An 85,412-nucleotide genomic window follows, 5' to 3' on the forward strand; every position below is an offset into this window, starting at 1 on the left:
GGACGGACCACCGTGACCGTTCCCGCCACCGGCCCCGGCGTGCTGAGCTGGTCGCGTGCCCGGGAGGCCGCGCGCCGGGCCGGGCTGCGGCCGCTGCCGGTGATCGGGCTGCCGCTGGCCGAGGCGCTCGGGCACGTCCTCGCCGAACCGCTCGGCGCGCTCACCGACCTGCCTGCCTTCGACACCTCCGCGATGGACGGCTGGGCGGTCGCCGGGCCGGGGCCCTGGCGGGTCACCGGCCGGGTGCTGGCCGGGCGCACCGAGGTGGCGCCGCTGGCCGACGGCAACGCCGTCGAGATCGCCACCGGTGCCCAACTGCCGCCCGGCGCCACCGCCGTACTGCGGCGCGAGCACGGCCGGGCGGAGGGCACGCTGCTGCGCGACAGCGGCCCCCAGCAGCTGACCACCGGCCAGGACGTCCGCCCGCGCGGCCAGGAGTGCCGCCGGGGCGAGGAGTTGCTGCCGGCGGGGACGGTGATCGGGCCGGCCGTGCTCGGCCTGGCCGCCGCCTGCGGCCACGACCGGCTCGCCGTGCGCCGCCGCCCGGTGGTCCAACTGCTGGTGCTCGGTGACGAGTTGCTCGACACCGGGATCCCCGGGCCGGGACTGGTCCGGGACGCGCTCGGGCCGCTGCTGCCGCCCTGGCTGCGGGCGGCCGGCGCCGAGGTGGCCGAAGTCCGTTGCGTCCGGGACGACTTCGGGCTGTTGCGGGACGCCCTGCGGCACTCCACCGCCGACGTCGTGGTCACCACCGGCGGGACGGCCGCCGGTCCGGTGGACTTCCTGCACCGGGCGCTCGCCGAGGCCGGCGCCCGACTGCTGGTGGACGGCGTGGCCGTCCGGCCCGGACACCCCATGCTGCTGGCCGAACTCACCGGCGGGCGCCACCTGGTGGGCCTGCCGGGCAACCCGCTCGCCGCCACGGCCGGCATGGTCACCCTGGCTCTGCCGCTGCTGCACGCCCGCGCCGGCCGGGCCGCCGCCGCGCCCGCGCTCGCCCCGGCGGCCGTCCTGCTGCCCGGGCACCCGGTGGACACCCGGCTGCAACCGGTGCGGCGCACCGCCGGGGGCGTGGTGCCGCTCGCCTTCGACGGGCCCGCGATGCTGCGCGGCCTCGCCCGGGCCGAGGCCCTGGCCGTCGTCCCGCCCGGCGGCGCGGCCGCGGGGGAGACCGTCGAGCTGGTGGAGGCCCCGTGAGCAGGCTGCGGCGGATCTCGGCGCCGGGGACGGAACCGTGGGCGGACGCCGGGATCGTGCTGCCCGCGCGCCGTACCGCGCCCGCCCTCCGGCAGGTCGGCTCGCGGCTGCTGCTCGCGCTGGCCGTGCTGGTCGCCACCTCGGTGATCGTCTACCTGGACCGGGCCGGCTACCACGACAACGCGGGCGGCGAACTCAGCTTCCTGGACGCGGCGTACTACGCCACCGTGACGCTCTCCACCACCGGCTACGGCGACATCACCCCGTACAGCGACGGCGCGCGGCTCACCAACATCTTCGTGATCACCCCGCTGCGCGTGGTGTTCCTGATCATCCTGGTCGGCACCACGCTGGAGGTGCTCACCGAACGGACCCGCCTGCAATGGCGGTTGAACCGCTGGAGGTCCACCGTGCGCGAGCACACCGTCGTCATCGGCTTCGGGACGAAGGGGCGCAGCGCCGTCGACACCCTGCTCGGGCAGGGGGTGAAGGCGGAGGAGATCGTCGTCGTCGACCCCCAGCGCAAGGTGATCGAGCACGCCTCGCAGCACGGCCTGGTCGGGGTGGTCGGTGACGCGACCCGGACCGACACCCTGGTGCGGGCCGCCGTCCCCGCCGCGGCCCGGATCGTGGTCGCCCCGGAACGGGACGACACGGCGGTGCTGATCACCCTGACGGCACGGCAGCTGAACAAGGGCGCCACCGTGGTCGCGGCCGTCCGGGAGGACGAGAACGCACCCCTGCTGCGGCAGAGCGGCGCCGACGTGGTGGTCACCAGCTCCAGTTCGGCCGGGCGGCTGCTCGGGCTGTCCATGCTCAGCCCGCACGCCGGGGCGGTGATGGAGGACCTGCTGACGTACGGGAACGGGCTGGACGTGGTCGAGCGTCCGGTCACCCGGGCCGAGGCGGGACACAGCCCGCGCGAGTGCGAGGAGCTGGTGGTCGCGGTGGTGCGGGGCCGGCGGGTGCTCAACTACACCGAGCCGGAGGCCGCGGTGCTGCAGCTCACCGACCGGGTGATCGTCATCAAGTCGGCCGCGCAGGGCGGGGCCTGAGCCCCGGAGCGCCGTGCGCCGCAGTAGGTTCGGGGCATGCATGCGATGACGATTCCCGTACCCGGCGGCCCCGAGGCACTGGTGTGGGCCGAGGTCCCCGACCCGGTGCCCGGCGAGGGCGAGGTCCTGGTCGAGGTGGCGGCCACCGCCGTCAACCGCGCCGACCTGCTCCAGCGGCAGGGCTTCTACAACCCGCCGCCCGGCGCCTCCCCCTACCCCGGGCTGGAGTGCGCCGGGCGGATCGTCGCGCTCGGCCCGGGCGTGGCCGGCTGGGCCGTCGGCGACGAGGTGTGCGCGCTGCTGGCCGGCGGCGGCTACGCCCAGCGGGTCGCGGTGCCGAGCGGGCAGCTGCTGCCGCTGCCGAAGGGGCTGAGCCCGGAGCAGGCCGCGGCCCTGCCGGAGGTGGCCTGCACCGTGTGGTCCAACGTCTTCCTCACCGCGCACCTGCGGCCGGGCGAGACGGTGCTGCTGCACGGCGGCGCGAGCGGGATCGGGACGATGGCGATCCAGCTGGCCAAGGCGGTCGGCGCCCGGGTCGCGGTGACGGCCGGCAGCGCGGCGAAGCTGGCCCGGTGCACCGAGCTGGGCGCGGACATCGCGATCGACTACCGCGAGCAGGACTTCGTCGAGGCGCTCCGGGAGGCCACCGGCGGGGCCGGGGCGGACGTGATCCTGGACATCATGGGCGCCAAGTACCTGCAGCGGAACGTGGACGCGCTGGCCGTCAACGGGCGGCTGGTGATCATCGGGCTGCAGGGCGGGGTGAAGGGCGAGCTCGACCTCAACGCGCTGCTGCGCAAGCGGGCGGCGGTGATCGCCACCAACCTGCGCGGGCGGCCGCTGGCCGAGAAGGCGGCGATCGTGGCGGCGGTGCGGGAGCACGTGTGGCCGCTGGTGGAGTCCGGGGTGGTGAAGCCGGTGGTGGACCGGGTGCTGCCGCTGACGGAGGTCGGCGAGGCGCACCGGGTGCTGGAGGCGGGGGAGCAGGTCGGGAAGGTCGTGCTGACGGTCTGAGCCGTGGGGCGCCCGGGGCGCCCGGGGCGGCGGGGTACCGGGGCGGTGGGGGCGGGGCTGCCAGGCCGTCCGAAATGCCGCGATTGTCGGACTGTGTGAATCTGGTGCGGAGCTGTCCCGCTGCCGAACCCGCCTCCGGGCGTGGTCGGCCGTCGGAAGGACTCCGACCGTGGCCGCACCCCCGCACGCCGTCCTCGGGCCGCTGCCCGCCGCGCTCCACCACCGTCCCGACCGCTGTGCCCGTCGTCCTCGCCGAGCCCGTCCGACCGGTCGGGCCCGGCGGCTGGTCGCGGCGGCCGTGCTGGGGCTGACGCTCCCGCTGGCCGCCGCGACCGGCGCGGTGGCGGCCCCCGCGCCGGGTGCCTCGGCACCGGCGGGCGCGCGGGCGGACGCTCCGGTGCCGGGCGGCAAGGCGCAGCGGGCGGCGCAGCCCGATCAGTCGGATCAGTCGGATCAGCTGGATCAGGTGGACCAGCTGGACCAGCTGGATCTGTCCGCCCAGGCGGACGGAGCGGACCAGGGCTGGTCCTCGCCGAAGGCCGCACCGCCGCAGTACGGGGTGCCCGACCGGTCGCGCCCCGACCTCGCCGAGCTCAGGGCGCACCGCCACCACCCGGCCGCCGTCCTGGAACGGCCCGACCAGGCCGTCGAGCAGGCGCCGGACCAGGCTCCGGACCAGGCTGCCGCGCAGGCCCCGGACCAGGCCGTCGAGCAGTCCCCCGAGCAGCCGCCCGCGCAGGCCGCGGACCAGGGCGCCCAGGCCGACCGGCCGGACCCGGCCCCGGACACCCCGGACGCCCAGGACCCGGCCGTCGACCAGGACACCGTCACGACGGCCGCCCAGCCGCTGACGGCCACGGCGGCCAGCGGGGTCCTCCCCGCCCGCTGGCAGGACCCCTCCACCCTCCAGCTGCCGCTGGGCGTGGGCCTGGGGCTGATCGGCTGCGGCCTGGGGCTGGTGGGCCTGCGCCTGCGGAAGGGCTGAGGGGGCGGTGCCAAGGCCCGGCGGCGGGCCGGTGGCGTGGAGGTTCCGTGCGGGTTCGCGGGGGACGGGCCCGCGGTGAGGGGTGGGTTTCGCGGGGTGGTCGGGGAGGTGCTGTGTGCGACCGGGCGGCGCGCGGGACGGCGCACGCGCGGGCGCGGACGGTCGGGTCGGGGCGGGAACTGAGTATCCGTACGGATTCCCGGCCGGGCCGCGGGGGCGTACCGTCGTGACGGGGTGGCGCAGGACGGCGGGACGCACGGGGGCTTCCGCCCGACCAACCCCAGTGAGAGAGAATGTTGTTCATGACGAATCCGATGAACGAGCGCTCGTCGCAGGAGCCCTTCCGGGCCGCCGGCGGGCAGTCGCAGGACGGCCAGAAGGTGCTGATCGTCGGACCGGACGGGCTGCCCGTGGGACAGGGGTTCGCCGGGGCGCCGATCGAGGGGCACGAGGACTCGGAGATGCCGCGGGAGCTCCCGGTGACCGAGATGGTCGAGCAGCCCGCCAAGGTCATGCGCATCGGCAGCATGATCAAGCAGCTGCTGGAGGAGGTCCGGGCGGCGCCCCTCGACGAGGCCAGCCGGGTCCGGTTGAAGGACATCCACGCCAGCTCGATCAAGGAGCTGGAGCTCGGGCTGGCCCCGGAGCTGGTCGCCGAGCTGGAGCGGCTCTCGCTGCCGTTCACCGACGACACCATCCCGACCGAGGCCGAGCTGCGGATCGCCCAGGCCCAGCTGGTGGGGTGGCTGGAGGGCCTGTTCCACGGCATCCAGACCGCCCTGTTCGCGCAGCAGATGGCCGCGCGGGCGCAGCTGGAGCAGATGCGGCGCGCGCTGCCGCCCGGCCTGCACGGCGGCGAGCCGGACGAGGAGGAGCCGGGCCAGGGCCGCGGCATCCGCTCCGGCCCGTACCTGTAGGCCCGTAGCTGTGGGCCCGACCCCGCAGGACCGTACCCGTGGGCCCGTGGGTACGGTCCGGGGCCGGTCCGGGGCCGGACGTACCGTGACGGTCCGCCCCGGGCCGGGGCGCGGGGACCGGGCGCCGACGGTCCGGGGGCGGGACCGGCCCTGGGCCGATCACCGTCGGCGGGAGCCGATACCCTGACCCCTGTCGCAGGCCGGTGGAGCCGCCGCGACAGGGGTTCGCCGGGCCAGCGGGCCGGGCCACCACGCACGGACGAGACCGAACGTCACCGGTTGCGGCAGGACCACCGCGCCGAGGGGGAGCAGAGGACCATGAGCGAGCACGGCAACGCGGCGGCCGAGGGCTTCTCCCTGGGCAACGGCCGCTATGTGCTGCAGCGGCTGCTGGGCGAGGGCGGCATGGCCTCCGTGCACCTCGCGTACGACAGCGTGCTGGACCGGCAGGTCGCCTTGAAGAGCATGCACAGCGAGCTGGGCCGGGACGACTCGTTCAAGGAGCGGTTCCGCCGCGAGGCCCAGGCGGTGGCCCGGCTGGAGCACCCGAACATCGTCACGGTGTACGACAGCGGCGAGGACGTCGCCCCGGACGGCTCCAGCACGCCGTACATCGTCATGCAGCTGATCGACGGCAAGGGCCTGCGCGAGGCGATCAACGAGGCGGTCGCCCAGTACGGCGCGATGCCGGCCGACGAGGCCCTGAAGGTCATCGTCGGCGTGCTGAACGCGCTGGAGGCCTCGCACGACATGGGCCTGGTGCACCGCGACATCAAGCCCGGCAACGTCATGTTCGACCGCAAGGGCAACGTCAAGGTCATGGACTTCGGCATCGCCCGGGCGCTGGAGTCCGGGGTCACGTCGATGACCCAGACCGGCATGGTGGTCGGCACCCCGCAGTACCTGTCGCCCGAGCAGGCGCTCGGCAAGCCGGTGGACGCCCGCTCCGACCTGTACTCGGTCGGCGTGATGCTCTTCGAGATGCTCACCGGCCAGCTGGTCTTCGACGGCGACTCGGCCTTCTCGATCGCCTACAAGCACGTCCAGGAGGAGCCGCCGGCGGCCTCCAGCCTCAACCGGTCGATCACCCCGGTGGTGGACGCCTTCGTGGCGCAGGCGCTGCGCAAGGACCCGGCGCACCGGTTCCAGAGTGCGGCCGCGATGCGGGACGAGGCGGAGCGGCTGATCGCCGAGTTGAAGGGCGGCGGCGCCGGGCACGCGCTGCAGGCCAGCTCCCCGCTGGTGATCAAGGAGGGGCCGCGCTCGGTGCACGCCACCCCGCAGGCGCCGCAGACCCCGCACCCGTTCCCCCAGCAGCAGCCGCCGCAGTACCAGACCCCGCCGCCCGCGTACCAGACGCCGCACCCGCAGTACCTCCAGCAGGGCGGCCCGCAGGCCCAGCCGCAGTACCGGACCCCGCCGCCCGCGTACCAGACCCCGGTCCCGCAGGCCCCGCACACGCCGCAGCCCTTCCAGCGGCCGATGCACACCCCGGGCCCGCAGCCGATGCCGCCGTACCAGCAGCCGAAGCCCAGCAGCGGCGGCTGCTCCACGGCCTTCGTGGTGATCGCGATCATCGTCGGTGTGCTGGTGCTGGCCGGCATCATCATCGCGATCGTGGTCAACAAGGCGCAGAACAACACCAACGGCAAGTTCCACTCCGAGCGCCCGGCCGCGGTCGTGGTGGTGGACCCGCAGGCCGACCGGGGCGGTCTGCTCTGACGTTTCCCGCTCCTCCGCGCGTGTCACGGCTGCGCGCCGGAAGCGGTAGCGTTCGGGGATACGTAAGCGACAGGGCACCGCGAATCCGAGCGAACGCCCGGGGCGAGGAGCGATGGCACAGACGCAGCAGCCGGACGACGAGACGGGTGCCCGAGCGAACGGCCGGACCGGCGGCGCGCCGAGGATCCCCGAGCCGGGCAGCGAATCCGCGACCTCCGCGCTGCCGCCGTTCGGCGGTTCGCAGACGCCGGGCCGCGGGGTGCCGATGGGCACGGTCGGCGACGGCCGCTACCGGCTGACCCACCGGCTCGGCCGCGGCGGCATGGCCGAGGTGTTCGCCGCCGAGGACGTGCGGCTGGGCCGCACCGTCGCGGTCAAGCTGCTGCGCGGCGAGCTGGCGCAGGACGACATCGCCCGGGTGCGCTTCACCCGCGAGGCGCACGCCGTCGCGGCGCTCAACCACCATTCGATCGTCGCGGTCTACGACACCGGCGAGGAGTACGTCGGGGACGAGTCCACGCCGTACATCGTGATGGAGCTGGTCGAGGGCCGGACCGTCCGCGAGCTGCTGGCGGACGAGGAGGCGCCGCCGGTCGACCAGGCGCTGATCATCATCGCCGGGGTGCTGGAGGCGCTGGCCTACAGCCACCGCAACGGCATCGTGCACCGCGACATCAAGCCCGCCAACGTGATCATCACCAACGCCGGCGCGGTCAAGGTGATGGACTTCGGCATCGCCCGGGCGCTGACCGGCGGGGCCACCACGATGACCCAGACCGGCATGGTCATGGGCACCCCGCAGTACCTGTCGCCCGAGCAGGCGCTCGGCAAGCCGGTCGACCACCGGTCCGACCTGTACGCGGCCGGCTGCATGCTCTTCGAACTGCTCACGCTGCGCCCGCCGTTCACCGGCGACACCCCGCTCTCGGTGGTCTACCAGCACGTCCAGGACCCGCCGATGCCGCCCTCGCAGGCCAACAGCCGGGTGCCGGTCGGCCTGGACCCGCTGGTGCTGCGCTCGCTCGCCAAGAACCCGGACGACCGCTTCCAGGACGCCGACGAGTTCCGCGCCCACCTGCAGCACGCGCTGCGCGAGATGCACGGCGCGGGCGGGGCCGGCTGGGTCGGCGCGGGCACCGGGCTGCCCGGGGACACCGGGGCCACCCAGGTGCTCCGGCCGGACCAGGCGGCCGCCACCCAGGCCTTCGGCGCGGTCGGCGCCGGTGACCAGACCTCGGTGCTGCCGTACTCCACGGGCGGCCCGCACACCCCCTCCCCGTACCAGGGCGGCGGCTCGTACGGCGGCGGTGGCGGCGAGGACGACCACGGTGACCACGGCGGTCGGCGGCGCGGGCCCTGGGGCTGGGTGGCCGGCGGGATCGCCGTGCTGGTCGCGGCCGGGGCCGGGATCGCCTTCGCGCTCAGCGGCACTGACGTGAAGACGCCGGTGGTGCCCAACACACCCGAGCCGGCGGTCAGCACCGTCGAGTCGACCACCCCGACCCAGAACGGCCAGCCGACCCCGCCGCCGTCGACTTCGGGCAGCCGGCGGCCGCAGCTGCCGAGCGACCCCGGGACGTACAGCGGGAACGGCGGCGGGGGCGGCAACAACATGTCGCCGTCGCCGACGGGGAAGCACACGCCGACCCCGACGCCCACGGCGACCCACACGCCGAGCGCCTCCGCGACGGCGACCGGTGGGGCGAGCACCTCGCCGTCGGCGCCCTCGGGTGACGGTACGGCGTCCTCGAAGCCGCAGCCGTCGCAGACCCCGGTCAAGCCGCCGGTGACGCCGCCGGTCGGCGGCAACTGACGGATCAGTTGGCGAAGGCGTCCAGGACCTGCTCGTACTCCTGGCACCACCACGCCAACTGGCCCGCCGAGGCGGGGTAGAGCGGGTCGGCACGGTGGTCGGCCCGCTGGTAGCGCCACTGGAGCATCCAGAAGTCGTTCAGCCGCTCCCACCAGACCCGGTGGACGGCGGCGGCCAGGTGCTCGGGGGTGGCCGCGCCGGAGGCCCGGTAGGTCTGGGAGTAGCGGCGGACCCGGACCAGGTCGAGGGCGCCGGTGGTGCGGTCGTTGAAGAGCAGGGTGGCGGCCCGGACAGCCTCCTCGGCGCGCGGCTGCGGGCCGAGCTTGTCCCAGTCGAGCACCGCGGTGACCCGCTCGCCGCCGTCCGGGCCCGCGGTGTGGATCAGGTTGAGGCCGTGGAAGTCGCCGTGGGTCCAGCCGGTGGGCGGGGCGGCGAGCGGGTCGGGCCGTCGGTGGGCGTGCTCGGCGAGCAGTTCCAGCCGTTCGTCGAGCCGTCGGACGACGAGGGCGTCCAGCTCGCCGTACGGGCGGTGCTCGCGGGCGCGGCGGCGCAGGTCGCGGGCCAGTTCGGCGCTGTCGAGGGGGTCGGCGCTGCGGTAGCCGTCGGGCTGGTCGAGGGGGGCGCAGACGTCGTCGAGCGCGCCGTGCAGTCGGCCGAGCAGCGCGCCGAGGGCGTCGCACTGCGGCGGTTCCAGCTCCGTACCGTGCCGGTGTCGGCCATCGGTCCAGGGGAACAGGGCGAACAGCCGGCCGTTCAGGCCGGCCACCGTCGCGCCGCGGTCGGAGCAGCTCAGCGGGGGTGCCACCGGCAGGCCGAGGGCGTGCAGGTCGGTCATGGCGCGGTGGTGGGCGAGGATCTTCGGGCGGTTGGCGGTGGCGGCGTCGACGTAGCACTTCAGGAAGTACGCGCCGGCTTCGGTGGTGACCCGGTAACCCCGGTTGAGCAGGCCTTCGGCGACCGGTTCGGCGGTGAGCAGCCGCCCCACCCGGAAGCGGGCCAGGACCTCGGCGAGTGCGCTGCGCGGTACCGGTGGGCTGAGGGTCCCTATCGGCGGTGCGGAGAGGTCGGGGCGGGCCGGGGCGCAGGCGAGGGTCTGGCTGAAAGTCACGTGCAGAGGTTATGGCCCCCTGGTGGGGGCCCTTGACAAACCGTCACATGTGTGAAGGGAAGTATCAGTACTGATGATCGGCCTGGTGCCGCGCCACGTACGCCGCCGCCTGGGTGCGTCGCTCCATGCCCATCTTGGCGAGCAGACTGGAGACGTAGTTCTTCACCGTCTTCTCGGCCAGGTGCAACTCGTTGCCGATCTGACGGTTGGTCATCCCCTCGCCGATCAGATCGAGGATCCGCCGCTCCTGCTTGGTGAGTTGGGCCAGCCGCTCGTCCTCCTTCCCGCCGCCGTCGCGCAGCCGGGCGAGCACCCGGCTGGTGGCGACCGGGTCGAGCAGGGAGCGGCCGGCCGCGACGTCCCGGACGGCGGTGATCAGGTCGGTGCCGCGGATCGCCTTCAGGACGTAGCCGGAGGCGCCGGCCATGATCGAGTCGAACAGCGCCTCGTCGTCGGAGAACGAGGTCAGCATCAGGCACTTGATCCCGGGCAGCCGGGACCGGATCTCGCGGCAGACCTCGACCCCGTTGCCGTCCGGCAGCCGGACGTCGAGCACCGCGACGTCGGGGTGGACCGCGGGGATCCGGGTGAGCGCCTCGGCGGCCGTGCCGGCCTCGCCGACGATCTCGATGTCGTCCTCGACCGACAGCAGGTCGTGCACGCCCCGTCGGACGACCTCGTGGTCGTCGAGCAGGAACACCCTGATTTGTCCGTTATCAGTCACGCCCAAAGCCTCCCATATCACCGTACAAAAGGCCTATCGTCCCCAGTGCCGTAAAGGCGTGATCCAGCCACACCCGACCGAAACCGATACCGAGAACCCCCTTACGCACGGGCTTCCGCCCGGATAACGTGCGCTGGTGTCCTGAAGGCGCTCGAATTGAGAGCTGCGTCACGCCGACCGTCACCCCCACCCTTCCGACGGCGAGCCGGACGCGGCACCCTCGGGGTTGTAGGCCCTGAACAAGTAGGACGTCCTAGCGCAAGCGCGCCAAGGGCGGACGCTGGGTAACGTTCTCGTGAGGGACGCCGTCGGAACAGGATCACCACCTGCCACGCAGTAGGTGCGCACACCCACGCGCGCCCCGCGAGGCGGTGACCGGACCGGTCACCGGCGACCCCGGGCGGCCGGACAGACCGAGGAGTGAACGTGACCGTCAAAAGCACGGCGAGGACCCGCAAGAAGGCGGCTCCCGCTGTTCCTGACACCCTCCGCGCCACGGGGACGGACGCCCAGCCGGAGCTCGTCCAGCTGCTCACGCCGGAAGGCGAGCGGGTCGAGCACCCGGACTACCCCCTCACCACCACCCCCGAGGAGCTTCGCTCCCTCTACCGCGACCTGGTGCTGGTGCGCCGGTTCGACGGCGAGGCGACCTCGCTCCAGCGCCAGGGCGAGCTGGGCCTGTGGGCCTCGCTGCTCGGCCAGGAGGCCGCCCAGGTCGGTTCCGGCCGGGCCATGCGCCCCGGTGACTACGCCTTCCCGACCTACCGCGAGCACGGCGTCGCCTGGTGCCGCGACGTCGACCCGCTGAACCTGCTCGGCATGTTCCGCGGCGTGAACCACGGCGGCTGGGACCCGAACGAGAAGAACTTCCACCTCTACACCATCGTGATCGGCGCGCAGACCCTGCACGCCACCGGCTACGCGATGGGCATCACCAAGGACGGCACCGACGACGCGGTGATCGCGTACTTCGGCGACGGCGCGTCCAGCCAGGGCGACGTCAACGAGGCCTTCACCTTCGCCTCGGTCTACAACTCGCCGGTGGTCTTCTTCTGCCAGAACAACCAGTGGGCGATCTCCGAGCCCACCACCACCCAGACCAGGATCCCGCTGTACCGCCGCGCCTCCGGCTTCGGCTTCCCCGGCGTCCGGGTCGACGGCAACGACGTGCTGGCCTGCCTCGCGGTCACCCGCTGGGCGCTCGACCACGCCCGCAGCGGCAACGGCCCGGTGCTGATCGAGGCCTTCACCTACCGGATGGGCGCGCACACCACCTCCGACGACCCCACCCGCTACCGGGCCACCGAGGAGACCGAGGCCTGGAAGGCCAAGGACCCGATCCTGCGGCTGCGCACCCTCCTGGAGAAGGAGGGCCTGGCGGACGAGGAGTTCTTCGCCTCCGTCGACGCCGAGAGCGAGCAGCTGGGGCTGCGGGTGCGCGAGGGCGTGCGCAGCATGCCGGACCCGGACCCGACGCTGATCTTCGACCACGTGTACAGCGAGCCGCACGCGCTGGTCGATCAGGAACGGGCCGAATACGTCGAGTACGCGGCCTCCTTCGAGGCGGGGGAGAACCACTGATGGCCGGTCAGAGCATCGCCAAGGCGCTCAACGACGCGCTGCGCAAGTCGCTGGAGAACGACCCGAAGACCGTCCTGATGGGCGAGGACATCGGCAAGCTCGGCGGCGTCTTCCGGATCACCGACGGCCTGCAGAAGGACTTCGGCGAGGACCGGGTGATCGACACCCCGCTGGCCGAGTCCGGCATCATGGGCACCGCGATCGGCCTCGCGCTGCGCGGCTACCGCCCCGTCGTGGAGATCCAGTTCGACGGCTTCGTCTACCCGGCCTTCGACCAGATCGTCTCCCAGCTGGCGAAGATGCACGCCCGCGCGCTCGGGCACGTCAAGATGCCGGTCACCGTCCGCATCCCCTACGCAGGTGGCATCGGCGCGGTCGAGCACCACAGCGAGTCGCACGAGGCGTACTTCGCGCACACCGCCGGTCTGCGGGTGGTCACCCCGTCCAACGCGCACGACGCCCACTGGATGCTGCGGCAGGCCATCGAGTCCGACGACCCGGTCATCTTCCTGGAGCCCAAGCGGCGTTACTGGGACAAGGGCGAGGTCGGCGCCGCCGCCGACCTGGGGCTGCACCAGGCCCGGATCGTCCGCCCCGGCACCGACGCGACGCTGATCGCGTACGGCCCGATGGTCAAGGTCTGCCTGGAGGCCGCCGCGGCCGCCGAGGAGGACGGCCGCCGACTGGAGGTCGTCGACCTGCGCTCGCTCTCCCCGGTGGACTTCGCCGCCCTGGAGGAGTCGGTCAAGCGCACCGGGCGGGCCGTCGTGGTGCACGAGGCCCCGGTCTTCCTGGGCATGGGCGCCGAGCTGGCCGCCCGGCTCACCGAGCGGTGCTTCTACCACCTGGAGGCACCGGTCCTGCGGGTCGGCGGCTACTACGCGCCGTACCCGCCGTCCCGCGTCGAGGAGGCCTTCCTCCCCGACCTGGACCGCGTGCTCGACGCCGTCGACCGCGCGCTCGCGTACTGATACCGGGGAGCGTAGATGACCACCGAAGTTCGCTCGCTCCGCGAGTTCAAGATGCCCGACGTGGGCGAGGGCCTCACCGAGGCCGAGATCCTCAGCTGGTACGTCAAGCCCGGTGACACCGTCACCGACGGGCAGGTCGTGTGCGAGGTGGAGACCGCCAAGGCGGCGGTGGAGCTGCCGATCCCGTTCAACGGGGTCGTCGAGCAGCTCTTCTTCCCCGAGGGCGCGACGGTCGACGTCGGCACCGTGATCATCTCGGTGGCGGTCGCCGGGGAGGCGGGGGCCGCTCCGGCCGCCGTGCCCGCGCCCGTGCCCGCGCCCGCGCCCGCTGTCGCCGCGGCTGCGGAGCCGGCCGCCGAGGCCGAGCCGGAGCGGCGGGAGGTGCTGGTCGGGTACGGCCCGCGCACCGGCACCGCCCAGCGCCGAGCCCGGCGGACCGGTACGGCCAGCGGTACGGCCACTGGTACGGCCGCTGGTACGGCGAAGGCCGCGGCTCCGGCTGCTCCGGTCCTTCCGGCTGCCGCCCCGGTTCCGGCCGCTCCGGCCGCGCCCGTCGAACTGCCCGCCGGTGAGCGGCCGTTGGCGAAGCCGCCGGTACGCAAGCTGGCCAAGGACCTGGGCATCGACCTGCGGTCCGTCACCCCGACCGGCGTGGGCGGGGTGATCACCCGCGATGACCTGCACGCCCACGCCGCGGCCCAGGCCGCTCCGGCCGTCCCGGCCGTCGAGCCGGTCGTGGCCGAGGCCGTCGAGGCCGTGGCGGCTCCGGTGCCGGTGTCCGGTTCGGGCGACGTCCGGGTGCCGATCAAGGGCGTCCGCAAGGCGACCGCGCAGGCGATGGTGGCCTCGGCCTTCACCGCCCCGCACGTCACCGAGTTCGTCCAGGTCGACGTGACCCGCACGATGAAGTTCGTCCGCAAGCTCAAGGAGAGCGGCGAACTGGGCCGCGACGTCCGGGTCAGCCCGCTGCTGCTGGTCGCCAAGGCGCTGCTGGTGGCGATCAAGCGGCACCCGGAGATCAACGCCCAGTGGGACGAGGCGGCCCAGGAGATCGTGGTCAAGGGCCAGGTGAACCTCGGCATCGCCGCGGCCACCCCGCGCGGCCTGATCGTCCCGAACATCAAGGACGCCGGGTCCAAGACCCTTTCCGGCCTGGCGACTTCGCTCGGCGAGCTGGTCGAGACCGCCCGCCAGGGCAAGACCTCGCCGGCCGACATGCAGGGCGGCACGGTCACCATCACCAACGTCGGCGTCTTCGGCGTCGACACCGGCACCCCGATTCTCAACCCGGGCGAGGCGGCCATCCTCGCCTTCGGCGCGGTCCGGGAACTGCCGTGGGTGCACAAGGGCAAGGTGGTCCCGCGCCAGGTCACCACGCTCGCGCTCTCCTTCGACCACCGCCTGGTGGACGGGGAGTTGGGCTCCCGGGTGCTGGCCGACGTGGCCGGGCTGCTGGAGTTCCCGAAGCGCCTGATCACCTGGGGCTGACGCCCCCGGAGACATGACGAAGGGGCCCTGCTCCGCACCGCCGTGCGGACCAGGGCCCCTTCGTCGTACCTGCCCGGCGACTACCGCTGGCGGCGGAGGCGCCGGACGGCGAGCAGGACACCGCCGCCGATCGCGAGCAGCACGGCGGAGGAGGTGGCGAGGAAGGCGTTGGTGGAGGAGGCGCCGGTGTGGGCGAGCTCCGGGGTGCCGGCGGGCGCGGTGGTGGCCGGTGCGGCGGACGGGGTGGCGGTGGGGGCCTTGGCGGGCTCGGTGGCCTTGGCGGGGGTGCGGTCGGCGGCCGGCTCGGCCAGGGCGGCGGGCCTGGCCTCCTTGGTCGGCGCGGGCTTCGGCTTGGCCGGGGCGGTGGGCCCGGTGGTCTCGGCGGAGGCCTGGCGTACGACCTTGACCGTCGTCATGGCACCCGAGAAGTTGGCGCCGGCGCCGAACACCTGGAGTTCCTTGACGTCCTTGGGGGCGTCGGCCGAGATCGAGACCCGGAACAGGTAGCGGCGGGCGTGGCCGACCGTGAGCGGCTCGGCGACGGACTCCAGCCCGGTGGCGTGGATGGCCGGGTCGCAGCCGCCCGCCATGGTCAGGTGCTTCCACTGGCCGTGGTCCATGACGTCCACGCTGACCTGGGACGGCTTGGGGGTGGCGCCGCTCGGGTTGAAGAGCCCGAAGCCGGCAACGGCCTTGTGGAAGTCGGCCTTGCTGAAGTTCGCGATCTCCACCCCGAACTCGGCCTTGGGGCCGCCGATGGTGATCGTGGTCGGGATGGGGCTGATGAACGCGGACTTCGCACCGGGGCCGTGCAGGTCGAAGTCGTTGTCCTGGGCGACCTCCTGGGAGACCGGGGCGGTGGCGACGCCGTCCCCGCAGGCCCAGCCGGTGTCGGCGGCGATGAACTGGACGCCGCCGGCGAGGACGGTGGTGGCGGCGAGGACGGCGATGCGGCGGCGGCCGGAGAAGGCGCGGTCGTTCTTCGCAAAACGGTTGATAACGGACGTACGCATGACGTGACTCCCCAAGGTCATGAGCCTGACGGTGTGTTGGATGAAGACGACCGGCTCCGCTCCTGGTGAGCGGAAGCGCCCCCCGGCTCCGCCGGTCTCGCTCTCCGTGCCTTCACCCTGATAGACGTCCATCCCCGCCGGGGGTTGCAGGTGGATCGAAAAGTTTTTTCGGCGGCTCCCGCAGGGCGGTTTCGGGATACTGCCGGAATGACGGATGAGCTGACGATTCGACCGGAACAGACGGCGGCCGGGGGCGGCGAACGTCGGTCGCTGCGGCGGGACGTGTCGGTGCCGGCTTTGCTGGCGGGGCTGGTCTGCGTCGCGGTGTCGTTCTCCGGGCCGCTGGTGGTCGTGCTCGCGGCGGCTGCCGCCGGGCGGCTGGACCCGGCGCACACCAGCTCCTGGATCTGGGCGGTGGCGATCGGCAGCGGGGTGAGCGGCTTCGCGCTCAGCTGGTGGACCAGGACGCCGGTGATCACCGCCTGGTCCACCCCGGGGGCGGCGCTGCTGGTGACCAGCCTGGGCCACTACCCGTACCGGGAGGCGATCGGGGCGTTCCTGGTGAGCGCGGCCGTGGTGGCGCTGTTCGGGGTGACCGGGTGGTTCGGCCGGCTGATCGCGGCGGTGCCGGTGGGGATCGTGAACGCGATGCTCGCGGGCATCCTGTTCTCCTTCGGCGCCGGCATCTTCGGTGCCGTGCACGGCGCTCCGGTGCTGGTGGTGGGCAGCTTCGCGGCCTTCCTGCTGGCCAAGCGGTTCACGCCGCGGTACGCCGTGCTGATCGCGCTGGTGGTCGGCGGGGTGCTGGCGGCACTCACCGTCGGGCTGCCGCTGCACCTGGGCTCGGGCGGTCCGACCGTGCCGGTGCTGACCGCGCCGGCGTTCTCCTGGTCGGCCCTGGTGGGGCTGGCGCTGCCGCTCACCATCGTCACCCTGGCCTCGCAGAACGCGCCCGGACTCGGGGTGATGCGGGCCTTCGGCTACCGGGCCGACGACCGGCTGCTGATCGGTGCGACCGGGGCGATGTCGGCGCTGGTGGCGCCGTTCGGCTCGCCGGGGGTGAACCTGGCGGCCATCACGGCGGCGATCTGCTCCGGCCCGGAGGCCCACCCGGACCCGCGCCGCCGGTACGTCGCGGGGATGTCCTCGGGCGTGCTGTACGTGCTGGTGGGCAGCTTCGGCGGGGTGCTGGTGAGCCTGTTCACCGGGCTGCCGAAGGAGCTGATCGCGGTGATCGCCGGGGTCGCGCTGCTGGCCTCGCTGCAGGGCAGCCTGGCGGCGGCGGTCTCGGCGGAGCGCGGGCGGGACGCGGCGGTGGTGACCTTCCTGGCGAGCGCCTCGGGGATGAGCCTGTTCGGCATCGGCTCGGCCTTCTGGGGGCTGCTCTTCGGGCTCGGGACACACCTGGTGCTGGAACTGGGCGGGCGCGCCCGGTGAACCCTGCGGGAGGCCCGTCGGGAGCCCGGGGGGTGAGCCCCCGAGATTCATTGGTATGACAGGTACAACGGGAATCGTTCGGCCAGGTCGGTGACATTTTCTTCGGCCGGTGGGGGCGACACGCCGGTGCGGGTACGTCTCCGCTCCACCACCCGGGCGACACCGGGTGACCGGAGCCCCGAGGACGCACCCGTATGCCTGCTGGCAACCCTGGCCGTCTCGTCCGGAGTCTGGCCGCCCTCGTACTGGTGTCCACCGCCGTACTCCCGGCCGCCCTGGAACTCGTCGGCCCCTCGCCGTTCGGCGTGATCGGGGCGGGCGCCCCCGTCGACCGGGCGGTCCCTCCGCACACCGCCCTCCGCGCCGACCAGCGGACGCTCGCGGCCGCCCCGACCTTCGACATACGCCGCACCGGGGACCCGGCCAACCGGATCACCCTGGTCCTGCTCGGCGACGGCTACACGGCGGACGAGCAGGAGACGTTCCGGCAGCAGGCCGACAAGGCCTGGCACGCGCTGATGGACATCGAGCCGTTCCGCACCTACCAGGGGTTCTTCAACATACGTCGGGTCGAGGTGGTCTCCCCGACCTCCGGGATAGCCGAGACCGAGAGCCGCGGCCGCCACCCCACCACCCCGCTGGGCATGCACTTCTGGTGCGAGGGGACCGCCCGGCTGCTCTGCGCCGACGAGGGCGCCACCGCCCGCTACGCCGGGGACAGCACCGGCCCGCAGTACCTGATCGCGCTGGCCAACTCGGTCGAGTACGGCGGCGCCGGGGGCACCGGGGTGACCACCCTGGCCGGGGGCAGCCCGGACGCCGGGCGGATCATCCAGCACGAGATCGGCCACACCGTGGGGGACCTCGGCGACGAGTACGACAGCGCCCCGGACGACGCCGGCTACCCGAACCTCTCCACCCTCAACGCCGAGGACATGCTCAAGAAGCAGACCAAGTGGTGGCGCTGGCTGGGTGCCGTCTCGCCGGACGGCGCCGGCGTCGTCGGGGCGTACCGCAGCGCCAACGGCCTCTACCGGCCCACCCCCGACTCCGTGATGCGCACCCTGGGCAGTGCCTACAACCTGCCCTCCCGCGAGGCGATCGTCGAGGAGCTGTACCGCAAGGTCCGGCCGACCGACGCCCCCTCGCCGCCGCCCGGCGAGGTCGCCGGGCTCCCCCGGCTGGACGTCCGGCCGCTGCCGCTGACCGGCGCCCGGCAGCTGACGGTGGACTGGAAGGTGGACGGCGCCCCGGCCGCCCCGCAGGCCGTGGACGGGGGCCGGCTGGACACCGCGCTGCTGGGCCTCCCCCCGGGCCGGACGGCGACCGTGACGGCGACCGTCCGGGACACCACGGACTGGGTGCGGGACGAGGCCTTCCGGGACCGCTACATGACCCGGTCGGTGTCCTGGACGGTCACCGGCTGAGAGTCGGCGGGTTGCCGGCCGGTCGCCGGCCGAGGGGCGGACGAGGGGCGGACGGTCGCCGGCCGGGGTTCGCGAGCTCACACCGCAGGGAGCTGGGCGTCCAATCATGGGATGACTAGTCTGGACGGACTATGACCGTGGAGCCCGCTCGTTCAGCCGCGTCCCTGTCCGTCCCCGCTCCTCGATCCGCCGTCGAGCCGCCGGCGGCCGGGGCCCCCGTACCGCCCGGCGGCCGCGCGGCCTGGCTGGCCTGGTCCGTCGGCGTCAGCGTCTACGTCCTGGCCGTCATCCACCGCACCAGCCTCGGCGTGGCCGGACTGGACGCCGCCGAGCGCTTCGGCATCGGTGCCTCGGCGCTGTCCACCTTCTCGATCCTCCAGGTGCTGGTCTACGCGGCCATGCAGGTCCCGGTCGGCCTGCTGGTCGACCGGTTCGGGCCGCGCCGGGTGCTGCTGCTCGGCGTGCTGCTGCTGAGCACCGGCCAGCTCGCCTTCGCGTTCAGCTCCTCCTTCGCCCCGGCGCTGGCCTCCCGGGCGGTGCTCGGCTGCGGCGACGCGATGACCTTCATCAGCGTGCTGCGGATCGCCGCCCGGTGGTTCCCGGCGGCGAAGAACCCGTTCGTCGCCCAGCTGACCGGCCTCGCCGGGATGGGCGGCAACCTGGTCACCACCGTGGTGCTCGCCCAGGCGCTGCACAGCGAGGGCTGGACGCCCACCTTCACCGCGATCGCGCTGCTCGGCGTGGCGGTGTTCGCCCTGGTCGCGCTCTTCCTCAGGGACGCGCCCGCGGTCGTACGACCGGTCGAGCAGCCGGCCGCCCGCCCGAAGGTCCGACGGCAGATCCAGGACTGCTGGCGGGAGCCGGGCACCCGGCTGGGCCTGTGGATCCACTTCACCACCCAGTTCCCCGGCAACGCCTTCGGCCTGCTCTGGGGCATGCCCTACCTGATCGAGGCCCAGGGCATGTCCCGGGGTGAGGCCGGCGGGCTGCTGACCCTGCTGGTGCTCTCCAACATGTCCTTCGGCTTCCTCTTCGGCCGACTGCTCTCCCGCTCCGCCCGGGCCCGGATGCCCATCGTGCTCACCGTCGTCGCCACCACCGCGTCCGGTTGGGCGCTGGTGCTCGCCTGGCCCGGCGGGCACCCGCCGATGTGGCTGCTGATCGGGATCATCCTGGTGATGGGCAGCAACGGCCCCGCCTCACTGGTCGGCCTGGACTACGCCCGCACCCGCAACCCGGCCGAACGGCTCGGCACCGCCTCCGGGATCGTCAACATGGGCGGCTTCATCGGCACGATGATCACCCTGTTCGGCATCGGCGTGCTCCTGGACGCCCTCTCCCCGTCCGGCACCGGCGCCTACTCGGCCGACGCCTTCCGCTGGGCCTTCTGCTGGCAGTACGTGCCGCTGGCGCTGGGGACGGCGATGATCCTGCGGCTGCGCCGCAGGCTTGCGGCGACGGATGCGTAGGGTTTCCGACCTGCGGGGATGCCGCTAACCATCGCCGAAAGCGATGGTTAGCGGCGGGATCAGCGGCCGTACTCCCTCATCAGCTCGGCGATCTGCGGCGCGGTTCCGTAGATCCGGGCACCGTGCATCTCCACGGTCAGGGTTCCTTGCCGTGGCACTCGGCTGGGTTGGGGCTTCGCCGCTTTCCGCAGGCGGATCAGGTCCACCAGCTTCAGCTTCGGGCACCCCGGGACGATCCGGCTGCCCCGGATGCCGACCCGCTCCCCGCCGGGGCAGGCGAAGTACGCGCCGAACGGCGGCCCGCTGTCCTCCTCCCGGCCCGGCAGGTGGAGCACCATCTCCCCGTGCCGGCAGTGGACCGTCCCGTCCGAGTGGACGGTCAGACCGGGCCAGTCCTCGTGCTCGATCTCCGCGACGATCCGCACCTGTTGCCCGATCGCCTCGGCCAGGGTCTCCGCCATCCGCCGCTGCTGGGTCGGGACGTCGGTGTCGCCCCGTCGGACGGAGGGGAGCAACTCCTCGGTGACCCAGTCCCTGAACGGTTTGGAAGACGTCTTGTTGGACCTCATCAGCAGCGAGTAGAGGCCCGCTTCGCTCACCACGCGCAGGAATGGATTCCCACGGCCGTACAGTTTCTGACCTGCGGAGTTGTCGTAACCATCGCCGTTGGCGATGGTTACCGCCCGCATGTCGACGGTGCGGTGCTGGCGAGTCTCCAGCCTCTTGAGGGCGTCGGCTGGGTTCTTTCGGCCCAGCACCGCACACACGTCCGCCGTGACGAACCACGGCTTCCCGTCGATCATCACGACGCGGATCGGCTGCCCGGTGACCGGGAAGCTCGACCGCACCAGCACCATCTGTTCCTGCTGTTCCTGTTCGTCGCCCATGCGGACGCCCCTCCTTCTTCCGGGTGATGGCAGTGCTGCCCGGTGAAACGAGGCCAAACAGGTGAGGTTGCTGGTGATGGATTGACGCATGGGTGCACGAGTGGTGCCGACCCGGCGCACGGTCGTGCGTGTACGCCGGGTGGTGCGCGCCGGTTGGGCCGGGTGCGCCGATGGGCGTCAGATGGTGACGGCGAAGTTGGCCAGCACCCGCTCGGCCAGCTCCTTGTCGCCCTCGACGCTCACCGGCCCGGGTCGGCCGCGGCCGCAGGCGAGGCGGACGTAGGTCTCCCAGTCCATGGTGAGCTGGACGTCGGGGGCCAGGCTGATCGACTCGTCCACGCTGCCGCGCCCGGTGGCGTCCACCCGGACGGTGCGCAGGAACTCCACCGGGCCGGTCACGTCCAGCACCAGGGCCGTCCCGGCCGGGGCGCCGGCGGTGTGGGCGACGGCCTTGGGCAGCAGCTCCAGCAGCACGTCCCGGGCGATCAGGGCGCCGGGGGAGTCCAGGTTGCCGGGGGTGTCGAGGGCCCGGCGCAGGTCCTGCTCGTGCACCCACACGTCGAAGGCCCGCATCCGCAGCAGCTGGTGGTACGGCACGTCCGTGGCCAGCGGGCCGGCCGGCCAGCGGACCGGCTCCCCGGGCGTCTGCTTGGCGTTCCGCAGCGCGCGGGAGCGGCGGATGATCGTGTACTCCAGCTCGCTGGTCATCTCCAGCGCGGTGTGGCACCGGCGCTTGTCGACGGGCAGTTCGACGTAGCGGGCGAATTCGGTGGTCACGTGGCGAAGGTCACGCGGCAGCGAGTGGATCGGGCGGGGGTCGCCGAGCAGCTCGGACTCGACCGCGATCACGTGCGAGACGACGTCCCGGACCGACCAGCCGGGGCACTCGGTGGCCCGGTTCCAGGAGCCTTCGGGGAGGGGGGCGACCAGCTCCGATATGGACTCGATGCTCTGGGTCCACGCCTCCGTGTAAGCCTGCACGGTCTGGTTGTCCGTCACGGGAATCTCCGGCCCTCCGTCAGCTTTCCTACGCTCGGCGCCCGGCCGTCGCGGTCGGCCGGGATGGTCCGGCTTCCGGGCGCGCACGCTAACCGCACGTTACGCTGCCGGGAGACAGCTGGGCAGCGCTTTCGGGTGACGATCGTAGGTCTCTTGCCGTGGACGGTGGTACTGTGCGCGCTTCATTGATCCAACTCGCGGTCTCCGACGCCGAGCCGGCCGCCGAACGGCGGGCCCGGGCCGCGTCGTTGGTACGGGCCCAGCAGGGCGCCGACCTGGTGGTCCTGCCGGAGTTGTGGCCGCTCGGCGGCTTCGCCCACGACCTCTGGTCGGAGGGTGCCGAGACGCTCGACGGGCCCACCTCGGACGCGATGGCGGCCGCCGCCCGGGCCGCCGGGGTCTGGCTGCACGCCGGTTCGATCGTCGAACGCGACCCGGACGGTCCGATCTACAACACCTCGATGCTGTTCGCCCCGGACGGCGAGCTGGTGCACACCTACCGCAAGATCCACCGCTTCGGCTTCGACAGCGGCGAGGCGGTGGTGATGGGCGCCGGGCAGGAGATCGTCACCGCGCCCACCGAGTTCGGCACCCTGGGCCTGGCCACCTGCTACGACCTGCGCTTCCCGGAGCTGTTCCGGGCCCTGCTGGACGCCGGGGCCCAGCTGCTGGTGGTCCCGGCGGCCTGGCCGGCCAAGCGGCGCGAGCACTGGACGCTGCTGGCCCGGGCCCGGGCGGTGGAGGAGCAGGCCTTCGTGCTGGCCTGCAACACCGCCGGGACGCACGCCGGGGTCGAGCAGGCCGGGCACAGCATCGTGGTGGACCCGTGGGGCCGGGTGCTGGCCGAGGCCGGGGCGGCCGAGGAGGTGCTGACCGTCGAGTTCGACCCGGCCGAGGTGGGTCGGGCGCGCGAGGAGTTCCCGGTGCTGCGGGACCGCCTGCTCGGCATCCCGGCGCCGGTCCAGCGGTAGGCACGGGCGGGGGCACGGAGTCCGGGAGGGTTGGTTCGTACCTGCTCCGGGTCCGTTTGAGAAGATGAGCACTCGTCGTGTTCCCCGCCGCCGGTCGGCCGGTCCGTCGCGGGTCGGTACGGTGGCCCGCCCCAGGAGGTCGCGCGCATGTCCGGCACCGGCGCCGGCGACACCCCCCGCCCCGTCATCCAGCGCAACAGCCTGCGCGAGCAGATCGCCGGTGCGCTCCGCGAGGAGATGATGGCCGGCCGGCTGGAGGCAGGCCGCAACTTCACCGTCAAGGAGATCGCCGAGCTGTACGGCGTCTCCGCGACCCCGGCCCGCGAGGCGCTGGTCGACCTCGGCGCCAAGGGGCTGCTGCGGACCGAGCACCACCGCGGCTTCACGGTGCCGGAGCTGGGCTGGGAGGACTTCCTGGAGATCTTCGAGGCCAGGGTGCTGCTCACCGACAGCTTCTACCGCCAGTTCGCCACCCGCCGGTCCCTGCCCGACCTCACCCGGCTGCCCTCGCTGAGCCGCCGGGCCGACGCGGCGGTGCGGGCCGCCCGGGCCGGGAACCTGGACGTGATGGTGGGCTGCGACCGCCGGTTCTGGCAGGAGGTCTCCGCCCTGCTCGGCAACCGCCGGATCGCGGAGTACCTGGACTGGCTGCGGGTGCAGTCCTGGATGTTCGCCGCGCGCTACCTGCGGGCGATGCCCACCCTGGGCGGGGTCTGCTGGGACCGCCACCCGGACCTGGTCGAGGCGATCGGGGCCCACGACCTGCACGGGGCGCACCGGATCATCTGCGAGTACAACCTGTTCACCGTCCGGCTGCTGGCCGGGCTGGCCGGGCGGCCGCTGGAGTCGGTGACGGTGCTCGGGCTGCTCACCGAGGTCGCGGACGGCGAGCCGCTGCCCGTCCCGGTGGAGCCGCCCGCGCCGCAGTCGGCGTGGCACCGGTCCCACCGCCTCCCGGCGGACCGGCCGGCGGACCGGCCGGCGCCGGACCCCGCGCCGGAGCCCGGGGCTGCGCCGGAGCCCGGGGCGGCCCGGGGCGGGCGGCCCCGACGGGGTGACGAGGTCGGCCGTGAACTGGGCCGTGAGCTGGGACTCGGCCTCGGTCTGGTGCCGCAACCGCGCTGGGTGCCGCACACCAGGTTCGGCCGGCGGCTGCCCGAGTCGCCCCCCGAGACTCCGCAGGGACGGCCCGGTCCGCGCCCGGCCCCGGGCCGGTAGGGTGGGCGGGCGTCGGACCGGCCGCCCGCACGGGCCGTCCGGGTACCGACCCCGCCCCCGTCGTCGCCCCGCCCCGCGGGCGATCCCGCCGTCCGGAGAGGAACTGCCGGCCATGGCCTGCGACCTCTGGCTCGTCCCGCTGGTGGACGTGCTGAGCCACAGCCCCGACAACCCCTTCCGGGACGACCTCGCGCTCTACAACGCGGTGCTCACCTCGCGCGGCCTGCCCGAAGTGCCGGTCTACCAGTTCGTCCCCGGGCTGAGCGGGGCGGTCGAGCCGATAGCCGCCTTCGACTACGACTCGCTGCACTTCCTGCGCCGCGCCTACCTGTTGGGCCTCACCGGCCTGGACATCACCCCGGTCGACGCGCTCGGCAGCGACTACGAGCAACTGCTGGAGATGTTCGAGAGCAGTGCCGAACAGTCGCACCTGGTCTGGCACTTCGACCACGCCGGCGCCTACGTGCCGATCGAGTTCCAGGCCCCGCTGGTGGACGAGACGCTGCTCGCCGCCGGCGGCCCGCTCGGCTCCAGCCACGGACTGCTGCGCGAACTGCAGGCCGTGGCACCGGCCCTGGGGATCGACCCGCTCAACCCGCCGAGCCCGACCCGACCGCTCGGCCCGACCGGCCTGGAGCAGCCGTTCGGGCCGCCGATCGACGACCTGCACCCCTTCGCCCGGGAGCGGCACGCGTGGTCGGGCCTGTACGCGGCGGCGACCCGGAGCCTCGGCCAGGGCTCGATGATCGTCTTCGCGTAACGCCCGGGCACCGCCTGTGCCTTCGCCCGGGCCCCAGGGCCGAGGCCCCAGGCCCGTCCGGCTAGCGCAGCGGTCCCTCCGGCGGCCGCTGCCGCGGCATGGTGGGCCTCGTCCCCGGCGGCGGCAGCACCCGCACCTGGGCGCCCACCCCGGGTTCGGTGCGGCCGCCCCAGGCCCCCGCGGACTGGGTGGGCAGCTGGGTCATCGAGGCGCGGAACTCCAGCATCCACTCCGAGGTCTCCGTGCGGACCATGTCCGAGACGTCCTCGCAGAACCGGCGCAGCACGCCCAGGCAGCGCTCGGCGGCCTCGCCCGCGGTGCCCTCGGTCGGGCCGAGCACCTCGCGCACGCACTCCGACGCCCAGTCGAACTGGAAGGCCTCCAGGCGGCGTTGCAGCGCCTGCGCGGTGGAGACGTCCCGCATCCAGCCGGAGGTGAGGCCGAAGACCCGGTCGGCGCCGTAGCAGGCGGCGGAGAGCGCGAAGGCCACGTAGCCCCAGGCGGTGCCGTGGGCGAGCGTGCCGGTGAGGCCCACCAGCGGGGCGGTCACCCCGCCCGCCGCGAAGCCGGCCGACCCGAAGCGCAGCAGGCGCGCCCAGCGGCGCTTCCAGATCCGGTCCCGGCGGTACCACTCGATCGCCTCGACCGCCCGCTCCTCGGACCAGCGGTAGAGCTCCTCCAGCCGCTCCGCGGGCTCGCCCCAGTCCCCGAGCGGGAACTGGCGGGCGCTCAGATCGGTCCGGTACCGGGTAGAGGCCCGCCGGGCCACGGCTGCGGCGGGCTGGTCCTCCTCACCGATGTCCTTGCCCCAGGCACTCTCCTCGGGCTGCATTTCCGGCTGGCTCACCTGTGGGGCTCCCTGTGGCGGGCGGGCGGCATGGTCTGTCGGCGCATCGGCTGACGCGACGTCCGCCGGTGGTTGTCCAACAGCACTTCTTACCGCCAAATGGCTGACCGCGGGGCGCTTCCCCGGTGATCGTTACCGGTTTCGGCCACCGGAACGCGAGGTGGGGCGGTTGCGGGGCCCGACGAGATTTCACCCGTCCGAGCGAGGCGCCGGTGACCCGCCGTCCTGACCCGGACACCCGGAGCGCATCCGAGCCGGTCCGGTTTGGAGGATCCTCCTAGCTCATCGGTGTACGGACCGCTTCTCCTGGAGGATCCGACGGGACCGGAGAGCGGCCGGAACAGGCCACCGACTACGCTGCCAGGCGTGAAGGTCCTCGTCATCGGCGGCGGCGCCCGCGAACACGCCCTGTGCCGCTCCCTGTCCCAAGATCCCTCCGTGACCGAGCTGCACTGTGCCCCGGGCAACGCCGGGATCGCCCAGGTGGCGACGGTCCACCCCATCGACCAGTCGGACGGCGCCCAGGTCGCCGCCCTCGCCGCGGAACTCGGCGCCGACCTCGTGGTGGTCGGCCCCGAGGCCCCGCTGGTGGCCGGCGTCGCCGACGCCGTCCGCGCGGCCGGCATCCCGGTCTTCGGTCCCTCCGCCGCGGCCGCGCAGCTGGAGGGCTCCAAGGCCTTCGCCAAGGACGTGATGGCCGGCGCCGGCGTGCCCACCGCCCGCTCGTACGTCTGCACCACCGCCGAGGAGGCCGCCGAGGCGCTGGACGCCTTCGGGGCCCCCTACGTGGTCAAGGACGACGGCCTGGCGGCCGGCAAGGGCGTGGTGGTCACCTCCGACCGCGCGGCCGCGCTGGCGCACGCCGCCTCCTGCGAGCGCGTGGTCATCGAGGAGTACCTCGACGGGCCCGAGGTCTCGCTGTTCGCCGTCACCGACGGCACCACCGTGCTGCCGCTGCAGCCCGCGCAGGACTTCAAGCGCGCGCTGGACGGCGACGAGGGCCCCAACACCGGCGGCATGGGCGCCTACTCGCCGCTGCCCTGGGCGCCCGCCGGGCTGGTCCAGGAGGTCCTGGACACCGTCCTGCAGCCGACCGTGGACGAGCTGCGCCGCCGCGGCACCGAGTTCTCCGGTCTGCTCTACGCGGGCCTGGCGCTCACCTCGCGCGGCACCCGGGTGATCGAGTTCAACGCCCGCTTCGGCGACCCGGAGACCCAGGTCGTGCTGGCCCGGCTGCGCACCCCGCTGGCCGGCGTCCTGTTCGCCTCCGCCACCGGCACTTTGGACCAGCTGGAGCCGCTGCGCTGGGACGAGGGGGCGGCCGTCACCGTGGTCGTCGCCTCCGAGGGCTACCCGGCCGCGCCGCGCACCGGCGACCCGATCGAGGGCCTCGCCGAGGCCGAGGCGGACGGCACCGCGTACGTGCTGCACGCCGGGACGAAGGCGGACGGGGACGGCCGGGTGCTCAGCGCCGGCGGCCGCGTGCTGTCGGTCACCGCGACCGGCGCCGACCTGGCCGAGGCGCGCGACCGCGCGTACGCGGCCGTGGACAAGATCTCCCTCAAGGGCGGCCAGCACCGCACCGACATCGCGCTCAAGGCGGCCAACGGCTGACGCCACCGCGACCCCGGCGGCCCCCGTGCGAACCCCTCGCACGGGGGCCGCGGCCATGACGCGGCCATGACGCGGCGCGCGGGCGCGCCGGGCTCCGGCGGTGGGCGGGCGCCGGAGAGCAGCGGAACAACCCGCAGGGCGCAGCGCCTGCGGCGTTTCCGGGGTCGGAGCGGTTCCGGGGCCCGACGCACCGATCGGCGGGCGGATTCCAGCCCATCGGGTGACACCACCCGCATCCGGCTGACGTAACCGGGCGCCCGGCCTTATGGTGCGCTGGATCGCCGTGCGACGGTGCCGTGCGCCGGGGTCGCCGCCGGGTGGCGGCGCGCCCGCGGGGGGATGCTGGACGGCGATCGGCCGGGTGGTCGCCCGGTGCTCCGTACCGGACCGGTAGCGGCCTCCGGGCGGCGTCGCCGGACCGACGGCGGCGTCACCGGGACGACCGGGCGGCGTCACCGGGACGACCGGGCGGTGTCACCGGGACGAGTGGAAACCTGGGCGATCCGGAACGCCCGCCCGGACCGGGGCGTCGAAAGTGTCAGTAGCGCCACACAGCATGCACTGCCGGGATCGGACGCCTCCGCTTCCCGGTCGGAACTGATCGTTTCGAGTCGTCTCAGGGCCCGTGGCGGGTGCCCGAGGGCTCCGAAGGGGGTGCCGCACCGTATGGCCGTCGACACCGCGCGCGCTCACGCCCAAGCGGTCCTGCGGATCCGGGGCCTCGCCCTGGCCGCGGCCGTCCTGCCCTCCGCCGTGGCGGTGGTCCTGCTCGCGGGCCGGTTCACCGGCCGGATCGGGGCCGCCGGCTCCGCCGACGCCGCCGGCTGGGACGCCGTCCGGTGGGTGGTCTGCGCGGTCGCCGCGCTGACCCTGCTGGTGGCCGGGCTGACCGCCCGGGCGCTGCGCCGGGCCGTCCCCCCGCAGATCCCGGCGGTGCCGGTCGAGCGGGCCGGCGCCCCCGAGCTGTACCGGCTGATCGCCGAACTGGCCGAGCGGCTGGACGTCCCGGCCCCGTCCGCGGTGGCGCTCACCCCGGACTGCGACAGCTGGCTGGAGGACGTGGCCCCGCCGCGCCGCCCCCACCCGCTGCGGCCGCACCCCGAGCCCGCCGCGCCGGTCCTGGTGATCGGCTCGCCGTTCCTGTGGTGGATGCGGTCCGGCGAGCTGCGCGCCCTGCTCGCCCCCGTGGTGGCCGGCACCGCGGCCTCCGCCGACCCCGAGATCGCCGCCGCCCGCCGCTTCCTGCGCGCCCTGGACGCCTGTCTGGACTCCGGTCCGGCCGCGGCCCCCGGGCTCGGCGGCGGCACCCTGACCGTCCCGCCGGCCCCGCCCCGCCGGGGCCCGGCCCGGCTCGCCGACCGGATCACCCGGCGGATCACCCGCCGGCTGCTGAGCGCCTGCCGCGGCCACTCCGCCGAGCTGGAGCGGTCCGTCGCGAGCTGGGCCTCCGAGCAGGCCAGGACGGTCGACTACGGCCTGCGGATCGCCGCCCAGGAGCAGGTCGGCCTGGCCTACGCCGGCTGGGACCGGCTGCTCACCCGGGTCGCGCTGCCCGCCTGGCGGCTCGGCCGCCACCCCGCGCACCTGAACGCCGGCGTGGTCGCCGCGCTCACCGAGCTGTCCCGCCGCGACCGGCTGGCCGACGGCTACGGCAACCGGCTCGGCGACCGCCCCGCCTGCGACCTGCTGGAGGAGCCCGGCGCGGTGGACCGCGCGGTCTCCCGGCTGGCCGCCGAGCTGTTCTTCGGCCGCCCGGCGGCCGGGGCCTGGCACGAGCTGGAGTGGGCCGAGTACCCGGCCGAGGTGGTGGACGCCGGCTGGCGGGCCCGGGCCGCCGCCCTGCAGTCCGCCCTGGACCGGCTCGCCCCGCAGTCCCGCCCGGGCGCCCCGACCCTCACCCGGCTGCTGCTCCGGCTCGCCGAGGGCGACGGCGAGCAGCTGGCCGCCGCCCTGGCCGCCCAGCTCGCCCGCACCACCACCCCGGCCCCGCTGCTGGAGCCCGACCGCACCGGCCGCGACCTGTTGGTCGACCACGTCACCGCGATGGTCTGCTGCGCCGCCGTGGACACCGCGGGCGGCGCGCCCGGCCTGGACTGGCTGGACGGCCCGGTGCTGCTGCTCGGCGGGGTCCGCCGCACCGACCTGGCCGGCCCGGTCGCCCAGGCGGTGGAGCAGGGCCAGGACGGGCCGCTGCGCGCCTGGCTGGACGCCGCCGAGGTGCGCCTGGAGAAGCCCGTCCGCCTCTGAGGTCCTGGCCGCCCCGGCCGCCCCGGGCGGCGCTCGGCACCCCGGCACGCGCCCCCGGGGGCCCCGGCCGCCGGCCGTCTCCGCAGGCCGGAGGCCCCGTCCCGGCGGAGCGGAAGATTCCCGACACCAATTGCTACCGTGGGGTGACGGAGCGCCAGCACTGTGTGGTGTATTAGACCGCACGCACATCCGGGGGGCACGTGCCACCGGACGGAAGTGCACCTGGGAGGGGCGCGTGGGGACCGAACTCAACCGCCGCTGGGAGTCGGGCACGCACGCTTACAGCGTCTCCGACCCCTTCGGCCAGGGCCCGCTGCCCTGGCTGCGCAGCCCCGACCAGTACCTCGCCGGGGCCGAGGGCGCCGTGCCCTGGTACGTCTCGGTGGACGCGCCCGGCCAGCAGCCGCTCTCGGCGGGGGTGCGGCCCAAGCCGCCGGTCGGCACCCCGCAGAGCGCCAACGACGTGGACCAGCAGATCAAGGGCTTCGCCTCGGCGGGGGTGATCCGCCCCGGCGGCTCGGTGGACTTCCGGGTCACCGTCAACCCGCCGCGCGAGTTCACCGTGGACGTCTACCGGATCGGCCACTACGGCGGCGACGGTGCCCGCCACATGACGTCCAGTCCGCTGATCGCCGGTCTGGCCCAGCCCGCGCCGCTGGTGGTCGAGCGGACGGTCTCCTGCCACCACTGGTGGCACTCCTGGCGGTTGCAGGTCCCGCTGCACTGGCAGCCCGGTGCGTACGTCGCCGTGCTGACCACCGCGGACATGCTGCACCGCAGCCACATCCCGTTCACCGTGCGGGACTTCGCCGACCAGGGGCGGACCGCCGAACTGCTCCTGGTGGTCCCGGACGTGACCTGGCAGGCGTACAACCTGTTCCCCGAGGACGGCCGGACCGGCGCCAGCCTCTACCACGCCTGGGACGGGCAGGGCGGCCTGGTCGGCGAGCCCGAGGCGGCCGTCACCGTCTCCTTCGACCGCCCGCACGCCACCGCCGGGCTGCCGCTGCACGTCGGCCACGCGTACGACTTCATCCGCTGGGCCGAGCGCTACGGCTACGACCTCTCCTACGCCACCGCGACCGACCTGCACGCCGGGCTGGTCGACCCGGGCGAGCACCGCGCGCTGGTCTTCCCCGGCCACGACGAGTACTGGTCCGAGCCGATGCGCCGGACCGCCGAGCGGGCCAGGGACGGCGGCACCTCGCTGGTCTTCCTGTCCGCCAACACCATGTACTGGCGGGTCGAGCTGACCGCCGCGGCCTCCGGCGAACCGAACCGGCTGCTCAACTGCCGCAAGCGGCAGAAGGTCGGGCCGGGCAGCCCGGCCGCCGGGGTGCCCGGCGCGGCCAGCGCGCTCTGGCGGGACGCCGGGGAGCCCGAGCAGCACCTGTTGGGGGTGCAGTACTCGGGCCGGGTCGCGGCGCCCGTCCCGCTGGTCGCCCGGCACACCGCGCACTGGCTCTGGGACGGCACCGGGCTGCAGGAGGGGGACGAGCTGCCCGGCCTGGTCGCGGGGGAGGCCGACCGGTACTACCCGAAGGTCGCGCTGCCCGAGCACACCGAGCGGGTGCTGCTGGCCCACTCGCCGTACCGGGACCTGGCCGGCCGCACCCGCTACCAGGAGACCTCGCTGTACCGGGCGCCCAGCGGCGCGTACGTCTTCGCGGCCGGGACCTTCGCCTGGTCGCCCGCCCTCGGCCGCCCCGGACTCACCGACGAACGGGTCCAGCGCGCCACCGCCAACCTGCTGGACCGGCTCTGCAAGAACTGAGCCCCGGGCTCCCCGGGAGCCCGGGCGGGCGGGCGTGAAAGACTGCGGGGGCAGTGACCTCCCCTTTCGCGGTGCCCCACGCCCGTGAACGACCCCTGAGGACTGAACACCTTGAGCGGATTTGTCACCAAGCCCGAGCCGGTCCAGGTACCCGGCCTGGTCCACCTGCACACCGGCAAGGTGCGCGACCTGTACCGCACCGGGTCGGGCGAGCTGGTGATGGTGGCCAGCGACCGGATGTCCGCCCACGACTGGGTGCTGCCGAACGAGATCCCGGACAAGGGCCGGGTGCTCACCCAGCTCTCGCTCTGGTGGTTCGAGCGGATCGCCGACATCGTCCCCAACCACGTGATCTCCACCGAGGTCCCGGCCGGCGCCCCCGCCGACTGGAAGGGCCGCACGCTGATCTGCAAGAGCCTGGACATGATCCCGGTGGAGGCGGTCGCCCGCGGCTACCTGGCCGGCTCCGGCCTGACCGAGTACGAGGAGAGCCGGACGGTCTGCGGCATCGCCCTGCCGGAGGGCCTGGAGAACAGCTCCGAACTGCCCGCCCCGATCTACACCCCGGCGCTCAAGGCCGAGGTCGGCGAGCACGACGAGAACGTCCCCTACGAGGAGACCGCCCGCCGGATCGGCGCCGAGCTCGCCAACCAGGTGCGCCGCACCACCCTGGACGTCTACGCCCGGGCCCGGGACATCGCCCGCGACCGCGGCATCATCCTGGCCGACACCAAGTTCGAGTTCGGCCTGCTGGACGGCGAGCTGATCATCGGCGACGAGGTGCTCACCCCGGACTCCTCCCGCTACTGGCCGGCCGACGAGTACCAGCCGGGCCGCTCGCAGGCCTCCTTCGACAAGCAGCTGATCCGCGACTGGCTGGTCTCCCCGGCCTCCGGCTGGGACCGCTACAGCGAGCAGCCGCCGCCGGAGCTGCCCGCCGAGGTGGTCGAGCGGACCCGGGCCAAGTACATCGAGGTGTACGAGCGGCTGACCGGCACCAGCTGGGTCTGAGCCCCGCCGCCGCCCGCGGGCACGGGATCGGTCAGATCCAGCCGTGCTCGCGGGCGATCCGCACCGCCGCGTGCCGGTTCTCGGCGCCCAGCTTGGTGGCCGCCGAGGACAGGTAGTTGCGTACGGTGCCCTGGGACAGCCCGGCCCGCTGGGCGATCTCCGCGATCGGGGTGCCGTCCGCGGCCAGCTCCAGGACGTCCGTCTCGCGCGGGGTCAGCGGGGTCTCCCCGGCGCTGATCGCGTCCGCCGCCAGCTCCGGGTCCACGTACCGGCCGCCGGAGAGCACGGTGCGGATGATGCCGGCCAGGTCGGCCGCCGAGACGGTCTTCGGCAGGAAGCCGCGCACCCCGACTTCGAGCGCCCGCTTGAGGTAGCCGGGGCGGCCGTGGCCGGTGACGATCATGCAGCGGCAGTCCGGCAGCAGCCGGCGCAGCTCGGTGGCCACCTCGATGCCGTCCTTGCCCGGCATCTGGAGGTCCAGCACCGCGACGTCCGGCCGGTGCGTCCGGGCCATCGCCAGCGCCTCCGGGCCGGAGCCGGCCTGGGCGACCACCTCGATGTCGTCCTCCAGCGAGAGCAGCGCGGCCATGGCGCCGCGGATCAGGTGCTCGTCGTCGGCGAGCAGGACGCGCACGGGCGGGGTGTCGGTCATCGGACGGCCTTCCTCGGCAGCGGGATCCGCAGTGGCGGGCGGACCCCCGGGTGGCAGGGGATCCGCAGCGGCAGCGGATCCGCAGTGGCAGGGGGGTCAGAGCGGTACGGCGGCGAGCATCCGGAAGGTGCCCGGTACGGCCGCCGGGACGGTCAGTTCGCCGTCGTGGGCGGCCAGCCGCTCGCGCAGGCCGCGCAGCCCGGTGCCGGCCCCCTGGGAGGGCGACGGGACCTCCGGCACCCCGTCGTTCTCCAGTTCCAGCACCGCCCGGCCGTGCTCCCGCCGCAGCCGGATCCGGCAGTGGGCGGCCTCGCTGTGCCGCAGCACGTTGGTGGTGGCCTCGCGGATCACCCAGCCGAGCACCGACTGCACCGGCAGCGGCAGCCCGTCGGCGTTCTCGCCGAGGTCGATCTCGCAGGCGATGTCGGCGGAGCGCAGCACCGCCCGGGCGCCGATCGCCTCGGCGCGCAGGTCGGCGGTGCGGTAGCCGCGGACGACGTCCCGGACCTCCCGCTGCGACTCCTGGGCGATCCGCTGCACCTCGGACATCTGCTCGGCGGCCTCCGGGCGCCCGCGCCGGGCGAGTTGGACGGCGAGCTCGCTCTTCAACGCGATGGTGGTGAGGTTGCGCCCCATCACGTCGTGCAGGTCGCGGGAGAAGCGCAGCCGCTCCTCGGCGACGGCCAGCCGGGACTGCGCCTCGCGGGCGGCGTCCAGCTCCCAGACGACGGCGGTCACCCACGCGGCGCTGCGGCAACTGCCGATCAGGACGAGGGTGCCGAAGATCGCGCCGACCACCCAGCCCGTGGTGACGCCGGGGCCGATGCCGGCCAGCAGCATCGGAGGGGCGACCGCGAGCGGCGCGGCGGCCGCGCCGACGAAGGCCCAGCGCAACGGCAGGCTCACCCCGGCCGGTCCGGTGGCCCCGCCCACCAGGGCGGCGGCGATCACCATGGTGAACGGCGGGCCGGGGCGGGGCGACAGCCCGTCGGAGGACGGTCCGAGCAGCAGCAGGGCCCAGGAACCGGCCACCGCGAGGACGGCGTTGACGGTCAGCCAGCGGCGGTAGGTGCTGGGCCGCCCCAGGTAGTGGTCGAGGGAGGTGCGGTAGGCCCGGAGGGTGACCAGGATCGAGGCGAGGGACAGCACCAGGGCGGTCCGGGCGACGGAGGCCGAGTCCGCGATCTGTACCGAGGAGGCGCTGGCCAGCAGGTTCACCGGCAGCCCGATGCACGCCACCAGGTAGAGCGACCAGCGGAAGTACAGCTCGGCTCGTTGCGGCTTGCCGTAGCCCTTCCAGCGGCGGACCGGCCCCCGGACCATCGCAGTGCCCCCCGTCTGCTCACGATCGTGTCGCTGCCTTCATATCAGAGGTGGGCCGGGGACGGATCCTTCGGTTTGCCGTTCGCCCTGGTCAGCGGCGCGGTTCCCAGCGGAAGTGGCGGACCGCGCCCCAGATCGCGAGGCCCAGCCAGACCGTGCCGGTGACCAGGTGCGGGGCGGCCGCGCCCCAGCTGCCCAGGAAGTCGGTCGGGGCGGCCGAGCCGTCGGTGCCGAACCAGCCGACCCGGATCAGCTGGAAGGCCGGGGTGGTCGGCAGCAGTCGGCAGACGTCGGCCAGCTGGGAGGGCATGACCTCCAGCGGGACGAACAGGCCGGAGCCGAACTGCATGACCAGCATGACCGGCAGGGTGGTGATGCCCGCGCTCTCCACGGTCTTGGTGAAGGCGCTGGACAGCGCGGCCAGGGCGATCATGGTGGCCAGCGTGAGCACCAGGCCGACCAGCATCAGCAGCGGGTTGACCGGCACCGCCAGGTGCAGGCCCAGGCTGCCGCCGACCCCGATCAGGGCGGCCATCAGCAGGCCGAGGGCGAGGGAGGGGACGGCGGTGCCGAGCAGGATCTCCAGGTCCCGGGCCTCGCCGGTGCGCAGCCGCTTGAGCACCAGCTCGCCGCGCCGCCCGACGTACGCGGCGGTCAGGTTGTAGTACACGACGAAGGCCAGGACCATCCCGACCGAGCCGTAGACCAGCATCGAGTCGATGTCCAGGCCGGGGTTGTGCTCGGCCTGCTGCTTGAGGATCCCGCGCAGTGAGCCGATCAGCACCACCGGCAGCACCACGGCGGTGAACAGGGCGGTGCGGTTGCGCAGCAGCAGGGTGGCCTCGGCGCGGCCGAGGGCGAGCAGGCGGCCGGCGGTGGTGCTCGGGGCGCCCGTGGCGGTGGTGGCGGCGGTGGTCATCGGGCGGATCCGATCAGGCGGCGGCGGGCGGGACGGGAGGCGGCGGCGGGTCCGGAGGGCGGTGTGGTGCGCGGCGGGGCCTGGTGGGCGGCCTCGGAGGCGATGGCGAGGAAGGCCTCCTCCAGCGTGGCGCTGCGGGCGTCCAGGGCGCCGAGCGCGATCCCGTGGTGCCGGGCCCAGCCGAGCAGGTCGGTGAGGGTGTCCTGGAGGCCGGTGCTCTGCACGGTGACCTTGCGGCCGTCGACGGTGACCTCGGCGCCGGCCAGGACGGGCAGCGCGGCCCCGGTGTACTCGGGGAGCTCGAAGGTGATCCGGGAGGGCCGGTCGGCGATCACCTCGGCGACGGTGCCGGTGGTGACGACCCGGCCGCCGTGCATGATGGCCAGCCGGTCGGCGAGCTCCTCGGCCTCCTCCAGGTAGTGGGTGGTGAGCAGCACCGTGGTGCCCTGGGCGCGCAGTTCGCGGACCAGCCGCCAGACGGCGGCGCGCGCCTCCGGGTCGAGGCCGGTGCTCGGCTCGTCCAGGAACAGCACCTCGGGGCGGCCGAGCAGGGCCATCGCGAGGTCGAGCCGGCGCCGTTCGCCGCCGGACAGCTGCTTGACCCGGACGTCGGCGCGGTGGCCGAGGCCGACCAGCTCCAGCGCCTCCGCCACCGGGCGGGCGCCGCTGGTCATCCCGGCCCAGGTGCGGCCGGTCTCGGCGGCGGTGAGCTCGCCGGGGAACCCGCCCTCCTGGAGCATGATCCCGATCCGCGGCCGGACGGCGGCGCGCTCCACGAAGGGGTCGTGGCCGAGCACCCGGACGCTGCCGGCACCGGGGGCGGCCAGGCCCTCGATGACCTCCATGGTGGACGTCTTGCCGGCGCCGTTGGTGCCGAGCAGGGCGAACAGCTCACCGCGGCCGACGGTCAGGTCGACGCCGCGGACGGCGTGGTACTCGGCGGCGCCGGTGCCGTAGTGGCGGTGCAGGTCGGTGACCTCGATCACACTGTCGCCGGGGCGGGCGGGCTGGCTCTTCTCCATGCCCCCAGCCTTCCGCCGCCGGGGCCTCCCGGGCAGTGCGGGCCGTCATCGGTCCGCGGTGCGGATCCACGGGTAGGCGATGACAAATGTCATGGGGAGAAGCCGGGAAGGACGTGCCGGAATACGCCGAAGGCCCCCTCGATCCGAGGGGGCCTTCGATCTGGAGCGGACGACGAGATTCGAACTCGCGACCCTCACCTTGGCAAGGTGATGCTCTACCAACTGAGCCACGTCCGCAGGTCAAACTATTGAGTTGTGCTGTGCTCGCGCACTGCGAGCGGACGACGAGATTCGAACTCGCGACCCTCACCTTGGCAAGGTGATGCTCTACCAACTGAGCCACGTCCGCATGGTGCCTGGTGGGGCACCCGCCGCCTCTTCGGATCTCTCCGTTGCGGCGACGAGGAATACTCTACAGCATCGTTCGGGGTGGTCGCCCCACCCTTTCGGTCCAGGCGGGCGGGGCGACCGGGGGCGGTGCCCCGACGCGGTCAGTTCGCCTCGGCGAACGCCTCGTAGACATGCTTGGGGATGCGACCGCGGGCCGGGAGTTCCATGCCGCGCGACAGGGCCCAGGCGCGCACGGCGGCCGGGTCCGGGGTGAGCGCGGTGCGGCGGAAGGACTTTCCGGTGCGACTCTGCCGGCGGCCGGCCGCGACGAACGGAGCGAGGGCCTCCCGCAGCTTTTCCGCGTTGTCCACGGACAGGTCGATCTCGTACGACTTCCCGTCGACACCGAAGTGGACGGTTTCCGCTGCGGCACCGCCGTCCAGGTCGTCGGAGAGCGTGACAACTACACGCTGAGCCATGGGTGTCAATCCTCTCGGGCAATTCGGCCGCCGGTTCGCGGAGTGCGCCCGCCGGCCTGATGTGCACCAACTCGCGCAAGCGCACACGGGCAGGCCTGGTGGCCCGCCGGATACGCAGCACTTGCCGCGACAGGTGGCCCTATTCTGCACCCGAAGGGGGTCGAAATCGAAGAGTCCGGCATTCTTTTCCGGATATTCACGAGTCTTGGTGGGACTGCCGGATACCGGAGTGCGGGACGGGAGGTTCTGTCCCCAAGTGCCGTATTCGGGTGTTCTTCGGGCAGTGCGGTTCGGGGCTCCGAATCCCGGGAAACGGGACGGCCCGGACGGGGGGCGGGGGCGTCGGATCCCTTGTGGCGTAAGGGTCCTGGGTCTACGCGCGTCACCCTCCCCGGCCAGCAATCCTGCCCCGAACGGCCGGTAGTCTGGAGTTCCCCCGCCTCACCGAAGACACCACCGGGAGTGCCAGTGGCACGCGTCGTAGTCGACGTCATGCTCAAGCCGGAGATCCTCGACCCCCAGGGACAGGCGGTGCAGCGTGCACTGCCCCGTCTCGGATTCACCGGGATCGCCGACGTCCGCCAGGGCAAGCGTTTCGAGCTGGAGCTGGAGGGCCCGGTCGACGACGCCGCGCTCGCCCGTATCCGCGAAGCCGCCGAGACCTTTCTCGCCAACACCGTGATCGAGGACTTCACCGTCCGGGTCGAGGAGGCGGCGAAGTGACCACCCGCGTAGGCGTCGTCACTTTCCCCGGATCCCTCGACGACCGCGACGCCCAGCGCGCGGTCCGCCTGGCCGGCGCGGAGCCGGTCGCCCTCTGGCACCGTGACAAGGATCTCCACCAGGTCGACGCCGTCGTCCTGCCGGGCGGATTCAGTTACGGCGACTATCTGCGCTGCGGCGCGATCTCCCGCTTCTCGCCGGTGATGGAGACCGTCATCGAGCAGGCCAGGCTCGGAATGCCGGTGCTCGGTATCTGCAACGGCTTCCAGGTGCTGTGCGAATCGCACCTGCTGCCCGGCGCGCTCACCCGGAACGACTCGCTGCACTTCGTCTGCCGCGACCAGAAGCTCCGGATCGAGAACGCCGGCACCGCCTGGACCGGGGATTACTCGGTGGGCCAGGAAATCGTCGTCCCGCTCAAGAACGGCGAGGGCCGCTTCGTCGCGGACACCCACGTCCTGGACGAGCTGGAGGCCGAGGGCCGGGTCGTGGCCCGATACCTCGACGTCAACCCGAACGGTTCGTACCGCGACATCGCCGGCATCACCAACGCCGCCGGCAATGTCGTCGGCCTGATGCCGCACCCGGAGCACGCCGTGGAGCCGCTCACCGGTCCGACCACCGAGGGACTGGGCTTCTTCACTTCCGTCCTCAAGCAGCTGGTGAACGCCTGATGAGCCTCGACACCGTCAAGAACGCCGAGCAGACCCCGGACGCCGCCCAGCCGTGGGCCGAACTCGGCCTCAAGCAGGACGAGTACGCGCGCATCCGGGAGATTCTCGGCCGCCGCCCGACCGGCGCCGAACTCGCGATGTACTCGGTCATGTGGTCCGAGCACTGTTCGTACAAGAGCAGCAAGGTCCACCTCAAGCAGTTCGGCGAGAAGAAGCCGGATTCGGACGCGATGCTCGTCGGCATCGGCGAGAACGCCGGTGTGGTCGACGTCGGCCAGGGCTACGCGGTGACCTTCAAGGTCGAGTCGCACAACCACCCGTCGTACATCGAGCCCTACCAGGGCGCGGCCACCGGCATCGGCGGCATCGTGCGCGACATCCTGGCGATGGGCGCCCGTCCGGTCGCGGTGATGGACCCGCTGCGCTTCGGTGCGGCCGACCACCCCGACACCCGGCGCGTGCTGCCCGGCATCGTCGCGGGCATCGGCGGCTACGGCAACTGCCTGGGTCTGCCGAACATCGGCGGCGAGGTCGTCTTCGACTCCTGCTACCAGGGCAACCCGCTGGTCAACGCGCTGTGCGTGGGCGTCATGAAGCACGAGGACATCCACCTCGCGCAGGCCTCCGGCGCCGGCAACAAGGTCATCCTGTACGGCGCCCGCACCGGCGGCGACGGCATCGGCGGCGTCTCGGTGCTGGCCTCCGAGACCTTCGACGACACCAAGCCGACCAAGCGCCCGGCCGTCCAGGTCGGCGACCCGTTCCAGGAGAAGCTCCTGATCGAGTGCACCCTGGAGATCTTCCGGGAGAAGCTCGTCAAGGGCATCCAGGACCTCGGCGGCGCCGGCCTGTCCTGCGCCACCAGCGAGCTGGCCTCGGCCGGCTCCGGCGGCATGCGGATCGACCTCGACACCGTGCACCTGCGCGACCACACGCTCTCGCCCGAGGAGATCCTCATGAGCGAGTCGCAGGAGCGCATGTGCGCGATCGTCGAGCCCGACAAGGTCGCCCGCTTCCTGGAGATCTGCGAGAAGTGGGACGTCATCGCCAACGTCATCGGCGAGGTGACCGACGGCGAGCGCCTGGAGATCTTCTGGCACGGTGAGCTCGTGGTGGACGTGCCCCCGCGCACCGTCGCCCACGAGGGCCCGACCTACCAGCGCCCCTACGCCCGCCCGAGCTGGCAGGACGCGCTCCAGGCCGACGCCCCCACCGCCGAGCGGCTGGTCCGCCCGACCACCGGCGAGGGCCTCAAGGCCGACCTGCTCAAGGTCGCGAGCCACCCGAACCAGGCCTCCAAGTCCTGGATCACCGACCAGTACGACCGCTACGTGCTCGGCAACACCGTGCTCTCGCACGGCGAGGACTCGGGCATGATCCGGATCGACGACGAGACCAACCTCGGCGTCTCGGTCGCCACCGACGGCAACGGCCGCTACGCCAAGCTGGACCCGTACACCGGCGCCCAGCTGGCCCTGGCCGAGGCGTACCGCAACGTCGCGGCCGGCGGTGCCAAGCCGCTCGCCGTCTCCGACTGCCTCAACTTCGGCTCCCCCGAGGACCCGGACGTCATGTGGCAGTTCGCCGAGGCCACCCGCGGCCTGGCCGACGCCTGCCTGGTGCTCGGCACTCCGGTCACCGGCGGCAACGTCTCGCTGTACAACCAGACCGGCGACGTCGCCATCCACCCGACCCCCGTGGTCGCGGTGCTCGGCGTCATCGACGACGTCACCCGGCGCACCCCGGTCGCCTTCGCCGAGGAGGGGCAGCTGCTCTACCTGCTCGGCGACACCGCGGACGAGCTCGGCGGCTCGGCCTGGTCGCAGGTCGTCCACGACCACCTCGGCGGCCTGCCGCCCAAGGTGGACCTGGAGCGCGAGCGGCTGCTCGGCGACATCCTGATCGCCGCCTCGCGCGACGGCATGATCGACGCCGCGCACGACCTCTCCGACGGCGGCCTCGGCCAGGCGCTCGTGGAGAGCTGCCTCAAGGGCGGCCACGGCGCCCGGATCGTCGTGCCCGAGGGCATGGACCCGTTCGTCCTGCTGTTCTCGGAGTCGGCCGGCCGCGCCGTCGTGGCGGTGCCGCGCAGCGAGGAGCTCCGCTTCAACGACATGTGCACCGCGCGTGGCCTGCCGGCCACCCGGATCGGTGTCGTGGACGGCGACAGCCTCGACGTCCAGGGGCAGTTCAGCGTCACGCTGGCCGAGCTGAGGGACGCCCACACCGGCGTCATCGAGGCCCTGCTGGCCTGAGCGCTCGTTCTGAGGGGCGGATGGTTCGCTGAACCGTCCGCCCCTCGGCGTATGTTGGGCCCCATGCCTCCCAAGTCCCGTACGTACCAGCCGCAGAAGGTCCGCGCCGCGCTGGCCGCCCAGAGCGAGGCGCTGCGCGCCGTCGTGCACGGCCTCGGCGCGGACCAGTTGGACCGGCCGACCCGGCTCGGCACCTGGCGGGTACGGGAGTTGCTGGCCCACCTGAGCCTGGCGCTGGGCCGGATGCCGGCCGCGCTGGACGCCCCGGCCCCGGACGGGCCGGTGCTCTCGCTGGCCGGCTACGCGGAGGTGAGCCGGACGCTGGCCGGGGCCGTCGACAGCGCGGTGACGGAGCACGCGGCGACCGGGTTCGCGGGCCCGCTCGCGGAAGTGGTCGCCGCGTTCGACCGGTCGCTCGACGCCGTACGGGCGGTGCTCGACCGGCCTGCCGGGGCGGCACCGGAGCCGACCGCCGTCGTGGTCGGTCGTCGGATGCTGCTGACCGACTACCTGGTGACCAGGCTGGTCGAGGCCGTGGTGCACGCCGACGACCTGGCCGACGCGCTCCGCCTGGAGGCCTTCCCGCACGACCGCCAGGCCCTCGCCGCCGTCACCCGGATGCTGGCGGACGCCTTCGCGGACCGGGTGCCCGGCGGCGCGGTCGAGCTGCGGATCCCGCCGTACGCCGTCGTCCAGGCCGTCGAGGGCCCCCGGCACACCCGGGGCACCCCGCCGAACGTGGTCGAGACCGACCCGCTGACCTGGATCCGGCTGGCCACCGGCCGGCTGCCCTGGGCGGCGGCGGTGGCCGACCACCAGGTGTCCGCCTCGGGGGAGCGCAGCGATCTGGGAGCGTACCTGCCGGTCCTGGGGTAGCGACCCGGGCCCCAGGGCGTGTCTGACAATTCGCGTCGGATCAGCGCGCGGCGTTGGGGTGCGTGCATCGCAAGGCGGAGGAGGGAGTCCATGCGGAGCATCGGCGACTGACGACAACGCGGCGAGGTGCGCTTGTGCCCTGGGGGTACCTCCCGGCCGAAGGCTGGGGGAGCGTCGCGCGCCTGGCGGGAATTGTCAGACACGCCCTAGTGCAGCTGGTCGACCAGGGCCGCGGCGGCCTTGCGCAGGGGTTCGCCGGTGAGGGCCTGGTCCGGCTCGCCGGTGCTGGGGTTCTGGGACAGCATCAGGACGATGTCGCCCTCGCCCTGGTGCGCGATCCGGGCGAGGGCCGCCGTTCCCTTGCTGCCGAGGAGCCTGGTCTGGCCGGGGCCCGGCTGCTCGGTGGCGACCTGCTGGAGTGCGGCGACGGGCAGCCCCGCCGCGCGCTGGATGCCCGGCAGGAGCAGGTTGACGGCCACCTCGGGCTGGGGGACGGCGAACAGTTCGAGGTCCAGCCTCGCCGTGCCGACCTGGTAGGCGCAGATGACGTCGGCGTGCGGGGGAGTGGCCGGGATCGACGGCATGGTCGGCGGGTGGCTCGCGCCGGACGGCCACGGCTGCGGCGGCAGGCCGTCGCCGACGCTGCCCTGCACAGCGTGCCCGTACTCGTGGTCCGGGGTGGCGGTGCCGGGGATCCCGGCCGCCTGCAGCGCCTTGCCGAGGTCGAGGCCGAACGGGCAGGTGTCCTGCTTGTCCTGCTGGAGCTTCTCGGCGGTCGAGCGGACGGAGCCGTAGGACAGTGCGCCGGGCCCGGGGACGCCCCCGGCCGAGGACGAGCAGGCGGCGGCGCCGAGGGCGATCCCGGCGGCGGCGAACACGGCGGTGAGCTTTCGGCGTTGGGCAGCGGTCAGCTGGGCAGCGGTCATGCTCGCAGGGTAGGCGCCGGGTGTCCCGCCGGTCTGTCGATCAGGTCTCAACTCCGTTCCGAAGCGGGGCGTCGGTCCGAAGCGGGGCGTCGGACGCTCCTCAGGGCACGGCCGGGCCGCTCAGGTAGGTGCCCTCGGCCGAGTACGGCCAGGCGTTCGGCGTGCAGCCCTTGAGTCCGTAGATCTGCTGCATCATCGCGGGTGCGGGCTTGCCCGGGCCGGGGCAGGTCTCGTGGCCGTGGCCGATCCGGTGGCCGACCTCGTGGTTGATGATCAGGGCCCGGTAGTCGTCCAGCGGTCCGTCGAACTGGGGTGAACCGGTGTTCCAGCGCTTGGAGTTGACGAGCACCTGGTTGCCGACGTTGCAGTTGACCTCGCCGTGGGTGTCCAGGCCGGAGGCGCCGCAGATCTTGTCGACGGTGGCCGGGGAGGCGATCTTCACGGTGAAGTCGTAGGAGCCGCCGGCGACCAGCTGGAAGGCGTTCTTGCGGTCGTTGGTCCAGCCGCGGCGGTCGCCGAGGATGCCGTGGATCTGGGCGGCGGCGGAGGCGGCGTCGATGCCGATGCCGTCCTCGACCTCCACCCGGTAGCGGCGCACGGTGCCGCGCCCGACCGCCTTGGCGTTGGCGGGGGCGGTGCTGAACGTGCCCGCGCCCTTGGCGGGGCCGGGGTCCGGCGCGGTGGGCGTCGGCGTGGGCGTCGGTGTCGGGGTGTTCGCAGGCGTCGGGGTGGGCGCCGTCGACGGGCTGCCGGGTGCCTGTTCGGCGGGCGGGGCGAGCCGGGCCTGGGCGGAGGCGGCGGGGGCCGGGGCGTCCGGGGAGCGGTCCAGGGCGAAGGCCGCGGCGCCCAGCAGCAGCACGGAGGCCACCAGTGCCGTGAGCATGCCAGGTCCGATCCGACGGGGTGCCCGGCGACGGCGTCTGCTGCGAGCGTTCTCGGGTCGGGTGGCTCGCCGGCGGGCGGATCTGGCTGCGGGCACGCGCCACACCCTGACATGGCGAACGGGTGAATGTCCATATACCCGGTATGCAGCCCTCGGGGCGCGTCGTGCGCTGGACGGCGCGCCGCCGGACCAGTGGGCGGCCGATCACCGGGGGACGGTTGACCCCAGGGCCCCGGATGGCAGACTGCACCCATGGCGATTCACAGGAATCTTCTCGACGGCCCCGAACCGACCCTCCTGCCGGAGGACGAGCAGCCCTACCGGATGCTGGCGGAGGAGTCCGCCTCACCGACCCAGGTGGCCGCGGAGTTCCCGACCTTCTGCCTCGCCTGGGCCATGCTCGCCGACGACGCCTACGCGGCCGGCCGGCACGTCGAGTCGTACGCCTACGCCCGCACCGGCTACCACCGGGGCCTCGACGCGCTGCGCCGCAACGGCTGGAAGGGCCACGGGCCGGTGCCGTGGGAGCACCGCGGCAACCGCGGCTTCCTGCGCTGCCTGGCGGCGCTCGCCCGGGCTGCCGGCGCGATCAAGGAGACCGAGGAGGAGGCCCGCTGCTGGCAGTTCCTCAAGGACAGCAGCGCGGAGGCGTACGCGGAGCTCAAGCCGTCGACCGAGCTGTAGGGACCTCGTGGCCCCGTGACCGCGTGACCGCGTGACCGCGTGACCGCGTGACCTCGCGACCGCGTGGCCTGGTGATTCCGGCACCCCGATGATGTGACCGTGCCCCCGGTGGATGATCCACCGGGGGCACTCAGCACTCCGGGCGCCGGTCGGGCCGGCCGCCGGCTACTTCAGGCGCTTGCCGGCCGAGCGCAGCTGCTCAGCGGCCTCGACCACGCGGGCGGCCATGCCGGCCTCGGCCAGCTTGCCCCAGGTGCGCGGGTCGTAGGTGTTCTTCTTGCCGACCTCGCCGTCGACCTTCAGCACGCCGTCGTAGTTGGCGAACATGTGGCCGGCCACCGGGCGGGTGAAGGCGTACTGGGTGTCGGTGTCCAGGTTCATCTTCACGACGCCGTTCTCCAGCGCGGTGGCGATCTCCTCGGCGGTCGAGCCCGAACCGCCGTGGAAGACGAAGTCGAACGGGTCGGTCTTGCCGTACTGCTTGCCGATCGCGTCCTGCAGCTCGCGCAGCAGCTCCGGCTTGAGCACGACGTTGCCCGGCTTGTACACGCCGTGCACGTTGCCGAAGGAGGCGGCCAGCAGGTAGCGGCCCTTCTCGCCCAGGCCCAGCGCCTCGGCGGTGCGCACCGCGTCGTTGACGGTGGTGTACAGCTCGTCGTTGATCTCGTGGGTGACGCCGTCCTCCTCGCCGCCGGTCGGGGTGATCTCGACCTCGAGGATGATCTTGGCGGCGGCGGCCTGGGCCAGCAGCTCCTGGGCGATCTCCAGGTTGTCGGCCAGGGTCTCGGCCGAGCCGTCCCACATGTGCGACTGGAACAGCGGGTTCAGGCCCTTGGCCACGCGCTCGGCGGAGACCGCCAGCAGCGGGCGGACGTAGCCGTCCAGCTTGTCCTTCGGGCAGTGGTCGGTGTGCAGCGCGACGGTGACGTCGTACTTGGCGGCGACGATGTGGGCGAACTCGGCGAGCGCGACCGCGCCGGTCACCATGTCCTTGTTGTGCTGGCCGCCCAGGAACTCCGCGCCACCGGTCGAGATCTGGATGATGCCGTCGCTCTCGGCCTCGGCGAAACCGCGCAGCGCGGCGTGCAGGGTCTGCGAGGAGGTGACGTTGATGGCCGGGTAGGCGAACTTGCCCGCCTTGGCCCGGTCCAGCATCTCGTTGTAGACCTCGGGAGTTGCGATGGGCATGCGATCCGCTCCTGTCGGGTTGCGGCGTACGGACGGTGCTGTCCGACGCTGTGTACGCCTTCGTGACGACTCCGTGCCGGCCCGCCGACGCGCGGCGCTGCGGTGTGGCTCTCCGGCACCAAGGTTCGAGGCGACCTCCGCGGTACGGCCATGAGGGTGGTGGGCCGCCGCGGACCGGACGCCGGTGTCATCTTCCCAGACTCGTGCCCGCAGGTCAGCAGGAGCCCGTCTGTCGGGACGCCGTACCGGACGGCTCGGCCGGAACTCGCCGCCCGGTCCGGGGCCGCGGACCGGGCGGGGCGCCCGGCCGCGGCCGGCCGACGGGCTCGGCCGGAAGCCGCCGGAAAGGTACGCCCGCTATCCTGCGCCCGTGGACTACAACCAGCTGGCCGTCAACGTGCTCGACGCCAAATCCCTGATCTCGTCCCTCGGCGCCATCGGGCTGATCGCGATCATCTTCGCGGAGACCGGCCTGCTGGTCGGCTTCTTCTTCCCGGGTGACTCGCTGCTGATCCTGGCGGGCGTGGCCGCCTCGAACGCGGCCTCCTCGGTCCTCGGCGACGGTGCGAAGCTGCCGATCGCCGTCCTGCTCGTGGGCTGCCCGATCGCGGCGATCGCCGGTGCCCAGCTGGGGCACCTGATCGGTGCCAAGGTCGGACCGAGGATGTTCGACAAGCCCGATTCGAAGATCTTCCGCCGCGAGTACGTGGTGAAGGCGGAGGAGTACTTCAACAAGTTCGGCTCGGGCAAGGCCGTGGTGCTGGCCCGCTTCATGCCGATCATCCGGACCTTCCTGAACCCGGTGGCCGGCACCCTGGAGATGCCCGCCAGGACCTTCTTCGTGTGGAACGTCGTCGGCGGCGTGCTCTGGACCGAGTCCATGCTGCTGATCGGCTACTTCTTCGGCGACGCGCTCGCCCCGGTGATCGACAAGTACCTGATCCCGGCCGTGCTGCTGATCGTGCTGCTGTCGATCTCGCCGATCCTGGTCGAGGTCATGCGGGAGCGCCGCAAGAAGAAGGCGGGCATCGTCGAGGCCCCGGCCGGCGACGCGGTGCAGAGCGGCAGCGGGCGGCACCGCCGCGGCTGAGGCTGCACGGGTGTAGTGCTCTACGGCTGCGTGGCTCTTTCGGCCGAACGGTGTAGTGACGGAGGGCCGGGCCCCGTTCCACGTGGTTTCACGTGAAACAGGGCCCGGCCCTCCGTGCTGCTCGGGGTGCCCGTACGGGTCAGAGGCCCAGGTCGTCCAGGTCGTACGCGGTCACGTACTCCAGGCCCTGCTCCGCGATCGCGGCCGCGCCACCGCGCTCGACGATCACCGCGACGCCGACCACCTCGGCGCCCGCCTCACGCAGCGCCTCGACGGCGGTCAGCACCGAGCCACCGGTGGTGGAGGTGTCCTCGACCGCCAGCACCCGGCGGCCCTTCACCTCGGGGCCCTCGATCCGGCGCTGCAGGCCGTGCGCCTTGCCGGCCTTGCGGACCACGAAGGCGTCCAGCTTCTGCCCGCGCGCGGCGGCGGCGTGCAGCATCGAGGTCGCCACCGGGTCGGCGCCCAGGGTCAGGCCGCCGACGGCGTCGTACTCCAGGTGGGAGGTCGCGTCCAGCATCACCCGGCCGACCAGCGGGGCGGCCTCGCCGTCCAGGGTGATCCGGCGCAGGTCGACGTAGTAGTCGGCCTCCTTGCCGGAGGAAAGGGTGACCTTGCCGTGCACGACGGCCTTGTCCTTGATCTGTGCCAGCAGGGCGTCGCGGTCGTTGCTCATGAGCGTTCAGTCTAGGGCCTGAGGCCCTCCCGGGCCCTCGCGGGCGCTCGCGGCTAGCGTCGGCGCAGCACCCTGGCCAGCACCACGGCGCCGCCCAGCAGGGCCACCGAGCCGCCGATCACCCACGGCACCGCGCTGCGGCCACCCGTGCCCGGCACGACGATGCCACCGGCCTCGCCGCCCCAGCGGGACGCCGCCCGGGCCCGCGCGCTGCGGGTCGGCAGCGCCGGGGCGTACCGGCCGCGCGGCGGGGCGTGGTCCACCTCCTCGGCCGAACGGCCGACGATGCTGCGGCGGACCGGGCCGGAGAGCTCCGGCTCGTCCTCGTACGCGAAGAGCGGCCCGACCGGGAGTTCCTCGGCGACCCCGTCCTGCGGGCCACGGGTGCCGGCCTCGTCGGCGTTGCCGTCGCCGTGCTCGTCGATGTCGTCATCGCCGTCGTTGTCGTCGTCGGCGGCGGAGCCGGTGGGGAGGCCGAAACGCTCGGCATCGGCGTCGGAGAAGGCGATCAGGTCGGAGAGGTCGTCGTCCAGGTCGTCACCGGGCTGGTCCTGGCGGTCCTCGATGAACACGACCTCGGCGTCCGTCCCGGTGTCCGTCCCGGTGTCCGTTCCGGCGTCGGTCTCGTCCGCGGGCTCCGACCCGGCCTCGTCGGCGGCCTCGCCGGAGAATTCCTCGTCGCCCTCGGCCGGGGCGTCCGGGGAGGTGAGCGAGACGGCGAAGCGCTCCAGCAGGCGGCGGCCGACGGCGTCGAGGGTCTCGGCGTCGAACTCGGTCAGCCGGCCGGTGGCGCTCAGGTCGCCGGTGAAGCGGAGCGTCGCGGTGCCGTCCTCGGCACCCTCCGCGACGCTGACCCGCACGGTGGCGGTCGCCTCGCCGCTGCCCCGGGCCTCCTCGCCCTCGGCCAGCACGGTCAGCACACCGCCCCGGCCCTCGATCAGCGACAGCACGCCCTTGTAGGTGATCGTGGAGCCGCCGATCCGCAGTTTCAGCCGCCCGCCGATCTCCTCGGCCGGCCCGGCCCCGACCGCCGCCGGCTCGGTGCTCAGCCCCGGCACGCTCCGCGCCAGCAGCGCCGGATCCTGCAAGGCCTGCCGCACCAGCTCTGCGGACATCGGGACGACAACCTCATGCTCCATGCCACGGAGCCTACCGACTGGGCCCCGCCCGGTCCCCACCCACCACCGCCCGAGTTTCCCGGGGCCACCCCTGCCCGCCCGGGCCCCGGGGCGTGCCCCGCGCCCGGCCGCCCGGGGCGGGTGCCGCGTCGCGCGCGGTCGGCCCGTTGGGGCCGGAGCGGGCCGCCGTTGTCGGGGCCCTGCCGGAGGCTCTATCGCGTCGTAGGGGCGCCTCCAGCCGGGTCGGCCCGAGGGCTGGGAGCCGCTCCGCCCACCCCGCCCACCGGCCCGGGCGCCCCGGGCCGCCTGCCGCCGGGTCAGCGTGGCGCCAGGAGGGTGAGGGGGGCCGGGGGGCGGGGTGGGCGGAGGGCGGTGAGGCGGGTGGCCGAGGTGTGGAGGGTGTCGGGGGTGAAGGCGCGGGGCAGTGGGGCGTCGGGGGCGAGGGTGAGCGGAGGCGGGGTGGCGGCGGCGAGCAGGAAGTCCTGGGCGGTGTCCGGCAGGCCGGGGCGGCAGTCGGCGGTGGCGCTGCCGTCGACCGCGTACGGGGTGGTCCGCAGCCCGACCGCGCGGAGGCCGGACTCGATCTGCCAGAGACCGTCCCCGCGGTTCCCGCCTCCCCGGGTGTCCCCGCCTTCCCCGCCTTCCCCGCCGGCGCGGACGGCGATCCGGCCGCCCGGGGCCAGCAGCCGGGCGGCGAGGCCGTAGAACTCCTGGGAGTGGAACTTGACCGGGCCGCCGTCCGAGGGCGCGGGCAGGTCGGCGAGCACCACGTCGTACTCCTCACCGGGTGCGCCGCGCAGCCAGGCCAGCGGGTCGGCGGCGGTGGTGCGGACCCTGGGGTCGTCCAGGGAGTGGCCGTCGAGGGCGGCGAGGCCGGGGTCGGTGCGGGCGAGCCGGGGGAGGGCCGGGTCGGCGTCGACGAGGAGGACCGAGCGGACGCCGCGGTGCCGCAGCACCTCCCGCAGGGCGAGGCCGTCGCCGCCGCCGAGCAGCAGGACCCGCGCGTCGGGGCCGGCGGCCATGGCGGGGTGGACGAGGCCTTCGCTGCCCCGGTACTCGTCGGGCCCGCAGACCGCGAGCCGTCCGTCGAGGTAGAGCCGGAGCGGGCCCTCGGCGGGGCCGGTGAGCACGATCTCCTGGTACCGGCTGCGGATGGCGTAGCGGACCTGGTCGCCGTAGAGGGCGTGCCGGGCGGCGCGTTCGATCGGGTCGGAGCCGACGGCGGCCGCGGCGAGCAGGACGAGGACGAGGGTGCAGCCGGCCCAGAGCAGCCGTCGTATCCGGGGGGCGGGTTCCTCGCGGAAGAGCCAGAGCACCACGGCGGCCCCGGCGACGGCGTTGACCGCCCCGGTGAGCAGGGCGCCGTCGCCGGGGCCGAGCAGGGGGAGGATCAGGAACGGGAAGGCGAGGCCGCCGATCAGCGCGCCCACGTAGTCAGCGGCGAACAGGTCGGCGACGGCGCGTCCGGCGTCCTCGCGCCGGATGCGTTGGATGAGGGTCATCAGCAGCGGGATCTCGGCGCCGATGAGGATGCCGATGAGGCAGGTGAGGGCGACCATCGCGGCCTGGTAGCGGCCGATCCAGGCCCAGCAGGAGTACAGGGCGAGGACGGAGAGCCCGCCGGTGAGGGCGAGGGCGCACTCGACGAGGGCGAAGGCGGTGGCGGGCCGGCGGGTGAGCCGTTTGGCGAGCAGGGAGCCGAGGCCCATCGCGAAGACCATGACGGAGAGCACCACGGAGGTCTGGGTGACGGTGTCCCCGAGCAGGTAGTCGCCGAGCGCCACGAGTTCGAGTTCGTAGACGAGTCCGCAGGCCGCGCAGACGAACGCGGCCAGCAGGACGGTCAGCCGGGCGAGCCGGGGGCGGGAGCGCAGCCGGGAGCGACGGCGGGCGGGCAGGGGGATGAGGCTTCGCCCGGGCCGGGGTGGGGTGCCGTCGTCGAGGTCCACTCGCGGGCGTGCGGGCGGACCGGCCGGATGATTGATCACGAACAAACGCTAGGGGACGTGCGGGACGGATCGCTGCGCCCATCCGACGGACAGCGGGAGCCCTCGGATTGACGAATCGTTCCTGCGTACGATTCGTAGGTCTGTGCCGGGTGGCATATGACCGGGTTCGGTGCTGTCGGACGGGCTCCTGGTGCCCGGCGTGCGGGCTGTCACGGCCCCGACACCACCAGCGCGGAGCGGGTGCAGACCAGCTGCCCCTCCTGCGGGTAGGCGTGCCAGGTCCGCCAGAGCAGCCGGTCGGTGCCGCCCTGGGTGACCAGGGCGGTGAAGGCGCTCGGGTCGCCCGGGAAGACCCCGGCGAGGCCGCGCGGGTGCCCCTCGACCAGGGCCAGCAGCTCCTGGGCGCGGGCCGCGAAGTCGTGCGGGGGCAGGGCCTCGATGCGGGCGGCGAACTCGTACTCCCAGCCGCCGACCTGCTTGGCCACCCGGGCCGGCAGCGGGGTGCGACGGCCGGGCATGCAGGCGACGGTCTCCAGGCAGTCCCCGGGGCCGGCCGAGATCACCACCTGGTGCGAGGCGCCCAGCAGCCGCAGCTGGAGGGTGCCGGAGGTTCCGGGGCGGCCGCCGTCGAGTCTCAGGTCGCGGACGGCGAGAGCGGGCAGCGGGTCGCCGCCGAGGCACCAGGCCAGGTCACCGGCGCGGGTGTCCGTGTAGGAGGTCTGCAGTGTGGTGAGCATGCTCGGCTCCGCGTTTCAGCTCCGTGCGCGCCCGCCGAGCAGCAGCGAGTAGGCCTAGGCGATGGCGAGGCTGTTCGTGGCTGTGCGGCCCTGGGCGCGGCCGACCGTGGAAGGAAGGATTCCGGCTGGAGATTCAGCAGCAGAGAAGCATGAATACGCCGGGTCCGTCGGTGATTTACCCAACTTTGTCAAGCATTCACCGTTTCGAGCACACCTGCTTCCCGGCTCTGATCGACCCGGTGTGCGACTCTGAACAGCGCGCGCCCCTGTCACCGGCCTGTGCGCCGTGTGCGCTGGTCGTGCGCTCTTCGCGCGCACCGTGCGCTGCCGCCTGCCACGTGGGGGATGCGGGTGGGTCTCCGGGCGTGCCCGACGGGCCGTGGGGCCTGCCTGACGGGCAGCAAAGGAGCATGCCACCCAGGGGAGTTGGGGGCGAATCGGCACGTCCGTCGGGCCAGAATTGGTCCCCTCCAAGGGGGGCGCGCAAAGCCGGACGCGCGCCGTACGCGCGCAATGGACTCCCGGAACCCCCCGATCCCCTTGCACAAACCGCTCCCCGTCGGGCTAGGTAGCGCCGCGCAGGCCGGGCGCAGGCCGGGCGGGGCCGTCGAGCGGCGCCGTCGGTGGCTCAACTTCCTTGTGGAAAGGGCGTGTTCATCGCGCGCGGCGGCTCCGGGGCGCGACCTGACGCGCGGCCGGACGGCAGCGGGGGCGGGAGCAGGGGGATGAGCCCGGGGCGACGGCCCCGGCCGCGGAGGAACGGGGAGCGGAAAGGGTATTCCGTCGCCCGGCATTCCGCACTTCGTGACGGGTGCGGTGACCGGTTCGGTGACCGGTTCGGTGACCGGTGAGGACGTCGGCGGCTTCTTCCGGTTCTACCGGACTCCGCACGGCACCGAATTCGCCGCCGACGTCGACCGGCGTCGCTCAGAGCCGCTGCAGCCGGTCGACGGCCTCCTGGAGCACCTCGTCCTTCTTGCAGAAGGTGAACCGGACCAGGCTGCGGCCGGCGTCCGGGTCGTCGTAGAAGACGGCGTTGGGGATGGCGACGACGCCGCAGCGGTCCGGCAGGGCGCGGCAGAAGTCGACACCGTCCTTCTCGCCGAGCGGGGTGATGTCGGTGGTGATGAAGTACGTGCCCTCGGGGGTGAAGGCGCGGAAGCCGGCCGCGGTGAGGCCGTCGAGCAGGAGGTCGCGCTTGCGGCGCAGGTCGGTGCGCAGGGTGTCGAAGTAGTCGTCGGGCAGGCGCAAGGCCTCGGCGACGGCGTACTGGAAGGGGCCGGCGCTGACGTAGGTGAGGTACTGCTTGGCGGTGCGCACGGCGGCGACCAGGGCGGGGCTCGCGGTCACCCAGCCGACCTTCCAACCCGTGAAGGAGAAGGTCTTGCCGGCCGAGGAGATGGTGACGGTGCGCTCGCGCATGCCGGGGAGGGCGGCGAGGGGGTGGTGGGTGGCGCCGAAGACCAGGTGCTCGTAGACCTCGTCGGTGATCACCAGGAGGTCGTGCTCGATCGCGAGGGCGGCGATGCCGGCCAGCTCCTCGGCGGTGAGGACGGTGCCGGTCGGGTTGTGCGGGGTGTTGATCAGCAGCAGCCGGGTGCGCGGGTTGATCAGGGCGCGCAGTTCGTCCAGGTCGGGGCGGAAGTGCGGGGCCCGGAGGGTGAGCGGGCGGCGGACGGCGCCGGCCATGGCGATGCAGGCGGCGTAGGAGTCGTAGAAGGGTTCGAGGGCGATCACCTCGTCGCCGGGCTCCAGCAGGGCCAGCAGGGCCGCCGCGATTGCCTCGGTGGCGCCGGCGGTGACCAGGACCTCGGTATCGGGGTCGTACCCGAGGCCGTGGAAGCGCTGCTGGTGCTCGGCGACGGCCGTGCGCAGCTCGGGGATCCCGGGGCCGGGCGGGTACTGGTTGCCGCGGCCCTCGCGCAGGGCCCGTACGGCCGCCTCGCGGACCTCCTCGGGCCCGTCGGTGTCCGGGAAGCCCTGCCCGAGGTTGATCGAGCCGGTGGCCGTGGCCAGGGCGGACATCTCGGCGAAGATCGTCGTCCCCATGCCCGCCAGCCTGCGGTTCAGCAAAGGCCTCGTACCCATCAGCGGCTCCTCACGGCTCGTAGTCAGAGCCATCCTCTGATGGCTGGCGAGCGATGGACAAGCAAGCGCAACCCGTCGATCCAGCTGATGCCCTGGTACGGCATCGGCGAGCACCCGGGGGTGTGCGCACAGCACGCCACCGCCGAGCAGACCACCGCATCGACCGCGGCCGCTTGACGTGCCCCTTGACGTTTCCAGCGCGGATCCCGCCGCCCCGTTTCCAGACGTGTCCATCACGCCCCAGCGCCTCATCTGCTCCGTCTCGGTTGGCTGGGTCGCCAAGATCCTTGGCACGAACGAGAAGTACGTGTACGCGCGTACGTTCCTCGGCCGGAGCGGCCAGCCCTACGGCTGGCCGCTCCGCGGTAACGGTATCTACGAGTGCCGCGAGATCGGCCCGTTCGGAAGGAAAGCCGCACGCATAGCCCGTCGGTTGAGCCCGCGGAGCGCCGACTCCTAGCAACCGGGACAGCCCCGCTACCAGCGAGATCTTCGACGGACTTCCAGCTCACCCGGTGGGTGGCTTGGTGCCGTTGGGCCAGACACACGGGGACACAAAGGCGATGTGCAGCGTGGTGCTCCAGTCGCCGCCGTCGTCGATGGTGGCGCTGAAATCGTCTTTCGGATTCTTGAGGAAGATGGCATCAGCGTGGCTGCTGGTGACCTTGAACCCGGCTTTGACGAGATGGTCGCGGAAGGCATCGAAGGTGGCGGCATGATGGTCGGCCGGGATGCCTCGCAGATAGCGGGAGGTTACGGCCATGGTCCGGCCGTCTTCCTCCGAAGGGGCGTCGTTCTTGAAGCACCACCCGTCGCTGTCCCGGTCGGCGACTGCGGTCACCGGTTGCGGGAGGGCGGCGAATACGTCGGCGAAGTACGCCTCGGTCTTCTGTTTGGCCTGCTCATGGGTCATCGTCGGGCCGTCGTCCGTACCAGCACAGGACGTGGCCATCAGCAGGACGGCGACGGCCGGCAGCGCCAACCTCGCGGCCTTGGTAAGGCGTTGGTTGGTCCCGTTCGCCATCACGGCCGCCATGTGCCCGCGATGACCCTGCCGAATTCCTTGACCGCGTCCCCATTTGGATTCCAGTAGTGGGAGTGATCGCTGTCCCCGGCCTGCAAATGCCGGGCTCCGAAATCGGAACTCATAGGATCCTGCCTGAACCACTCGCTTCGCGCTACCGCATACATCCCGGAGTCCTCGCTTCCCCGGGCGACGTATACGTGGGACGGGTCGATGTTCAGTTCCCTGGCGTGGTCGACGCCGACGCCGGGACTGCCGACGAGGATGACGTCGTCGACTGGTGGCTTGAGGTCGCGCATGGTGTAACCGACTGCGAGGGTTCCGTAACTGTGGCCCATGAGGATGTTGTGCGACGGTGCGCCCTCGTGGGTCGAGCGCAGCCCGACCTGGAAACGGGCCAGATCCTTCTCCGCGTTCTCGGCGAAATGGTCCATTGCTGCGTCCGGGATCTTGTTCTGCGGCGCGTCATACCCGACCCACGCGATTGCCGCGGTGGACTTGGTTCGGCCTTCCGTGGTGGCTGCCTTCACCATCTCGTCCGCCTTGTCGACGTCGCCGCTGACCGCTGCGAACTTGGAGGTGGTGCCAGGGACGAAGGTCACGACGTTGTCGGCCGTGTCGGGGTTGTTGACCGAGACGATTGCCCGGCCGTTGCCCTTGGTGTCGAAGCCGAGGAGGAAGGCCGGCGTGTTGCCACGGGCGGCCAGTTTCTTGCCGTCCAGGCGGCTTTCGATGTCGGCGATTCCCTTGAGTTTCTCCCGCAGGTCGATGTTCTTGGCATCCCAGGCCATCCAGTCCGGGTTGGTGATGGGGCCCTGCCCGCCATCGATCTTGTGCGGTGGCTCGGGGCCCAGATGGTCGAGTTGGAGTTGGAGGTTCTGCTTGGCGTTCTTCATGTTGATGCGGTTGGCCTGGTCGCGGGCGACGGCGGGGATGCCGTCGAGGTTGCCGACCTGGTCGGGGTGGTCGTTGATGAACTTCTGACGCTCGCTGTCACTGAGGCCGTTCCACCACTGCTTGACGGAGGCCGGGTCCGTGCCCGCGGCGGGTATCTGCTCGCGGGCGGTCTCGGCCGCCTGGTCCTTCGCCACCGTGGCGGCGTCCAGGCCGGTGCCGTTGCTCGCGTTGGTCGCGAGGTGGTTCAGCCTGGCACTGATCTCCTGGTCCGCGTGGTCGGCTTCACTGAGTGCGGCGGCGATGCGATTGCTGATGGCGATCGCCGTCGTCTCGGCGCCGGCGCCTGCGTAGTTCGGGGACGTGGGCTCCTTGTCCCATGTGATGCGGCCGTCAGGGGCGACGTTGAGCTTCGCGTTCTTGGCGTCGTCCAGGGCGTAGATCAAGTGGGCCTGGGCCAGCGCGAATTGTTCGGCGGCCTTGGCAAGTGCCTTGCTGACGAAGTCGAGCTCACTGTGCGCGGACTGGAGTTCGGTGCCCAGGAACTGGATTCGGGCATGGGCGTGGTCGGCGGCGGTGCCGGTCCAGTGCGAGCTGGTGAGTCGGTCGACGACCTCGTGCTGCCAGGACTCGATGTGCTGGCCGAAGGCCGAGTAGAGCTTGTCGAAGGCGTTCTTCGCGATGGTGATGTTGTTGATGTTGGCGTCGTAGAGCGTCTTGATGTTCATCGCTTACTCGGCCGCCTTCGCGCTGGAGGGCTTCACCGGGCCCGGGACGACGGTCGTGCCGAAGGGGTCCGGCTCGTCCGGGATCGGCGCGGTCGGGTTCCTCATACGCGTGTGGACGTCCTTCTCTACCTGGCGGTAGTAGGCGGCCGATGCGGCGAGCTTGGTACCGACGTCCCCCATGTCGCCGGCGAGCTTGTCCAGCAGCGTCTTCCAGTTGGTGCCGCAGTCTCGCACCGCGGCGGCCGTCAGCCACCCCTGCAGCGTGCCGGCGGCCTGGCTGCACGGCTCCGTCACCTTCGAAGTCTCACCCGGTATCAGACCCCCGACGTGCTGCGCGCTCTGTGCGCAGCCGTCCAGCTCAGCCGGATTGACCTTGAACTCCAAGGCCAGATCAGGATCCGCCATGTGTTCCCCCCTGTAGCCGGCCCCGAGGCGTTGCCCGCAGCCCGCATTCCCCCAGAAATGATTACTGTCGGATAGTAATCGGTTGCTTCTAGCTGCGATCGGTGGAACTGGGCGTTGGCATGAACGCGAGTGGGGCATGGACAACCGAGGGATGGGAGCACTCGCAGGCGGACCCGGCATCTTGGCAGGGCCACCGCATTCGCCCTCAGCTCGCCAGCGAACAGGTAGGCGAGCAGGGCTTGACCCAGCCGAGCCGAGCCGAGCCGGGGCCGGGGACAAGGACGGCCAGGCGGCCGGGAGGGCGCGGGAGGGTACGGGAACGGCCCGGCCCCCGGCGTCTGCCGGGGGCCGGGCCGCAGGGGTGCGCGGCGGGGCCGGGATCAGGCCTCCTCGCCGTCCTCGCTGCCGCCGTCCTCGCCCTCGATCTCGTTCTGCAGGCCGAGGCGCTCGACGATCCACTGCTCGAAGCCGACCGCGGCCTGGGTCCAGTTCGCGGTGGTGGTGACGAAGTAGTCCAGGTTGACGCCGGTGCCGACGATCATCTGGACCTCACCGATCAGGCGGACCACGCCGTCCTCGTGGGTGTGGGTGTACACCTTGGGCCAGAGGGTCTCGCGGTTCCACTCGTCGATCAGGTCGAGGATCTCGCCCTTCTTCTCCAGCGGGTACGCGCGGTCGTAGAAGGCACGGACCGCGAAGAGCTCCTTCTGCTCGCCGCGGAACATGTAGTAGACGCGGAAGCCCTCCCAGGGGGCGGTGAGGTCGCCCTCCTCGTCCACGACGTGCTTGAGCTGCATCTGGTCGAGCAGCTGGGCGACCAGGGCCTGGTCCGGGACGACGATCGGCGGAGGGCCGGCCGGCCGGCCACCCTGGCCACCGGGCTGGCCGCCCTGGGGCACGCCGAACGACGGGATGGACGACGGGTCGATGCTCATGGGGGGTCCTCTTCCTCAGTGCACGTGGTGGCCGGCAATGAGAGGCCGCCCTTTCCACCTCCCATCCTGCCTCATTCGGGGCTCCGCTCACAGGGGAGGCGGGGGGCGCGTCGATCTTCGTCCCGGGGTGTTCGGAGGCCTCCGTCACGCACGGTGCCCGGGGTGCGGCGGCCCCGTCGCACGCCCGGCGCGCGCGTGATCCAAGTCACGCGCCCGGCGCCCGGGTTCGCCTGCCGTGCGGGCCGGATGCGGTTAGCGTGCGACGGAACCGGCCCGGGGCAAAGGCCTTTCCTCCCGGGCGAGTTGAGGTGTTTTGAACCGAAGGGGGGAACGGGGATGGAGCGTACGGTGACGGGGGAGGGCGCCTTGCTCGGGGCGTTGCTGCGGAACATCCGGCTGGACCGGGGGATGACGCAGGAGCAGTTGGGGGAGGCGTCGGGGCTGAGCGTGCGGTCGATCCGCGACCTGGAGCGGGGGGTGTCCTGCCCGCGGGTGTCCACCCTGCGGCTGCTCACCCAGACCTGGAACCTCCCGGAGTCCCAGGGGGCCGAGCTGCACCGGATGGCCCGCGCCTGGCGGGACCGCGCGCGGCGGGAGCAGCGGGCCTCGGGGGAGTGAGGGCGCCCGGCGGCCGCCCCCTCGCGCGGGCGAGGGGGCGGCCGAGGGCGGTGCCCGTGACGGGAGGGGGCCGGTGGCTACTTCTCCAGCGGGCCCCGGCCCCGGACCGTGAGCCGGTCGCCCTCCTCGTCCCGCTCGACCAGGACGGTGTCCCCGTCGTGCACCTGGCCGGAGAGGATCGCCCGGGCGAGCTGGTCGCCGATCGCGGACTGCACCAGCCGGCGCAGCGGGCGGGCGCCGTACGCCGGGTCGTACCCGGTCAGTGCCAGCCAGTCGCGGGCCGCCGCGGAGACCTCCAGGGTGAGCCGCCGCTCGCGCAGCCGCTCGCCGAGGCGGGCCACCTGGAGGTCCACGATCCGGCTGAGCTCGGCGGTGCCCAGCGGGTCGAAGACCACGATGTCGTCCAGCCGGTTGAGGAACTCCGGCTTGAACGCGGCCCGGACGGAGTCCAGCACCAGGGCCTTCTTCCGGTCCTCCGGGGTGGTCGGGTCGACCAGGTAGTGCGAGCCCAGGTTGGAGGTGAGGATCAGGATCGCGTTCCGGAAGTCCACCGTGCGGCCCTGGCCGTCGGTGAGCCGGCCGTCGTCCAGCACCTGGAGCAGCACGTCGAAGACCTCGGGGTGGGCCTTCTCCACCTCGTCCAGCAGCACCACGCTGTACGGGCGGCGCCGGACCGCCTCGGTGAGCTGGCCGCCCTCCTCGTAGCCGACGTACCCGGGCGGGGCGCCGACCAGACGGGCGACCGAGTGCTTCTCGCCGTACTCGCTCATGTCGATCCGGACCATCGCCCGTTCGTCGTCGAACAGGAAGTCGGCCAGGGCCTTGGCGAGTTCGGTCTTGCCGACGCCCGTCGGGCCGAGGAACAGGAAGGATCCGGTCGGGCGGTCCGGGTCGGCGATGCCCGAGCGGGTGCGCCGCACGGCGTCCGAGACGGCCTGCACGGCCTCCGTCTGGCCGATCAGGCGGCGGCCCAACTCCTCCTCCATGCGCAGGAGTTTGGCGCTCTCGCCCTCCAGCAGCCGGCCGGCCGGGATGCCCGTCCAGGAGGCGACCACGTCGGCCACGTCGTCCGGGCCGACCTCCTCCTTGACCATCGAGGCGGAGGCGTCCTGGTCGGCGGCGCGCTCCTGGGCCTCGGTGAGCTCGGTCTCGGCTGCCGGGATCTCGGCGTACATCAGCTTGGACGCCCGCTCGAAGTCCCCGTCGCGCTGGGCCCGTTCGAGCGCACCGTGCAGGCCCTCCAGCCGCTCCTTGAGCTCGCCGACCCGGTTGAGGCTCTTCTTCTCCTGCTCCCAGCGCGCCGTCAGCACGCTCAACTGCTCGTTCTTGTCGGCCAGATCGCGCCGCAGCCGGGCGAGGCGGTCGACCGAGGCAGGGTCCGACTCCTTCTCCAGGGCCAGCTCCTCCATCCGCAACCGGTCGACGGAGCGCTGGAGTTCGTCGATCTCGACCGGGGAGGAGTCGATCTCCATCCGGAGCCGGGAGGCCGCCTCGTCGACCAGGTCGATCGCCTTGTCGGGCAGGAAGCGGGAGGTGATGTAGCGGTTGGACAGGGTCGCCGCGGCGACCAGGGCGGCATCCGAGATCTGCACCTTGTGGTGCGCCTCGTACCGGCCCTTGAGGCCGCGCAGGATGGCGATCGAGTCCTCCACGCTGGGCTCGCCGACCAGCACCTGCTGGAAGCGGCGCTCCAGGGCCGGGTCCTTCTCGATCCGCTCGCGGTACTCGTCCAGCGTGGTGGCGCCGACCATCCGCAGCTCGCCGCGGGCCAGCATCGGCTTGAGCATGTTGCCCGCGTCCATCGCGGAGTCGCCGCCGGCGCCCGCGCCGACCATGGTGTGCAGCTCGTCGATGAACGTGACGACCTGGCCGTCGGAGGACTTGATGTCGTTCAGGACGGCCTTCAACCGCTCCTCGAACTCGCCGCGGAACTTGGCGCCGGCCACCATCGCGCTGAGGTCCAGCGCGACCAGCCGCTTGCCGCGCAGCGACTCCGGCACGTCACCGGCCACGATCCGCTGGGCCAGGCCCTCGACCACTGCCGTCTTGCCGACGCCGGGCTCGCCGATCAGCACCGGGTTGTTCTTCGTCCGGCGGGAGAGCACCTGGACCACCCGGCGGATCTCGTGGTCCCGGCCGATCACCGGGTCGAGCTTGCCGTCCCGGGCGGCCTGGGTGAGGTCGGTGCCGTACTTCTCCAGGGCCTTGTAGGTGCCCTCCGGATCCGGCGACGTGACCCGGCCGCTGCCGCGGACGTCCTTGAAGGCGGCGAGCAGCGCCTTGGGCGTCGCGCCCTGCTGCGCCAGCAGCTCGGCGACCGCCCCGCCCTCGGCGGCCAGGCCGACCAGCAGGTGCTCGGTCGAGACGTACTGGTCGTCCAGGTCGTCCGCGCGCCGGCCGGCCTCGGTGAGCACGGCGAGGGTGTCCCGGGCCAGCTGCGGGGCGGCGACCGTCGAGCCCATGGCGCTGGGCAGCGCCGCCAGCTGGCGGCGCGCCTCGGCGTCGACCCGGGCGGGGTTCGCCCCGACCGCCTCCAGCAGGGGCCGGGCGATGCCCTCGGGCTGCTCCAGCAGGGCGATCAGGATGTGCACCGGCCTGACGTCCGGGTTGCCTGCGGCGCCCGCCTGCCGGATCGCGGCGGACAGGGCGTCCTGGGTCTTGGTGGTGAACTTGCTCGCGTCCACTGCTGGGGGGTCCTCCCTCGTCGTCCTTCACTGCTGCTAGATACAGCATGCACTAAGTTGAGTGTATTCCGCTCAACTTTACGGCGGAAGGCTTTTCCATAGTCGGGGCCCCGCGCGGTTCAGGCCTCCCGCCGCGGGTGCTGGCGGACGCTCCGCCGGGTCAGCCCCAGCAACTCCCGGGCCGGCCCGCCCGGCCGCTGCCCGGCCGGCCACACCGCGCGCAGCGGCCGTCGCAGGTCCAGCTCCTCCGCCAGCGGCACCTCGACCAGCCGCCGGGTGGCCAGCTCCTCCACCACCGCCAGCTCGCTCAGGCAGACCGGCCCCGCCCCGGTCATCGCCGCCCCCTTCAACGCCGTGGACGAGGCCAGCTCCATCCGGGGCTGCACGGCGCCCCCGTACGGCGCCAGCGCCGCCTCCAGCACCTCCCGGGTGCCCGAGCCGGGCTCGCGCAGCACCAGCGGGGTGGCCGCCAGCTCCGCCCCGGTCAGCGGGGTGCGGCGGCGCGCCCAGCGGTGGCCGGGTGCCACCACGACCACCAGCCGGTCCGCCGCCACCACCGCGCCGGCCAGCCCGGGCGGGGTGGTCGGACCCTCGACGAAGCCGAGGTCGGCGTCCCCGGCCAGCACGTGCCCGGCGACCTCCGCCGAGTTCGCCGTCCGCAGCGTCACCGCCGTCCCCGGGCTGGCCTCGGACAGTGCCAGTAGCCAGCCCGGCATCAGGTACTCGGCGACGGTCAGACTGGCCACCACCCGCAGCTTGGCGTCCCGCCGCTCGCGCAGCGCGTCGATCCCGGCGTCCAGCGCCTGCGCCGCCTCCAGCACCTGGCGGGCCCACTCGACCACCAGCCGGCCCGCCTCGGTCGGCCGGCTGCCCCGGGGCGAGCGCTCCAGCAGTGGGACGCCGATCTGCCGCTCCATGCCCTTGATCCGGGCGCTCGCGGTCGGCTGGCTCACGCCCAGCTCGGCCGCGGCCCGGCCGACGCTGCCCAGCCGGGCCACCGCGAGCAGCAGTTCCAGGGCGCCCAGTTCGGGGACGTGCGGGGAGAGGGGCATAGGTTCAGGCTATGCCCTCATAGAACCCGCGGCGCTACCGGCGGCCGGGCCGCTCGGCGACGGTGGAACCATGTCCACCTCGGCCGATGTCCGCCCGCTCACCAGCTCCGCCGCTCCTGCCCGCTCCTCCGAGCAGCCCCGGCCGTCCCGTCCCCCGCGCCCTTCCGGTCCCTCCCGCGGCCCCCGGTCCTCCCGGTCCTCCTGGCTCTCCCGGCTTCCCCGCCTCGACCTGGCCCAGCTCGGTCCCAACTGGTACGCCGCCGTGATGGGCACCGCGATCGTGGCAAACGGCGCCGCCGCCCTGCCGGTCCACCTGCCCGGGCTGATCGGCTTCGGCGAGGTGATGTGGGCGCTCGGCGCTGCGGCCCTGGTGCTGCTGGCCGGCGCCCGCCTGGTGCACCTCACCCGGCACCGCGAGGCGGCCCGCACCCAGCTGCTGGACAACCCGGCCACCGCCGTCTTCTACGGCTGCCCGCCGATGGCCCTGCTGGCGGTCGGCCTCGGCACCCTGCTGCTCGGCTCCCGGGTCATCGGCACCGGCCCCGCCGTCGCCCTGGACGCCGTGCTGTGGGGCGTCGGCACGCTCTACGCGCTGACCGTCGCGGCCGGCATCCCGTACCTGATGATCACCCGGCACCGGGTGTCCGCCCTGGAGGCCAACCCGACCTGGCTGCTGCCCGTGGTCGCCCCGCTGGTCGCCTCCGCCTGCGGCCCGGCCCTCGTCCCCCACCTGCCCACCGGAACACCCCAGGAGGCCATGCTGTACGGCTGCTGGGCGCTGTTCGGGATCGGCCTGCTGGCCACCCTGGTGCTGCTGCCCGTGGTGTTCACCGGCCTGTTCCACAGCAAGCTCCCCACGCTGGTGCTCACCCCCGCGCTGTTCCTGGTGCTCGGCCCGCTCGGCCAGTCCGTCACCGCGATCCACCAACTCGCCGACGCGGCCCGCCCGGTGCTGCCCGGGCTGGCGCCCGTCCTGCTGCCGCTGGCCGAGCTGTACGGGGTCGCCGTGATCGGCGTCGCGATGCTCTGGCTGGCCGTCGCGCTGGCCGCCAACCTGCGCGCCCGGCGGGCCGGGATGCCGTTCGCGATGACCTGGTGGGCGTTCACCTTCCCGGTCGGCACCTGCGTCACCGGCGCCTCCGCGCTCGCCCGGCACACCGGCTTCGGCGGCTTCACCGGGCTCTCCGTCGGGCTCTACCTGCTGCTCGGCACCGCCTGGGTGCTCGCCGCGACCGGCACGGCCACCGGGCTGCTGCGCGGACGGCTGCTGGCGCGCTGAGCGCGGGCGCGCTGAGCCGGACGCCCTGAGCCCGGCGCGCTGAGTCGGGCGCGCTGAGTCGGAGGCCCTGAGTCGGAGGCCCTGAGTCGGGCGCCCTGACCTGGGCGCCCCGCTCGGTGCGGCCGGCGCGGGCTGAGCTGCGACGACCCGCGCGGCGGCCGCCCGCACTCAGGAGCATGCCGCCGTTGCAGGAACGCGCAGCTGCACGATGACGGTGAACTGCCAATCGCTGCGCGCCGTCCTTACCCCCCGCTGGCCTCGGCCTTTACCGGAATCCCGGCCCCCGCCCGTGGCCCCGCACCCGCTGCGGGATGCAGATAACTGCAATTGCGCGAACCTGCACTCGGACGGCACTTGTTCACCGGCCGTCACGCTGTGAGGGTGGAGGTGCGCCAGGTCGTCCGGGCACCGCAGTCCGATGGTGGCGACCAGCTCTTCAGAACTGACCACGAGTGCAACGTCCCGCACGCGTGGAACGGGGGGGAAGAGCCCCGGCCGGGATCCATGTGTGGTGATGGAGCCCGAACCGGTACCGGCGAGGCGTTGCTGCTCCGCCTCGACGGAATCGCCTGGACCTGGCGTACCGATGGCGGCCCCCGGGACCCCGTGTGCGACGGCACCCGGACCCGGGGGCCCGCCTTCCGGCCGGTAGCGTGGGACGCCCGGCCACCGGCGCCCGCGGACCGCGCGACCCGCGGCCCCGCGCGCACGGACGGGGACAGGCAAGGGGAGAGGCGTCCGGCAGGGAGAGTACGACGTGACGGCGGAACCGGCGGTCGCGCCGCACCATGCGGCACCCGAGGGCGAGGAACCCGACGAGGCCGCCCGACAGCTCTACCTCGCCGTCATCGCCGAAGGCGGCCGCATCCCGTTCGCCGACGTCTCCGACGCCGACCGGGCCGCGCTGCGGCAGCTCCTCGACATCGGCCTGGTCATGGTCAACCGGATGGACCGCTGCTACACCGCCGTCAGCCCGCGCTCCGTCAGCGACCGGCTCGGCGCCGAACTCCGCAGCGAGGCAACCCGGTTGCTGGTCCGCGCCGAGAACCTCCCCGGCGCCCTCGACGGCCTCACCCGCGCCTACGACGCGATGCCCCGCCCGTCCGGCACCTCCGGCGGCGCGGTCTACGTCGAGGGCCACGTCCACATCCGCCAGCGGATCTCCCAACTGGTCTCCGACTGCCGCTCCGAGGTCCTCACCGCCCAACCCGGCCACCGCCCCGCCGACACCCTCCAGGTCGCCCTCGCCCAGGACGTCCAACTCCTCCAGCGCGGCTGCTCCCTGCGCACCGTCTACCAGCCCGTCGCCCTCGTCGAACCGGCCGCCCTCGCCTACGCCGAGCAGGTCACCCGGTACGGCTCGCAGATCCGGGTCCTCGACGAGCCCTTCCAGCGCCTGATCGTCTTCGACCGCAGCGTCGCCGTCATCTCCGCCAACGACGACAACAGCACCGCCGCGTTCATCAGCGACCCGGCCACCCTCGCCTTCCTGATCGGCGGCTTCGAACGCGACTGGGCCCGCGCCGACACCGCCGAGGCCGCCGCCGCCCTCGGCCAGGGCCCCGCCCGCACCATCCCCGACCGGGTCGGCCGGCTGCTCGCCCGCGGCCTCACCCAGCGCGCCGTCGCCACCCGGCTCGGCCTCAGCGAACGCACCGTTGCCGGCCACATCTCCCGGCTGCGTGACCGGTACGGCGCCCAGACCCTCTTCCAGCTCGGCTGGCTGATGAGAGGCGCCCGCGATGACCGATGAGCCCGGCCCGGCCGAACGCGCCCTCTACCTCGCCGTGGTCCGCGCCGGCGGCCGGCTGCGCCCGGAGGACCTCGCCCCCGCCGACCGCGCCACCGTCGCGGCCCTCGTCGCCCGCGGGCTCCTCACCCCGACCGCCACCGGCTACACCGCCGCCAACCCGCGCGCCCTCGGCGACCGGCTCGGCACCGAACTCCGCCTCCGGGCCGTCCGGCTGCTGGTGCACGCCGAGCGGCTGCCGGGGACCCTCCAGCCGCTCTCCCGCGCCTACGAGGCGCTCCACCGGCCGTCCGGGGGCGTCGACGGTGCTCGGCTGGACTGCGCTCGGCTGGACGGCGCTCGGCCCGACGGGGTCGACGTTGGTGCCGGGGGCGGTGCCGCCGCCGTCCGCCAGTGCATCTCCGAACTCCTCGCCGAGTGCAAGGAGGAGTTCCTCGCCGCCCGCCCCGGCCACCACTCCGCCGAGGTCCTCCAGACCAGCCTCGCCCAGGACCTCGCCCTGCTCCGGCGCGGCTGCTCGGTGCGCACCCTCCACCAGCCCGGTGCCCTCGCCGACCCCGCCACCCTGCGCCAGGTCGCCCTCCGCAGCGGCGAGGGCGCCGAGGCCCGGGCGCTCGCCGAACCGTACGAGCGGATGCTGGTCTTCGACCGCTCGGTGGCCGTCATCCCCGCCGTCGAGGACCGCAGCCGCGCCACCGTCGTCACCGACCGCACCACCGTCGCCTACCTGGTCGCCCAGTTCGAACGGGACTGGGCCCGCGCCACCCCCGCCGACCGCAACCTCGGCGCCCCCCACCCCACCACCGTCCGCATCGGCCGGCTGCTCGCCCGCGGCCTCACCCAGCGCGCCGTCGCCACCCGGCTCGGCCTCAGCGAACGCACCGTCGCCGCCCACATCTCCCGCCTCCGCGAGCGCTACGGCGCCCAGACCCTGTTCCACCTCGGCTGGCACCTCCGCGGGGAACGCCATGGCTGACCCCACCGCCCTCCTCGCCGCCGCCCTCCCGGACGCCGCCGCCCGCGCCCTCTACCTCGCCGTCCTGCGCGAGGGCGGCCGCATCCGCGCCGCCGAGGTCGATCCGTGCGATCGGGAGGCGCTCGGGCGACTGGTGGAACTAGGACTGCTGGTACCGCAGTTGCTGGACGGGTCCTACAGCGCCGTCGACCCGCGCACGGCCATCGAGCGAATCGGTGGCGAGATCCGCCGGCAGAGCATTCGCCTGCTCGCGGAAGCGGAGCAACTCCCCGAGCTGATGGACGAGCTCACCCAGGCCTACGACACCAGCCCGAAGCGGCGGAGCGCCTCGACCGGGGCGCGCTACGTCACCGGGAAGGAGGAGATCCGGCACGAGATCGACCGGCTGACCGAGGCGATGCCCGGAGACGGCATGTCGGCTCAACCCGGCGGCCCCCGCCCGGCCAACGAGCTACCGGACTCACTACGGGGCGCCCGCCGCTTCCACGAACGCGGCGGCACCGTGCGCTCCCTCTACGAGATCTCGGCCAAGTACGACCCGCCGACCGTACGCTTCGCCGCCCAGGCCTCCCGGCTCGGCGCCACCACCCGCGTCCTCGCCGTACCGTTCAGGCGCTTCCTGATCTTCGCCCGCACCGTCGCCGTCATTCCCGCCGCCGCCGACTACAGCACCGCCGCCGTGGTCGACGATCCGGCGACGGTCGCCTTCGCGGTCGACACCTTCGAGACGCTCTGGCAGCAGGCCGAGGGCGTCAACTGGGCCGCGCTGGACGATGGTTCCCTCGGCTCCGCCGTCCACGAGCAGGTCGGCGCCCTGCTCGCCCAGGGCCTCACCCAGCGGTCGGTCGCCACCCGCCTGGGCCTGAGCGAGCGCACCGTGGCCGGCCACATCGCCCGCCTCCGCGAGCAGTACGACGCCGAGACGCTGTTCCAACTCGGCTGGCAGATGCGGGGTGAACGGTCATGACCGGCCTCAGCGGCGCCCTTCCGGACGCCGCCGCCCGTGCGCTCTACCTCGCCGTCCTGCGCGAGGGCGGCCGGATCCGCGCCGCCGAGGTCGATCCGGGAGATCGGGAGGCGCTCGGGCGGCTGGTGGAACTCGGGCTGCTGGTACAGCAGTTGGTCGACAACTCGTACAGCGCCGTGGACCCCCGGTCGGCCGCCGAACGCATCGGCGCCGAGATCCGCAGGGCCGGCGCCCGGCTCCTGGTCGAGGCGGACCAGGTCCCCGAGCAACTGCGCGACCTCACCCATGCCTACGACACCGCACCACGCCGGAAGCCGGGCCTGGGCCGGGCCCGGGTCATCACCGGCAAGGCCGAGATCCGGCACGAAGTCGAGCAACTGACCCAGGAGTTCGCCGGCGAAGCCCTGAGCGCCCAGCCCGGCGCCGCGCGAGACGCAGGCCAGCTCGCAGAATCCCTCGTCCGCACCCGCCGCTACCTCGAACGCGGCGGCGCCATCCGCTGTCTGTTCGAGCTCGGTGCCCGCACCGACCCCGGGGCCGTGGCGTACGCGGCGGCGGCCACCGCGCCGGGCTGCGCGATCCGGGTGCTCGCCCGTCCGTTCAAGCGCTTCCTGGTCTTCGACCGGACCGTTGCCGTCATCCCCGCGGACCCTGACCTCAACAGCGCCGCCGTGGTCGACGACCCGGCGACGGTGGCCTTCGTCGTCGAGGCCTTCGAGCAGCTGTGGCAGCGGTCCGACAGTGTCGACTGGGCGTCCCTGGACGGCGGCGCACCGGAGTCGGACCTCCGTGACCAGATCGCCCGCCTCCTCACCCAGGGCCTCACCCAGCGGTCGGTCGCCACCCGCCTGGGCCTGAGCGAGCGCACCGTCGCCGGCCACATCGCGCGCCTGCGGGAGTCGTACGACGCGGAGACGCTGTTCCAGCTCGGCTGGCAGATGAGGGGAGCCCGCGATGCCTGAGCCAGTACTCGACCTGCCCGACGCCGCTCGTGAGCTCTACCGCGCGATCCTGGAGGACGGCGGGCGGCTCCGGATCGCCGACATCCCGGGGGAGGCCGCCGACACCGTTCAGTCCCTGTTGGAAACGGGGCTGTTGAAGCTGTACGCCTCGGACGGCGTGCTCAGCGCGGTCAATCCGCGTACGGTCACCACCCGGATCGCGGCCGAGCTGCGCGCGGCCGGTACCCGCTTGCTGGTCCAGGCGGAGGAAGTGCCCGACCTCCTCGGCGACCTGGCCGCCGCCTACGACAGTGCTCCGCGACGCCACGACGGCGCCGGGGCCACCCAGATCGTCCACGGACACGCGAACATCCGGCACCGGGTCTCCCAACTCGTCGAGGAGCTGGGCAACGAGGCCCTGTCCCTCCGCCCGGGCGGTGCCAGGCCGGCCGAGGCCGCGGACGACATCGTGGCGCACGCCCGCCGCTACGCCGAGGCGGGCGGCACACTGCGCACGATCTACGAGGTCGCGGCCCGGCTCGACGGCCCGACGGTTCGGATCGCTGCGCGACTGACGGAGGCCGGCTGCCACATCCGGGTCCTGCCCGTCCCGTTCCGACAGCTGATGATCCTCGACCGGACCGTCGCGGTGATCCCCGCCGCCCCGGACGACAGCAGCGCGGCCTTCGTCGAGGACCCGGCCGTGGTCGACTTCCTGGTCCAGGACTTCGAGACGCACTGGCAACAGGCCGAAGGCGTCAACTGGGCCGCCCTTGCAAAGGGTTCCACCGAGGCCGCCGCCCACGAACAGGTCGGCCGCCTGCTCGCCCGCGGCCTCACCCAGCGCGCCATCGCCACCCGCCTGGGCCTGAGCGAGCGCACCGTCGCCGGCCACATCGCGCGCCTGCGGGAGTCGTACGACGCGGAGACGCTGTTCCAGCTCGGCTGGCAGATGAGGGGAGCCCGCGATGCCTGAACCGGTACTCGACCTGCCCGATGCCGCAGCCCGTGAGCTGTACCGGGCGATCCTGGCCGAGGGCGGCCGGATCCGCGTCGGCGAGATCCGCCCTGAGGACGAGTCCGCCGTCCGACAACTCGCCGACCTCGGCCTGCTCTTCCTGCACATCGCGGACGGCGTCTACACCGCGGTGAACCCCCGGGCCGTCGGCGAGCGGATCGGCACCGAGCTCAGGGAGCAAGGGGCCCGCCTGATCACCCGGGCGGCGCGCATCCCCGAGCTGCTGGACGACCTCACCCAGGCCTATGACCTCGCGCCCCGCCGGAATCCCGAACCCTCGCCCGCGGTCCAGTACGTCGTCGGCCTGGAGCAGATCCGTCACCAGGTCGCCCAGATCCACGCCGACCACCCGAGCGAGACCCTGTCCCGGCAGCCAGGAGGTGCTCGGCCCGCCGCGCACCTGGCGGAGGCCCTCGAATCCGACCGTCGCCACATTGAGAAGGGCGGCACCATGAGGACCATCTACGAGGCGTCCGCCCTCGCCGATCCGCCGACCGTCTCCTTCGCGGCACAGGCGACCGAACTCGGCGTCGCCATCCGGATCCTGCCGATTCCGTTCACCCGGCTCTTCATCTTCGGCCGGTCCGTCGCCGTGATCCCCGTCGGCGAGGACTACAGCTGCGCCGCCTTCGTCGAGGACCGGGCCGTGGTCGACTTCCTGGTCCGGGAGTTCGAACTGCACTGGCAGCAGGCGGAAGGGGTGAACTGGTCGGCCCTCGCCGGCGGAACCGCTGATGCCCCGTTCCACGACCAGATCGGGCACATGCTCACCCAAGGCCTCACCCAGCGCGCGATCGCCACCCGCCTGGGCCTGAGCGAGCGCACCGTCGCCGGCCACATCGCGCGCCTGCGGGAGTCGTACGACGCGGAGACGCTGTTCCAGCTCGGCTGGCAGATGAGGGGAGCCCGCGATGCCTGAGCCCGACCTGCCCGACGCCGCCGCGCGCGAGCTCTACCGGGCGGTCCTGGCCGAGGGCGGCCGGATCCGTGTCGGTGAGATCCGCCCCGAGGACGAGTCCGCCGTGAAGCAACTCGCTGACCTCGGTCTGCTCGTCCTACGAGCAGCGGATGGGTCCTACAGCGCGGTGAATCCGCGCGCCGTAGGCGAGCGCATCGGTGCGGACCTGCGGGAGGAGAGCGCCCGCCTCCTTGCCCGGGCCGCCGCCGTTCCGGATCTGCTCGAGGACCTGACTCACGCTTACGACACTGCGCCCCGTCGCGCCGACCGCGTCGGTGGGACACGTCGGGCGGTGGGGTTCGATCAGATTCGGCACGTGATCGCCCAATGCATCCGGGACTACCCGCACGAGGCACTGGCAGCCCAGCCGGACAGGATCCATCCGCCGGCGCACCGAGTGGATTCACTGGTGCAGACACGCCGTTACGTCGATGACGGCGGATCGATCCGGACGATCTACGGCCCGCAGGCCCGGATGGATCCGGACCATGTCGAGTTCGCAGCGGAGAACACGAATGCGGGCTCCCGGATCAGGGTGCTGAACACGCCGTTCAACCGGATCATGATCTTCGACCGCGCCGTCGCCCTGCTGCCTGCGGCCCCCGACAATAAGGTGGCCGCCGTCGTGGAGGACCCGGCGGTGGTGGCACACCTCGCGGACATCTTCGACCAGCAGTGGCAGCAGGCTGAGGCGGTGGACTGGGTGGCGCTCGCGGACGGTTCCCTCACTCCTGTCGCCCACGAGCAGGTGGGTCGCCTGCTCGCCAGGGGTCTCACGCAGCGGGCGATCGCTTCCCGTATGGGCCTGAGCGAACGGACCGTGGCCGGTCACATCGCCCGGCTGCGTGAGGTGTACGACGCGGAGACCCTGTTCCAGCTCGGCTGGCAGATGCGGGGAGCCCGGACGGGGGAGTCCGGTGGGTGAGCCCTGCTCAGCCAGTGGCGGCGCCGGTCGGCCAGTAGCCGGGGACGGAGGTCTGCTGCCGGGGGACGTTGAAGCGGTCGCCGGGGGCGGTCCAGAAGCCCTCGCGGAGGGAGAGCGCCATGCCGGCCCAGTCGAGGGCGGTCTCCACAGTGTGGTGGAGGGCCTCCTGGGACCAGGTGTCGTCGAAGACCAGCGGCAGGACGGGGGCGACCTGCTCGATGGTGGCGATCAGCGGGTTGTGGGTGATGGCCTCGTCGACGAGCAGGACGATCGGCTTCCGCAGCGCCGACGCCCAACCGAGTTCGAGGCTCACGCCGGCCGAGAGCGGGGCGCCGACGTAGGCGAACACCAGGTCAGCGGACTGGAGCGCGCGGAAGTCGGAGGGGACCCGGGGCTCGGGCGCCCGACCGGCGACGGTCCAGGCGTCGCTGTGGTGCGCGCTGTACACGGCGGCACCGCTGCGGAGGAGGGTGGTGCGGAGCGTCGTCAGCCGCGTCCGGCTGGCGAGCGTCACCACGCTGTCCGCGGGGCCGGTCAGCCGCATCAGCGGCGCGGCCAGGAACACACGTGCACGCCGACCCTCAGGGGCCTGGCTGTCGTTGTGACGCAGGTAGGGCTCGGTCATGTCGACTCCGGGGGAAGGCCGACCGGGGGAGAGAATGTCGGCTATGCGTTGAATGTGGGCTGCTCTGTGGAGTGGTGCTACTGGTGAACGGCTTGGCATTTGACGGTACATTGGCAAGATGTGGCGTCCTGCTGGACCATCGGGAGCGAACTGATCGTCCATCGTTGAGGACCTACGCGTCCAGGGTTCACCGGTGTCATGTGGATGCCTGGCAGGGAGATGACGCGTAGGTGGCTTGGCATGCCTGTACGACCTGAGGCAACATGTAGCAGACACAGTGCTTCTTTTAATCGTTGACGCAATGCGCGCGAGGAAGGGGTGGACGTATGTCTCGTCTGCGCCGATTTGTCTGCAAGGCCGTATTGATGTCGGTAGTTGGCATGACTGCCCTGGCTGGCGCGCACGAGGCTTTCTCTGGGGCGGCGGTTCACTCTGAGACTGCCGTTGCTGCCAAGGTGATGGGTACGACCCAGGACCTGGACATCGGCTGGGCGTGACCGCGATTCCGACCGCCCGGCTTTCGGGGGTGATCAGATCTGTGGTGGCAGGCTGTGGCTTCCGGTATCTGTCCTTCAGCCCGAAGAGTGTTCGGCGGTGCGGGCCAGTGCATAACCGAGTTGGAACAGCGACTCGACGTTGTACTCCTCTCGCATCTCGGCGATGTGCCGGGCGAGAGTTCGTTCACTGATTCCCAGGCGGCGTGCGATGACCCGGTGGTTGATCCCGGCGAGCATGAGCTCGATGATGGTCTGGCGGAGTCGTGACACGACCTGCTGTGGCACGGCACTGTTGCCGTTGAATTCCAGGGCTCTGTTCCAGCTGGGCTCGAATACTTCCTCGACCAGATAGTTGGCGATCACCGGCTCGAATATGAAAGCCGCCAGTGTCATATCGTCGGCCACCGGTATGACGGCAACCCGCCGGTCTATGACGATGAGGCGGGTGTACGGCTCGTCCAGGGTGCGGAACTGCCCGCCGGCCTTCGCCAGCTTGGCGACGTAATCCCTGGTGGGCTGATGGTAGCGGGTGCTGGCGTGATAGATGGTGCGCATCGACGTTCGGCGATTGAGCGCGATCAGGTCGCGCTCGATCATCGCCGTCAACAACTCGGGTGGGCGCGGCCCGCCCGGTTGAAGGGCAAGGGTCTCCTCGGTACCGGCTGTGAACAGCTGGTCGAGTCGCTGGTTTATCAGAACCTTTCCCCGAACATACTCGATCGCGCCACTACTCTTTTCCGGCGCGTGAAATTCCTGAGAAAGCTCCTGGAGTTCAGCGGGCAACGAAACCGCCCGCGACAGCAGGTCAAGAGCCTGGCGTTGCCAGGTGCCACTCAACCGCGCGGAGAGTTGTGCCGGATCCACGGCGACCAGTTCGCCGCGATCATCGGCGTCGGGCATCAGCAGCCCGACCTCGAGTAGCTCGTTCAAGGCGTTCTGATGGCACGTGGATTCCGCTGCAATGCGCCCGTCGGCCTTGACGATCTCCAAGTAGAGTGCCCGAGCCCCCGGTGTCAGAACGGGAGCCCCACCTGCAGTGGGACCGAGTTGAGCTCGTCCACTCATCTTCGGCTCCTTGCCGTTCTCCGAGGCTGTTCTGGATCTGCCGGCACTGGAGTTTAGATTGCGAATCCAGTGAGGCGTGACCGTGCGGTGTCCGGTCAGCTTGGCAGAGTGTCACTCTCTCACCAAGGCTGAGCCGCCGGCACCCCCCGAACAGGAGGGAGCCGGCGGCTGGTGGTGCGGTGCGGGCCCCGGGTCAGCGCTTGGGGCGCCAGACGACGAGGGCGCTGGACTGGGGGGTGGGGGGCTGATAGGGGACCAGGTCGCGGCGGTAGGAGGCGTGGACGGCGGCCTCGCGCTGCTGGAGGGCGGTGGCGGCGCCCTCGAGGGAGTCGACCAGTTCGGTGATGCGCGACTGGAGGGCGCTGACCTGGTTCTCCAGCTCGATGATCCGCTTGATGCCGGCCAGGTTGATGCCCTCGTCCTGGGAGAGCCGCTGGACCTCGCGCAGCTGCTGGATGTCGCGGGCCGAGTAGCGGCGGCCGCGGCCGGCGGTGCGGTCGGGGCAGACCAGGCCGAGGCGGTCGTACTGGCGCAGGGTCTGCGGGTGGAGCCCGGAGAGTTCGGCGGCGACCGAGATGACGTACACCGGGGTGTCCTCGGTGAGGACGTACTGCGGCGCGGCCGCGGCGCGGCGGGGGCGGCCGCCGGCGGGGTTGCCGGGGAGGCCCTCACCGAGGCCCGGGCCGATCGGGCCGCCCGGACCGATCGGGCCGTTGGCGTTCGCCGGGTCCATCGGGTTCGTCGGGTTCATCGGGTTCGGGGACATCTGGTCGTCACGCTCCCTTCGCCGCCCGGAACAGAGCGGCTCGTGGGTCGTCGGAGGCGGTGGCCTCGCGGTACTGCTCCAGGGCGTCCAGCGCGTCGCCGTCGACGTGCTGGGGGACGACGACCTCGACGGTGACGAGGAGGTCGCCGCGGGTGCCGTCCTTGCGGGTGGCACCCTTGCCGCGGGCGCGCATGGTGAGGCCGTTGGCGCTGCCCGGGGGGAGCTTGAGCTTCACGGCGGGGCCGTTCAGCGTGGGCACCTCGATGGTGGCGCCGAGGGCGGCCTCGGGGAAGGTGACCGGGACGGTGACGGTGAGGTTGTCGCCCTTGCGCCCGAACACCGGGTGGGGGTCGACGTGCACGGTGACGTAGAGGTCACCGGGCTGGCCGCCGCGTTCGCCCTGGGCGCCCTTGCCCTTGAGCCGGATCCGCTGGTCGGCCTGGACACCGGCCGGGATGCGGACCTGCATGGTGCGGGCGGAGCTGGCCCGGCCGCTGCCGTGGCAGTCGGGGCACGGGTCGTCGACGATCATGCCCCGGCCGCGGCAGTCCTTGCAGGGCTCGGAGAGTGCGAAGGCACCCTGGCCGCGGCTGACGGTGCCGGCGCCGACGCAGGTCGGGCAGACCCTGGGGGTGGTGCCGCTCTTGGCACCGGTGCCGTTGCAGAGCCGGCAGGGGGCCTGGCTGGTCATCCGCAGCGGTACGGTCGCGCCGTCGACGGCCTCCTCGAAGGAGAGCGTCACCTCGGTCTCGACGTCGGCGCCGCGCCGGGGCTGGGCCTGCCGGGCGCCGCCGCGGTTGAAGAGTCCGCCGAAGACGTCGCCGAGTCCGCCGCCACCGCCGCCCTGGGTGCCGGTGAAGAGGTCGCCGAAGTCGAAGCCGTAGCTGCCGGCGCCGCCGGGGCCGCCGGTGCGGAAGCCGCCGTTGGCGAAGAGGCTGCGGGCCTCGTCGTACTCCTTGCGGCGCTTCTCGTCGGAGAGGACGTCGTACGCCTCGGAGATGTCCTTGAAGCGCTCCTCGGCCTTGGCGTCGCCCTTGTTCGCGTCCGGGTGGAACTCGCGCGCCAGCTTGCGGTAGGTCTTCTTGATCTCGGTGGCGGTGGCGTCCTTGGGCACGCCGAGGACCTTGTAGTAGTCCTTCTCGACAAAGTCCTTGCCGCTCATGCGCCCACCTCGCTCCGCCCGGAAGCCGCAGAGCGGTTCACGCACCCCTCGATGGTTCGCTCGCTGTGCTCGCTCACCGCTCCCGACACCTCCCGATGTCCATCGTCACTGCGCTGTCAACAGCCGCCCGAAGAAGCGCTGCTGACAGCGCGCTGCGGAGCCGGCCGCCGTACTGGCCGGCGTACGACTCCGCAGCGCACTGGTTGTCAGCTGTCACAGGTTGTCAGCTGTCCGAGCCACCGTCGGACTTGTCCTTCTCGGCGGACTTCGCCTCGGCGTCCGGGCCGGGCGTCGTCTGGGTGCCGGGCTGGGGCTCGGCCACGGCGACCATCGCCGGGCGGATGATCCGCTCGCCGATGCGGTAGCCGGGCTGGAGGATCTGGACGCAGGTGTCCTCGGTGACGTCCGAGGAGTAGCTGTGCATCAGCGCCTCGTGCTGCGTCGGGTCGAAGGGCTCGCCCTCCTTGCCGAACTGCTGCAGGCCCAGCTTGGCGACGACCGTCTCCAGGGAGTCGGAGACGGACTTGAAGCCGCCCGTCACCTCGCCGTGCTCGCGGGCGCGGCCGATGTCGTCCAGGACGGGGATCAGGGACTCCAGGATGTTGGAGACCGCGATCTCGCGGACGGTCAGCCGGTCGCGCTCGACCCGCTTGCGGTAGTTCTGGTACTCGGCCTGCAGCCGCTGCAGGTCCGCGGTGCGCTCGGCCAGCTCGCGCTTGGCCGCGGCGAGCTCCTCGGGGGCCTCGCCGGCACCGGCCGAGGCGGCTTCCTCGGCGGCCTTGATCACGGCCTCCTCGGCGGCGGAGTCGTCGCCGGGCTTGCCGCCCTGCGGCTTGTCCGTCATGCCGACGCACCACCCTTGGGCTTCTCGTCGTCGACGATCTCGGCGTCGACGACGTCGTCCTCCTTGGCGTGGGCGGAGTCGCCGGCCGCGGCGGCACCGGCACCGGCGGCGTCGGCGTTGGCGTAGAGCGCCTGGCCGAGCTTCTGGGCGGTGGTGGAGACCTTCTCGGAGGCCTCGCGGATCTTCGCGATGTCCTCGCCCTTGAGGGCTTCCTTGAGCTCGCCGATGGCGGTCTCGACCTCGGTCTTGACGTCGGCCGGCAGCTTGTCGGAGTTGTCGGCGATGAACTTCTCGGTCGAGTAGACGAGCTGCTCGGCGGAGTTGCGGGTCTCGACGGCCTCGCGGCGCTTGTGGTCGTCCTCGGCGTACTGCTCGGCCTCGCGGCGCATGCGGTCGACCTCGTCCTTCGGCAGCGAGGAGCCGCCGGTGACGGTCATCTTCTGCTCCTTGCCGGTGCCGAGGTCCTTCGCGCCGACGTGCATGATGCCGTTGGCGTCGATGTCGAAGGTGACCTCGATCTGCGGCAGGCCGCGCGGCGCCGGCGGCAGGCCGGTCAGCTCGAACATCCCGAGCTTCTTGTTGTACGCGGCGATCTCGCGCTCGCCCTGGTAGACCTGGATCTGCACGGACGGCTGGTTGTCCTCGGCCGTGGTGAAGATCTCGGAGCGCTTGGTCGGGATCGTGGTGTTGCGCTCGATCAGCTTGGTCATGATGCCGCCCTTGGTCTCGATGCCGAGGGACAGCGGGGTGACGTCGAGCAGCAGGACGTCCTTGACCTCGCCCTTGAGGACACCGGCCTGGAGCGCGGCGCCGATGGCGACGACCTCGTCCGGGTTGACGCCCTTGTTGGCGTCCTGGCCGCCGGTCAGCTCCTTGACGAGCTCGGCGACGGCGGGCATGCGGGTCGAGCCACCGACCAGGACGACGTGGTCGATCTCGGAGAGCGAGATGCCGGCGTCCTTGATCACGTTGTGGAACGGGACCTTGCAGCGCTCCAGCAGGTCCGCGGTCAGCTGCTGGAACTGGGCGCGGGTGAGCTTCTCGTCCAGGTGCAGCGGGCCCTCGGCGGAGGCCGTGATGTAGGGCAGGTTGATCGAGGTCTCGGAGGACGAGGACAGCTCGATCTTGGCCTTCTCGGCGGCCTCGCGCAGACGCTGCAGGGCCATCTTGTCCTTGGACAGGTCGACGCCGTGGCCGGACTGGAAGACCTTGACCAGGTGGTCGACGACGCGCTGGTCCCAGTCGTCGCCGCCGAGGTGGTTGTCACCGTTGGTGGCCTTCACCTCGACGACCCCGTCGCCGATCTCCAGCAGGGAGACGTCGAAGGTGCCGCCGCCGAGGTCGAAGACCAGGATGGTCTGGTCGTCCTTGTCCAGGCCGTAGGCCAGGGCGGCCGCGGTGGGCTCGTTGACGATGCGCAGGACGTTGAGGCCCGCGATCTCACCGGCCTCCTTGGTGGCCTGGCGCTCCGAGTCGTTGAAGTACGCCGGGACGGTGATGACGGCGTCGGTGACGGTCTCGCCCAGGTAGGCCTCGGCGTCCCGCTTGAGCTTCTGCAGCACGAAGGCCGAGATCTGCTGCGGGTTGAAGTCCTTGCCGTCGATGTTGATCTTCCACCCGGTGCCCATGTGGCGCTTCACCGAGCGGATGGTGCGGTCGACGTTGGTGACCGCCTGGCGCTTGGCCACCTCGCCGACGAGGACCTCGCCGTTCTTGGCGAAGGCGACGACGGACGGCGTGGTCCGAGCGCCCTCGGCGTTCGTGATGACGGTGGGCTCGCCACCCTCCAGAACGCTGACGACCGAGTTCGTCGTACCGAGGTCGATGCCGACCGCGCGTGCCATCGTAGATACCTCCACGGAAGAGTTGAGCTTTACAGGCTCAAGGATGCACGACCCGGCGGGTAGCGTCAACAGCTATGAGTGCTCGGCACTCAACTTTGCTGACATCGGCGCTGACATCGACCCGGAGGGGCGGGCCGGTTCGGGCGCTCGCGACGGGGCGGCGCGCGTGCGGTCACGTGACTGCCGCCATAGCTTGGGAACCTTCTGGAGGACTGTTGGCGACCTGTAATGTCCGGGCCGTCGGCCCGGCAAGTTACCGACCAGTACAATCACTCGGAAACCCGCGGGCCCGCAGAACGCAGAACGTAGAAACGTAGACCGCAGAACCGCAGAACCGCAGAACCGCAGACACTGCTCAACCGCAAGCCGCAGGAGACGGAGAGCGATGCAACTAGCAGCGATCGTCATCTCGCTGGTCACGTTCGTGATCGGCACCGCGCTCGCCCTCCGTGCGGCGTGGCACATTTTCAGGGTCGTGCTGACCGGCGCGCCGGACACCACCCGCTTCGGCAGGCCCGCCCAGCGCGTGAAGACCCTCGCGACCGAGTTCTTCGGCCACACCCGGATGAACCGCTGGGGGATCGTCGGCATCGCCCACTGGTTCGTCGCGGTCGGCTTCTTCAGCCTGGTGCTCACCATCGTCAACGCGATGGGCCAGCTGTTCGACGCCGAGTGGGAACTGCCGATCATCGGTCACTGGATGATCTGGCAGCTCTTCGTCGAGCTGGTCGGCACCCTGACCACCCTGGGCATCGCCACCCTGATCGTGATCCGGCTGATGAGCCTGCCGTCCCGGTCCGGCCGCAAGTCCCGGTTCGCCGGCTCGATCGCCTGGCAGGCCTTCTACGTCGAGTACACGATCCTCGGCATCGGCCTGTGCATCCTGATGCTGCGCGCCCTGGAGGGCGCCCTGGCCGGCGTCGACTCGTACGGCCCGGAGCACCTGGTCTCGTACCCGATCACCTCGGCGCTGAGCGGGCTGTCGCACGGCACGCTGGAGAACCTGGTCTACCTGTTCGCGATGCTGAAGATCTGCATCTCGTTCGCCTGGGCGATCACCATCGGCCTCAACCCCTCGATGGGCGTGGCCTGGCACCGCTTCCTCGGCTTCTTCAACATCTACTTCAAGCGCGAGGAGGACGGCAGCACCGCGCTCGGCGGGCTCCGTCCGATGACCAGCAAGGGTCAGCCGATCGACTTCGAGGACCCGGCCGACGACGCCGTCTTCGGCGTCTCCCAGGTCGAGCACTTCTCCTGGAAGGGCATCCTCGACTTCTCCACCTGCACCGAGTGCGGCCGCTGCCAGTCGCAGTGCCCCGCCTGGAACACCGGCAAGCCGCTGTCCCCCAAGCTGCTGATCATGAGCCTGCGCGAGCACGCTTACGGCAAGGCGCCGTACCTGCTGGCCGGCGGCGGCAAGGACATGGAGGGCACCGAGCAGGCCACCGCCGAGCAGCTCAAGGACGTCCCGGCGGCCGCCCTGGCCGAGGCCGAGCGCCCGCTGATCGGCACCGCCGAGGAGAACGGCGTCATCGACCCGGACGTGCTGTGGTCCTGCACCACCTGCGGCGCCTGCGTCGAGCAGTGCCCGGTGGACATCGAGCACGTCGACCACATCGTCGACATGCGCCGCTACCAGGTGATGATCGAGAGCAACTTCCCGACCGAGGCCGGGACGATGCTCAAGAACCTGGAGAACAAGGGCAACCCGTGGGGCATGGCCACCAAGGCGCGCCTCGACTGGGTCAAGGAGCTCAAGAAGGAGACCGGCATCGAGGTGCCGGTGATCGGTGAGGACATCGATCCCGCCGAGGTCGAGTACCTCTACTGGGTCGGCTGCGCCGGCGCCCTGGAGGACCGCGCCAAGAAGACCACCAAGGCCTTCGCCGAGCTGCTGCACACCGCGGGCGTGAAGTTCGCCATCCTCGGCAAGGAGGAGACCTGCACCGGTGACTCCCCGCGCCGCCTGGGCAACGAGTTCCTCTTCCAGATGCTCGGCGCGCAGAACGTGGAGACGCTGAACGCCGCGCTGGAGGACGCCCCGACCAAGCGGATCGTGGCCACCTGCCCGCACTGCTTCAACACCATCGCCAACGAGTACCCGCAGCTCGGCGGGCACTTCGAGGTGATCCACCACACCCAGCTGCTGCAGCACCTGATCGACGAGGGCAAGCTCGTCCCGGTCAACCCGGTCGAGGGCCTGATCACCTACCACGACCCCTGCTACCTGGGCCGCCACAACAAGGTCTACAGCCCGCCGCGCGAGATCATGGACAAGGTCCCCGGTCTGCGCCAGCAGGAGATGCACCGCCACAAGGAGCGCGGCTTCTGCTGCGGCGCCGGCGGCGCGCGGATGTGGATGGAGGAGCGCATCGGCAAGCGGATCAACACCGAGCGCGTGGACGAGGCGCTGTCGCTCAACCCGGACATCGTCTCCACCGCCTGCCCGTTCTGCCTGGTGATGCTCTCCGACTCGGTCAACGGCAAGAAGAACGAGGGCGCGGCCAAGGAGCACCTCAAGGTGGTCGACGTGGCCCAGCTGCTGCTCGACTCGGTGAAGGCGACCCCGCCGGCCGAGGCCGAGGAGCCCGCGACCGTCGACGCGTAGCCGCGGTGACCGCAATCACTGCGGTCACTTCGGTCACTTCGGTCACCGCAATCACCGCGGTCACCGTTCGCTGTTCGACAGTTCTGCAACAACCGCCCGGCCCGGTGGACGCCGCCAACGCGCCCGCCGGGCCGGGCTTTTCGGTGCCCCGGGCGACGGCCGGCGGTACGGCGGGCGGACGGCGAGTGACGTCAATCGCACGGCCGCCGGACGGGCATTCGGTCGGAAGGAAATACAGTAGGCGCCGGACCGGCCGCGCGCCGGTCGACCCGTTCACGACGGGCTCAGACCACTGACGGAGGTATCGGCCCGCCGGGCCGGGCCGCGGAGAGCACAAGGGGAACAGCGCAGACCATGACCGAGGCGATCATGCTCGTCGGTGGTAAGGGCACGCGACTGCGTCCGCTGACCACCCACACCCCCAAGCCGATGCTGCCCGTGGCAGGCGTCCCGTTCATCGCCCACCAGCTGGCCCGTGCGGCCGCCGCCGGCGTCACCCGGGTGGTCCTGGCCACCTCCTACCTGGCCGAGGTGTTCGAGGACCACTTCCAGGACGGCACCCCGTACGGGATCGAGCTGGTCTACCTGACCGAGCGCGAGCCGCTGGGCACCGGCGGGGCCATCCGCAACGCCGCCTCCGGGCTGACCTGCGGCCCGGACGAGCCGGTCCTGGTCTTCAACGGCGACATCCTCTCCGGCCTCGACATCGCCGCCCTGCGCGACGGCCACGTGGCCGCCGGGGCCGACGTCACCCTGCACCTCACCCGGGTGGAGGACCCGAGGGCCTTCGGCCTGGTCCCGACCGACGAGAACGGGCGGGTGCTGGAGTTCCTGGAGAAGCCGGAGACGCCGGAGCAGATCGTCACCGACCAGATCAACGCCGGCTGCTACGTCTTCACCCGGTCCGTGATCGACCGCATCCCGGCCGGCCGCGAGGTCTCCGTCGAGCGCGAGACCTTCCCCGAGCTGCTGGCCACCGGCGCCCTGCTGCGCGGCGTCGTCGACACCTCGTACTGGCTGGACCTCGGCACCCCGGCCGCGTTCGTCCGCGGCTCGGCCGACCTGGTCCTCGGCAAGGTCGACTCCCCGGCCGTCCCCGGCCCCACCGGTGACGCCCTGCTGCTGCCCGGCGCCACCGTCCACCCGGGCGCGGTGCTCAGCGGCGGCACCGTGGTCTCCGCGGACGCGGTGGTCGAGGCCGGCGCGATCGTCGAGGGCAGCGTGATCCTGCCCGGCGCCGTGATCGGCCCGGACACCCTGGTCAAGGACTCGATCGTGGGCGCCTACGCCACCGTCGGCGACCGCTCGGCGCTGGACGGCGCGGTGATCGGCGACGGCGCGATCGTCGAGTCCGACAACGAGCTGCCGAGCGGCATCCGGATCGCCTGCGGCACTCTGCTGCCGGTCGGCGCCGTCCGCACCACGGCCGGCCCGGGCGGCTGCCCGGCCGGCACGGCCGCGGCCGCCTCGGTGCACGGGCCGTCGGTCAGCGCCCCGCGCTAGCGGCTCCGCAGCGGGCCCCGGGCGTCCTGGTCGGACGACTTTCGGACCCGTTCGTCTCAGGCTCGCTGCAAACCGGCCCCGGCTCCGTCCGGGGCCGACGCGCATTGGGCCGGACGGGTACCTTCGGAGCGTGGCTGGTAATCGATACGACAGCGGTCAGGGCGCCGACCGTCCGCACGGCGGATGGTCGGCGCCGCCGCCGCCGGGGGCGCCCGGGGGGTACGGGCGGACGGACGGCCCCGTGGACGGGCCGGAGTACTTCACGGCCGCGCACCCGGCGGCAGCGCCCGGCGGGCCGGGTGCCCCGGGCACCCCGGGCGGTGGCGCGGGCGGTCCCGGGAGCACGGCCGGCGGCGGGTACGACCCCTACGCGGCCGACCCGTACGCGGCCGACCGGCCGGGCAACACCCGGGCCTTCCCGACGGCCGGCGACCCGTACCGCGGCGGCGCCCCGTACGGGCAGCAGCCGCCGCCCTACGGCCACGAGGGCCAGGGCCGGCCCGGCTCGTACGGCCAGGGCCCGGACCAGGGCCAGTACGGCTACGACGACAACGGCGGCTACGGGCAGCAGCCGCCGTACGGCCAGGAGCAGCAGCCCCCGTACGGCCAGGACAACGTCACCGTCTACCGCGCCGGCGGCCAGTCCGCCCCGCACGTCAGCGGGCCCCGGCCGCAGTGGCGCGAACTGTTCGTCGGCATCTTCCGCACCCCGACCGCGATCTTCGACCGGACCCGCGACCACCAGGTCTGGCTGCCCGCCCTCAGCGTCTCGCTGCTGTACGGCGTGCTCGCGGTGCTCGGCATCGGACTGACCCACGACGACATCGTCAACTCCACCTTCTCGGTCGCGCTGACCGGCCTGCTCGCCGCTGCCGTCTGCTTCACCGTGGTCGGCGCCGTCTTCGGCGCGGTCACCTACGCGCTGGCCCGCCAGCTCGGCGGCGACGGCCCGTGGAAGTCGACGGTCGGCCTTGCCGCGCTGATCGGCTGGCTGACCGACGCGCCCCGGCTGCTGCTCGACCTGGTGCTGCCCTCGGGCAGTGCGGTGGTGCAGGTGGTCGGCTGGGCGACCTGGATGCTCTGCGCGTACCTGCTGACCACCATGGTCCGGCGGGTGCACGACCTGCCCTGGGGCAAGGCGGCCGCCGCCGCGGCGGTGCAGCTGATTGCGCTGTTGGTGCTGATCAAGCTGCCGACGCTCGGGTGACCGGGCGGCAGTGGCCGACGTGATCAAGGTCCCCGCCGCCGGTGCGGGGCCGACAGGCAGAATGGTGGGCGGGTCCGGCCGGAAGGCCCGGGCCCGCCCACCCTCGTTCGTCGACCACCAAGCGGAGCCAGCCATGACCCTCCCCACCACCCACGTCAGCTTCCCGGCCGGGGCGGTGACCGGAGAGTCCCCGGTGCTGGCGGTGCACCCGCTGGCGGACGGCCGGTACGCGGTGGTGACCGCGGCCACCCCGTTCCACCCGCTCGACCACACCTGGCCCGACCAGCCGGCCGACCACGGCACCCTCACCGTCGACGGCACCGAGCTGGCCGTGGTGGACTGCCTCACCGGCGCGGTCGGCCCGGACGGCGGCGCACCGCTGGTCGGCGCCGAGATCCCGGTCAAGCGCGGGGACGAGGAGTGGTCCTGGCTGGTCCTCCACGTCCTCGCCGCCGACCCTGGCGACCTCGTCGGCCGCACCGCCGTGCTCGCCGTCGACACCGAGCGCCGGGCCGCCCTGAGCGCCTCGCACAGCGGCTGCCACCTGCTCGCCCTCGCCCTCAACGCCGCGCTCGCCCCGCGCTGGCGCAAGGACCCGGGCCGCTCCGACGCCTTCGGCAACCCCGACTTCGACAGCCTCGCCATGGCGAGCTCGGTGATGGACACCCAGGCCAGCACGGACACCTACCGGCTCGGCAAGTCGCTCAAGAAGAAGGGCTTCACGGTCGACGCCACCGAGGAGTTCCCCGCCCTCGCCGACGCCCTGCCCGCCCTCACCGAGGCCGTCAACGCCCGGCTGGCCGCCTGGGTCGCGGCCGACGCCCCGGTCCGGATCGACGTCCCCGGCCCCGAGCTGACCGCCCGCCGCCAGTGGCACTGCGAGCTGCCCGAGGGCGGCGCGCAGATCTTCTGCGGCGGTACCCACCTGCACCACCTCGGCGAGCTCGCCGAGCTGCGCACCGAGCTGCGGCTGTCCGAGGACGGCGCCGAGCTGGTCGCCGTCACCAGCCCCAAGCGGGCCTGACACCGCCGGGCGGCTCCGCCGTCTGTCCGGGACCGCCGTCCGTCCGGAAACGCCGCGGGCGGCCACCCCCTGGTCGAGGGGGTGGCCGCCCGCCGTGCGTGCGCTCTGCCGCGGCGCGGTCAGACCTCGCTGCGGTGGAAGTTCAGGTACGAGCGGGACGGCGTCGGGCCGCGCTGCCCCTGGTAGCGCGAGCCGTAGCGCGCGGAGCCGTACGGGTGCTCGGACGGCGAGGAGAGCCGGAACAGGCACAGCTGCCCGATCTTCATCCCCGGGTAGAGCTTGATCGGCAGCGTCGCGACGTTCGACAGCTCCAGCGTCACGTGACCGCTGAAACCGGGGTCGATGAAGCCCGCCGTGGAGTGGGTGAGCAGGCCCAGCCGGCCCAGGCTCGACTTGCCCTCCAGCCGGGAGGCCACGTCCTCGGGCAGCGTGATGACCTCGTACGTCGAGGCCAGCACGAACTCGCCCGGGTGCAGGATGAACGCCTCGTCGCCGTCCGGTTCGACCAGCCGGGTCAGGTCCGGCTGCTCCTCGGAGGGGTCGATGTGCGGGTACTTGTGGTTCTCGAACACGCGGAAGAAGCGGTCGAGGCGCACGTCGATGCTCGACGGCTGGATCATCGCCGGGTCGAACGGGTCGATGACGACCCGGCCCAGGTCGATTTCGGTCCGGATGTCCTTGTCAGAGAGCAGCACGCTTCGAGGTTACGTGCACGACGGGGCCCCGGACGAATCCGTCCGGGGCCCCGTGTCCTCCCGTCGGCCGTCAGGCCAGGAACTCAGCGGCCTCCAACCGCATCGCCCGAGCCAGTTGGGCCGTCGACAGCTCCCGCACGTCGGCCAGCACCGAGCTCCGGAGCCGTCCGCACTGCGGACAGCGGATCAACCGCCCGGGCCCGAGCCGCCCGGGACCGAGGTTCTGCATCGGGAACGTGGTGGTGCTGAACAGGTGCCCCTCGGCACAACGAACGACGGCGCGCTGCTCCATCGATCCCCTTCCCATCCCTAACCCAGTACTCACCCGTACTCATCGCGCCCCGGCGGCCTGGCCCCGGGACAGCGTCACATTAGGGGATGTTCCGGACATTCCACACCGTGGCTCGCCGCCCCGACCCCACACCCACCGGGGCACTGGCACGCGGCCCAAACAGTACGCCCCCCGCCCGCCCCCACCGGGCTCCGCCACGGCCCGGGACCGGCCGTGCAACCACTGTCGCGGATGGGGTACAGTGACACTGGAATGAGCAGTCTCTGACGGCTCATCAGGCGGGCGTAGTTTAATGGTAGAACATGAGCTTCCCAAGCTTAGAGCGCGAGTTCGATTCTCGTCGCCCGCTCCGTACCGAGAGCCGCAGGTCATCTGACCTGCGGCTTTCGGCGTTTTGGGGGCGGCCGGGGCGGGGGCGTGCTGGGGTGGGGTGGGGGGTGGGCCGCGCCGGGTGGTGGGGTGCGGTGGGGCCCGGGCGGGGGAACTGTCCGTGCCCGGGTGCCGTCCAAGGAGTGACGGAATGCCTGCCCGGGTTGAATGCCGGGGGGAGTACGGAGGGCCCTGTGCAGTCAGGTGGTGCCGAGCTGAACCTGGGGTGCCCGGACGGTTTCCGCGCTGGTGCGGTAGCCGTGCCGGACTGGTGGCCGGTGTTGGCCCCGGATGTGACGGTCGATCAACTCGACGCCGGGGAGCGGTGTGAGGAGCTGCTGCGGGAGACCGTGGAGGCCCTCCGGCCGGTGCCGGCGTGGCAGGAGGCGGTGCCCCGGGCGGGGGTGCGGTTGGCGGCGCCGGGGAGGCGCGGGCCCGAGGTGCTCTGGTATGTGACCCGGGGGCGGGACCTGTTGACCGTCGTGTCGCCGGGCCGGCGGGCGGAGCTGGCGGGCACGGTGGAGCGGCTGTGGCGGCGGCGGGGGTGGACGATCACCTCGTTGAACGCCGGGCGGGACCGGCCCGGGGTCGCCGCGACGACTCGGGATGGTTCCCAACTGGTGCTGTGCTTCGGTGAGTTCGGTGAGATCCGAGTGACCGCGAGCCTGCTCGGGGTGGCCCGCTCGGAGCGGGTGCCCGAACTGCCGGGAGCGGGTGAGCCCGATCCGGCTCCGCTGCCGTACGTGCACTGCGCGTACTGGAGCGCGCTGGTGTGACGGGTGGGGGCGGGTTACGGGGGAGGGGGGGGGGGGGGGGCCCCCGACCCCCCCCCCCCCCCCCCCCCCCCCCTCCTCCCCCCCCTCCCCCCCCCCCCCCCCCCCCCCCCCCCCCCTCCCCCCCCCCCCCCCCCCCCCGC

General features: G+C 72.8%; 73 protein-coding genes, 3 tRNA genes and 1 pseudogene (1 of these 77 only partly in view). 42 read left to right on the forward strand and 35 right to left on the reverse strand.

The genetic code is table 11. The features are described 5' to 3' along the window. The 7 genes from ACZ4W5_RS07135 to ACZ4W5_RS07165 form a co-directional block, all read left to right on the forward strand. Positions 1 to 1,197 carry the 3' portion of a molybdopterin molybdotransferase MoeA gene (locus ACZ4W5_RS07135; RefSeq protein WP_465653460.1) on the forward strand. The gene continues 12 nt to the left of window position 1, outside the view, so the window shows 1,197 of its 1,209 coding nt (coding positions 13-1,209); its start codon lies off the left edge, out of view; its stop codon occupies positions 1,195 to 1,197. Further along, on the forward strand, positions 1,194 to 2,252 hold the full coding sequence (locus tag ACZ4W5_RS07140; protein ID WP_465653461.1) for a potassium channel family protein: 1,059 nt from the start codon (positions 1,194 to 1,196) through the stop codon (positions 2,250 to 2,252). Before ACZ4W5_RS07135 ends, ACZ4W5_RS07140 begins: the two co-directional genes overlap by 4 nt. A 36-nt stretch (positions 2,253 to 2,288) precedes the next feature. Then, positions 2,289 to 3,266 (forward strand): NAD(P)H-quinone oxidoreductase, encoded by a 978-nt coding sequence (locus ACZ4W5_RS07145; RefSeq protein ID WP_465653462.1) that lies wholly within the window; start codon positions 2,289 to 2,291, stop codon positions 3,264 to 3,266. A 169-nt stretch (positions 3,267 to 3,435) separates the two neighbouring features. Next, the gene (locus tag ACZ4W5_RS07150) at positions 3,436 to 4,251 is read left to right on the forward strand and encodes a hypothetical protein (protein WP_465653463.1); all 816 of its coding nucleotides are present in this window, start codon (positions 3,436 to 3,438) and stop codon (positions 4,249 to 4,251) included. 302 nt (positions 4,252 to 4,553) lie between these two features. Then, entirely contained in the window at positions 4,554 to 5,168 is a 615-nt protein-coding gene (locus tag ACZ4W5_RS07155) for a bacterial proteasome activator family protein (protein WP_360227540.1), read from the forward strand. A gap of 318 nt (positions 5,169 to 5,486) precedes the next feature. After that, entirely contained in the window at positions 5,487 to 6,890 is a 1,404-nt protein-coding gene (locus ACZ4W5_RS07160) for a protein kinase domain-containing protein (RefSeq protein WP_360227537.1), read from the forward strand. 112 nt (positions 6,891 to 7,002) lie between these two features. Further along, complete coding sequence (locus ACZ4W5_RS07165; protein ID WP_465653464.1) at positions 7,003 to 8,703, forward strand: protein kinase domain-containing protein; 1,701 nt, start codon at positions 7,003 to 7,005, stop codon at positions 8,701 to 8,703. 4 nt (positions 8,704 to 8,707) lie between these two features. Here ACZ4W5_RS07165 and ACZ4W5_RS07170 read toward each other — a convergent pair whose 3' ends face one another. Next, positions 8,708 to 9,811: a phosphotransferase enzyme family protein gene (locus ACZ4W5_RS07170; RefSeq protein WP_465653465.1), complete on the reverse strand. Its 1,104-nt coding sequence runs from the start codon at positions 9,809 to 9,811 to the stop codon at positions 8,708 to 8,710. A 64-nt stretch (positions 9,812 to 9,875) separates the two neighbouring features. Continuing rightward, positions 9,876 to 10,535, reverse strand: coding sequence for a response regulator transcription factor (locus ACZ4W5_RS07175; protein WP_360227531.1), 660 nt, complete (start codon positions 10,533 to 10,535; stop codon positions 9,876 to 9,878). Positions 10,536 to 10,961: 426 nt separating this feature from the next. Here ACZ4W5_RS07175 and pdhA point away from each other — a divergent pair, with 426 nt between their 5' ends. The 3 genes from pdhA to ACZ4W5_RS07190 are packed head-to-tail and all read left to right on the forward strand — an operon-like array spanning position 10,962 to position 14,575. Beyond that, positions 10,962 to 12,116 (forward strand): pyruvate dehydrogenase (acetyl-transferring) E1 component subunit alpha, encoded by a 1,155-nt coding sequence (gene pdhA, locus ACZ4W5_RS07180; protein WP_360227528.1) that lies wholly within the window; start codon positions 10,962 to 10,964, stop codon positions 12,114 to 12,116. Continuing rightward, complete coding sequence (locus tag ACZ4W5_RS07185; RefSeq protein WP_360227525.1) at positions 12,116 to 13,087, forward strand: alpha-ketoacid dehydrogenase subunit beta; 972 nt, start codon at positions 12,116 to 12,118, stop codon at positions 13,085 to 13,087. Before pdhA ends, ACZ4W5_RS07185 begins: the two co-directional genes overlap by 1 nt. Positions 13,088 to 13,102: 15 nt before the next feature. Continuing rightward, the gene (locus tag ACZ4W5_RS07190) at positions 13,103 to 14,575 is read left to right on the forward strand and encodes a dihydrolipoamide acetyltransferase family protein (protein ID WP_465653466.1); all 1,473 of its coding nucleotides are present in this window, start codon (positions 13,103 to 13,105) and stop codon (positions 14,573 to 14,575) included. 80 nt (positions 14,576 to 14,655) lie between these two features. Here the strand turns inward: ACZ4W5_RS07190 and ACZ4W5_RS07195 are convergent, their stop codons facing one another. Next, entirely contained in the window at positions 14,656 to 15,588 is a 933-nt protein-coding gene (locus ACZ4W5_RS07195) for an LAETG motif-containing sortase-dependent surface protein (RefSeq protein ID WP_465653467.1), read from the reverse strand. A gap of 207 nt (positions 15,589 to 15,795) precedes the next feature. On the opposite strand from ACZ4W5_RS07195, the gene ACZ4W5_RS07200 reads away from it, so the two are divergent. The 3 genes from ACZ4W5_RS07200 to ACZ4W5_RS07210 all read left to right on the forward strand — a co-directional run bounded on the left by ACZ4W5_RS07200 (position 15,796) and on the right by ACZ4W5_RS07210 (position 19,921). Beyond that, complete coding sequence (locus ACZ4W5_RS07200) at positions 15,796 to 17,025, forward strand: benzoate/H(+) symporter BenE family transporter (protein ID WP_465653468.1); 1,230 nt, start codon at positions 15,796 to 15,798, stop codon at positions 17,023 to 17,025. A gap of 194 nt (positions 17,026 to 17,219) precedes the next feature. Beyond that, a complete protein-coding gene (locus ACZ4W5_RS07205; RefSeq protein ID WP_465653469.1) occupies positions 17,220 to 18,452 on the forward strand; it encodes a M64 family metallopeptidase in 1,233 nt (410 codons plus the stop codon). A gap of 131 nt (positions 18,453 to 18,583) precedes the next feature. Next, on the forward strand, positions 18,584 to 19,921 hold the full coding sequence (locus tag ACZ4W5_RS07210; protein WP_465653470.1) for an MFS transporter: 1,338 nt from the start codon (positions 18,584 to 18,586) through the stop codon (positions 19,919 to 19,921). 59 nt (positions 19,922 to 19,980) lie between these two features. Here ACZ4W5_RS07210 and ACZ4W5_RS07215 read toward each other — a convergent pair whose 3' ends face one another. Then, positions 19,981 to 20,808: a BRO-N domain-containing protein gene (locus ACZ4W5_RS07215; protein ID WP_465653471.1), complete on the reverse strand. Its 828-nt coding sequence runs from the start codon at positions 20,806 to 20,808 to the stop codon at positions 19,981 to 19,983. Positions 20,809 to 20,985: 177 nt separating this feature from the next. Continuing rightward, entirely contained in the window at positions 20,986 to 21,807 is an 822-nt protein-coding gene (locus ACZ4W5_RS07220; protein WP_360227504.1) for a maleylpyruvate isomerase family mycothiol-dependent enzyme, read from the reverse strand. A gap of 173 nt (positions 21,808 to 21,980) precedes the next feature. Between ACZ4W5_RS07220 and ACZ4W5_RS07225 the strand changes: the two genes are divergently transcribed. The 3 genes from ACZ4W5_RS07225 to ACZ4W5_RS07235 all read left to right on the forward strand — a co-directional run bounded on the left by ACZ4W5_RS07225 (position 21,981) and on the right by ACZ4W5_RS07235 (position 24,756). Beyond that, positions 21,981 to 22,778 (forward strand): carbon-nitrogen family hydrolase, encoded by a 798-nt coding sequence (locus tag ACZ4W5_RS07225; RefSeq protein WP_360227501.1) that lies wholly within the window; start codon positions 21,981 to 21,983, stop codon positions 22,776 to 22,778. Between the two features lie 147 nt (positions 22,779 to 22,925). Continuing rightward, positions 22,926 to 23,996, forward strand: coding sequence for a GntR family transcriptional regulator (locus ACZ4W5_RS07230; protein WP_465653472.1), 1,071 nt, complete (start codon positions 22,926 to 22,928; stop codon positions 23,994 to 23,996). A 112-nt stretch (positions 23,997 to 24,108) separates the two neighbouring features. Next, positions 24,109 to 24,756 (forward strand): hypothetical protein, encoded by a 648-nt coding sequence (locus tag ACZ4W5_RS07235; protein WP_360227495.1) that lies wholly within the window; start codon positions 24,109 to 24,111, stop codon positions 24,754 to 24,756. A gap of 61 nt (positions 24,757 to 24,817) precedes the next feature. Here the strand turns inward: ACZ4W5_RS07235 and ACZ4W5_RS07240 are convergent, their stop codons facing one another. Beyond that, positions 24,818 to 25,603, reverse strand: a complete 786-nt coding sequence (locus ACZ4W5_RS07240) for an SLATT domain-containing protein (protein ID WP_360227492.1) — start codon at positions 25,601 to 25,603, stop codon at positions 24,818 to 24,820. A gap of 366 nt (positions 25,604 to 25,969) precedes the next feature. On the opposite strand from ACZ4W5_RS07240, the gene purD reads away from it, so the two are divergent. From purD to ACZ4W5_RS07260, 4 genes are all read left to right on the forward strand, one after another. Beyond that, positions 25,970 to 27,217: a phosphoribosylamine--glycine ligase gene (gene purD, locus ACZ4W5_RS07245; protein WP_465653473.1), complete on the forward strand. Its 1,248-nt coding sequence runs from the start codon at positions 25,970 to 25,972 to the stop codon at positions 27,215 to 27,217. Positions 27,218 to 27,883: 666 nt separating this feature from the next. After that, entirely contained in the window at positions 27,884 to 29,464 is a 1,581-nt protein-coding gene (locus tag ACZ4W5_RS07250) for a hypothetical protein (protein WP_465653474.1), read from the forward strand. A 235-nt stretch (positions 29,465 to 29,699) separates the two neighbouring features. Further along, on the forward strand, positions 29,700 to 31,238 hold the full coding sequence (locus ACZ4W5_RS07255; protein ID WP_360227483.1) for a N,N-dimethylformamidase beta subunit family domain-containing protein: 1,539 nt from the start codon (positions 29,700 to 29,702) through the stop codon (positions 31,236 to 31,238). Positions 31,239 to 31,349: 111 nt separating this feature from the next. Further along, positions 31,350 to 32,249, forward strand: coding sequence for a phosphoribosylaminoimidazolesuccinocarboxamide synthase (locus ACZ4W5_RS07260; RefSeq protein ID WP_465653475.1), 900 nt, complete (start codon positions 31,350 to 31,352; stop codon positions 32,247 to 32,249). 31 nt (positions 32,250 to 32,280) lie between these two features. Here ACZ4W5_RS07260 and ACZ4W5_RS07265 read toward each other — a convergent pair whose 3' ends face one another. The 7 genes from ACZ4W5_RS07265 to ACZ4W5_RS07295 form a co-directional block, all read right to left on the reverse strand. Beyond that, positions 32,281 to 32,901: a response regulator transcription factor gene (locus ACZ4W5_RS07265; protein WP_360227477.1), complete on the reverse strand. Its 621-nt coding sequence runs from the start codon at positions 32,899 to 32,901 to the stop codon at positions 32,281 to 32,283. Positions 32,902 to 32,997: 96 nt separating this feature from the next. After that, the gene (locus ACZ4W5_RS07270) at positions 32,998 to 34,224 is read right to left on the reverse strand and encodes a sensor histidine kinase (RefSeq protein WP_465653476.1); all 1,227 of its coding nucleotides are present in this window, start codon (positions 34,222 to 34,224) and stop codon (positions 32,998 to 33,000) included. A gap of 91 nt (positions 34,225 to 34,315) precedes the next feature. Beyond that, positions 34,316 to 35,143: an ABC transporter permease gene (locus tag ACZ4W5_RS07275; protein ID WP_465653477.1), complete on the reverse strand. Its 828-nt coding sequence runs from the start codon at positions 35,141 to 35,143 to the stop codon at positions 34,316 to 34,318. Further along, positions 35,140 to 36,165 carry an ABC transporter ATP-binding protein gene (locus ACZ4W5_RS07280; protein ID WP_465653478.1) on the reverse strand — a complete coding sequence of 342 codons (1,026 nt, stop codon included), beginning with the start codon at positions 36,163 to 36,165 and terminating at the stop codon, positions 35,140 to 35,142. Before ACZ4W5_RS07280 ends, ACZ4W5_RS07275 begins: the two co-directional genes overlap by 4 nt. A 161-nt stretch (positions 36,166 to 36,326) precedes the next feature. Next, positions 36,327 to 36,402: transfer RNA gene (locus ACZ4W5_RS07285), tRNA-Gly, on the reverse strand. A gap of 39 nt (positions 36,403 to 36,441) precedes the next feature. Further along, positions 36,442 to 36,514, reverse strand: a tRNA-Gly gene (locus ACZ4W5_RS07290). A gap of 142 nt (positions 36,515 to 36,656) precedes the next feature. Beyond that, on the reverse strand, positions 36,657 to 36,974 hold the full coding sequence (locus ACZ4W5_RS07295; RefSeq protein ID WP_030056585.1) for a histone-like nucleoid-structuring protein Lsr2: 318 nt from the start codon (positions 36,972 to 36,974) through the stop codon (positions 36,657 to 36,659). A 468-nt stretch (positions 36,975 to 37,442) separates the two neighbouring features. Here ACZ4W5_RS07295 and purS point away from each other — a divergent pair, with 468 nt between their 5' ends. From purS to ACZ4W5_RS07315, 4 genes are all read left to right on the forward strand, one after another. Then, positions 37,443 to 37,697: a phosphoribosylformylglycinamidine synthase subunit PurS gene (gene purS / locus ACZ4W5_RS07300; protein WP_030278336.1), complete on the forward strand. Its 255-nt coding sequence runs from the start codon at positions 37,443 to 37,445 to the stop codon at positions 37,695 to 37,697. Continuing rightward, positions 37,694 to 38,371 carry a phosphoribosylformylglycinamidine synthase subunit PurQ gene (gene purQ / locus ACZ4W5_RS07305; RefSeq protein ID WP_360227465.1) on the forward strand — a complete coding sequence of 226 codons (678 nt, stop codon included), beginning with the start codon at positions 37,694 to 37,696 and terminating at the stop codon, positions 38,369 to 38,371. Before purS ends, purQ begins: the two co-directional genes overlap by 4 nt. Then, positions 38,371 to 40,626, forward strand: coding sequence for a phosphoribosylformylglycinamidine synthase subunit PurL (gene purL / locus ACZ4W5_RS07310; protein WP_465653479.1), 2,256 nt, complete (start codon positions 38,371 to 38,373; stop codon positions 40,624 to 40,626). Before purQ ends, purL begins: the two co-directional genes overlap by 1 nt. A 63-nt stretch (positions 40,627 to 40,689) precedes the next feature. Then, a complete protein-coding gene (locus ACZ4W5_RS07315; RefSeq protein ID WP_465653480.1) occupies positions 40,690 to 41,502 on the forward strand; it encodes a maleylpyruvate isomerase family mycothiol-dependent enzyme in 813 nt (270 codons plus the stop codon). 206 nt (positions 41,503 to 41,708) lie between these two features. Here the strand turns inward: ACZ4W5_RS07315 and ACZ4W5_RS07320 are convergent, their stop codons facing one another. Both ACZ4W5_RS07320 and ACZ4W5_RS07325 read right to left on the reverse strand, forming a co-directional pair. Continuing rightward, positions 41,709 to 42,428, reverse strand: a complete 720-nt coding sequence (locus ACZ4W5_RS07320) for a hypothetical protein (RefSeq protein ID WP_465653481.1) — start codon at positions 42,426 to 42,428, stop codon at positions 41,709 to 41,711. Between the two features lie 100 nt (positions 42,429 to 42,528). Continuing rightward, complete coding sequence (locus ACZ4W5_RS07325; RefSeq protein WP_360227453.1) at positions 42,529 to 43,311, reverse strand: DUF3152 domain-containing protein; 783 nt, start codon at positions 43,309 to 43,311, stop codon at positions 42,529 to 42,531. A gap of 252 nt (positions 43,312 to 43,563) precedes the next feature. Here ACZ4W5_RS07325 and ACZ4W5_RS07330 point away from each other — a divergent pair, with 252 nt between their 5' ends. Continuing rightward, entirely contained in the window at positions 43,564 to 43,995 is a 432-nt protein-coding gene (locus ACZ4W5_RS07330; RefSeq protein WP_360227450.1) for a DUF3151 domain-containing protein, read from the forward strand. A gap of 165 nt (positions 43,996 to 44,160) precedes the next feature. Here ACZ4W5_RS07330 and fbaA read toward each other — a convergent pair whose 3' ends face one another. Beyond that, a complete protein-coding gene (fbaA, locus tag ACZ4W5_RS07335) occupies positions 44,161 to 45,183 on the reverse strand; it encodes a class II fructose-bisphosphate aldolase (protein WP_360227447.1) in 1,023 nt (340 codons plus the stop codon). Positions 45,184 to 45,553: 370 nt separating this feature from the next. On the opposite strand from fbaA, the gene ACZ4W5_RS07340 reads away from it, so the two are divergent. Beyond that, a complete protein-coding gene (locus ACZ4W5_RS07340) occupies positions 45,554 to 46,273 on the forward strand; it encodes a DedA family protein (RefSeq protein WP_360227444.1) in 720 nt (239 codons plus the stop codon). A gap of 139 nt (positions 46,274 to 46,412) precedes the next feature. On the opposite strand, the gene pyrE is transcribed toward ACZ4W5_RS07340, so the two are convergent. From pyrE to ACZ4W5_RS07365, 5 genes are all read right to left on the reverse strand, one after another. Next, positions 46,413 to 46,949, reverse strand: a complete 537-nt coding sequence (gene pyrE, locus ACZ4W5_RS07345) for an orotate phosphoribosyltransferase (protein WP_360227441.1) — start codon at positions 46,947 to 46,949, stop codon at positions 46,413 to 46,415. Positions 46,950 to 47,002: 53 nt separating this feature from the next. Next, positions 47,003 to 48,088, reverse strand: a complete 1,086-nt coding sequence (locus ACZ4W5_RS07350; protein WP_360227438.1) for an SRPBCC family protein — start codon at positions 48,086 to 48,088, stop codon at positions 47,003 to 47,005. A gap of 296 nt (positions 48,089 to 48,384) precedes the next feature. Next, the gene (locus ACZ4W5_RS07355; protein ID WP_465653482.1) at positions 48,385 to 50,055 is read right to left on the reverse strand and encodes a polyamine aminopropyltransferase; all 1,671 of its coding nucleotides are present in this window, start codon (positions 50,053 to 50,055) and stop codon (positions 48,385 to 48,387) included. Positions 50,056 to 50,225: 170 nt separating this feature from the next. Beyond that, positions 50,226 to 50,753 carry a DUF2617 family protein gene (locus ACZ4W5_RS07360; RefSeq protein ID WP_360227435.1) on the reverse strand — a complete coding sequence of 176 codons (528 nt, stop codon included), beginning with the start codon at positions 50,751 to 50,753 and terminating at the stop codon, positions 50,226 to 50,228. Between the two features lie 927 nt (positions 50,754 to 51,680). After that, positions 51,681 to 52,841: a pyridoxal phosphate-dependent aminotransferase gene (locus ACZ4W5_RS07365; RefSeq protein WP_465653483.1), complete on the reverse strand. Its 1,161-nt coding sequence runs from the start codon at positions 52,839 to 52,841 to the stop codon at positions 51,681 to 51,683. A 39-nt stretch (positions 52,842 to 52,880) separates the two neighbouring features. Here ACZ4W5_RS07365 and ACZ4W5_RS07370 point away from each other — a divergent pair, with 39 nt between their 5' ends. After that, on the forward strand, positions 52,881 to 53,018 hold the full coding sequence (locus tag ACZ4W5_RS07370) for a hypothetical protein (protein ID WP_360227429.1): 138 nt from the start codon (positions 52,881 to 52,883) through the stop codon (positions 53,016 to 53,018). A gap of 331 nt (positions 53,019 to 53,349) precedes the next feature. Here the strand turns inward: ACZ4W5_RS07370 and ACZ4W5_RS07375 are convergent, their stop codons facing one another. From ACZ4W5_RS07375 to ACZ4W5_RS07390, 4 genes are all read right to left on the reverse strand, one after another. Beyond that, positions 53,350 to 53,877 (reverse strand): hypothetical protein, encoded by a 528-nt coding sequence (locus ACZ4W5_RS07375; protein WP_465653484.1) that lies wholly within the window; start codon positions 53,875 to 53,877, stop codon positions 53,350 to 53,352. Continuing rightward, on the reverse strand, positions 53,865 to 55,487 hold the full coding sequence (locus tag ACZ4W5_RS07380) for an alpha/beta hydrolase (RefSeq protein ID WP_465653485.1): 1,623 nt from the start codon (positions 55,485 to 55,487) through the stop codon (positions 53,865 to 53,867). The genes ACZ4W5_RS07375 and ACZ4W5_RS07380 overlap by 13 nt, the downstream gene beginning before the upstream one ends. Before the next feature lie 3 nt (positions 55,488 to 55,490). After that, positions 55,491 to 55,892, reverse strand: coding sequence for a WXG100 family type VII secretion target (locus ACZ4W5_RS07385; RefSeq protein WP_465653486.1), 402 nt, complete (start codon positions 55,890 to 55,892; stop codon positions 55,491 to 55,493). 380 nt (positions 55,893 to 56,272) lie between these two features. Beyond that, on the reverse strand, positions 56,273 to 56,827 hold the full coding sequence (locus ACZ4W5_RS07390; protein WP_360227417.1) for a type III secretion system chaperone family protein: 555 nt from the start codon (positions 56,825 to 56,827) through the stop codon (positions 56,273 to 56,275). A gap of 336 nt (positions 56,828 to 57,163) precedes the next feature. Between ACZ4W5_RS07390 and ACZ4W5_RS07395 the strand changes: the two genes are divergently transcribed. Beyond that, positions 57,164 to 57,445 carry a helix-turn-helix domain-containing protein gene (locus tag ACZ4W5_RS07395; RefSeq protein ID WP_465653487.1) on the forward strand — a complete coding sequence of 94 codons (282 nt, stop codon included), beginning with the start codon at positions 57,164 to 57,166 and terminating at the stop codon, positions 57,443 to 57,445. Between the two features lie 77 nt (positions 57,446 to 57,522). On the opposite strand, the gene clpB is transcribed toward ACZ4W5_RS07395, so the two are convergent. Further along, entirely contained in the window at positions 57,523 to 60,129 is a 2,607-nt protein-coding gene (clpB, locus tag ACZ4W5_RS07400; protein ID WP_465653488.1) for an ATP-dependent chaperone ClpB, read from the reverse strand. 119 nt (positions 60,130 to 60,248) lie between these two features. After that, positions 60,249 to 61,181: a LysR family transcriptional regulator gene (locus ACZ4W5_RS07405; RefSeq protein WP_402485023.1), complete on the reverse strand. Its 933-nt coding sequence runs from the start codon at positions 61,179 to 61,181 to the stop codon at positions 60,249 to 60,251. A gap of 70 nt (positions 61,182 to 61,251) precedes the next feature. Here ACZ4W5_RS07405 and ACZ4W5_RS07410 point away from each other — a divergent pair, with 70 nt between their 5' ends. The 8 genes from ACZ4W5_RS07410 (at position 61,252) to ACZ4W5_RS07445 (ending at position 69,995) form a co-directional block, all read left to right on the forward strand. After that, positions 61,252 to 62,460, forward strand: coding sequence for a TDT family transporter (locus ACZ4W5_RS07410; protein WP_465653489.1), 1,209 nt, complete (start codon positions 61,252 to 61,254; stop codon positions 62,458 to 62,460). Positions 62,461 to 63,217: 757 nt separating this feature from the next. Beyond that, entirely contained in the window at positions 63,218 to 64,213 is a 996-nt protein-coding gene (locus tag ACZ4W5_RS07415) for a LuxR C-terminal-related transcriptional regulator (RefSeq protein WP_465653490.1), read from the forward strand. Next, entirely contained in the window at positions 64,203 to 65,186 is a 984-nt protein-coding gene (locus ACZ4W5_RS07420; protein ID WP_465653491.1) for a LuxR C-terminal-related transcriptional regulator, read from the forward strand. The genes ACZ4W5_RS07415 and ACZ4W5_RS07420 overlap by 11 nt, the downstream gene beginning before the upstream one ends. Next, complete coding sequence (locus ACZ4W5_RS07425; RefSeq protein ID WP_465653492.1) at positions 65,179 to 66,153, forward strand: LuxR C-terminal-related transcriptional regulator; 975 nt, start codon at positions 65,179 to 65,181, stop codon at positions 66,151 to 66,153. Before ACZ4W5_RS07420 ends, ACZ4W5_RS07425 begins: the two co-directional genes overlap by 8 nt. Then, on the forward strand, positions 66,150 to 67,115 hold the full coding sequence (locus tag ACZ4W5_RS07430) for a LuxR C-terminal-related transcriptional regulator (RefSeq protein WP_465653493.1): 966 nt from the start codon (positions 66,150 to 66,152) through the stop codon (positions 67,113 to 67,115). The genes ACZ4W5_RS07425 and ACZ4W5_RS07430 overlap by 4 nt, the downstream gene beginning before the upstream one ends. Then, on the forward strand, positions 67,108 to 68,070 hold the full coding sequence (locus tag ACZ4W5_RS07435) for a LuxR C-terminal-related transcriptional regulator (protein ID WP_465653494.1): 963 nt from the start codon (positions 67,108 to 67,110) through the stop codon (positions 68,068 to 68,070). The genes ACZ4W5_RS07430 and ACZ4W5_RS07435 overlap by 8 nt, the downstream gene beginning before the upstream one ends. After that, positions 68,063 to 69,031: a LuxR C-terminal-related transcriptional regulator gene (locus ACZ4W5_RS07440; protein WP_465653495.1), complete on the forward strand. Its 969-nt coding sequence runs from the start codon at positions 68,063 to 68,065 to the stop codon at positions 69,029 to 69,031. Before ACZ4W5_RS07435 ends, ACZ4W5_RS07440 begins: the two co-directional genes overlap by 8 nt. Next, a complete protein-coding gene (locus ACZ4W5_RS07445) occupies positions 69,024 to 69,995 on the forward strand; it encodes a LuxR C-terminal-related transcriptional regulator (RefSeq protein WP_465653496.1) in 972 nt (323 codons plus the stop codon). Before ACZ4W5_RS07440 ends, ACZ4W5_RS07445 begins: the two co-directional genes overlap by 8 nt. A gap of 7 nt (positions 69,996 to 70,002) precedes the next feature. On the opposite strand, the gene ACZ4W5_RS07450 is transcribed toward ACZ4W5_RS07445, so the two are convergent. From ACZ4W5_RS07450 to dnaK, 6 genes are all read right to left on the reverse strand, one after another. Then, complete coding sequence (locus tag ACZ4W5_RS07450; protein WP_465653497.1) at positions 70,003 to 70,620, reverse strand: hypothetical protein; 618 nt, start codon at positions 70,618 to 70,620, stop codon at positions 70,003 to 70,005. 572 nt (positions 70,621 to 71,192) lie between these two features. Next, positions 71,193 to 72,107, reverse strand: a complete 915-nt coding sequence (locus tag ACZ4W5_RS07455; protein WP_465653498.1) for a helix-turn-helix domain-containing protein — start codon at positions 72,105 to 72,107, stop codon at positions 71,193 to 71,195. A 268-nt stretch (positions 72,108 to 72,375) separates the two neighbouring features. Further along, the gene (locus ACZ4W5_RS07460) at positions 72,376 to 72,915 is read right to left on the reverse strand and encodes a heat shock protein transcriptional repressor HspR (RefSeq protein WP_465653502.1); all 540 of its coding nucleotides are present in this window, start codon (positions 72,913 to 72,915) and stop codon (positions 72,376 to 72,378) included. A 40-nt stretch (positions 72,916 to 72,955) separates the two neighbouring features. Next, complete coding sequence (gene dnaJ, locus ACZ4W5_RS07465; RefSeq protein WP_360227382.1) at positions 72,956 to 74,110, reverse strand: molecular chaperone DnaJ; 1,155 nt, start codon at positions 74,108 to 74,110, stop codon at positions 72,956 to 72,958. A 223-nt stretch (positions 74,111 to 74,333) separates the two neighbouring features. Continuing rightward, positions 74,334 to 74,954: a nucleotide exchange factor GrpE gene (grpE, locus tag ACZ4W5_RS07470; RefSeq protein ID WP_360227379.1), complete on the reverse strand. Its 621-nt coding sequence runs from the start codon at positions 74,952 to 74,954 to the stop codon at positions 74,334 to 74,336. Continuing rightward, complete coding sequence (gene dnaK / locus ACZ4W5_RS07475) at positions 74,951 to 76,798, reverse strand: molecular chaperone DnaK (protein ID WP_402484993.1); 1,848 nt, start codon at positions 76,796 to 76,798, stop codon at positions 74,951 to 74,953. The genes grpE and dnaK overlap by 4 nt, the downstream gene beginning before the upstream one ends. Positions 76,799 to 77,183: 385 nt before the next feature. Between dnaK and ACZ4W5_RS07480 the strand changes: the two genes are divergently transcribed. The 4 genes and pseudogenes from ACZ4W5_RS07480 to ACZ4W5_RS07495 all read left to right on the forward strand — a co-directional run bounded on the left by ACZ4W5_RS07480 (position 77,184) and on the right by ACZ4W5_RS07495 (position 83,140). After that, on the forward strand, positions 77,184 to 79,406 hold the full coding sequence (locus ACZ4W5_RS07480) for a (Fe-S)-binding protein (RefSeq protein WP_360227373.1): 2,223 nt from the start codon (positions 77,184 to 77,186) through the stop codon (positions 79,404 to 79,406). 354 nt (positions 79,407 to 79,760) lie between these two features. Next, a pseudogene (gene manB, locus ACZ4W5_RS07485) lies at positions 79,761 to 80,825 on the forward strand (mannose-1-phosphate guanylyltransferase); the annotation flags it as partial. 214 nt (positions 80,826 to 81,039) lie between these two features. Beyond that, complete coding sequence (locus ACZ4W5_RS07490; RefSeq protein ID WP_465653499.1) at positions 81,040 to 82,116, forward strand: Yip1 family protein; 1,077 nt, start codon at positions 81,040 to 81,042, stop codon at positions 82,114 to 82,116. Positions 82,117 to 82,249: 133 nt separating this feature from the next. Continuing rightward, positions 82,250 to 83,140 (forward strand): alanyl-tRNA editing protein, encoded by an 891-nt coding sequence (locus ACZ4W5_RS07495; RefSeq protein ID WP_360227367.1) that lies wholly within the window; start codon positions 82,250 to 82,252, stop codon positions 83,138 to 83,140. Positions 83,141 to 83,259: 119 nt separating this feature from the next. On the opposite strand, the gene dcd is transcribed toward ACZ4W5_RS07495, so the two are convergent. Both dcd and ACZ4W5_RS07505 read right to left on the reverse strand, forming a co-directional pair. Continuing rightward, positions 83,260 to 83,835 carry a dCTP deaminase gene (gene dcd, locus ACZ4W5_RS07500; protein WP_360227364.1) on the reverse strand — a complete coding sequence of 192 codons (576 nt, stop codon included), beginning with the start codon at positions 83,833 to 83,835 and terminating at the stop codon, positions 83,260 to 83,262. A 70-nt stretch (positions 83,836 to 83,905) separates the two neighbouring features. Then, entirely contained in the window at positions 83,906 to 84,127 is a 222-nt protein-coding gene (locus ACZ4W5_RS07505; RefSeq protein WP_360227361.1) for a hypothetical protein, read from the reverse strand. A gap of 278 nt (positions 84,128 to 84,405) precedes the next feature. Here ACZ4W5_RS07505 and ACZ4W5_RS07510 point away from each other — a divergent pair. Both ACZ4W5_RS07510 and ACZ4W5_RS07515 read left to right on the forward strand, forming a co-directional pair. After that, positions 84,406 to 84,476: transfer RNA gene (locus ACZ4W5_RS07510), tRNA-Gly, on the forward strand. A gap of 280 nt (positions 84,477 to 84,756) precedes the next feature. After that, positions 84,757 to 85,272, forward strand: a complete 516-nt coding sequence (locus ACZ4W5_RS07515; RefSeq protein WP_465653500.1) for a hypothetical protein — start codon at positions 84,757 to 84,759, stop codon at positions 85,270 to 85,272. Positions 85,273 to 85,412 lie beyond the last annotated feature (140 nt).

It is taken from the genome of Kitasatospora sp. NPDC029367 (assembly GCF_055569135.1).

What these genes read in the sequence shown, in the direction of transcription:
- ACZ4W5_RS07445 (WP_465653496.1), top strand. Translation starts at nt 69,024, where the DNA reads ATGCCTGAGCCCGACCTGCCCGACGCCGCCGCGCGCGAGCTCTACCGG.
- ACZ4W5_RS07160 (WP_360227537.1), top strand. Translation starts at nt 5,487, where the DNA reads ATGAGCGAGCACGGCAACGCGGCGGCCGAGGGCTTCTCCCTGGGCAAC.
- ACZ4W5_RS07390 (WP_360227417.1), bottom strand. Translation starts at nt 56,827, where the DNA reads ATGAGCATCGACCCGTCGTCCATCCCGTCGTTCGGCGTGCCCCAGGGC.
- ACZ4W5_RS07350 (WP_360227438.1), bottom strand. Translation starts at nt 48,088, where the DNA reads ATGGAGCATGAGGTTGTCGTCCCGATGTCCGCAGAGCTGGTGCGGCAG.
- ACZ4W5_RS07330 (WP_360227450.1), top strand. Translation starts at nt 43,564, where the DNA reads ATGGCGATTCACAGGAATCTTCTCGACGGCCCCGAACCGACCCTCCTG.
- ACZ4W5_RS07360 (WP_360227435.1), bottom strand. Translation starts at nt 50,753, where the DNA reads ATGCTCACCACACTGCAGACCTCCTACACGGACACCCGCGCCGGTGAC.
- pyrE (WP_360227441.1), bottom strand. Translation starts at nt 46,949, where the DNA reads ATGAGCAACGACCGCGACGCCCTGCTGGCACAGATCAAGGACAAGGCC.
- ACZ4W5_RS07460 (WP_465653502.1), bottom strand. Translation starts at nt 72,915, where the DNA reads ATGGACCCGGCGAACGCCAACGGCCCGATCGGTCCGGGCGGCCCGATC.
- ACZ4W5_RS07450 (WP_465653497.1), bottom strand. Translation starts at nt 70,620, where the DNA reads ATGACCGAGCCCTACCTGCGTCACAACGACAGCCAGGCCCCTGAGGGT.
- ACZ4W5_RS07405 (WP_402485023.1), bottom strand. Translation starts at nt 61,181, where the DNA reads ATGCCCCTCTCCCCGCACGTCCCCGAACTGGGCGCCCTGGAACTGCTG.
- ACZ4W5_RS07365 (WP_465653483.1), bottom strand. Translation starts at nt 52,841, where the DNA reads ATGGGTACGAGGCCTTTGCTGAACCGCAGGCTGGCGGGCATGGGGACG.
- ACZ4W5_RS07435 (WP_465653494.1), top strand. Translation starts at nt 67,108, where the DNA reads ATGCCTGAGCCAGTACTCGACCTGCCCGACGCCGCTCGTGAGCTCTAC.
- ACZ4W5_RS07205 (WP_465653469.1), top strand. Translation starts at nt 17,220, where the DNA reads ATGCCTGCTGGCAACCCTGGCCGTCTCGTCCGGAGTCTGGCCGCCCTC.
- ACZ4W5_RS07295 (WP_030056585.1), bottom strand. Translation starts at nt 36,974, where the DNA reads ATGGCTCAGCGTGTAGTTGTCACGCTCTCCGACGACCTGGACGGCGGT.
- ACZ4W5_RS07440 (WP_465653495.1), top strand. Translation starts at nt 68,063, where the DNA reads ATGCCTGAACCGGTACTCGACCTGCCCGATGCCGCAGCCCGTGAGCTG.
- ACZ4W5_RS07480 (WP_360227373.1), top strand. Translation starts at nt 77,184, where the DNA reads ATGCAACTAGCAGCGATCGTCATCTCGCTGGTCACGTTCGTGATCGGC.
- ACZ4W5_RS07190 (WP_465653466.1), top strand. Translation starts at nt 13,103, where the DNA reads ATGACCACCGAAGTTCGCTCGCTCCGCGAGTTCAAGATGCCCGACGTG.
- ACZ4W5_RS07315 (WP_465653480.1), top strand. Translation starts at nt 40,690, where the DNA reads ATGCCTCCCAAGTCCCGTACGTACCAGCCGCAGAAGGTCCGCGCCGCG.
- ACZ4W5_RS07370 (WP_360227429.1), top strand. Translation starts at nt 52,881, where the DNA reads ATGGCTGGCGAGCGATGGACAAGCAAGCGCAACCCGTCGATCCAGCTG.
- ACZ4W5_RS07275 (WP_465653477.1), bottom strand. Translation starts at nt 35,143, where the DNA reads ATGACCACCGCCGCCACCACCGCCACGGGCGCCCCGAGCACCACCGCC.
- dnaJ (WP_360227382.1), bottom strand. Translation starts at nt 74,110, where the DNA reads ATGAGCGGCAAGGACTTTGTCGAGAAGGACTACTACAAGGTCCTCGGC.
- ACZ4W5_RS07280 (WP_465653478.1), bottom strand. Translation starts at nt 36,165, where the DNA reads ATGGAGAAGAGCCAGCCCGCCCGCCCCGGCGACAGTGTGATCGAGGTC.
- ACZ4W5_RS07430 (WP_465653493.1), top strand. Translation starts at nt 66,150, where the DNA reads ATGACCGGCCTCAGCGGCGCCCTTCCGGACGCCGCCGCCCGTGCGCTC.
- ACZ4W5_RS07505 (WP_360227361.1), bottom strand. Translation starts at nt 84,127, where the DNA reads ATGGAGCAGCGCGCCGTCGTTCGTTGTGCCGAGGGGCACCTGTTCAGC.
- ACZ4W5_RS07210 (WP_465653470.1), top strand. Translation starts at nt 18,584, where the DNA reads ATGACCGTGGAGCCCGCTCGTTCAGCCGCGTCCCTGTCCGTCCCCGCT.
- ACZ4W5_RS07270 (WP_465653476.1), bottom strand. Translation starts at nt 34,224, where the DNA reads ATGGTCCGGGGGCCGGTCCGCCGCTGGAAGGGCTACGGCAAGCCGCAA.
- ACZ4W5_RS07265 (WP_360227477.1), bottom strand. Translation starts at nt 32,901, where the DNA reads ATGACCGACACCCCGCCCGTGCGCGTCCTGCTCGCCGACGACGAGCAC.
- purL (WP_465653479.1), top strand. Translation starts at nt 38,371, where the DNA reads ATGAGCCTCGACACCGTCAAGAACGCCGAGCAGACCCCGGACGCCGCC.
- ACZ4W5_RS07375 (WP_465653484.1), bottom strand. Translation starts at nt 53,877, where the DNA reads ATGGCGGCCGTGATGGCGAACGGGACCAACCAACGCCTTACCAAGGCC.
- ACZ4W5_RS07215 (WP_465653471.1), bottom strand. Translation starts at nt 20,808, where the DNA reads ATGGGCGACGAACAGGAACAGCAGGAACAGATGGTGCTGGTGCGGTCG.
- ACZ4W5_RS07425 (WP_465653492.1), top strand. Translation starts at nt 65,179, where the DNA reads ATGGCTGACCCCACCGCCCTCCTCGCCGCCGCCCTCCCGGACGCCGCC.
- ACZ4W5_RS07495 (WP_360227367.1), top strand. Translation starts at nt 82,250, where the DNA reads ATGACCCTCCCCACCACCCACGTCAGCTTCCCGGCCGGGGCGGTGACC.
- ACZ4W5_RS07185 (WP_360227525.1), top strand. Translation starts at nt 12,116, where the DNA reads ATGGCCGGTCAGAGCATCGCCAAGGCGCTCAACGACGCGCTGCGCAAG.
- grpE (WP_360227379.1), bottom strand. Translation starts at nt 74,954, where the DNA reads ATGACGGACAAGCCGCAGGGCGGCAAGCCCGGCGACGACTCCGCCGCC.
- ACZ4W5_RS07235 (WP_360227495.1), top strand. Translation starts at nt 24,109, where the DNA reads ATGGCCTGCGACCTCTGGCTCGTCCCGCTGGTGGACGTGCTGAGCCAC.
- fbaA (WP_360227447.1), bottom strand. Translation starts at nt 45,183, where the DNA reads ATGCCCATCGCAACTCCCGAGGTCTACAACGAGATGCTGGACCGGGCC.
- ACZ4W5_RS07395 (WP_465653487.1), top strand. Translation starts at nt 57,164, where the DNA reads ATGGAGCGTACGGTGACGGGGGAGGGCGCCTTGCTCGGGGCGTTGCTG.
- ACZ4W5_RS07145 (WP_465653462.1), top strand. Translation starts at nt 2,289, where the DNA reads ATGCATGCGATGACGATTCCCGTACCCGGCGGCCCCGAGGCACTGGTG.
- ACZ4W5_RS07410 (WP_465653489.1), top strand. Translation starts at nt 61,252, where the DNA reads ATGTCCACCTCGGCCGATGTCCGCCCGCTCACCAGCTCCGCCGCTCCT.
- ACZ4W5_RS07195 (WP_465653467.1), bottom strand. Translation starts at nt 15,588, where the DNA reads ATGCGTACGTCCGTTATCAACCGTTTTGCGAAGAACGACCGCGCCTTC.
- ACZ4W5_RS07320 (WP_465653481.1), bottom strand. Translation starts at nt 42,428, where the DNA reads ATGACCGCTGCCCAGCTGACCGCTGCCCAACGCCGAAAGCTCACCGCC.
- dnaK (WP_402484993.1), bottom strand. Translation starts at nt 76,798, where the DNA reads ATGGCACGCGCGGTCGGCATCGACCTCGGTACGACGAACTCGGTCGTC.
- ACZ4W5_RS07385 (WP_465653486.1), bottom strand. Translation starts at nt 55,892, where the DNA reads ATGGCGGATCCTGATCTGGCCTTGGAGTTCAAGGTCAATCCGGCTGAG.
- ACZ4W5_RS07200 (WP_465653468.1), top strand. Translation starts at nt 15,796, where the DNA reads ATGACGGATGAGCTGACGATTCGACCGGAACAGACGGCGGCCGGGGGC.
- ACZ4W5_RS07155 (WP_360227540.1), top strand. Translation starts at nt 4,554, where the DNA reads ATGACGAATCCGATGAACGAGCGCTCGTCGCAGGAGCCCTTCCGGGCC.
- ACZ4W5_RS07250 (WP_465653474.1), top strand. Translation starts at nt 27,884, where the DNA reads ATGGCCGTCGACACCGCGCGCGCTCACGCCCAAGCGGTCCTGCGGATC.
- ACZ4W5_RS07325 (WP_360227453.1), bottom strand. Translation starts at nt 43,311, where the DNA reads ATGCTCACGGCACTGGTGGCCTCCGTGCTGCTGCTGGGCGCCGCGGCC.
- ACZ4W5_RS07380 (WP_465653485.1), bottom strand. Translation starts at nt 55,487, where the DNA reads ATGAACATCAAGACGCTCTACGACGCCAACATCAACAACATCACCATC.
- ACZ4W5_RS07420 (WP_465653491.1), top strand. Translation starts at nt 64,203, where the DNA reads ATGACCGATGAGCCCGGCCCGGCCGAACGCGCCCTCTACCTCGCCGTG.
- ACZ4W5_RS07165 (WP_465653464.1), top strand. Translation starts at nt 7,003, where the DNA reads ATGGCACAGACGCAGCAGCCGGACGACGAGACGGGTGCCCGAGCGAAC.
- ACZ4W5_RS07230 (WP_465653472.1), top strand. Translation starts at nt 22,926, where the DNA reads ATGTCCGGCACCGGCGCCGGCGACACCCCCCGCCCCGTCATCCAGCGC.